This is a genomic window from Arthrobacter mangrovi (assembly GCF_026011795.1).
Classification (GTDB): Bacteria; Actinomycetota; Actinomycetes; order Actinomycetales; family Micrococcaceae; genus Crystallibacter; species Crystallibacter mangrovi.
In genome coordinates this window covers 54,587-167,841 of the sequence record NZ_BRVS01000004.1, presented here as the reverse complement: position 1 = coordinate 167,841, position 113,255 = coordinate 54,587, and the positions used below count along the sequence as shown (strand labels likewise).

Annotated in this window: 98 protein-coding genes and 1 pseudogene (2 of these 99 running past the window's edge); 50 read left to right on the top strand and 49 right to left on the bottom strand. The window is 68.4% G+C overall.

The window, feature by feature from the left end; translation table 11 throughout:
• From AHIS1636_RS04865 to AHIS1636_RS04855, 3 genes are all read right to left on the bottom strand, one after another.
• Window positions 1-844: the start of a SulP family inorganic anion transporter gene (locus AHIS1636_RS04865; protein ID WP_264794684.1), read on the bottom strand. Its footprint begins 899 nt before the window's first position; 844 of the gene's 1,743 nt are visible here — the first part of the coding sequence; the start codon lies at window positions 842-844; the stop codon falls past the left edge of the window.
• Window positions 841-1,236, bottom strand: coding sequence for an ArsR/SmtB family transcription factor (locus AHIS1636_RS04860; RefSeq protein WP_264794683.1), 396 nt, complete (start codon window positions 1,234-1,236; stop codon window positions 841-843). Before AHIS1636_RS04860 ends, AHIS1636_RS04865 begins: the two co-directional genes overlap by 4 nt.
• A gap of 182 nt (window positions 1,237-1,418) precedes the next feature.
• The gene (locus AHIS1636_RS04855; RefSeq protein WP_264794682.1) at window positions 1,419-2,333 is read right to left on the bottom strand and encodes an EamA family transporter; all 915 of its coding nucleotides are present in this window, start codon (window positions 2,331-2,333) and stop codon (window positions 1,419-1,421) included.
• A gap of 83 nt (window positions 2,334-2,416) precedes the next feature.
• Between AHIS1636_RS04855 and AHIS1636_RS04850 the strand changes: the two genes are divergently transcribed.
• The gene (locus AHIS1636_RS04850; protein WP_264794681.1) at window positions 2,417-3,316 is read left to right on the top strand and encodes a LysR family transcriptional regulator; all 900 of its coding nucleotides are present in this window, start codon (window positions 2,417-2,419) and stop codon (window positions 3,314-3,316) included.
• 112 nt (window positions 3,317-3,428) lie between these two features.
• Here the strand turns inward: AHIS1636_RS04850 and AHIS1636_RS04845 are convergent, their stop codons facing one another.
• On the bottom strand, window positions 3,429-4,874 hold the full coding sequence (locus tag AHIS1636_RS04845; protein ID WP_264794680.1) for an SLC13 family permease: 1,446 nt from the start codon (window positions 4,872-4,874) through the stop codon (window positions 3,429-3,431).
• 10 nt (window positions 4,875-4,884) lie between these two features.
• Window positions 4,885-6,003: a PrpF domain-containing protein gene (locus AHIS1636_RS04840; protein ID WP_264794679.1), complete on the bottom strand. Its 1,119-nt coding sequence runs from the start codon at window positions 6,001-6,003 to the stop codon at window positions 4,885-4,887.
• A 264-nt stretch (window positions 6,004-6,267) separates the two neighbouring features.
• Between AHIS1636_RS04840 and AHIS1636_RS04835 the strand changes: the two genes are divergently transcribed.
• Window positions 6,268-7,182 (top strand): LysR family transcriptional regulator, encoded by a 915-nt coding sequence (locus AHIS1636_RS04835; protein WP_264794678.1) that lies wholly within the window; start codon window positions 6,268-6,270, stop codon window positions 7,180-7,182.
• Here the strand turns inward: AHIS1636_RS04835 and AHIS1636_RS04830 are convergent.
• The 4 genes from AHIS1636_RS04830 to epsC all read right to left on the bottom strand — a co-directional run bounded on the left by AHIS1636_RS04830 (window position 7,179) and on the right by epsC (window position 11,520).
• Window positions 7,179-8,798, bottom strand: coding sequence for a DUF4389 domain-containing protein (locus AHIS1636_RS04830; RefSeq protein ID WP_264794677.1), 1,620 nt, complete (start codon window positions 8,796-8,798; stop codon window positions 7,179-7,181). The two genes, AHIS1636_RS04835 and AHIS1636_RS04830, sit on opposite strands and share 4 nt — an antisense overlap.
• Before the next feature lie 242 nt (window positions 8,799-9,040).
• Window positions 9,041-9,448, bottom strand: coding sequence for a DUF302 domain-containing protein (locus tag AHIS1636_RS04825; protein ID WP_264794676.1), 408 nt, complete (start codon window positions 9,446-9,448; stop codon window positions 9,041-9,043).
• 29 nt (window positions 9,449-9,477) lie between these two features.
• Window positions 9,478-10,830, bottom strand: a complete 1,353-nt coding sequence (locus AHIS1636_RS04820) for an MBL fold metallo-hydrolase (RefSeq protein WP_264794675.1) — start codon at window positions 10,828-10,830, stop codon at window positions 9,478-9,480.
• A 102-nt stretch (window positions 10,831-10,932) separates the two neighbouring features.
• Complete coding sequence (epsC, locus tag AHIS1636_RS04815) at window positions 10,933-11,520, bottom strand: serine O-acetyltransferase EpsC (protein WP_264794674.1); 588 nt, start codon at window positions 11,518-11,520, stop codon at window positions 10,933-10,935.
• Window positions 11,521-11,753: 233 nt separating this feature from the next.
• Here epsC and AHIS1636_RS04810 point away from each other — a divergent pair, with 233 nt between their 5' ends.
• Genes AHIS1636_RS04810 through AHIS1636_RS04795 form a run of 4 tightly spaced genes read left to right on the top strand, consistent with a single transcriptional unit; the run spans window position 11,754 to window position 17,933 of the window.
• Window positions 11,754-13,214 carry a xanthine dehydrogenase small subunit gene (locus tag AHIS1636_RS04810; RefSeq protein WP_264794673.1) on the top strand — a complete coding sequence of 487 codons (1,461 nt, stop codon included), beginning with the start codon at window positions 11,754-11,756 and terminating at the stop codon, window positions 13,212-13,214.
• A complete protein-coding gene (gene xdhB / locus AHIS1636_RS04805; protein ID WP_264794672.1) occupies window positions 13,211-15,586 on the top strand; it encodes a xanthine dehydrogenase molybdopterin binding subunit in 2,376 nt (791 codons plus the stop codon). The genes AHIS1636_RS04810 and xdhB overlap by 4 nt, the downstream gene beginning before the upstream one ends.
• Window positions 15,587-15,588: 2 nt before the next feature.
• Window positions 15,589-16,473 (top strand): xanthine dehydrogenase accessory protein XdhC, encoded by an 885-nt coding sequence (gene xdhC / locus AHIS1636_RS04800; protein ID WP_264794671.1) that lies wholly within the window; start codon window positions 15,589-15,591, stop codon window positions 16,471-16,473.
• Entirely contained in the window at window positions 16,470-17,933 is a 1,464-nt protein-coding gene (locus tag AHIS1636_RS04795) for a protein adenylyltransferase SelO (RefSeq protein ID WP_264794670.1), read from the top strand. The genes xdhC and AHIS1636_RS04795 overlap by 4 nt, the downstream gene beginning before the upstream one ends.
• A gap of 57 nt (window positions 17,934-17,990) precedes the next feature.
• Here AHIS1636_RS04795 and AHIS1636_RS04790 read toward each other — a convergent pair whose 3' ends face one another.
• Complete coding sequence (locus AHIS1636_RS04790) at window positions 17,991-18,599, bottom strand: TetR/AcrR family transcriptional regulator (RefSeq protein ID WP_264794669.1); 609 nt, start codon at window positions 18,597-18,599, stop codon at window positions 17,991-17,993.
• A 165-nt stretch (window positions 18,600-18,764) separates the two neighbouring features.
• Between AHIS1636_RS04790 and AHIS1636_RS04785 the strand changes: the two genes are divergently transcribed.
• Together AHIS1636_RS04785 and AHIS1636_RS04780 are read left to right on the top strand one after the other, a co-directional pair.
• A complete protein-coding gene (locus AHIS1636_RS04785; RefSeq protein WP_264794668.1) occupies window positions 18,765-20,393 on the top strand; it encodes an MFS transporter in 1,629 nt (542 codons plus the stop codon).
• A 281-nt stretch (window positions 20,394-20,674) separates the two neighbouring features.
• Complete coding sequence (locus AHIS1636_RS04780) at window positions 20,675-20,815, top strand: hypothetical protein (protein ID WP_264794667.1); 141 nt, start codon at window positions 20,675-20,677, stop codon at window positions 20,813-20,815.
• 19 nt (window positions 20,816-20,834) lie between these two features.
• Here the strand turns inward: AHIS1636_RS04780 and nboR are convergent, their stop codons facing one another.
• Window positions 20,835-21,506 carry a nicotine blue oxidoreductase gene (gene nboR / locus AHIS1636_RS04775; RefSeq protein ID WP_264794666.1) on the bottom strand — a complete coding sequence of 224 codons (672 nt, stop codon included), beginning with the start codon at window positions 21,504-21,506 and terminating at the stop codon, window positions 20,835-20,837.
• A gap of 857 nt (window positions 21,507-22,363) precedes the next feature.
• On the opposite strand from nboR, the gene AHIS1636_RS04770 reads away from it, so the two are divergent.
• The 4 genes from AHIS1636_RS04770 (at window position 22,364) to AHIS1636_RS04755 (ending at window position 26,070) form a co-directional block, all read left to right on the top strand.
• A complete protein-coding gene (locus AHIS1636_RS04770; protein WP_264794665.1) occupies window positions 22,364-23,044 on the top strand; it encodes a LysM peptidoglycan-binding domain-containing protein in 681 nt (226 codons plus the stop codon).
• A 184-nt stretch (window positions 23,045-23,228) separates the two neighbouring features.
• Window positions 23,229-23,633, top strand: a complete 405-nt coding sequence (locus AHIS1636_RS04765; protein WP_264794664.1) for a hypothetical protein — start codon at window positions 23,229-23,231, stop codon at window positions 23,631-23,633.
• A gap of 84 nt (window positions 23,634-23,717) precedes the next feature.
• Window positions 23,718-25,436 carry a long-chain-fatty-acid--CoA ligase gene (locus tag AHIS1636_RS04760; protein WP_264794663.1) on the top strand — a complete coding sequence of 573 codons (1,719 nt, stop codon included), beginning with the start codon at window positions 23,718-23,720 and terminating at the stop codon, window positions 25,434-25,436.
• A 106-nt stretch (window positions 25,437-25,542) separates the two neighbouring features.
• On the top strand, window positions 25,543-26,070 hold the full coding sequence (locus AHIS1636_RS04755) for a DUF308 domain-containing protein (RefSeq protein WP_264794662.1): 528 nt from the start codon (window positions 25,543-25,545) through the stop codon (window positions 26,068-26,070).
• Between the two features lie 78 nt (window positions 26,071-26,148).
• Here the strand turns inward: AHIS1636_RS04755 and AHIS1636_RS04750 are convergent, their stop codons facing one another.
• Window positions 26,149-26,979, bottom strand: coding sequence for an IclR family transcriptional regulator (locus AHIS1636_RS04750; protein ID WP_264794661.1), 831 nt, complete (start codon window positions 26,977-26,979; stop codon window positions 26,149-26,151).
• A 205-nt stretch (window positions 26,980-27,184) separates the two neighbouring features.
• Here AHIS1636_RS04750 and AHIS1636_RS04745 point away from each other — a divergent pair, with 205 nt between their 5' ends.
• Window positions 27,185-28,168: an ABC transporter substrate-binding protein gene (locus AHIS1636_RS04745; RefSeq protein ID WP_264794660.1), complete on the top strand. Its 984-nt coding sequence runs from the start codon at window positions 27,185-27,187 to the stop codon at window positions 28,166-28,168.
• 92 nt (window positions 28,169-28,260) lie between these two features.
• Here the strand turns inward: AHIS1636_RS04745 and AHIS1636_RS04740 are convergent, their stop codons facing one another.
• From AHIS1636_RS04740 to AHIS1636_RS04730, 3 genes are all read right to left on the bottom strand, one after another.
• Window positions 28,261-28,512 carry an Rv3202a family protein gene (locus AHIS1636_RS04740; protein ID WP_264794659.1) on the bottom strand — a complete coding sequence of 84 codons (252 nt, stop codon included), beginning with the start codon at window positions 28,510-28,512 and terminating at the stop codon, window positions 28,261-28,263.
• A 71-nt stretch (window positions 28,513-28,583) separates the two neighbouring features.
• Window positions 28,584-28,886, bottom strand: coding sequence for a MoaD/ThiS family protein (locus AHIS1636_RS04735; protein ID WP_264794658.1), 303 nt, complete (start codon window positions 28,884-28,886; stop codon window positions 28,584-28,586).
• Window positions 28,887-28,893: 7 nt separating this feature from the next.
• Window positions 28,894-29,988, bottom strand: coding sequence for a WD40/YVTN/BNR-like repeat-containing protein (locus tag AHIS1636_RS04730; RefSeq protein ID WP_264794657.1), 1,095 nt, complete (start codon window positions 29,986-29,988; stop codon window positions 28,894-28,896).
• Window positions 29,989-30,102: 114 nt separating this feature from the next.
• Here AHIS1636_RS04730 and AHIS1636_RS04725 point away from each other — a divergent pair, with 114 nt between their 5' ends.
• On the top strand, window positions 30,103-31,359 hold the full coding sequence (locus AHIS1636_RS04725) for an MFS transporter (RefSeq protein ID WP_264794656.1): 1,257 nt from the start codon (window positions 30,103-30,105) through the stop codon (window positions 31,357-31,359).
• An 88-nt stretch (window positions 31,360-31,447) separates the two neighbouring features.
• On the opposite strand, the gene gap is transcribed toward AHIS1636_RS04725, so the two are convergent.
• Window positions 31,448-32,458: a type I glyceraldehyde-3-phosphate dehydrogenase gene (gene gap / locus AHIS1636_RS04720; RefSeq protein ID WP_264794655.1), complete on the bottom strand. Its 1,011-nt coding sequence runs from the start codon at window positions 32,456-32,458 to the stop codon at window positions 31,448-31,450.
• 83 nt (window positions 32,459-32,541) lie between these two features.
• On the opposite strand from gap, the gene AHIS1636_RS04715 reads away from it, so the two are divergent.
• Window positions 32,542-33,765, top strand: a complete 1,224-nt coding sequence (locus tag AHIS1636_RS04715; protein ID WP_264794654.1) for an ROK family protein — start codon at window positions 32,542-32,544, stop codon at window positions 33,763-33,765.
• A gap of 107 nt (window positions 33,766-33,872) precedes the next feature.
• Window positions 33,873-34,472 carry an NADPH-dependent FMN reductase gene (locus AHIS1636_RS04710; RefSeq protein WP_264794653.1) on the top strand — a complete coding sequence of 200 codons (600 nt, stop codon included), beginning with the start codon at window positions 33,873-33,875 and terminating at the stop codon, window positions 34,470-34,472.
• 44 nt (window positions 34,473-34,516) lie between these two features.
• On the opposite strand, the gene AHIS1636_RS04705 is transcribed toward AHIS1636_RS04710, so the two are convergent.
• Window positions 34,517-36,127, bottom strand: coding sequence for an AMP-binding protein (locus AHIS1636_RS04705; protein ID WP_264794652.1), 1,611 nt, complete (start codon window positions 36,125-36,127; stop codon window positions 34,517-34,519).
• A 245-nt stretch (window positions 36,128-36,372) separates the two neighbouring features.
• Window positions 36,373-36,633 (bottom strand): GlsB/YeaQ/YmgE family stress response membrane protein, encoded by a 261-nt coding sequence (locus tag AHIS1636_RS04700; protein WP_264794651.1) that lies wholly within the window; start codon window positions 36,631-36,633, stop codon window positions 36,373-36,375.
• Between the two features lie 171 nt (window positions 36,634-36,804).
• On the opposite strand from AHIS1636_RS04700, the gene AHIS1636_RS04695 reads away from it, so the two are divergent.
• The 3 genes from AHIS1636_RS04695 (at window position 36,805) to AHIS1636_RS04685 (ending at window position 38,535) form a co-directional block, all read left to right on the top strand.
• A complete protein-coding gene (locus AHIS1636_RS04695) occupies window positions 36,805-37,929 on the top strand; it encodes a YkvI family membrane protein (RefSeq protein WP_264794650.1) in 1,125 nt (374 codons plus the stop codon).
• 91 nt (window positions 37,930-38,020) lie between these two features.
• A complete protein-coding gene (locus AHIS1636_RS04690; protein WP_264794649.1) occupies window positions 38,021-38,164 on the top strand; it encodes a hypothetical protein in 144 nt (47 codons plus the stop codon).
• A 98-nt stretch (window positions 38,165-38,262) separates the two neighbouring features.
• Entirely contained in the window at window positions 38,263-38,535 is a 273-nt protein-coding gene (locus AHIS1636_RS04685; RefSeq protein WP_264794648.1) for a hypothetical protein, read from the top strand.
• A gap of 21 nt (window positions 38,536-38,556) precedes the next feature.
• On the opposite strand, the gene pyk is transcribed toward AHIS1636_RS04685, so the two are convergent.
• Window positions 38,557-39,975 carry a pyruvate kinase gene (pyk, locus tag AHIS1636_RS04680; protein WP_264794647.1) on the bottom strand — a complete coding sequence of 473 codons (1,419 nt, stop codon included), beginning with the start codon at window positions 39,973-39,975 and terminating at the stop codon, window positions 38,557-38,559.
• A gap of 10 nt (window positions 39,976-39,985) precedes the next feature.
• The gene (locus AHIS1636_RS04675; protein WP_264794646.1) at window positions 39,986-40,753 is read right to left on the bottom strand and encodes an SDR family oxidoreductase; all 768 of its coding nucleotides are present in this window, start codon (window positions 40,751-40,753) and stop codon (window positions 39,986-39,988) included.
• Window positions 40,754-40,920: 167 nt separating this feature from the next.
• Between AHIS1636_RS04675 and aceE the strand changes: the two genes are divergently transcribed.
• Window positions 40,921-43,659: a pyruvate dehydrogenase (acetyl-transferring), homodimeric type gene (aceE, locus tag AHIS1636_RS04670; RefSeq protein WP_264794645.1), complete on the top strand. Its 2,739-nt coding sequence runs from the start codon at window positions 40,921-40,923 to the stop codon at window positions 43,657-43,659.
• Between the two features lie 108 nt (window positions 43,660-43,767).
• Here the strand turns inward: aceE and AHIS1636_RS04665 are convergent, their stop codons facing one another.
• The gene (locus AHIS1636_RS04665; protein WP_264794644.1) at window positions 43,768-43,938 is read right to left on the bottom strand and encodes a hypothetical protein; all 171 of its coding nucleotides are present in this window, start codon (window positions 43,936-43,938) and stop codon (window positions 43,768-43,770) included.
• A 269-nt stretch (window positions 43,939-44,207) separates the two neighbouring features.
• Between AHIS1636_RS04665 and uraD the strand changes: the two genes are divergently transcribed.
• The 5 genes from uraD (at window position 44,208) to AHIS1636_RS04640 (ending at window position 49,160) form a co-directional block, all read left to right on the top strand.
• Window positions 44,208-44,702, top strand: a complete 495-nt coding sequence (gene uraD / locus AHIS1636_RS04660) for a 2-oxo-4-hydroxy-4-carboxy-5-ureidoimidazoline decarboxylase (protein WP_264794643.1) — start codon at window positions 44,208-44,210, stop codon at window positions 44,700-44,702.
• Window positions 44,699-45,040 carry a hydroxyisourate hydrolase gene (gene uraH, locus AHIS1636_RS04655; RefSeq protein ID WP_262106928.1) on the top strand — a complete coding sequence of 114 codons (342 nt, stop codon included), beginning with the start codon at window positions 44,699-44,701 and terminating at the stop codon, window positions 45,038-45,040. Before uraD ends, uraH begins: the two co-directional genes overlap by 4 nt.
• A 2-nt stretch (window positions 45,041-45,042) precedes the next feature.
• The gene (gene pucL / locus AHIS1636_RS04650; protein WP_264794642.1) at window positions 45,043-45,951 is read left to right on the top strand and encodes a factor-independent urate hydroxylase; all 909 of its coding nucleotides are present in this window, start codon (window positions 45,043-45,045) and stop codon (window positions 45,949-45,951) included.
• 66 nt (window positions 45,952-46,017) lie between these two features.
• Complete coding sequence (locus AHIS1636_RS04645; RefSeq protein WP_264794641.1) at window positions 46,018-47,622, top strand: nucleobase:cation symporter-2 family protein; 1,605 nt, start codon at window positions 46,018-46,020, stop codon at window positions 47,620-47,622.
• A 182-nt stretch (window positions 47,623-47,804) separates the two neighbouring features.
• Window positions 47,805-49,160 (top strand): 8-oxoguanine deaminase, encoded by a 1,356-nt coding sequence (locus tag AHIS1636_RS04640; RefSeq protein WP_264794640.1) that lies wholly within the window; start codon window positions 47,805-47,807, stop codon window positions 49,158-49,160.
• A gap of 55 nt (window positions 49,161-49,215) precedes the next feature.
• Here the strand turns inward: AHIS1636_RS04640 and AHIS1636_RS04635 are convergent, their stop codons facing one another.
• Together AHIS1636_RS04635 and AHIS1636_RS04630 are read right to left on the bottom strand one after the other, a co-directional pair.
• A complete protein-coding gene (locus tag AHIS1636_RS04635; RefSeq protein ID WP_309298568.1) occupies window positions 49,216-49,518 on the bottom strand; it encodes a hypothetical protein in 303 nt (100 codons plus the stop codon).
• Between the two features lie 48 nt (window positions 49,519-49,566).
• Complete coding sequence (locus tag AHIS1636_RS04630) at window positions 49,567-50,286, bottom strand: GAF and ANTAR domain-containing protein (RefSeq protein WP_264794639.1); 720 nt, start codon at window positions 50,284-50,286, stop codon at window positions 49,567-49,569.
• Between the two features lie 326 nt (window positions 50,287-50,612).
• On the opposite strand from AHIS1636_RS04630, the gene AHIS1636_RS04625 reads away from it, so the two are divergent.
• The gene (locus AHIS1636_RS04625; RefSeq protein WP_264794911.1) at window positions 50,613-50,888 is read left to right on the top strand and encodes a DUF1540 domain-containing protein; all 276 of its coding nucleotides are present in this window, start codon (window positions 50,613-50,615) and stop codon (window positions 50,886-50,888) included.
• 60 nt (window positions 50,889-50,948) lie between these two features.
• Here the strand turns inward: AHIS1636_RS04625 and AHIS1636_RS04620 are convergent, their stop codons facing one another.
• The 3 genes from AHIS1636_RS04620 to AHIS1636_RS04610 form a co-directional block, all read right to left on the bottom strand.
• A complete protein-coding gene (locus AHIS1636_RS04620) occupies window positions 50,949-51,797 on the bottom strand; it encodes a hypothetical protein (RefSeq protein ID WP_264794638.1) in 849 nt (282 codons plus the stop codon).
• Between the two features lie 203 nt (window positions 51,798-52,000).
• A complete protein-coding gene (locus AHIS1636_RS04615) occupies window positions 52,001-53,410 on the bottom strand; it encodes a ferredoxin reductase (RefSeq protein ID WP_264794637.1) in 1,410 nt (469 codons plus the stop codon).
• Complete coding sequence (locus AHIS1636_RS04610) at window positions 53,407-54,711, bottom strand: aromatic ring-hydroxylating oxygenase subunit alpha (protein ID WP_264794636.1); 1,305 nt, start codon at window positions 54,709-54,711, stop codon at window positions 53,407-53,409. Before AHIS1636_RS04610 ends, AHIS1636_RS04615 begins: the two co-directional genes overlap by 4 nt.
• A 407-nt stretch (window positions 54,712-55,118) precedes the next feature.
• Here AHIS1636_RS04610 and AHIS1636_RS04605 point away from each other — a divergent pair, with 407 nt between their 5' ends.
• Window positions 55,119-55,757 carry a GntR family transcriptional regulator gene (locus AHIS1636_RS04605; protein WP_264794910.1) on the top strand — a complete coding sequence of 213 codons (639 nt, stop codon included), beginning with the start codon at window positions 55,119-55,121 and terminating at the stop codon, window positions 55,755-55,757.
• A gap of 73 nt (window positions 55,758-55,830) precedes the next feature.
• Here AHIS1636_RS04605 and AHIS1636_RS04600 read toward each other — a convergent pair whose 3' ends face one another.
• The 3 genes from AHIS1636_RS04600 to AHIS1636_RS04590 all read right to left on the bottom strand — a co-directional run bounded on the left by AHIS1636_RS04600 (window position 55,831) and on the right by AHIS1636_RS04590 (window position 61,081).
• Window positions 55,831-58,326, bottom strand: coding sequence for a GcvT family protein (locus AHIS1636_RS04600; RefSeq protein WP_264794909.1), 2,496 nt, complete (start codon window positions 58,324-58,326; stop codon window positions 55,831-55,833).
• A gap of 80 nt (window positions 58,327-58,406) precedes the next feature.
• Window positions 58,407-59,318, bottom strand: coding sequence for a formyltetrahydrofolate deformylase (gene purU, locus AHIS1636_RS04595; RefSeq protein WP_264794635.1), 912 nt, complete (start codon window positions 59,316-59,318; stop codon window positions 58,407-58,409).
• Between the two features lie 926 nt (window positions 59,319-60,244).
• Window positions 60,245-61,081: an alpha/beta hydrolase gene (locus AHIS1636_RS04590; protein ID WP_264794634.1), complete on the bottom strand. Its 837-nt coding sequence runs from the start codon at window positions 61,079-61,081 to the stop codon at window positions 60,245-60,247.
• 272 nt (window positions 61,082-61,353) lie between these two features.
• On the opposite strand from AHIS1636_RS04590, the gene AHIS1636_RS04585 reads away from it, so the two are divergent.
• Window positions 61,354-62,259, top strand: a complete 906-nt coding sequence (locus AHIS1636_RS04585; protein ID WP_264794633.1) for a CPBP family intramembrane glutamic endopeptidase — start codon at window positions 61,354-61,356, stop codon at window positions 62,257-62,259.
• A 106-nt stretch (window positions 62,260-62,365) separates the two neighbouring features.
• On the opposite strand, the gene AHIS1636_RS04580 is transcribed toward AHIS1636_RS04585, so the two are convergent.
• On the bottom strand, window positions 62,366-63,064 hold the full coding sequence (locus tag AHIS1636_RS04580) for a helix-turn-helix transcriptional regulator (protein ID WP_264794632.1): 699 nt from the start codon (window positions 63,062-63,064) through the stop codon (window positions 62,366-62,368).
• A 73-nt stretch (window positions 63,065-63,137) separates the two neighbouring features.
• On the opposite strand from AHIS1636_RS04580, the gene AHIS1636_RS04575 reads away from it, so the two are divergent.
• Window positions 63,138-63,869 carry an alpha/beta fold hydrolase gene (locus AHIS1636_RS04575; protein ID WP_264794631.1) on the top strand — a complete coding sequence of 244 codons (732 nt, stop codon included), beginning with the start codon at window positions 63,138-63,140 and terminating at the stop codon, window positions 63,867-63,869.
• Window positions 63,870-64,121: 252 nt separating this feature from the next.
• On the opposite strand, the gene AHIS1636_RS04570 is transcribed toward AHIS1636_RS04575, so the two are convergent.
• Window positions 64,122-64,772, bottom strand: coding sequence for a hypothetical protein (locus AHIS1636_RS04570; RefSeq protein WP_264794630.1), 651 nt, complete (start codon window positions 64,770-64,772; stop codon window positions 64,122-64,124).
• 362 nt (window positions 64,773-65,134) lie between these two features.
• Between AHIS1636_RS04570 and AHIS1636_RS04565 the strand changes: the two genes are divergently transcribed.
• Window positions 65,135-66,328: an MBL fold metallo-hydrolase gene (locus AHIS1636_RS04565; RefSeq protein WP_264794629.1), complete on the top strand. Its 1,194-nt coding sequence runs from the start codon at window positions 65,135-65,137 to the stop codon at window positions 66,326-66,328.
• A gap of 75 nt (window positions 66,329-66,403) precedes the next feature.
• Here AHIS1636_RS04565 and AHIS1636_RS04560 read toward each other — a convergent pair whose 3' ends face one another.
• From AHIS1636_RS04560 to AHIS1636_RS04535, 6 genes are all read right to left on the bottom strand, one after another.
• Window positions 66,404-69,307: a molybdopterin-dependent oxidoreductase gene (locus AHIS1636_RS04560; RefSeq protein ID WP_264794628.1), complete on the bottom strand. Its 2,904-nt coding sequence runs from the start codon at window positions 69,305-69,307 to the stop codon at window positions 66,404-66,406.
• A 1-nt stretch (window position 69,308) separates the two neighbouring features.
• Window positions 69,309-70,151 carry an FAD binding domain-containing protein gene (locus AHIS1636_RS04555; RefSeq protein ID WP_264794627.1) on the bottom strand — a complete coding sequence of 281 codons (843 nt, stop codon included), beginning with the start codon at window positions 70,149-70,151 and terminating at the stop codon, window positions 69,309-69,311.
• A 9-nt stretch (window positions 70,152-70,160) separates the two neighbouring features.
• Complete coding sequence (locus AHIS1636_RS04550) at window positions 70,161-71,453, bottom strand: XdhC family protein (RefSeq protein ID WP_264794626.1); 1,293 nt, start codon at window positions 71,451-71,453, stop codon at window positions 70,161-70,163.
• 58 nt (window positions 71,454-71,511) lie between these two features.
• Window positions 71,512-72,981: an NCS2 family permease gene (locus tag AHIS1636_RS04545; RefSeq protein WP_264794625.1), complete on the bottom strand. Its 1,470-nt coding sequence runs from the start codon at window positions 72,979-72,981 to the stop codon at window positions 71,512-71,514.
• Window positions 72,982-72,991: 10 nt separating this feature from the next.
• Complete coding sequence (locus tag AHIS1636_RS04540) at window positions 72,992-73,486, bottom strand: nucleoside deaminase (protein ID WP_275116365.1); 495 nt, start codon at window positions 73,484-73,486, stop codon at window positions 72,992-72,994.
• A 233-nt stretch (window positions 73,487-73,719) separates the two neighbouring features.
• Window positions 73,720-74,481 (bottom strand): IclR family transcriptional regulator, encoded by a 762-nt coding sequence (locus AHIS1636_RS04535; protein ID WP_264794624.1) that lies wholly within the window; start codon window positions 74,479-74,481, stop codon window positions 73,720-73,722.
• 248 nt (window positions 74,482-74,729) lie between these two features.
• On the opposite strand from AHIS1636_RS04535, the gene AHIS1636_RS04530 reads away from it, so the two are divergent.
• The 9 genes and pseudogenes from AHIS1636_RS04530 (at window position 74,730) to allB (ending at window position 86,278) form a co-directional block, all read left to right on the top strand.
• Window positions 74,730-76,115, top strand: a complete 1,386-nt coding sequence (locus tag AHIS1636_RS04530) for an NAD-dependent malic enzyme (RefSeq protein WP_264794623.1) — start codon at window positions 74,730-74,732, stop codon at window positions 76,113-76,115.
• A 16-nt stretch (window positions 76,116-76,131) separates the two neighbouring features.
• Window positions 76,132-77,736, top strand: coding sequence for a malate synthase A (gene aceB / locus AHIS1636_RS04525; protein WP_264794622.1), 1,605 nt, complete (start codon window positions 76,132-76,134; stop codon window positions 77,734-77,736).
• Window positions 77,736-79,019, top strand: a complete 1,284-nt coding sequence (locus AHIS1636_RS04520) for a DUF6986 family protein (protein WP_264794621.1) — start codon at window positions 77,736-77,738, stop codon at window positions 79,017-79,019. The genes aceB and AHIS1636_RS04520 overlap by 1 nt, the downstream gene beginning before the upstream one ends.
• A complete protein-coding gene (locus tag AHIS1636_RS04515; protein WP_264794620.1) occupies window positions 79,016-79,831 on the top strand; it encodes a bifunctional allantoicase/(S)-ureidoglycine aminohydrolase in 816 nt (271 codons plus the stop codon). The genes AHIS1636_RS04520 and AHIS1636_RS04515 overlap by 4 nt, the downstream gene beginning before the upstream one ends.
• Window positions 79,832-80,064: 233 nt before the next feature.
• Window positions 80,065-80,847: a hydroxypyruvate isomerase family protein gene (locus AHIS1636_RS04510; RefSeq protein WP_264794619.1), complete on the top strand. Its 783-nt coding sequence runs from the start codon at window positions 80,065-80,067 to the stop codon at window positions 80,845-80,847.
• A 27-nt stretch (window positions 80,848-80,874) separates the two neighbouring features.
• Window positions 80,875-81,759, top strand: a pseudogene (locus tag AHIS1636_RS04505) (2-hydroxy-3-oxopropionate reductase); the annotation flags it as partial.
• 149 nt (window positions 81,760-81,908) lie between these two features.
• Window positions 81,909-83,699 (top strand): glyoxylate carboligase, encoded by a 1,791-nt coding sequence (gene gcl / locus AHIS1636_RS04500; protein ID WP_264794618.1) that lies wholly within the window; start codon window positions 81,909-81,911, stop codon window positions 83,697-83,699.
• A gap of 27 nt (window positions 83,700-83,726) precedes the next feature.
• The gene (locus AHIS1636_RS04495) at window positions 83,727-84,929 is read left to right on the top strand and encodes a glycerate kinase (RefSeq protein ID WP_264794906.1); all 1,203 of its coding nucleotides are present in this window, start codon (window positions 83,727-83,729) and stop codon (window positions 84,927-84,929) included.
• A gap of 2 nt (window positions 84,930-84,931) precedes the next feature.
• Window positions 84,932-86,278, top strand: coding sequence for an allantoinase AllB (allB, locus tag AHIS1636_RS04490; protein ID WP_264794617.1), 1,347 nt, complete (start codon window positions 84,932-84,934; stop codon window positions 86,276-86,278).
• 46 nt (window positions 86,279-86,324) lie between these two features.
• Here the strand turns inward: allB and AHIS1636_RS04485 are convergent, their stop codons facing one another.
• Complete coding sequence (locus AHIS1636_RS04485) at window positions 86,325-88,388, bottom strand: transglycosylase domain-containing protein (protein ID WP_264794616.1); 2,064 nt, start codon at window positions 88,386-88,388, stop codon at window positions 86,325-86,327.
• Window positions 88,389-88,681: 293 nt separating this feature from the next.
• Window positions 88,682-89,155 carry a thioredoxin-dependent thiol peroxidase gene (gene bcp, locus AHIS1636_RS04480; RefSeq protein ID WP_264794905.1) on the bottom strand — a complete coding sequence of 158 codons (474 nt, stop codon included), beginning with the start codon at window positions 89,153-89,155 and terminating at the stop codon, window positions 88,682-88,684.
• Window positions 89,156-89,388: 233 nt separating this feature from the next.
• Here bcp and AHIS1636_RS04475 point away from each other — a divergent pair, with 233 nt between their 5' ends.
• Both AHIS1636_RS04475 and AHIS1636_RS04470 read left to right on the top strand, forming a co-directional pair.
• A complete protein-coding gene (locus AHIS1636_RS04475; protein WP_264794615.1) occupies window positions 89,389-89,814 on the top strand; it encodes a MarR family winged helix-turn-helix transcriptional regulator in 426 nt (141 codons plus the stop codon).
• Window positions 89,815-89,967: 153 nt separating this feature from the next.
• Complete coding sequence (locus AHIS1636_RS04470) at window positions 89,968-91,119, top strand: MFS transporter (RefSeq protein WP_373875789.1); 1,152 nt, start codon at window positions 89,968-89,970, stop codon at window positions 91,117-91,119.
• 118 nt (window positions 91,120-91,237) lie between these two features.
• Here the strand turns inward: AHIS1636_RS04470 and AHIS1636_RS04465 are convergent, their stop codons facing one another.
• The 6 genes from AHIS1636_RS04465 to AHIS1636_RS20460 all read right to left on the bottom strand — a co-directional run bounded on the left by AHIS1636_RS04465 (window position 91,238) and on the right by AHIS1636_RS20460 (window position 99,954).
• Window positions 91,238-92,284 carry an NAD(P)-dependent alcohol dehydrogenase gene (locus tag AHIS1636_RS04465; protein ID WP_264794614.1) on the bottom strand — a complete coding sequence of 349 codons (1,047 nt, stop codon included), beginning with the start codon at window positions 92,282-92,284 and terminating at the stop codon, window positions 91,238-91,240.
• Window positions 92,285-92,366: 82 nt separating this feature from the next.
• Complete coding sequence (locus tag AHIS1636_RS04460) at window positions 92,367-92,828, bottom strand: MerR family transcriptional regulator (protein WP_264794613.1); 462 nt, start codon at window positions 92,826-92,828, stop codon at window positions 92,367-92,369.
• A 110-nt stretch (window positions 92,829-92,938) separates the two neighbouring features.
• Window positions 92,939-95,227 carry a catalase/peroxidase HPI gene (katG, locus tag AHIS1636_RS04455; protein ID WP_264794612.1) on the bottom strand — a complete coding sequence of 763 codons (2,289 nt, stop codon included), beginning with the start codon at window positions 95,225-95,227 and terminating at the stop codon, window positions 92,939-92,941.
• 128 nt (window positions 95,228-95,355) lie between these two features.
• On the bottom strand, window positions 95,356-96,534 hold the full coding sequence (locus AHIS1636_RS04450; RefSeq protein WP_264794611.1) for an LPXTG cell wall anchor domain-containing protein: 1,179 nt from the start codon (window positions 96,532-96,534) through the stop codon (window positions 95,356-95,358).
• Window positions 96,535-96,754: 220 nt separating this feature from the next.
• Window positions 96,755-99,409 (bottom strand): PEP/pyruvate-binding domain-containing protein, encoded by a 2,655-nt coding sequence (locus AHIS1636_RS04445; RefSeq protein ID WP_264794610.1) that lies wholly within the window; start codon window positions 99,407-99,409, stop codon window positions 96,755-96,757.
• Window positions 99,410-99,549: 140 nt separating this feature from the next.
• Window positions 99,550-99,954, bottom strand: coding sequence for a CBU_0592 family membrane protein (locus AHIS1636_RS20460; RefSeq protein ID WP_507762586.1), 405 nt, complete (start codon window positions 99,952-99,954; stop codon window positions 99,550-99,552).
• A gap of 232 nt (window positions 99,955-100,186) precedes the next feature.
• Between AHIS1636_RS20460 and AHIS1636_RS04440 the strand changes: the two genes are divergently transcribed.
• The 4 genes from AHIS1636_RS04440 to AHIS1636_RS04425 all read left to right on the top strand — a co-directional run bounded on the left by AHIS1636_RS04440 (window position 100,187) and on the right by AHIS1636_RS04425 (window position 106,275).
• Window positions 100,187-101,110, top strand: coding sequence for a LysR family transcriptional regulator (locus AHIS1636_RS04440; RefSeq protein ID WP_264794609.1), 924 nt, complete (start codon window positions 100,187-100,189; stop codon window positions 101,108-101,110).
• Window positions 101,111-101,375: 265 nt separating this feature from the next.
• Complete coding sequence (locus AHIS1636_RS04435; RefSeq protein ID WP_264794608.1) at window positions 101,376-103,106, top strand: ABC transporter ATP-binding protein; 1,731 nt, start codon at window positions 101,376-101,378, stop codon at window positions 103,104-103,106.
• Between the two features lie 2 nt (window positions 103,107-103,108).
• Window positions 103,109-105,187: an ABC transporter ATP-binding protein gene (locus AHIS1636_RS04430; RefSeq protein WP_264794607.1), complete on the top strand. Its 2,079-nt coding sequence runs from the start codon at window positions 103,109-103,111 to the stop codon at window positions 105,185-105,187.
• A gap of 218 nt (window positions 105,188-105,405) precedes the next feature.
• A complete protein-coding gene (locus tag AHIS1636_RS04425; RefSeq protein WP_264794606.1) occupies window positions 105,406-106,275 on the top strand; it encodes a glycoside hydrolase family 25 domain-containing protein in 870 nt (289 codons plus the stop codon).
• A 43-nt stretch (window positions 106,276-106,318) separates the two neighbouring features.
• Here AHIS1636_RS04425 and AHIS1636_RS04420 read toward each other — a convergent pair whose 3' ends face one another.
• Window positions 106,319-108,040 carry an MDR family MFS transporter gene (locus tag AHIS1636_RS04420; protein ID WP_373875784.1) on the bottom strand — a complete coding sequence of 574 codons (1,722 nt, stop codon included), beginning with the start codon at window positions 108,038-108,040 and terminating at the stop codon, window positions 106,319-106,321.
• Complete coding sequence (locus AHIS1636_RS04415) at window positions 108,037-108,534, bottom strand: MarR family winged helix-turn-helix transcriptional regulator (RefSeq protein WP_264794605.1); 498 nt, start codon at window positions 108,532-108,534, stop codon at window positions 108,037-108,039. The genes AHIS1636_RS04420 and AHIS1636_RS04415 overlap by 4 nt, the downstream gene beginning before the upstream one ends.
• Window positions 108,535-108,687: 153 nt before the next feature.
• Here AHIS1636_RS04415 and AHIS1636_RS04410 point away from each other — a divergent pair, with 153 nt between their 5' ends.
• The 4 genes from AHIS1636_RS04410 (at window position 108,688) to AHIS1636_RS04395 (ending at window position 112,065) form a co-directional block, all read left to right on the top strand.
• Entirely contained in the window at window positions 108,688-110,034 is a 1,347-nt protein-coding gene (locus tag AHIS1636_RS04410; protein WP_264794604.1) for an MATE family efflux transporter, read from the top strand.
• Between the two features lie 9 nt (window positions 110,035-110,043).
• On the top strand, window positions 110,044-110,604 hold the full coding sequence (locus AHIS1636_RS04405) for a hypothetical protein (protein WP_264794603.1): 561 nt from the start codon (window positions 110,044-110,046) through the stop codon (window positions 110,602-110,604).
• Window positions 110,605-110,784: 180 nt separating this feature from the next.
• Complete coding sequence (locus tag AHIS1636_RS04400; protein WP_264794602.1) at window positions 110,785-111,189, top strand: hypothetical protein; 405 nt, start codon at window positions 110,785-110,787, stop codon at window positions 111,187-111,189.
• A 27-nt stretch (window positions 111,190-111,216) separates the two neighbouring features.
• Window positions 111,217-112,065: a DUF1206 domain-containing protein gene (locus tag AHIS1636_RS04395; RefSeq protein WP_264794601.1), complete on the top strand. Its 849-nt coding sequence runs from the start codon at window positions 111,217-111,219 to the stop codon at window positions 112,063-112,065.
• Window positions 112,066-112,077: 12 nt separating this feature from the next.
• Here the strand turns inward: AHIS1636_RS04395 and AHIS1636_RS04390 are convergent, their stop codons facing one another.
• Window positions 112,078-112,443, bottom strand: coding sequence for a YtxH domain-containing protein (locus tag AHIS1636_RS04390; RefSeq protein WP_264794600.1), 366 nt, complete (start codon window positions 112,441-112,443; stop codon window positions 112,078-112,080).
• Between the two features lie 43 nt (window positions 112,444-112,486).
• Entirely contained in the window at window positions 112,487-113,062 is a 576-nt protein-coding gene (locus tag AHIS1636_RS04385; RefSeq protein ID WP_264794599.1) for a CGNR zinc finger domain-containing protein, read from the bottom strand.
• 115 nt (window positions 113,063-113,177) lie between these two features.
• Between AHIS1636_RS04385 and AHIS1636_RS04380 the strand changes: the two genes are divergently transcribed.
• Window positions 113,178-113,255, top strand: the 5' end (the start) of a protein-coding gene (locus tag AHIS1636_RS04380) for an EamA family transporter (protein WP_264794598.1). It continues 933 nt past the right edge of the window; 78 of the gene's 1,011 nt are visible here — the first part of the coding sequence; it begins with the start codon at window positions 113,178-113,180; its stop codon lies off the right edge, out of view.

Sequence of the window (113,255 nt, the reverse complement as noted above, 5' to 3'; positions counted from 1 at the left end):
CCGCGTCGTAGGGGCCGGTGTCCGAGATGGAGGCGGCGACCCGGGCGGAAAGCAGCGATTCGATGGCGGCCAGCGCGGCAATGGTCAGCGCCGGGCCGAGCAGGGTCATGGCCAGGGCCGGGTCCACGAAGGGCAGGGACGGCGCGGGCAGCGAGGCCGGCAGCTCGCCGATCCGGGTGACGGGCAGGCCGGCCAGTTCGGCGAGCAGCGTGGCGACGACGATGCCGATGATGGAGCCGGGCAGCTGCGGGTGGAGCTTCGGGGCCAGGACCATAATGGCGGCGACGACCAGCACCAGCACCACGGGCCAGAACAGCGTAGCGAAGTCCGTGGCCTGCAGCGACTGGAAGGCGGCCACCGCGGCATTGGTGCTCCCGCCCGCGGGCACGCCGAACGCCGCCGGCACCTGCTGCAGGAAGATGATGGCGGCAATGCCGAGGGTGAATCCCTCGATGACGGGCCAGGGAATGTAGCTGACGGCGCGGCCGAGCCGGAGGATGCCGGCGAGGAGCACAATGAGGCCGGCCATGATCGTCACGAGGGCCAGGGACTGGATGCCGTGGGCCGCGATCACCGGCGCGAGCACCACCACCATCGCCCCGGTGGGGCCCGAGACCTGCACATTGGAGCCGCCGAAGACTGCCGCGACGAGGCCGGCCACGATCGCCGTGATCAGCCCGGCGGCGGCGCCAGCGCCGGAACTGACGCCGAAGGCCAGCGCGAGCGGCAGGGCCACGATGCCGACCGTGACGCCGGCGACCAGGTCGTTCTTCCAGGTGCGCCGCAGCGGCACAAAATCCTCGGGGCCGGGCAGCAGTTGGCGGGCGGCGCCCAGCGGGCTCACGGCTGCGTCCCCTCGGTTCCGGTGCCCATTGCCGGAGCCTCCGCCGCCGGCGCCATGGACAGCTCGAGGTTTTTCTGCGTCGTCTCCAGCACCTGCGTCAGGAAGCTCCTGGCCACGGCCAGCAGTTCAGCGACCTGCGGGTAGGCCAGGCTGTAGAAGACCTGCAGCCCCCGGCGCTCGGCCACGACCAGGTGATGCCGGCGGAGGACACCCAGGTGCTGCGAGATGTTCGAGGCCTCCTGGCCGGTTCCGGCGATCAGGTCGGTGACCGAAACCGAGGGCGCCGCGGCGAGCAGCTCGAGCAGCCGGATCCGGATGGGGTGGGCCAGGCCCTTGAACAGGTTTGCTTTGACCTCGTACAGCGGGGCGTGGAAGTTCGGGAGATCGGGCACGGCGGATCGGCTTTCGTGATTCAGTAATTTAGATTTTCATCATATAGCCGATCAGAAGCTGCCGGGTAGGGGCGGGTAGAAGTCAGGACCTTGGTCCCGTCCGGGGACGCGCGGAGGCCTGTTCGTGCCGCCCGGACCCGGCTGTCCAGCCGTTCAGCAGCCAACCCGTGGCCGCCGCGGGGCTATCGCTGCACGTCCGGGGCCATGGCCGACGGCGCGCGGAGACCCTCCGGATCTCCGGCAGGAAGTGTCCGCTCTCCGGTGCGGGTGGCCCCGATTCCTGCGGCGATGACCAGGGCGATGCCGACGACCGCCGCAGGACCGGGAACCTGGCCCAGGAAGACGAGCCCCACGGCGAGGCCGATCGCCGGCTCCAGGCACATCAGGGTGCCGAAGGCGGCCGTGCTCAGCCGCCGCAGTGCCAGCATCTCAAGGCTGAAGGGCACTACGGGCAGCAGCAGCGCCAGTCCGAATCCGGCGAGGAGAAGGGCCAGATCGAGGTGGCCGAAGGTTGACGGGCCCACGGTGATGGTCGCCACGATCGCGGCGACCGGCATCGAAACGGCCAGCGCGTGGATGCCGGCCACCTCATCGCCGGCGCGCTGAGTGAGCAGGATATAGGCCCCCCAGCATGTCGCCGCGCCCAGCGCGAAGAGGACCCCTGGCAGATCCGTCTGCCCGTGCCACGGCTCGGTCAGCGCCAGCACGCCGGCGCCGGCGACCACGGCCCAAAGGCGTGCAGCCCCTTTGCCGCGGGCGACCGCCACCCCGAGCGGACCGAGGAATTCGAGGGCGACTGCCGTTCCCAGCGGAAGCCGTGCCGCGGCAGCCATGAACAGGATGGTCATCCCGGCGGTGGCCACACCCAGCAACATGCACGTGCGCAGGGCACTTGCGCTGAAACGCATCCGCCACGGCCGGGTCAACAGAACCACCAGGACTGCTGCGCAGGCCAGCCGCAGCCACGCGACCCCTCCGGCGCCCACGCGGTCCACGAGGCCGACGGAGACCGCGAGGCCCAGTTGCACACAGCACATGGAGGCACCGGCCATGATCGTGCCGGTGGCCGTGCGGGATACGGGAAGGGTGGGCGCCATGACATTCAGTAGAGCGTTCGAGCTCGTCCGTGTCCACGTGACGAATGTGTGCATTCCATCCAAAAAATATGAACAATCATTCTGTGGACACCAAGCGCCTCCGTACCTTCCTTGAGCTTTCCCGCAGCGGCTCGATGCGCGAAGTCGCCGACCTCCTCGGCACGAACACCTCGACGGTCTCCCAGCAGATGGCGGTCCTGGCACGCGAAGCCGGCGCCGTACTCTTGGAACCGAGCGGCAGGGGAGTGCGGCTGACCCCGGCCGGCCGGCGCCTGGCCGCCCATGCCGTCACCATCCTGACCGCGGTCGACGCCGCCCGCGCCGATCTCCAGCCCGGTGCCGAGCCGGCGGGCACAGTGCGGGTCGCAGGTTTCGCCACAGCCATCCGCCGCAGCCTCATGCCGATCATCCAGGCGACTGCCGCCAGGCACCCCTCGCTCCAGGTCACCGTGCACGAACACGAACCGGCGGAGGCGATCCAGATGCTGCTCGCCGACGAGGTGGATCTGGCGCTCACCTACGACTACAGCCTGGCCGCCCTGGCCGCCGACCCCCGGCTCGACCTTACGCCGCTCTGGTCCACGCCATGGGGACTGGGCGTCCCGCTGGATGCCGCCGGCCACGGTCGGGGTCGCGGGAGCTCGCCGGCCGTCTTCGCCGCCTACCGCGAACGGGACTGGATCGGCAATTCACGTAACCGGGCGGACGCGGACGTGCTGCGGATTATCGGATCCCTCGCGGGCTTCGAGCCCAGGATCCGGCACGAAGCTGACAGCCTGGACCTCGTGGAGGACCTCATCGTCGCGGATATGGGGATCGGCCTGCTGCCCGGAGACCGTAAGCCAGGCCCCGGCGTCGCAATTCTCTCCCTGAACCAGCCCGAAGTCGTGCTGCGCGCCTATGCGCAGACAAGGAAGGGGCGGAGCACCTGGCCCCCGCTGCGCTATGTCCTGGACCGCCTCATCGAATCTTCGGAGGGGTAGGTTCGAAGACCGGAACAGGATCAGAATGACCGTGCCGGGACATAGGCCGAGGGCCCGCCGGCGGCAGCTGCCGGCGGGCCCTCGACCCGTTTTGCGGGTCCTTGCGGCGGGGTCACATGATGCCCGTCGGCACCAGCATGGCCCAGGCCAGCGCGGGTGCGGCCAGCACGACGGCTCCGGCGTAGACCATCAGCTGGCGGTAGACGCGCTGGCGATCGTCCTCTCGGGCATTGGCGACCACGAGCGCGCCGTCCGTGGAGAACGGGGAGACATCGACAACGGTGGCGGCGATGGCAAGTGCCGCGACCGTTCCGGAGGCGCTGAGCGCGCTGGTGGCCAGGAGCGGTCCGGCCAGCGGGATGAACGCGGTCAGCAGGGCGGTGGAGGAGGCGAAGGCGGAGCCGACGCCGATCACGTAGCAGAGGACCAGTGCGACCAGCAGCGGAGCGCCGAGGGCCAGGGCATGCTCGGCGAGCGTGTCGATCACGCCGACGTGCTGGAGCAGCGAGACGTACGTGATCATGCCCGCGACCAGCAGCACCGTGGACCAGGAGACTCCGCCAATGAACGTTTGGTGTTCTTTGATGTTGACCAGCGCGAGCAGGAGCCCGGCGGAGAGGGCGACGAAGCCGATCGGCATGTGGAAGCCCAGGGTGCAGACCAGCAGGACGGCAATCAGCAGCAGCGTGAGGATCTGCTGCCCGCGGGGACGGACGTGGCCGCTTGTGTCGAGAGCGGCCTGCTGTCCGGGCTGACCGTCCCGCAGCCTGCCCAGGACCGCGAACAGGGCGATGGTCAGGACGGAGAGGATCAGGTTGAGCGCGAAGCTCGCTGCGAAGAGGCCGCCTTGGGAAATCGGGAAGCCGTTTTCCACGGAAATGTCGTGCACCAGCACGCCGGCCACGGACAGCGGGGAAAAGCCTCCGGCGTGGGCGCCGTTGATAATGAAAGCACCCATCAGTACCGGGTGGAGGCGCGACTCGTAGGCGAATCCGATAGCCGCCGGTGCCAGCAGGGCGACAGCAGCCGGGGAGAAGGTTCCGAGCGAAGTCAGCGCCGCCGCGATCAGGAAGAACACCCAAGGCAACAGCATCGTCCTGCCCCTGACCAGGCGCACGAAGGTCTGCACGACGATGTCGATGGTGCCGTTGCGCTGCGCCATGCTGAAGAAGTACGTGACGCCGATGATCGTCATCACGATGCTGGCCGGGAACTCCCCAAGGATCTCCTTGTCGGTCATTCCGAGCATGAAGTAGCCGACGCCGAAGGAGGCGACCAGCCCCATCACGCCGATGTTCAGCGGCCACTTCGTCGCGACGACGAACATCACGACCAGCACGACGAGCGGGATGATCTGTACAGCGCTCATTCTCGTCTCCGGGTCCGTCGCGGGCGCCGGGTTGAGGATGCTACCGCCCAGCAGGAGGGCGGCCAGGCCCAGGACTGCGAGACCGGCCGCCGCTACCAGCAGGATACGGCGACGACGGGCAGCGCGGTCGGGGCGGGGGCTTAAGCCGCTTTCGACGGGGGAGGGGGCGTGGAGGGCAGTCTTGGTCATGGTGGTCTCCTTAGAGAGTGGCTCCGGCGGGGGAGGCCGCGACGACGCTGCCGAGGGCCTCGGGGAGGTGGATGGTGCTGGTGGCGATGGTGCGGGCCGTGCGGTCGACACCCACGAGCAGGCTTCCGTCGTGCTCTTCGCTCCAGGTTTCGATGACGCCGGCGGGGGTGCGTAGCCATAGGGAGGTGCCCTGGTTTCCGCCGGCAATAGCGTGGAGGACAGTGCCGGGGGTGCGGGCGGCCAGCGTCAGGGCGATGCTTCCGGTGATGGCCAGTGCCGGGTGGGGCCTGCCCATGGAGAGCATCATGACGTTGACGTCGCAGGCCGGGTCCTGCAGGGCGGGGGCGGCAACAATCGCGACCTTGGGAATTGCCCGGGCCGCTGCACCGGTGGTGGAGGCCAGCCCCATCCGCACTGCCGCCTGGCGCCTGACCTGCTCAAGCGTGTCCAGATGCCGTTCCACGCCGGCGTGCCAGCCGGCGTACCCCGATAAGTCCAGCCCCAGCTCCTCCGCGCGGACAATCACCACGGGCGCCCCGGCGTCGATCATCGACACGGTCCAGCGGGTTCCTCCGGCGGTAATCGTGTCGGTCGCCGCCCCTGTCGGGAGCAGGGCTCCCGTGGTCTTGCCGGCGGGATCCTGGAAACCGATCCCGATCCCGTAACCCGGGAACGGCACGCCCGGCATCAGGGCATCCGGAGAGCCCGGCAGGGCGCCGCCGGGAGTGGATACGCGCTGGATGATCACCTGGCCGGTGTTGGTGTTGCGGGTGGCGATGCGGGTGACATCCCCGGTGGGGATGACCCAGCCCTTCTCGATGGCGTACAGGCCGACAACTGCCGAGCAGTTCCCGCAGTTGCTGCCCCAGTCCACCACGGCCTCCTCGATGCCTACCTGGGCAAAGGTGAATTCGACGTCGACATCCCCGCCGGCGGGCCGGTGCAGGATCACGGCCTTGCTGGTGGTCGAGGCCGCCCCGCCAACGCCGTCGATCTGCCGGGAGTCGGGGCTGCCGAAAAGCCGAGGCAGCAGCACGTCCAGGCTGGCGCCGGCCTGCTGAAGGTGCTCGGCCTCGAAAACCCAGCACTTGCTGGTGCCTCCGCGCATCCATTCCGCTTCAATCTTCATCGGTTTCCCGCATCTCCTCGTGCTGCAATCCCGGTTTCGGGCCTGAAAAAAGATTGAGCCAGATCACACATTAGGACAATGTCGGGTTTTTGAAGCCGCATGTAGTATTGCTTCAATCACTGTCGAGCCGCACCGCCCGGAGGGTCTCATTTCTAGCCTGGCGCGGCGCCCCTCGGCGTCAGTCCCGAGATGGGGCGGGGCGATTCAAGACATGAACAAAATCCACGGAAGGGTGAAGCTTTGCTACAGGACGGGAGCCAGCCCATGTTCGACATTCGCCGGTTGGCTCTGTTGGTGCAGGTCGTCGAAGCGGGGTCCATCACTGCCGCAGCCGACCTCATGATGTACACGCCGTCGGCCGTTTCCCAGCAGCTGCGCAAACTCGAACAAGAGGTCGGGCAGCCCTTGCTCAACCGCCGCTCCAGAGGCGTCTCGCCCACCGAAGCCGGCCAGGTTCTGGCCGGTCACGCCCGCAGGATCGTCCAACAGATGCAGGCCGCCCATTCCGACCTGGATCAGCTCGCCGGCCTCAAGCGAGGGTCCTTGACCATCGGTACGTTTCCCACACTGGCTGGATCTTTCCTGCCCGTCGTCATCCGCGTCTTCAAGAAGCGTTACCCGGCGGTTAGCCTCTCTGTGCGCAGCGCGCGGTTCGACGAACTCCTGGCAGACCTTCAATCCGGCGTCACCGGACTGTGCCTGCTGTGGGACTATCCCTGGAACCCGTTCCAGGACGAGTCCGTCCGGGTGACTGAGGTCTTCCGTGAAAGCACCGTGATCCTGGTGTCCCGCGGCCATCCCCTGGCTGACCGGGAGCAGGTCAGCATCGAGGAACTGCGCAACGAATCATGGATTGTGCGCGCAGAAGCCCATCCCGTCGTGGAGGTCCTGCAGCGATCCGCCCACGACGCCGGATTCGAACCGGCGATTGGTTTCCTCGCCAATGACTACCAGGAGGCCCAGGCCATGGTCAGCGTCGGAATGGGCGTGGCCATGGTGCCCAAGACCGCGGTGGCACTCCAACACCCCGATGTGAGGGTGCTCAGCCTCGGGCCGGCGGCCCCGTTGCGGCGAATACTGCTGGCACAGCGCCAGGACAAGGTCTACGCTCCCGCCGAGGTGGCGTTCCACTCCACGCTGCTGGAAATCGCCCGTGAGAGGGCCGCCGACTATCTCTAGCCGTGGGGCATGGAGCCCTGCTCGGGCGGGGCGGCTCCCGGCCCTGGCCTTGGGCCCGGAGCCGGAGCAGGCCCCGGCGCTGCCGCGTGTCCCGGGCCGGACCCCGGCACTGAAGCAGGCGCAGGTTCCGGCGACGGGGCCAGCGGATCGATCGGCCCCTGGTCCAGCCGGAACGGCGGATACTCGTCGCGCATGAGGGCCGCGTAGGCAAGGACGCGGTAGACCCACCGGTTGATGCCGAGGATGAGGTCGAACAGCGGACGGCGGTAGATTCCGGTGAAGAGCAGGATAACGGCGGCAATGAAGACCAGCAGCCCGAGCAGGGACGGGCCGTTGACCCGGACGTAGTCGCCGGCGTCGTCGCCCGCCGCCCACCAGACGTAGGTGGAGCCGGTCAGCGCGGCGACCACCAGATAGTGCGGGATAGCCAGCAGCCACCACTTCACCAGCACCAGGCCGTTGGAGAGGCGGTGGGGATACACGACGTCGAACTCCGCCGGATACCAGGCCACCGGTGCCAGGGTGAAGGGCGGGTACCGGTCCGTTCCGAGCGCTGCGTAGGCGTAGAAGGCGACGCGCCAGTTCCAGCGTGCCACGCCGACGCAGAACTGGAAGAGCGAATGCGGGTAGCGGCCGGTGAAGAGGATGGCGAAGCCGGCGGCGATCGTGACAATGCCGAACGCGAACCAGAGGAAGAACAGCAGGATGAAGTGCGGGATGGCCAGCAGCCACTTGACCAGCCACATCCAGCGCGACACGCCGGAGTCGAGCTGGCCGTGGAGCAGGGCCGGGTACGGCATCCCCTCCGGCGGGCGGTAGGTGACATAGGGTGCGCCGCCGGGTGGGGGAGGACCGCTCCAGTATGTCGCGCCCGGCGGGCCGGCGGCCGCGGCCGGAAAGGTCGGCGGATGGTCCGGGTAAGCGGGGCGGTTGGCCGGTCCGGGCGGAAGGCGCCGTCCGAGCCCGGCGGCACCCAGGACAAGCAGCGGCAGGCCGATGAGCAGCAGGATCAGGCCTGCAACCAGCAGGCCGATGGTCAGCGGCCCGAGGAACCCGAGCCGGACCCCGGCGGCGAGGTCCGCGGAGACCGGGCGGCTGCCGTCGGCATTCATCACGACGACGGTCCAGTCCCCGGACTGGAGGTCCCAGCGGATCTGCTGCTGTCCCGTTCCGGCGGCGGAGGCCGTCCAGAAGTCCTGCTCGCCCGGCGGGGCGGGCGTTTCGGTTCCAGGCACGTTGCGGTAGCGGTGGTCGAAACCGACGTCGTTAACCACCGCATGCGCGACGCCCGCCAGATAGGTGTCCACCTGCGCAGTCGGCGCGATGCCGAGGAAGATCTCCCGGTCCGCGCTTGACGCCGCCGCGCGCAGCAGCACGCCGAAGGTGTCGTTGGCCTGCACACCGGGCGGCAGTTCCTCGTCCAGCAGGACGTCCAGCGACTCGCTGACCAACGCGTAGCTATCGGTGGCGAACCTGGACCCGTCGGAGACGAGGTAGCCGTCCTCGTCCTGCGCCGCCTGCACCGCACCCGTGAATGCCGCTCCGGACACCAGCGCGAGGCCGACGAGCGAGAGCAGGATTCCCAGCACGAGCATGACGATGTGACCGGGTTTCATAGCGCTCAACTCCTACGGGCGAGACGGTTACGAGCAGTCTCAGTCCGCCGTCGTGTTCCCGCTAGGGGCAAGCGTCCCCTGTTTGACCTTGGGTCCTGTCAACGGGGCCCCGACGATTCCGCCCGACACCCGGACACCCGGACATCGCGCCGGGCGCCCAACGACTGCACCCGCATGATGCGCCCGTGATCCGGCTCCTGTCCGCCTCCACTAACCCGAGGCTGGTAGCGCCTCGGGCGACGCTAGCCGGCGATGCTCTTCAGGGCTGCCTTGAGCCGGCCGTCGGCGTCGTCGGCCACCTCGCGGACGGCGTCGTTGTCGGCGAGGCGGACCATGGTCTGCGGGTCGATGGTCTCCACGGTGGTCTCTGATGCACCTGGAGCGCGGCGGACGACGACGTTGCATGGCAGCAGCGCGCCCAGTTCGGGCTCGGCCGCGATGCCGCGCTGCGCTAGCTGGGGATTGCAGGCACCGAGGATCACGTAGTCGCCCACCGCGTCGCCGGCATCCTGCCCGAGCTTCTTGCTGAAGGTCGCGCGGACGTCGATTTCGGTAAGGACGCCGAAGCCCTGGTCTGCCAGGGCTTCGCGGGTGCGCTGGACGGCGTCGTCCCAGGCCAGGGGGACGGTGATGGTGTGCGTGTAGGCCATGCTCTTGCCTTTCGGTTGGCGGGTTCGTGCTAGTCGTCTGCCATTTTGAGCCCGGCTTTTTCGGCGCCGCCGAACTCGGCATCGATGTGGACGACGTCACGGCCGGCCCGCTGCAGCAGGCTCGCCGCGATGGAGGCGCGGTAGCCGGAGCCGCAGTGCACCCACAGGCGTCCGGCGGGCACCTGGTCCATGCGCCGGAGCAGCTCATGGAGCGGGATGTTCACGGCGCCTTCGATCCGGGAATCCTCATACTCGTCCGTGCGCCGGACGTCGAGGATTGCCTCGCCCTCGGGTTTCCGCAGCACCTCGTCCCATCCCACAACGGGGTAGGAGGACGTAGGCGCTGCCGGCGCCAGTTCGTCCGGTCCGGAACCGATGGCGGCGTCCGGATTGTCGATGCCGATGCGGGAGAGGTCCCGGATGGCGTTTTCGATGTCCTGGCGCTCGCCGACGAGGGTCAGCTGTTCGTCCCACGGCAGCACCCAGCCGAGGAAGGCGGTGAATTTGGTGCCGTCGCCGTACTCGAAGCTGGCGCTTCCGCTGAAGTGGTGGTTCGCGAAGGCCACCCGGTTCCGCAGGTCGACGACCCATTCTCCCTGCTCCAGCCGGGAGCGCAGTTCCTCCGGCGCCAGTGAGCCGGGCACCTCAAGGTTGGGCGGCGTGGGGCCGGCCTTGTTGATGGGTGCCATGTGGGCGTAGTAGGAGGGGTAGGCCGTGAGGTTGTGGATGAGCTCGCGGACAAAGTGGTCCTCGTCCTGGTCGGTCAGGGCGTGGTTGTCCCGCAGCTGCTCGCCGATCGTGGAGGAGTCAGCGCCGGTGGCCGGACCGGAGGAGCAGAAGGAGCCGAAGCCGTGCGTGGGATAGAGGCCGGCGTCTTCGTCCGCTTCTGCCACAAGCCGCCGCACGGAGGCGTACTGGTGGTGGGTCAGCGGCACGGTGTCCTGCTCGCTGACCAGGTCCGTGCGGCCGACCGAACCGTAGAGCAGGCTGCCGCCGGAGAACACCGCCTCCCGGTCGCCGTCGCTGATGATGTAGGAGAGGTGGTGATGCGTATGTCCGGGGGTGGCCACCGCCCTGAGGGTGAGCGTGCCGACCTGCACCGTGTCTCCGTCCGAGATCGGCTGGCGGCTGTACGGGACGTCGTCGGCGGCGTTGACCAGGTAGGCCGCTCCGTGGTCCTTGGCGAGCTGCAGGCCGCCGGTGACGTAGTCGTTGTGGATGTGGGTCTCCGCGACGTGGGTGATCCGCACGCCGGCGTCCGCAATAGCTTTCTCCACCCGGTCGGTGTCCCGCTGGGGGTCGATGACCACGCCGGATGCGCCGTCGTGGACCAGGTAGGTGCGGTCGCCGAGCTGCGGTGTCTCGATCGTGATGACTTCCATGCCGGATACCTCCTCCTCGCTGGGGCGATCTGTTCGCCACGTTACCGCTGGAGGTGCCCGCAGGGTACCCCTAGGGGTGTTTCCGGTCTAGGGCCCGGGGGCCTAGAGGAGGAAGGCCGGATCGATCAGGTCGAGCCGGGGGTCCCAGGGGTAGCTGCCGTCCTTCGGCCGGAACCGGGCCGGAATGCCGATTGCCACGGAATTGGCCGGGATATCGGTCACGACGACGGCGTTCGCGCCTATCGCGCAGTCGTCGCCGATGGTCACGGGGCCCAGGATGCGGCAGCCGGAGCCGAGCATCACCCGGTTGCCGATGGTCGGGTGGCGCTTCGTCTTGTCCAGCGCGCGGCCGCCGAGGGTGACGCCCTGGTACATCATCACGTCGTCCCCGACGATGGCGGTTTCCCCGATGACGATCTTGGTGCCGTGATCGAGGAAGATGCGCCGGCCGAGAGTCGCCGCGGGGTGGATCTCGATGCCGGTGAGGAACCGGGTGAACTGGGACAGCAGCCGGGCGGGCGTCCGCAGGGCCGGCCGGCGCCACATCGCGTGGGCGATCCGGTGGGCCCACACCGCATGCACGCCCGAGTACGCCGCCGCGACCTCAACGTCGGAGTTGGCCGCGGGGTCCTGGGCCCGGGCGGCCTTGAGGTCCTCGCGCATCAGGGCCAGCAGGCCGCTCGTGGCCATCGTCAATCAGCTCCTCGCCGTCGTGAATCTTGCTCCGGCAGGAAGCTGCCGCACCTTGCCCAAGAGAACATTTTAGGCAACGGCCCGGTGGCCCCGATTCATTCCCGCCGGCGGCCAAGCCGCTGTTCCCGCCCGGACCTTGCTCCGGGAGCCGCAGGCTCTGGAGGTCACGCAGGGCAGCCACTAGGCTCGGTCGGTAGGGACACATCCCGTTCGATGAGGAGCGTGAGGCGATGGAGCCGATCGACGTGACCGTCAACGGCCTGGCGCGCAGGTCCGCGGCGGGCCCGAACACCAGCCTGCTGGACTGGCTGCGAGGCGAAGGCCTGACCGGTGCCAAGGAGGGCTGCGCCGAGGGCGAGTGCGGGGCCTGCGCCGTGCTGGTCGCGCGGCCGGACGGGCCGGACCGGACCCGGTGGACGGCGGTCAACTCCTGCCTGCCGCCGGCCCCGGCTTTCGACGGCGGGGAAATCGTCACGTCCGAGGGGCTCGGCACCGCCGCCGGAGCGGCGGCCGAGGAGCTGCACCCCGTCCAGCGCGAGATGGCGGACCGCGGCGGATCGCAGTGCGGCTACTGCACGCCGGGCTTTGTCTGCGCCATGGCCGCCGAGTACTATCGGCCCGAACGCCGCGCCGGCGGCGGTGCCGGCGAACCGGAGCCGCACCACGGGCCCAATGGCTTCGACCTGCATGCGCTGAGCGGCAACCTGTGCCGCTGCACCGGCTACCGGCCCATCCGGGACGCGGCCTACGCGCTCGGAGACCCCGCGGCGGATGACCCGCTGGCCGCGCGCAGTGCCGCGGCGCCGCCGGCCGCCCGGCCGACGCATTCCGCCGCCGGAGGCTCGGAATTCCTCCGTCCGGCGACTCTGGGGGAGCTGCTTGACCGGCTCGAGCAGCAGCCGGACGCCCTGCTCATCGCCGGCGGCACTGACCTCGGCGTCGAGCGCAACCTCCGCCACTCGCGGCCGCCGCTGATCCTCGGCGTGGACCGGCTGGATGAGCTGCGCGGCCTCCACGAAGGCGCCGGATTCGTCGAGATCGGCGCCGCCCTGACCCTCAGCGAGATCGAGCGCGGGCTGGACGGGCGCATCCCGCTGCTCGGCCGGCTCTTCCCGCAGTTCGCCTCCCGGCTGATCCGCAACAGCGCCACGCTGGGCGGCAACCTCGGGACCGCCTCGCCGATCGGGGACGCGGCACCCGTCCTGCTGGCGCTCGACGCCACCCTGGTGCTCGCCTCGAAACGGGGCGAGCGGGAGGTGGCGCTCGCCGACTACTTCACCGGCTACCGGCGGAGCGTGCGCGAACCGGGCGAGATCATCCGGGCCGTCCGCATACCGCTCCCGCTGGCCGCCCGCACGGCATTCCACAAGGTCTCCAAGCGCCGCTTCGACGACATCTCCTCCGTCGCCGTCGCGTTCGCGGCAAGGTACGACGGCGGACTGGTCACCGATGTGCGCATCGGCCTCGGCGGCGTTGCGGCGACGCCGATCCGTGCCCGGTCCGCGGAGGAGGCCCTGGCCGGCAAGGAGCCGACCCGGGAAGCCGCTGCAGCGGCCGCGGCCGCGATGGCGGGCGAGGGCACGCCGCTCGATGACCACCGGGCCAGCGCCCGGTACCGAACCGCCATGCTCGAACAGGCCATGCTGCGCTTCTGCGCCGAAAGCCTGCCGGATCCGGAGGCCGCCCGATGAAGTCGCTCGCCGAACGCCCCGTCAATCCCACCGTCGGCCTGACCGTTCCGCACGAGAGCGCCGCGCTGCACGTGACCGGGACGGCGCTCTACACGGACGACCTGGTGGGCCGCATGCCCGGGTGCCTGCACGCCTGGCCGGTCCAGGCGCCGCATGCCCACGCCCGCGTCACCGCCCTCCGCACGGAACCCGCGCTGGCGGTTCCCGGCGTCGTCCGCGTCCTGACCGCCGCGGACGTTCCCGGCACCAACGACGCCGGCACCAAGGAGGACGAGCCGCTCTTCCCGGCGGAGGTGATGTACTACGGCCACGCCGTCTGCTGGGTGCTGGGCGAGACGCCGGAGGCCGCGCGCCTGGGCGCCGCCGCCGTCGAGGCCGAGTACGAGGTGCTGCCCTCGCTGCTGACGCTCACCGAGGCGATCGAAGCCGGCAGCTTCCAGGGCCACCAGCCCACGCTGTCCCGCGGCGAGGCCGCCGCCGCGCTCGAAGCCGCCCCGCGCCGCTTCGCCGGGACCTTTGAGTTCGGCGGCCAGGAGCACTTCTACCTCGAGACACACGCCTCGCTGGCCTACGTGGACGAGGCCGGCCAGGTGTTCATCCACGCCTCCACGCAGCACCCGTCGGAGACCCAGGAGATCGCCGCCCACGTGCTCGGCCGCTCCAGCAGCGAGGTCACCGTCCAGTGCCTGCGCATGGGCGGGGGATTCGGCGGCAAGGAGATGCAGCCGCACGGGCTCGCAGCGGTGGCCGCGCTCGGCGCCGTGCTGACCGGCCGCCCGGTCCGGCTGCGGCTCAACCGCACCCAGGACATGACGATGACGGGCAAGCGGCACCCGTTCCATGCCGAGTGGGAGGCGGGGTTCGACGACGAGGGGCGCCTCCGCGGGCTGCGCGCCACCATCACGTCCGACGGCGGGTGGTGCCTGGACCTGTCCGAGCCGGTACTGGCCCGGGCGCTGTGCCACATCGACAACTCCTACTTCATCCCGGACATCGAGGTCCGCGGGCGCATCGCGAAGACCAACAAGACCTCGCAGACGGCGTTCCGCGGGTTCGGCGGGCCGCAGGGCATGCTCATCATCGAAGACATCCTGGGACGCTGCGCACCGGCGCTGGGCATCGACCCGACCGAGCTGCGCCGCCGCAACCTGTACGTGCCGGGACAGAGCACCCCGTACGGCCAGCCGGTCCGGCACGCCGAGCGGCTGCTGGACATCTGGACCCGGCTCTCCGGGCTTGCCGACCTCGAAAACCGGGCCGCCGCCGTCGTCCGCTTTAATAAGGTGCACGAGCACACAAAACGCGGGCTGGCGATGACGCCGGTCAAGTTCGGCATCTCCTTCAATCTCACGGCCTTCAACCAGGCCGGCGCGCTGGTGCACGTCTACAAGGACGGCTCGGTGCTGATCAACCACGGCGGCACGGAGATGGGCCAGGGCCTGCACACCAAAATGCGCCAGGTCGCGGCGACGGCCCTGGGCATCCCGCTGCGCGGCGTGCGGCTCGCGCCGACCCGCACCGACAAGGTCCCGAACACGTCCGCCACGGCGGCGAGCTCGGGGGCGGACCTCAACGGCGGGGCGGTGAAGAACGCCTGCGACCAGATCCGCGACCGGCTGGCCGAGGTCGCAGCCCGCAGGTTCAACATCCACCCCGACGACGTGCGTTTCGTGGACGGCCGCGTCACCGGGATCGGCTTCCACGACCAGGACCTGGCCTTCGCCGAGGTGGTCAACGACGCCTACTTCCAGCGCATCCCGCTGTTCGCCGCCGGCTACTACCGCACCGAGGGCCTCCACTGGGACGCCGCGCGGATGCAGGGCGAGCCGTTCAAGTACTTCTCCTACGGGGCCGCGGTCTCCGAAGTGGAGGTGGACGGCTTCACCGGCGCCTACCGGTTCCTGCGCACCGATATAGTGCACGACGTCGGCGATAGCCTTTCGCCGCTGGTGGACCTTGGGCAGATCGAGGGCGCGTTCGTCCAGGGGTCGGGCTGGCTCACCCTCGAGGAGCTGCGCTGGGACACCTCGGACGGGCCGGACCGGGGCAGGCTGGCGACGCAGGCGGCGAGCACGTACAAGCTGCCCAGCTTCTCCGAGATGCCGGATGTGCTCAACGTCCACCTCTACGAACGGGCCACCGAGAGCGGCGTGGTGTACGGCTCCAAGGCGGTGGGGGAGCCGCCGCTGATGCTCGCTTTCAGTGTGCGCGAGGCGCTGCGCGCGGCGGCCGCGGCCTTCGGACCCCCGGACCGGCCGCTCGAGCTGGCCAGCCCGGCCACGCCGGAGGCCGTGTTCTGGGCGCTCCAGGGGGCGCGCGACGCGCTCAAGGAAACGGCCGAGGACGCCGCCGCGGGAGCCAGGAGGCGGTAAGCGTGGATTGGCTGGAAGCCGTGCGGAGCCTGCGCGAGGAGGGCAGGCCGGGGGTCCTCGCCACCGTCGTTTCGGTGCGGGGCCATGCCCCGCGGGAGGCGGGGGCGAAGATGGTCATCGCGCCGGACACCACCTGGGACAGCATCGGTGGCGGCAACCTGGAGGCCGAGGTTATCGACCGCGCCCGCGCCATGATTGCCGGAGGGGCAGGGCTGCCCGAGACGATGGCCTTCGCGCTCAACGAGCACGTCGCGAACCGCCACGGCCGCCAGTGTTGCGGCGGCGAGGTGCAGGTGCTGCTGGAACCGCTGGCGGTGGAGCCCGTCGTCGCCATCTTCGGGCTGGGCCACGTCGGCTACGAACTCGCCCGCATCCTCTCCCGGCTGCGCCTGCGCCTGCACCTGGTCGACAGCCGTGCGGGTCAGCTCGACCCGCTGCGGCTGGCGGACGTGACCGCCGGGCCCGCCGCCGTCGTCGTGCACCATGCCCCCGCCCCCGAAACCGTGCTCCGCTCCCTCCCGGCCGGTGCGCACGTGTACGTGATGACCCACGACCATGCGGAGGACTTCCTGCTGTGCGACGCCGCGCTGCACCGGGGCGGCCTGGACATCGGGCTTATCGGGTCTGCCGCCAAATGGGCGCGGTTCCGCAAGCGGCTGCTCGCGGAGGGGCACGACGACGTGGACGGCATCCGCTGTCCGGTCGGCCTGCGCGGCATCGCGGACAAGGCTCCGGCCGCCATCGCCGTATCGATCGCCGCCGAGCTGCTTGGGAGTTTGGACCGGTCCTCTGTCCGGTCCGCGGGCAGGACCCCGGCCGTGCCGGCGCGGGCTCTGTCGGGCGGAGGGACCACCGGAGCAACGGACGCAGGTAGCGTTAAAGGATGAGCACAGCAGCCTCGCCAACCTTCACGCTCGGCGGCCGGTTCGCCCGGGACCTGGCCGAGCTGGCCCTGCCCTGGCAGGCGGAGGAGGTCGCCGACCCCCGCCTCCTGGTCCTCAACGAGCCGCTGGCCGGACAGCTGGGGCTGGATCCGGCCGTCCTGCGGTCGGAGGAGGGGCTGGCGCTGCTGACCGGAAACCGGCTGCCGGACGGCGCCACGCCGGTGGCGCAGGCCTATGCCGGGCACCAGTTCGGGTTCTACGCACCGCGCCTCGGCGACGGACGCGCCCTCCTGCTCGGCGAGGTCGAGGACACGGGCGGCCGGCTCCGCGACATCCACCTCAAGGGCTCCGGCCCCACGCCGTTCGCCCGCGGCGGAGACGGGTTTGCCGCCGTCGGCCCCATGCTGCGCGAGTACATCGTGAGCGAGGCGATGCACGCCCTCGGCATCCCCACCACCCGGTCGCTGGCCGTGGTGGCGACCGGCCGGCGGGTGCGCCGGGACACCGTGCTGCCCGGGGCGGTGCTGGCCCGGGTGGCGGAGAGCCATCTGCGGGTGGGCAGCTTCCAGTACGTCCGGGCCACGGGCGACGCCGACCTCCTGCGCCGCCTCGCGGACCACGCCATCGCCCGGCACCACCCCGGCGCCGCGGAATCCGAGCAGCCGTACCTGGCGCTGTTCCGGGCGGTGGTCGCCGCGCAGGCGGCGCTCGTGGCGCGCTGGATGCTCGTGGGCTTCATCCACGGCGTCATGAACACGGACAACATGACCATCTCGGGCGAGACCATCGACTACGGGCCGTGCGCCTTCATGGACGCCTTCGATCCGGCCACGGTCTACAGCTCGATCGACGACGCCGGCCGCTACGCGTACCGCAACCAGCCGCTCGTCGCAGAATGGAACCTGGCCCGCCTGGCGGAGGCACTGCTGCCGCTGTTCCCCGGAACGGAGGACGAGGCGGTCGGTGCGGCCCAGGAAGCGCTCGCCGGCTTCCGTGAGCAGTACAGCCAGACGTGGTCGGCCGGGATGAGGGCCAAGCTCGGACTGCCGGCCGGCGTCGACGGGGAGGCAGCCTCCTCTCTGGTGGACGGGGCGATCGCCCTGCTGCAGGCCAGCCGCGCCGACTATACGTCCTTCTTCCGGACCCTGGGGGCTGCCGCCCGCGGCAACCCGGAACAGGCGCGGAACCTGGTTCCCGATACCGCGGCTTTCGATGCGTGGGCCGAGCGCTGGCGCGCAGCGGGTCCGGACGCGGAGGCCATGGACCGGGTCAATCCCGCCTACATTCCGCGCAACCATCTGGTCGAGGAGGCGCTGGCCGCCGCGACGGAGGAGGATCTGGAGCCGTTCGGGTCACTCCTCGAAGCGGTCACCCGGCCCTACGAGGAACGCCCCGGCCTGGCACGCTATGCCGCGCCGGCCCCGGAAGGCTTCGGTCCCTACCGCACCTTCTGCGGAACCTGACGGGGCGCTGCACGGAGTCGGCGTCCTTCGCCGCTGTGGCGCTTCCGGGACATAGCCCTAGCCCGCTGCGGGCTCGCCCTCGTCCGTCAACAGGTGGCACCAGGAATCCGTGAGCGTCTCCAGGCAGACTTCCCGGTCCGTGGTCCAGCCGGAGAGGAACCAGCGGCGCGAGAGGAATTCGAACTGGCCGAAGGCAAGCACACAGCGGACGCGGCGCGACTCCGGGCTGAACCGCCCGGCGCGGTCCAGGCCTTCCCGCATCGAGGCCGTGACGTCCTCGAACCACGACTCGATCTTGTCGGCGACCTGCGGTTCGCCCGCCGCTGCCTGGTGCGCGACCAGAATGTAGGGGCGGATGACCTGCCACTGGTCGAACTTGCTGTCGAGCCACGCGCGCACCAGGTCGCGCCGGCCCAGCTCAACCACGGTGGAAAGGGGCGGGTTGTCCACCGTGGTGAGGATCTGGTCCACGGTGGTGATCAGCTCGGACATCAGCTCCGCTTTCGAGGAGAAGTGGAGGTAGAACGTCGTCCTCGTAGTACCCGCCGCCGAAGCGATGTCGTCGATGGTCGTCGCCGGGTAGCCCTTCGATTCGAAGAGCTCCAGCCCCTTGTCCAGGAGCAGCTGGCGCGTCTGCTGCTTTTGCGCTTCACGGAGGGTTGCCATGCCCCTCAGGATAGCCGAGGGGCTGTGACTGGAACCACTTACTTGCCGAGGTGAAGTTTTACTTGACACTGTGTTGTGCGAGCGCCATGCTTGTTGCGCGAATCACAGCTGGCTGTGACCGCGACTACGCAAGCTTCGATCTCGTTCATCCACAAGGAGACCTCCATGAGCCATGATCGCGGGACACTCACGTCCCCAGGCCAGTCCTACCCGCCGTCCGCGGAGCCGGCCCGGCCGGTGAACGCCCGGGCCAGGGGCACCTTGGCAGCTGCTTCCCTGGCCGTCATGGTGGCGCAGGTTGCCAACGCCCTGCCCGGCGCGCTCAACGGCGAATTCCAGCTGACCTTCAACTCGTTCGGCTCGCAGCTGACGTGGATCACCGCCGCGTTCATGATTCCAGTGGTGGTGTTCGAGCTGACCTTTGGCGTGCTTGGCGACAAGTTCGGCCACCGCAAGCTGGTCCTCGGCGGCGCCGTGCTGGTTGTCCTCGGTTCGCTGATGTGCGCGTTCTCGCCGAGCATCCAGGCGATGTGGGCGGGGTCGGCGCTCAACGGCCTCGGTGCGGGCGCGATCTTCCCGGCGTCGCTGGCGCTCGTCGCATCGGTGGCACGAACCATGCAGGAACGCGTGCGCGGCATCGCCATCTGGGCCGGCTTCCTCTCCGCGGGCTCCGCCGTCTCCCCGCTGCTCGGAGGCGTCTTTGCCGGCTTCGGCTGGTGGCGCGGCGCCTACCTCGTGGTGGCGCTGGTCAGCGTAGCGGCAATGCTCCTGACCATCTTCCGCTCCGCGGAGGCCAAGGTCGCCGAGGGACGCCGGCTGGACCTGTGGGGGCAGATCACCTTCGCCCTCGGCCTGATCCTGGTGCTCTTCGGGCTGGTCCAGGGGCCGGAAGACGGGTGGACCGCCACGCACATCATCGGCGCGCTCGTAGCCGGCGCCGTCCTGCTGGCCGTCTTCGTGGCCATTGAACTGCGGGTGGAATCCCCGCTGCTCGAACTGCGGCTTTTCCTGAACCGCCAGTTCACGGTGTCCTCGCTCGTCGCCGTGGTCGGCATGTTCGCCTTCCTCGGCGCCTGCTTCTCCACGAGCATGTGGCTCGGTCCGGTGCAGCACCAGAATCCGCTGTTCCTCGGACTGCTCTTCCTGCTGCTGCAGGGGCCGGCGTTCGTCCTGATCCCCGTGCTATCCCGGCTGCAGCACCGCGTCCCGGCGCGCTGGCTGTTGACCTTCGGCTTCCTGGCCATGGGCGCCGGCGCGTTCATGAACTCCACCGCCGACGTCGCCAACCGGGATGTCAGCGTGTTCGTCCTGCCGTCCCTGCTGGTGGGACTTGGCTTCGCCTTCACCCTCAGCCCGATGACGGCGATCGCCGTGAACTCGGTGCCGCGGGAAATGACCGGCATGGCCAGCGCCACCACCAACCTGCTGCGCGACCTCGGCTTCGCCCTGGGGCCGGTGCTCGTGGGTGCCATCGCCCTGAGCTCCGCCGGCGGCCAACTGATGGCCACGCTCCAGAACTCGGGCCTGCCCGCGGACCAGCTGGGTCCGGCCATGGGCATCGCTCAAGCCGGCGGCCCGATCGCCCTCAACAGCCTCCCCGAAGGCGTCCCGGGCGCCGCGGCCGGCCAGCTCGCCATGGAGGCGCTTGGCAGCGGGTTCACCCAAGCCTTCCTCGTAGTGGCCGCCGCCGCCCTGGCCGCCGCACTGCTGAGCTGGTTCGGGCTTGGCGGCCGGCGTGACGTCGCCGCGGACCCGGCAGCCGGAGCAGCAGAGCAGCTCGAGCCCGCACCCTAAAGAAGGACACAACAAAGAAGGGCACGGCGCGGCCACTCCGGCCGGCCGGTCCCGACCCTTCGTCCTCCCGGGGCGGCGCCTGAGCCAGGCGCCGCTTCGGGCTCTCCGGGCATCCGGCAGCCTGCCGGAAGTTCCGTTTGTACAGCTTCTGCCTCCGGTGTACTGCTTTACACGTCAAGCGTCGCGCTGACGTGCGCTTCCGTAAGACTTGACCACTAAAGATGTGCAGCAGGGAAGAGGTGGCGCAGAGGTGGACCGCGGCATTGGCCAGAATAGGTTGCATGAGTTTGCGGCGGCGCATCAGCCGGGACATAACGACGGGGGTGGACCGGTCCGCGGCGGAGGGGGGCTTTGCGCTGGATCCTGCGCAGCGGGCCGTCCGTGACCGCTTGCTGCTGATGCGTGACGCGGCCCCCATGTAGCGCTCGGTCGAGGTAGCGCTTAGTCGAGCAGGGGCAGGTCTGCCGGCGTGTCCACATCCGCCGCCGAGCCGAGGTCGGAGCAGTCCACGAGATCGACCAGCTCGGCATGCCTGCGCAGATAATTCCGGGCGCCCGCGTCTCCGGCCGCCTCGGCAGCAGCCTCGACGGCCAGCGAAGCGTCGAAGACCAGCGGGTGCCCGCGCTGCAGCCTCGGCTCCGCCGGCCGGACCGTCCCCGCAGCGGGTGCCGGGCGGCGGTGTCCGGCTGCGCCGCCGTCGGGGTTTTCGCCGACCGTCGCTTCGGCACGGTACGCGGCGGCGGTGACACGGCCGGCCCGGTGCCTTTCCAGCAGCCGCCGGATCAGTACGGCACTCACGCCGGGCTGGTCCACGAGCGCCACGAGGACTGCCTCCGCTCCGTCGGCCGCCGCCACGCCGAGGCGGAAGGATGAGCCCATGCCGCTGGCCCAGTCTGCGTTGCGAACCACGCGGTAGTCCTCCAGCCGGCATTGCCGGATCACCTCGTCCGCCCCGGCCCCCAGGACAATAACGACGTCGGAGCAGCCTCCCGCGCGCAGCTCGCCGGCCACGTGCTCCACCAGCGGCCGTCCGCGGAAGGGCAGCAATGCCTTCGGTCCGCGGCCGAGCCTGCTGCCGCCGCCGGCAGCCAGCAGGACCGCCACGGCCCTCACGGCCGCCCGCCGCACACGTACAAGGACCGGGCGAGGCGGCGGAAGTGCCGGCCGGAGCCCCCATCGTCTGAGCGCAGGCAGGAGCTTTCGCCGCCGGCAGGCGGATGCAATGGCCCGGTCGAAGGGTCTGTAGGGGAGGGAACTGGCCTTGCGGGGGCGCGCCGGGAGGTCGTGTTAAGAAATGTTACGTTCCGAATGGCCCGCCGGCCCTCAATGGCGCCGTGCGGGACAGGGCGGGTCATCGGGGCGCCCACAAGGGCTGATGCTCCTTCGCGCCCGGGGAGGCCTCGTTTGCGCCGCAACGACGGGACTTTTGCCCCCTGTTGCGGGACGCCGTACCGGTTGCGCCCGAGCGGTATCCGCATAGCCGAAGCCTTCCCTTCGAAAAGCGGATTGGCGTCGAGGGAAAGCGTGATGTCGCTCACATGGCCAAGTTGGCGCATTCCGGCGGCGTTAGGACGGAAGGCCTTGTCGGCGCCCGCAAACCCCGCGGGGGGAAGGCCTCTGGCGGTCGGCACCATGGGTGGATCCTGGTTTATCTCGATTTGGTTACGGTCCAGTCATTGCATAGGCTAGCTGCCGATAGCAGGCGCGACACGCCAAGGTGAAGATCACGATTTGGTCTCACCATAACGGTGCGGTAACGTTGCATCGCGTGCGGGGGTCCGTGTAACCCGCACTAGGGGATTCGGCGATAACAGCCGAGCCAATCTTTGAAAAACCGAATATGCTCGACGCTGCCCACACCATACGCCGTCAACATGGCAGACGTCGGAATTGACCTCGATTACGAGCGGTTGACGGTGGCGCAATGAAGTCCGGGGACGGATGGAGCGAAGGTGGCCCTGCGGAGCATCGTGAACTCTAAGAACAACAAGAACCTCAGCCGTGCCCTCCGTGGCGGACTCGCAGCCGTAGCCCTGACGGGCGCAGGCGTAGCCATGGTCGGCGCACCGGCCAATGCTGCCGACACCGCCACTTGGGACGCCCTCGCAGAGTGCGAGAGCAGCGGCAACTGGAGCATCAACACCGGCAACGGCTTCTCGGGTGGACTGCAGTTCACGCCGAGCACCTGGGCCGCCTTCGGTGGCACCGGCAGCCCGGAGAATGCCAGCAAGGCTGAGCAGATCGCCGTGGCCGAGAAGGTCCAGGCCACGCAGGGCTGGGGCGCCTGGCCCGCATGCTCGGCCAAGCTGGGCCTGCAGGGCGGCGGCGGAGCCCCGGCTCCCGCTCCGGCAGAAGCACCGGTCGAGGTGAACGTGGCACAGGTTCCGACCGAGGCTCCGGCTCCCGCCCCGGCACCGGTCCAGGCCGAAGCCCCGGCTCCGGTCCAGGCTGAAGCTCCCGCTCCGGCTCCCGCCGTGGCCCCCGTCAGCGGCGAAACCTACACCGTCCAGGCTGGCGACACCCTGAACACCATCGCCTCCAAGCTCGGCATCGAGGGTGGCTGGCAGGCACTGCACGCTGCCAACACTGACACCGTCAGCAACCCGAACCTGATCTTCGTGGACCAGGTTCTGCAGCTCCCGGCCAACTAAGGCCTGGCTGACCGCAGCCAGCGGCTGCGTTCGAAGCACCGGAAAGCCCCGCACCGACACGATCGGTGCGGGGCTTCCTGCTGTCCGAAGGGTGTTGTTGCTCTCATTGGCTCCGGCCGCGGAACCGGTGGCGTGGCCGGCAGGTTGTCTAGGAGGAAGAGCCGGCAATGAAGAGGGCAGCACGATGGTGGCAAACGACGGACAGGGAGTCTTCGAGATCATGGTGGTGATGGTGCACATCGCATTCATCGCCTTCCTGCTGGGTAGTGCGCTCAGCAACCTGTTCCGCCTTCCGTGGTTTGTCTACGGCGAGGAGCCCTCGCCCGCGTTCCAGCGCTGGACAGGCGCGGGCGAACTAGGGCTCGCAGTGGTCATCAGCCTGCCGTATTTCTGGCAGGCCGGCGCGCCCGCCGCGGTGCTGGTCGCCTTGGCCTACGGTGCGGCGCTGGGCGTCCTGGCGCTGTGGCACTGGCGCAAGGACCACGCCGTCCGGTTGTCCAGCCTCGTGACTCCGGCCGCAATCGCCCTCGCCTTCGGCATGCTCGCATTGGCGGGGCTGGCGGCCGACCCGCCTCCGGCGGGCGCCTGAACCCGGAAACCGGGAATTGTTCCTCTTCTCCCGGCCGGGGCTCGTAGACTGGCCGCATCCGAGCGAGAGGACCGTACCTGAGCCATGGCCGCCGTCGAAAGCAACGCAGGCACAGCAAGCAACCCGGGCACAGCCAGCCGACCATGGTTGGAAAACTACCAGCCGGGCGTTCCCGCGGACATCGATCTTCCCGCCGATTCCTTGCCTGAGATGCTCGCAGCGTCGGCCCGCCGGTTCGGCCGCAGGACCGCGCTGGACTTCTTCGGCGCCGCCACCAGCTACCGTGAGCTCGGCGACCAGGTGCAGCGGGCGGCCGAGGGGCTGCGCCGGCTGGGCGTGGGCCCGGGCCACCGGGTGGCCCTGGTCCTGCCCAACTGCCCCCAGCACGTGGTGGCCTTCTATGCGGTACTCCGGCTCGGCGCCGTCGTTGTTGAACACAACCCCCTCTATACGGAGCGCGAGCTGCGCCACCAGTTCGAGGACCACGGCGCCACCGTGGCCATTGTGTGGAACAACGTGGTGGAGAAGATCCAGGGCTTCCCCCGTGACATCGCGGTGGACACCATCGTCTCCGTGGACATCGTCCGAGCGATGCCGCGGACCAAGCGGCTGGCGCTCAGGCTGCCCGTCCCCAAGGCGCGCAGCGCGCGCAAGGCGCTGACCGCCGTCGTCCGAGACACCATGCCCTGGGAGAAGCTGCTCCGGAACAAGCCGCTCCGGCGCGGCTACCCGCAGCCCGGCGTCGAGGACCTCGCGGCGATCCAGTACACCTCGGGCACCACGGGCCATCCCAAGGGCGCCATGCTGACCCACCTGAACCTGCGGGCCAACGCCGAGCAGGGCCGGGCCTGGATGCATGGAGCCCGGGAGGGCAAAGAGGTGATGTACGCCGTGCTGCCGATGTTCCACGCCTTCGGCATGACCCTGCACCTGACCTTCGGGATCCTCACAGGATCGCGCATCGTGCTGTTCCCCAAGTTCGATGTGGACCTGGTGCTGGCGGCGGCGAAGAAGCATCCTCCGACCATTTTCTGCGCCGTTCCGCCGATCTATGAACGCACCGCCCGGGAGGCGCGGAAGCGCGGCGTGGACATCAGCTCGGTCCGCTTCGCCATTTCGGGGGCCATGAACCTGGCGCAGGAAACGGTTGACCTCTGGGAGAGCACCGCCGGCGGCCTGCTGGTCGAGGGCTACGGCATGACCGAGGCCTCGCCCGTGGCGCTGGGCAATCCGTTCGCGGAGACCCGGCGCAACGGCAGCATCGGGGTCCCGTTCCCGAGCACCGAAATGCGCGTGGTGGATCCGGAACACCCAGCCAACGACGTCGAGCCGGGCCAGCCGGGGGAACTGCTGATCCGCGGTCCCCAGGTTTTCCGGGGTTACTGGGGCAAGCCGGAGGAGACGGCGGCCACCCTGCTCGACGGCGGATGGCTGCGGACCGGCGACATCGTCACCGTAGGCACGGACCACAATGCCACGATTGTGGACCGGAAGAAGGAACTGATCATCACGGGCGGCTTCAACGTCTCGCCCTCCGAGGTGGAGGATGCGCTGCGCTCGCATCCGGACGTGGTCGAAGCCGCGGCCGTGGGACTGCCCCGGGCGGCCGGGGGCGAGGACGTGACGGCCGCCGTCGTGCTCCGCCCGCAGGCGACCATCGATGAGTCCGCCCTCCGCGAGTACTGCCGGGGGCGGCTGGCTGCGTACAAGGTCCCGCGCCGGATCGTGCCCGTGGACGAGCTGCCCAAGTCGATGCTGGGCAAGGTGCTGCGCAAGAAGGTCCGGGAGCAGCTCGCCCGGTAGCCGTCGGCGCCCGCCCGCGACGGGCCGGGGCTGCGCGGGTACCCTGAAGGATAACGGCACCACCAAGTAATTTCCGGCACCGGCCGGGAGCAGCGGGGAGGCTGGCGTGCGCAGGACGATCGGGGAACGTTTACGGGCTTGGCCGCAGCTCATGGCGCGGCTCCTGCAGGGCGCGCCGTGGTGGGTGTTGCTGGCGCTGGGACTGTTCTCCAGCGGACTCGGCGTGTTCCTGATCCTCGACCCGGTGGCCTCGTTGAACCGCTACGCGCTGTCGATCGGCCTGGGACTTGTGCTCTCGGGCCTGGCGGACCTCGCGGCCGTTCCGCGCTCGCCGCGGCGGCTCAGGCTGCCGGTGGTGGCGATCGCCTGGATCCTCGCGGGCCTGGCGGTAGCGGCCTGGCGCGATGTGCAGGTGGCCGTGCTGGTGGCGATCGGGGTGTGCGCGCTCGCCGCCGGCGCCGTCAGCCACCTGTCCATGCTGCGCCGGGTTGCGGGGGCGGAACGGCGGACGGTGCTGCTGCTGGGCCTCCTCGACGCTGCGCTGGCAGTGCTGGCGCTGCTCCTGCCCATGCTGACGCTGCTGGGCATCACCATGCTCTTCGGCGTGCGCACGCTGTTTCCGGCGTCCGGCTGACCTACGCGGTCATCACCTCGCTGCGGTCGCACCGCGGACCGGAGGCGGTGCCGGGGACCTGAGCGGCGCCAGGTGTACTCAGCCAGCAGGCCCGTCATCCTGGATCAGGAAGGACTTCAGGTCCAGCTCGAGCTCCTGCCGCCAGCGCAGCACCTCCTGGGCCAGGCCGTTGTCGAAGACCTGCCGGAAGCGGGTGGCCGGGACGGCGACGCTGACCGCCCCGAGCTCCTCGCCCGCGCCGTTGTGGATGGCCACGCCCAGCGCGCTCACGCCCTCCTCCGTGCCTTCGAAGTTGGCTGCGAAACCGTTCTGCCGGATTGCCTCGAGCTCCCGGAGGAAGCCGGGGTACTCGACGTCGGGGATGAGGTCGCCGCCGGCGGCCACGGTGCCGGCGGTGCCGGAGCTGTCGGGGCGGAAGAGCTGATGCAGCTGGGCCGGCTCCAGTTCCGCGAGCATGGCCTTGCCCCCGGACGCGCTCCGGGCCGGCAGGACGGCCCCCTGGCGGTCGCCGATACGCAGGATGTTGGTGCCCTCGACCGTGCTGAGGAACCGTGCCTGGCTGCCTACCCGGATCATGAGGTTGACGGTCTCGTTCACGCGCGAGGCGAGCAGTTCCAGGTGCGGCTGGCAGATCCCGCGGAGCTGCGTGGTCCAGCTGACCCCTGCCGGGGCGGCGTCCAGCGAGGGGCCGGGCAGGTACTGCTTGGTTTCGTCCTGGACGGCGAAGCCGCGGTAGACCAGCATGGCGAACAGCCGGTGCGCCGTCGATGGAGCGACGCCGAGCTCCGCGGCTGCGTCCTTGAGCCGCACCCTGCCGAGGTCCCGCAGCAGCTGCAGCAGTTGCAGTGCGTTGTCCACGGCCTCGATGGCGTAGGTCGGCCTGGTGCGCTGGGCCTTCGTGTTCTGCATATCAGAAGCTTAGGGCGGCCCGACCCAGCCCGACATGGAGTTTTTGCCCGGGCGTGATCTGGGGCATAATTCTGGCTGTCAGAATTAGGATGTGGTGATCGACACATTGCCCGCACAGTTGTGACAGCAGCGCTGCACGCTTTTCGCGTGCTCCGATTGGGGGAGTGCGCCCGCGCTGCCGCACCTTAAGACACGAGGAAGTGACATGAAACGAACGTTCTTGACTCTCTTGGCCGGCGTCTCCGCGCTCGGCCTGGCGGCCTGCGGGTCAGGCTCGCCCAGCGGCGGGGAAGCTCCGCAGGGCAGCGCCTCCGCAGGCGCCGGCGACCTCACCAAGGTCACGGTGGGGGTCATCCCGATCGTTGACACCGCCCCGCTCTACCTGGGCGAGGAGAAGGGCTTCTTCAAGGAGGAAGGGCTCGACCTGGACATCCAGACGGTCGCCGGCGGCGCCGCGGCCATCCCGGCCGTTGTCAGCGGCGGCTTCGACTTCTCCTTCGGCAACGTCGTCTCGGTGATGGTGGCCAACGACAAGGGCCTGGACATCAAGCTGGTGGCCAACGGCAACTCCACCTCCGGCGACACCAAGAAGGACTTCAGCGGCGTCGTGGTCAAGGAAGATTCGGACATCAAGTCGCCCAAGGATCTCGCCGGCAAGACCGTCTCGGTCAACACGCTCGCCAACATCGGCGACACCACCATCCGCAGCGTGGTCGAGGCGGACGGCGGCGACCCGGACAGCATCAAGTTCGTCGAGGTCGGCTTCCCCGACGCTCCCGCCGCGCTGGCCAACGGCCAGGTCGACGCCGCGTGGATCCTCGATCCGTTCCTGTCCAAGGCCGTGGCGGACGGCGGCCGCGTGCTGTCCTACAACTTCGCCGACTTCGATCCCAACCTGGATATCTCCGGCTACTTCACCACCGGGGATAAGGTCAGCAGCGATCCGGAGCTCGTCGCGAAGTTCCAGTCGGCGATGAACAAGTCGCTGGAGTACGCGCAGGAGAATCCTCAGGAAGTGCGCGACATTGTCGGCACCTACACCAAGATCGAAGAGGCGGACCGGGCCGAGATGGCGCTGCCGACCTTCCGCAAGGACTTCAACATGGAGGCCGCGCAGAAGCTGGCGGATGCCGCCGTCAAGTACGGCACCCTGAGCAAGGAACCGGACCTGGGCGCGATCTACCCGTGATCTCCCGCGGTCCGGCAAACGGCTAGAAACAGCAGGCCCCTTTCCCTCGGGAAAGGGGCCTGCTGCCGCTGGCGGACGCGTTGAGGGCGCGCCTACTCCTCGTACTCCTCGGCTGCGTATTCCACGGCTTCCTCGGCGGCGCCGTGCGGGTACTCGTCATCCTCGTCCGGATTCACCGGGAGGGACTGCTCGAACAGGTCTGCCTCGTTGGCCTCGGGCGCGGCCGCAGGAGGGGCAAGGATGTCGTCGTCGCCGTCGTCCTCCGGCCCCGCCGGCATCTGCTGCCACTGGCGGTCGGCTTCCTCCGCCTCGGGCGAATAAGGCTCGTTGCTGCTGCTGGTCATGGTGCCCCTCCCTTTCCGTGCAGTGCTGTTCCTCTGGCCCTTCCAGTTCTAGACCCTGGAGCCGGATAACGCTACCCGCCCGCCACAGACTGGATGATCAGCAGTTCCTGGCCGGGACGAAGGTGCGTGCCGGTGCCGTCCAGCCCGCGGATGTCCTCCCCGTCCACGTACAGGTTCACATAGCGGCGGATGTCGCCGAGCTCGTTGCGCACCCGGCGGCCGAACACGGGGTAATCCGCCGCGAGCCTGTCCAGCACGCCGGCCACCGTGGCCGGCTCCTCCAGGCCCACCTGCAGTTCCCGCTGGTCGTCCATCACCTTCGCCAGCAGGCTGGGTACGACGACGGTGACCGACCGTGCTTCTTCCTCCGCCATGGCGCTCCTAACCGAGGGTGGCCGCGCGGACACACAGCACGTCCGGCAAATGCGAGGCGACTTCCACGAAGACGTCGCCCTCGTCCGCGCTGGCATAGACGCTGCCGCCGCGGGTGCCGAAGTACACCCCGGCCGGCTCCGCCTGGTCCACGCCGGCGGCATCGCGCAGCACGGCGTTGAAGTCGCTGTCCGGCAAACCGGTGGACAACCGCGTCCAGGAGGCACCGCCGTCGTTGGTCCGGTGGACCGCCAGATGCCCCTCCGGCGGAATCCGCTCGCCGTCCGCCTTGATCGGGACCACCCACGCCGTGCCTGAGGTGCGCGGATGCGTGAGCATGACGAAGCCGAAATCCGTCGGGAGGCCGTCAGCGATCGAGACCCAGGAGTCGGCGTTGTCGTCGGAGCGGTAGACGCCGTGGTGGTTCTGCGCGAAGAGCGTCTCCGGCTTGGCCGCATCCCGGGCGATCTTGTGGACGCACTGGCCTACTTCCGGATTCGGGTCCGGCATGAAATAGGCGGAGATGCCGTGGTTGCGGGCGGTCCAGCTCTGCCCTCCATCGGTGCTCCGGTAGACCCCGCCGGTGCTCATGGCGATGTGCACGGTCTGCGGATCCGCCGGACTGGGCAGCACCGAGTGGGCGGCGGCACCGCCGAAGCCGGCCCCCCACTGCTCCTTGTCCGGGTGGTTCCACAGGCTGCGGTTCAGCTCGAAGTGTTCGCCGCCGTCCGTGGATTTCCAGACCGAGATCGGCTCGCAGCCCGCCCACACCACGCCCGGCCGGTCCTCGGCGTCCGGATAGAGCTGCCAGATCCGTTCCAGCGCGGCGCCGTCCTCCTCCTCGAACCGGATCGCGCCGTGCTCCGGCTCGGCCCACGTGGCACCGAGGTCGTCAGAGTGGAAGACCGTGGGCCCCCAGTGCTCGGAGCGGGCGCCCACCAGCAGCCGCGTCCGGTCCCCGCGGCGGTCGATCCCGATGCTGGGCACCTCGTTCATCAGGAAGTGCGGTTCGGACAAGGTCCAGTTCGCCCGGTCCTGGCTCGTGGCCAGCCACAGGCCCTTCTTCGTGCCGATCGCGAGCAGGGTGGTTGCACCGTTGGCCATGGTCACTATTCGACCACCGGGGGACACGTCCTGCAACGGTTGTGCGGTGAACGGTCGGGCGTGCGGCAGAATAGGGGAGCCCGACCCGAACTGCACCGAGGAGCCACACGCCAGATGCCGGCCGCCAAAGCACAAAAGCCCGCATTATGGCTCTGGGTGCTGATCGGCGCGGCCATCCTGACGCAGACCGCGCTGAACCTGGCCCGCCCGGTGATTTCCTACAAGATCCTCGCCCTCGGCGGAGACGCGGCGGCGATCGGCGTCGTCACTGCTGTCTACGCCACGCTGCCGGTAATCGCCGCGCTCTGGCTGGGACGCGTGACGGACCGGCTGCACTCGCTGCGCGGAATGGTGGTGACCGGCGCGGCACTGCTGGCCGCCGCGGGGCTGCTGCTGGGCTTCGCACCGGCCATCGCCTGGATCGGCGCGGCCAGTGCGGTGCTGGGCATGGGGCACCTCGTTTTCACCATTGCCGGCCAGTCCGCGATTGCCCGCTACGCCCCGCTGGACCGGATGGACAGCGGCTTCGGCTGGTTCACCGCCGCCTTTTCCGGCGGCCAGCTGCTGGGACCGCTGATCGCCGGCCTGATGCTTGGAGGCGGCCAGGAGGCGGCCGGCGGTCACTGGATGTCCGACATCAATATGTCGCTCTACCTGGCGGCCGGCATTGCTGCCGCCGCGATGCCGCTGATGCTCGGCTACGCCCCGGGGCGGGCCCGGCGGCCGGGCAAGGCGGCGGAGCCGCCTCCCGCTACTGCGGACCATAACGACGGCGGGGGCACGCGGGCGGGCAAGCCCGATTCGGCGCTGTCCATCCTGCGCCAGCCCGGGGTCACCTGGAACATGGCGGCGTCGCTGGCGCTGCTGTCGATGATCGACATCCTGGTCGCGTTCCTGCCGCTGCTGGCGGAGGAGCAGGGCGTCGCGCCGGTCTTCGTCGGAATCCTGCTGGCCGTCCGCGCGCTCGCCTCGATCATCTCGCGCGTGATCCTGTACCAACTGCTGAACCGCTGGACCCGGTACCAGCTGCTGGTAGCGAGCCTGGCCGGGGCCGGGTTCATCATCGCGGCCGCACCGTTCCTGCTGGACCACCTGTGGATTGCCGGGGCCTGCCTCTTCGCCGGCGGTTTCCTGCTCGGGCTGGGCCAGCCGCTGACCATGACGCTGATCAGCAAGGCCGTCCGGCCCGAATCCCGCGGCGCCGCCCTCGCACTGCGCCTCCTCGGCAACCGCATCGGCCAGGTGGTGCTGCCGCTCGCGGCCGGCCTGGTCGCCGCTCCGCTGGGACCGGCCGGCGCCATCTGGTTCTCCTGCGCGGTCCTCGCCGCCGCCGGAGGAGCCCGGTACCTGCCCGGAGTCATCAAGGAGTAGCCGCCGTGCGGCCGCTACGCCGTGCAGCCGCCACAGCGGGGAGTTTCCGGCTGCAGCGGCCCGGTCCGGCGTCGATGCCCGCGCTGGGTCAGGCGAGCTTGGCGGCGACCAGTTCGGTCAGGTCCACCAGGCGGTTCGAGTAGCCCCACTCGTTGTCGTACCAGCCGACGATCTTGACCTGGTTGCCGATGGCCTTGGTCAGGCCCGAGTCGAAGATGCACGAGGCCGGGTCCGTGACGATATCGGAGGAAACCAGCGGTTCGTCGGAGTAGGTGAGGATGCCCGCCCACTTGGGGCCGGCGGCGGCCTCGCGGTAGGCGGCGTTGACCTCCTCCGCCGTGACGTCGCGGCCCACGGTCACGGTGAGGTCCGTGGCGGAGCCGGTCGGCACGGGGACGCGCATGGCGAAGCCGTCCAGCTTGCCCTTGAGCTCGGGGAGGACCAGGCCGATGGCCTTGGCCGCGCCGGTCGAGGTCGGCACCACGTTCACGGCGGCGGCGCGGGCGCGGCGCAGGTCCTTATGCGGCCCGTCCTGCAGGTTCTGGTCCGCGGTGTAGGCGTGGATGGTGGTCATCAGGCCGCGCTCGATGCCGAAGCTGTCGTTCAGCACCTTGGCCAGCGGGGCCAGGCAGTTCGTGGTGCAGGAGGCATTGGAAACGATGTTGTGCTTGGCGTCGTCGTACTCTGCGTCATTGACCCCCATGACCACGGTGAGGTCCTCGCCCTTGGCCGGGGCGGAGATCAGGACCTTGCGGGCGCCGGCCACCAGGTGCTTCTCGGCGTCGGCGGCATCGGTGAAGAAGCCGGTGGACTCGATGACGATGTCCACGCCGAGGTCCTTCCACGGCAGGTTTCCCGGGTCCCGCTCGGCCAGGACCTTGATGGTCTTGCCGCCGACCACGAGATCCGAGCCGCGGACCTCGACGTCGACGCCGAGGCGGCCCGTGACCGAGTCGTACTTGAGCAGGTGGGCCAGCGTCTCCGGATTCGTCAGGTCGTTGACCGCGACGACCTCGAGCTCCGCCTCCTGCTGGAGCAGGGCGCGGAAGTAGTTGCGGCCGATGCGGCCGAATCCGTTGATGCCAACTCGGGTAGCCATGGGAACTCCTTTTATTTAGTGTCTAAATTTATGTTCCTTTATTATTATTCGGAGTCGGACCCGCCAACGTCAAGAGGTACTTTGTGAGCAGCAGCGCCAGCACGCCCCAGGTCCTGCGCAGGACCAACCTCAAGGCCGTCCTCGACGTGATGAGGCACGGCGGAGCCTGCACGGGAACCGACCTGATCGACCGCACCGGGCTCACCCGCGCCACCGTGATCGCCGTGTGCGACGACCTGGTCCGCCGGGGCTGGGTCCGCGAGCTCGGGGCCGAGCGGAACGAGGGAGTCCAGAAGGGCCGGCCGGCGCGCCGCTTCGAATTCAACGGCGAGGCCGGCTGCGTGCTCGGCCTCGACCTCGGCGTCGCCACGGTCACCGCCCACGTGGCGGACCTGAAGGGCACAGTGCTCGGCCGCGCCGCGCAGCGGATCCCCGGCCGGGCCATGGAGGCTACGCCGGACGAACGCCTGGAGACCATCACCGGGACCGTCGACCGGGTGCTCGAGGACGCCGGATTGCCAACGACGGCGGTGCTCGCCGTCGGGATCGGTGTCGCGACCGTCGTGGACCGGCATGGCAACATCGCGGGCGGGCATCAGCTGTCGTCGATGTTCGACCTGGGCCTTCAGACCGAGGTGTGGCGCGACCGCGCCTGGCCGGTGCTGCTGGAGAACGACGCCAACCTGGCGGCATTGGCAGAGCGATGGCGGGGCATTGGCCAGGGCACCCAGGACCTGGCCGTCATGCTGGCCGGCGAACGGCTGGGCACCGGACTGATCGAGTCCGGGCGGCTGCTGCACGGCAGCAACGGCGGCGCCGGGGACGTGGGATCGCTGCAGCTGGTCGAAGGGGTGGGCAGCCAGGACGGTATCGCCCGGCTCGCCCGGCATTGGGGCACGCAGGCGCTGGCGGAGGGCCGGCCTACGCTGATCCGCGAGCTGGTCGGGCCCGGCACCACGCGCGTCTCCGCCCGCTTCGTCTTCGAGGCCGCGGCCCGGCAGGATCCGGTGGCGCTGCAGATCCTGGACAAGATCGCCCGCCGGATCGCCCGGGTCATCGCCGTGCTCGGCACCTTCCTCGACCCAGAACTCGTGGTCCTCGCCGGAGCCGTGGCAGACTCGGCCGCGGCGCTGCTGCCCACGATCAACCGGGAGCTGCCGTCCCTCACCGAGCGGCCGCCGCGCGTGGAGGTCTCCCGGCTCGGCGACGGCATCGTCGCCACCGGCGCCCTCCGGCTGGCGCTCGACTACGTCGAAGAGAACATGCCGTCCCTCACTCCGGGCGGGCAGCCGGCTGCGGTCGGCTAGTGCCCCCATCCGGTTTTCCGCTGGCCGCAGGACCGGCGCCGTGCTAGACCGGAAGGCGTCCGGGTAAGGGCCGGTTCCGCCCCGGCCGTCCGAAAGGAGCACTTCGCATGGCCCACCAGATCGGTTACTTCGTCGGCAGCCTCGCCTCCAACTCCATCAACCGCACGCTCTCCAAGGCGCTGATCAAGCTCGCGTCGGACGAACTCGAGTTCACCGAGATCCCGATCAAGGACCTGCCCCTCTACAGCCCGGACTACGACGCCGACTTCCCGGCTCCGGCCCGCGCCCTCAAGGAAGCCATCGAGGCGTCCGACGGCATCCTGTTCATCTCGCCCGAATACAACCGCTCCGTCCCGGGCGCCCTGAAGAACGCCATCGACTGGGGCTCCCGGCCGTGGGGCACCAACTCCTTCGCGCGCAAGCCCACCGGGATCATCGGTGCTTCGCCGGGCGGCATCGGCACGGCCGTCATGCAGTCCTCCATGCGCAGCGTGCTCAGCTTCCTCGATGCGCCGCAGCTCAACGCTCCCGAGGCCTACGTCAGGTTCGACCCGGAAGTGTTCGGCGAGGACGGCGAGGTGCACAACGAGGGCACGCGTGAGTTCCTGCGCCACTACATGGACGAGTACTGCGCTTTCGTGCAGCGGGTCCTGGCCGCCACGGCCCCCGGCCACATCGGCGACAAGCACCCGGACTCCTCGAAGTAAAGGGGAAATCCCCCTACGCCGGGGGAGGGCGCCGGCGCGGCCCGTCAATCCAGGCGGGCTGCGCGGCGCTGCCGCAGGACGTACCGCTGGAGCTTTCCGGACGGTGTCTTGGGCAGGACGTCCACGAAGTGGATCCTCCGCGGGAAGGCATGGGCGGCCAGCTGGGTCTTGACCAGGTCCTGAAGCTCGGCGACGAGGGCGTCGTTCCCGCTGGCCCCGTCGGCCAGGACGACGTATGCCTCCAGGACTTCGCCGCGGAGTTCGTCGGGGGCGCCGATGACGGCGCTTTCCTGCACCGACGGATGCATGGACAAAACGCTTTCGACGTCGAACGGGCCGATGCGGTACCCGGCCATAATGATGACGTCGTCGTCCCGGGACGAGAAGAAAAAGTACCCGTCGCCGTCGACCTTGCCCGCATCTCCAGTGATGTACCAGCGGCCGTCCGCCGAGAAGCGCTCGGCCGTCTTCTCCGGGGCGTCCTGATAGCCGGTAAACCACATGAGCGGGCTCGCCGTGGCGTCTACCGCGACCCTGCCCATCTCCTCCGGAGCCGCCGGCTCATCCGAAGAGTCCTTGAGGATGGTGCAGGTCCAGCCGGGGAGGGGGTGGCCCATCGAACCCGCCCGCAGTTCCTTCCGAAGGTCGTCGTGCCAGGCGTTGATGATCATCATGCCGTGTTCCGTTTGCCCGTAGTGGTCCCTGACGGGAACCCCGAAAGTCTGCTCCGCCCAGGTGATCACCTCCGGAGTCAGAGGTTCCCCCGCCGAGGAGGCCCGGCGCAGCCGGAGGTGTCCTGGAGCCGCTTCGGCCTTGGAGCGCATGGTGCGGTAGACGGTCGGGGCCGCGGCAAAGTTAGTGACGTTGAACCGTTCGAGGACGGCAAAACTCAGCGCGGGAGAGTAGCCGGCCCGCAGCAGCAGGCTGCGCCGTCCCGCAGCGAGGGGGCCGAGGATGCCGTAATAGAGGCCGTAGGCCCAGCCCGGGTCCGCGGCGTTCCAGAACACGTCGTCTTCACGCACATCGAGGCCGAGCTCGACATATTGCCGGAACGCGGCCAGGGCGCGAAGCGGAACGGGGACACCCTTGGGGGTTCCCGTGGTTCCGGAGGTGAAGATGAGGACCAGCGTCCCGTTCCCGCCCACAGCCTCGACTGGAACCGTGGCCTGCTGAGCGGCCAGCAGCGGCGCCAGGGCCAGATCCGGCGCCGTCGCCTGCTCTCCGGCGACCAGGACGGCAGCGGTGGTCTCTTCGATCTTCTGGCGCTGGTCCGCATCGCAAATCACGGCCTTGGCGCCTGACGATGCGAGCCGCAGCTCGATGGCGGGCCAGGCAAATGCGGTGAACAGGGGCACGTGGATGGCGCCGCGGCGCCAAATCGCCAGGAGCATCACGACGAGGTCGGCGGACTTGCCCATGAGCGTCGCCACGCTGTCGCCGCGGCCGACACCCAGCCCTGCGAGGGCGGCGGCCCCCTTTTCGGAACGTTCGCGCAGTTGGCCATACGTGATGTCTTCGCTCGAGAGGTCGGCTCCGATGATGGTGAAGGCGATGGCATCCGGGTCATGTGCGTCGCAGAGGAGCTCGGCGGCGCAGGCGCCGGGGGTGTCATAGCGTCTCAGGAGGGCCTCGACGTCGAGGGCTGATGCAGGCATTTCGATCTCCCCTCATGGGGTTGTCCGGTCAGGCAAGAGGGGCGCAGTGGCCGCTTGCTTCTGCATCCTACAGACTGCGGCGGGAGAGGGAACGGGCAGGCAGCCCGGCCCCGCCTGCCCCTGTAGCTCGGGAAACCATTGCCGCGGCTCTCGAGCGGCGAATTCCCGCAGAATGAGGCCGGTCCTGTCCCTGAGGCCTCTCGGCACTCCGGGACAGGACCGGACTTCGCTGGCGGGCGCGCTAGCTAGCGGCGGACGCTGCGGCGGCCCGACATTCCCTCGGCCACGCCGATCAGGAGCACGGCCGCGATGACGGCGACGACGAAGCCGAGGATGTTCAGTTCGAAGATGTCCCCGGTGCCGAGCAGGTTGGCGACGACGCCGCCGATGACCGACCCGGCCAGGCCCAGCAGCAGAGTGGCCAGAAGTCCCAGGTTCTGCCTTCCGGGCTTGACCAGGCGCGCCAGCGCCCCAATGACGAGTCCAGCAATGATGAATCCGATCATGTTTGCCTCCTTATGCTTTTCCCAACAATAAGCAGACTTAGCAATCGAATGGCAAATGGGCTGGCTTTGGCTGCAGCTAATTAGGTTAATCGTTACGCAGCGGATGTTGACTGGGTCACACGCCTGCCATAGTTTCTAGACGGCTGATATATCAATTCGTTGAAGGAAGATATGGCACAGAGATCGCAGACCAGGGCACAATTGCACACCGCCGAGAAGACAAGCACGTTGCGCGTCCTCACCTATGCCGGCGCAATTGTCGCGTTCCTGATCGGTTCAGGATTCGCAACCGGCCAGGAGATCCTGCAGTACTTCACTTCGTACGGATACTGGGGCGTCTTCGGTACCGGAGCCCTGGTCCTGGTCCTGATGACCTACGTCGCGGTCGAATTCTTCTCCGTCGGCCAAGCCAGGAAGTTCGAGCGGCCGTCGATGATCTTCCACTACTACTGCGGCAAGCACCTCGGAACCTTTTTCGACTTCTTCTCGGTCCTCTTCGTTTTCCTGAGCTTCACGGTGATGGTCGCTGGTGCCGGCGCCGTCTTCGAGGAGCATTACGGCCTGTCCAAGTTCATCGGCGGCATCGGACTGGCAGTGGCCGTCGGCATCAGCGTGTGGTTCGGGCTCAAGAGCCTCGTCGACGTGATCGGCAAGATCGGCCCCCTGATCGTCGTTATCGCGATCGCGCTCGGCGTCGTGGGCATCGTCCGCAACCCGGGCGGCATCGCCGAGGGCAACGCGCTGCTGCCCGAGCTGGCGCTGACCCAGGCATCGACGAACTGGTTCATGGCTGCCCTTTCCTACGTGGGCTTCTGCATGCTGTGGCTGGCTGCCTTCCTCACCGCGCTGGGCAAGACGGCGCGCAGCCGGAAGGAAGCTACCTCCGGTGCCTTGGTCGGTGCGGTCGCCTTCTCTGTGGCCTGCATCATCGTCGGCCTGGGACTGCTGGCCAACATTACGCGTGTCGGCAACACGGAGATTCCCATGCTAGTCCTGGCCTCCGATGTCAACGTGGTGCTCGCCTCCGGCATCTCGGTGATGATCCTGGCCGGGATCTACACGACGGCGGTCCCGCTGTTGTGGACCGTCTCCTCCCGCTTCTTTGCCGACAAGACGCCCCGCTTCAAGTACCTGACCATCGGCCTGGCCGCGGTCGGAACGGTGATCGGCCTGGTCCTCCCGTTCTCCCAGATGGTCAACATCGTCTACGTGGTCAACGGCTATGTCGGCATCCTGCTGCTGGTCCTGATGCTGGCCAAGACCGGTACGCGGCTGCTGCGCCGCCAGGCCCCGTGACGGCCGCCCGCAGCGCAGCCTCCCAAGGCTAAGCGGGCCTGAGGCTCGTGTCTTAGCGGGCGGCACGTCCCGGCACACATAAGGTCGATTCATGGATAGGGACCAGGCCTGTGAGCTAGAGGGGCAGACCTCGATCAACGAGCTGCTCGACGAACCCGTCGGCGTTGCCCACCTTCAGCTGGTCCTGCCGATCTACGTCGAGCTCAGGCCGGGTGTCTTCCGGCGCCTGTCGTGATTCCGGGCCGAGGCCGAATCGGGCCGGACCCTGCCATGCGGGGCCTGCGGGTGGTTAGCTGGAACTGCCGATGATGCCGCACGAGCGAAGGAACAGCCGTGAGCCAGGAACGTAAAGAAAACGCAGAGAACGAAGGCCGGATCACCCGGGACCAGGAGGTGCTGGCGCCGGGCGAAGTCACGCCGGATGCCAAGGGACTGGCGCAGGTGTACGGCGACGCGGACCGCAGCGTGCTGGATGATCCGGTCACTCCTCCGGGCGAGACGGACGCGGCCGCCATCGAGTATGTGGAAGAGAACTTCACGGTGCGCGAGGCCGGCCATGGGGAGCGCTATTTGGAAGAGGCGCCTCCCGAAGACGCAGCTGAATAGCCGCGAAGGCGCCGCCTTCCACTAGGCCTTGAGGTCTCCGATGCGGTGCAGGCGCAGCGAATTGATGGTTCCGGCCTTGCCCAGCGGAGACCCGGCCGCGATGACGGCCAGGTCATCCGTTCCCGCCAGCCCGCGCTCGCAGAGGATGCGATCCACCTGCGCCGCCAGCTGGTCGGTGTGGGATACGAAGTCCACAAGCAGCGGCCTGATCCCCCAGGCCAGCGTGAGCTCGTTGACGGAGGCCGGCAGCGGAGTGAAGGCGTAGAGCGGTTTGGCCGGACGCAGCCGCGCCAGGCGCCGCGCCGAGTCTCCCGACTGGGTGAAGACGCAGATGCACCGGGCGTCCAGCTGGGCCGCCATGGCAACGGCGGAGCGGGTGATGACGCCGCCGCGTGTCTTTGGCGTGCTGCCGAGGGGCTGGATGCGTTCCAGCCCATGTTCTTCGGTGGATTCGATAATGCGGGCCATGGTTTGGATGGCGTCGATGGGGTAGCGGCCGACGCTGGTCTCGCCGGAGAGCATGGCCGCGTCGGCGCCGTCGAGCACCGCATTGGCGCAGTCCGAGGCTTCCGCGCGCGTGGGCCGCGGATTCTCGATCATGGACTCCAGCACCTGCGTCGCGACGATGACGGGCTTCGCGGCACGGCGGGCCAGCTCGATGGCCCGCTTCTGCACCACGGGCACATCCTCCAGCGGCAGCTCCACGCCCAGGTCGCCGCGCGCCACCATGACGGCATCGAAGGCGTCAATGATTTCCGCCAGGGCCTCAACCGCCTGCGGCTTCTCGATCTTGGCGATGACCGGAGTCCGCCGTCCCTCCTCATCCATGATTTCGTGCACCCGGCTGATATCCGCGGCGGCGCGCACGAAGGACAGCGCCACCATGTCCACGCCGGCGCGCAGCGCCCAGCGCAGGTCAGCTTCGTCCTTGTCGCTGAGGGCCGGCACGTTCACGGCGACGCCGGGGAGGTTGATGCCCTTGTTGTTCGAGACGTACCCGCCGACCACGACTTCGGTGACCACGTCCTGTGCGTCCACGTCCACCGCGCGGAGTGCCACCTTGCCGTCGTCGATCAGCAATGTGTCGCCGGGCCGCACGTCCCCGGGCAGGCCGGCGTACGTGGTGGAGACCAGGTCGGCGGTGCCCGGGACGTCGGCAGTGGTGATGGTGAAGCGGTCCCCGGCAGCCAGCTCATGCGGTCCGTCCGCGAAGCGTCCCAGCCTGATCTTCGGTCCCTGCAGGTCCGCGAAGATGCCTACGGGCCGGTCCAGTTCGGCGGCAGCTCGGCGGACGTTGCGGTAGGTTTCCTCGTGCACCGAGTGTTCGCCGTGGCTCATGTTCAGGCGTACGACGTCGGTGCCCGCCTCGAGCGCGGCAAGCGTGCGTTCGTAGCCGGCCAGGGCCGGACCGAAGGTGGCGATGATCTTGGCTTGGCGCATGGTTTCCTCCTCAGCCGCGCCCGATGTAGGGCATACCGGCGGCGGTGATCGTGAGCTGGTTGATGGTGGCCTGCGCCGGCATCGTGGCCATGAGGACCACGGCCCGGGCGGCCTCCTCCACGTCGAAGGTGGGCTCGGGCCGGCGGCTGCCATCCGGCTGCAGTGCTCCGGTATCGGCCCCGGTGTGCGCGACGATGGCCGTGGCGGTATTGCCGATGTCGATCTGGCCGCAGCTGATCCCGTAGGGCCGGCCGTCGAGTTCGATGGACTTGGTTAGCCCGGTGAGCGCGTGCTTAGTGGCGGCGTAGGCCACCGAGCGGGGGCGGGGAACATGGGCGGAGATCGAGCCATTGTTGATGATCCGTCCGCCCTGCGGCTGCTGGTCTTTCATGATCCGGAACGCTTCCGCCGCGCAGAGCATCGCTCCGGTGAGGTTGACCGAGATCGTGGCGTTCCACTCAGCCAGGTCGATCTCGTCCACCGCGGCGGCCGGGCCGAAGGATCCGGCGTTATTGAACAGCACGTCGAGCCTGCCCCAGGCCTCGCGCACGCGGCCGAAAAGCGACCGTACCTGCCCGGCGTCGGTGATGTCGGCGGGCACCACGAGGGCCGCCCCGTAGCCCGAGGCGGTTTCCTGGAGGGCCTCAACGCGCCGGCCCGCCAGCGCCACGGCGAACCCTGCGTCCAGCAGTTGCCGTGCCACGGCCCGGCCGATGCCGGAACCGGCTCCGGTGACGACGGCGCAGCGGGGCCGGGGTGCCGAGTGCTGCGGATCCATGTGCTCCTCTTTCCAGTGGTCGGCGTGGACGGCGACCGGCAGCCTTTGACAGACGGCCGGTCGCCTGTGTTCACTGTACCGTATCTTTTCGGAATAAAGATTCCGCAATATGAAACTATGCTGCAAGAGCGGCAGGAGAACTCTGCCCCTCAAGGAAGAGGTTGCACATGACTGCCATCGACGATTTCACCGCTGCGGACCTCCCGGCCGGCGGCTTCGGAGACCATGACCCGGAAGAGACCGCCGAATGGTCCGAATCCCTGGACCAGCTGATCGACGCCCGCGGAACGGAACGCGCCGGCTTCATCATGCGTTCGCTGCTGGAGCGTGCGGGTTCCCGGCGGATAGGCCTCCCGCTGGCTACCACTACCGACTATGTCAATACGATTCCGGCCGGAGACGAGCCGGCCTACCCCGGCGACGAGGAGACGGAGCGCCGGTACCGGGCCTGGATGCGCTGGAACGCGGCCGTGATGGTCCACCGTGCCCAGCATCCGGAGATCGGAGTCGGCGGGCACATCTCCACCTACGCCGGCGCGGCCACCCTCTATGAGGTCGGCTTCAATCACTTCTTCCGCGGCAAGGAGCATCCCGGCGGCGGCGACCAGGTCTTCTTCCAGGGCCACGCCTCGCCCGGGATGTACGCCCGGGCGTTCCTCGAGGGCCGGCTGACCGAGGAGGACCTCGACGGCTTCCGGCAGGAAAAGTCGAAGGCCGGACACGCCCTGCCCTCCTACCCGCATCCTCGCCTGATGCCGGCGTTCTGGGAGTTCCCGACGGTCTCGATGGGCATCGGCCCCATGAACGCGATCTACCAGGCCCAGTCCAACCGCTACCTGTACAACCGCGGCATCAAGGACACCTCGGACCAGCACGTGTGGGCATTCCTCGGCGACGGCGAGATGGACGAGCCGGAATCCCGCGGCCTGCTGCAGCTCGCGGCGCAGGAGAAGCTGGACAATCTGACCTTCGTCGTGAACTGCAACCTCCAGCGCCTGGACGGCCCCGTGCGGGGCAACGGCAAAATCATGCAGGAACTCGAGGCCTTCTTTAACGGGGCGGGCTGGAACGTCATCAAGGTTGTCTGGGGCCGCGAGTGGGACGCCCTCCTCGCGCAGGACCAGGACGGCCACCTCGTCGAGCTCATGAACGCGACGCCGGACGGGGACTACCAAACCTTCAAGGCCGAGTCCGGCGGGTTCGTCCGCGAGCATTTCTTCGGCAAGACCCCGCAGACCAAGGACCTGGCCGCGGACCTTTCCGACGATGACATCTGGAACCTCAAACGAGGCGGACATGACTACCGCAAGGTCTACGCTGCGTACAAGGCGGCAACAGAATCCAAGGGCAAGCCCACCGTCATCCTGGTGAAGACCGTGAAGGGCTACGGCCTCGGCGCCCGGTTCGAGGGCCGGAACGCGACCCACCAGATGAAGAAGCTGACCCTCGAGGACCTCAAGGCGTTCCGCGACCACCTGCGCATTCCGGTCACCGACGGGCAGCTGGAGGCAGACCCCTACCGTCCGCCCTACTACCACCCGGGAATGGACGCGCCGGAAATCAAGTACCTGACAAAACGGCGGCGTGAACTCGGCGGTTCCGTCCCGGCCAGGCGCGGCGGACATGGCGAGATCAAGCTTCCAGACCCAAAGGCCTACGACGTGGCACTGCGCGGCTCGGGCAAGCAGCAAGCCGCCACCACCATGGCCTTCGTCCGGCTACTGAAGGACCTGATGCGGGACAAGGAGTTCGGACGGCGCGTCGTTCCCATCGTCCCGGACGAGTCGCGCACGTTCGGCATGGATGCGTTTTTCCCGACGGCGAAGATCTACAACCCCGGCGGCCAGAACTACCTGTCCGTGGACCGGGACCTGGTGCTCGCCTACAAGGAGTCGCCGGTTGGACAGCTGATCCATCCGGGCATCAACGAGGCCGGCGCCGTGGCGGCCTTCACCGCCGCCGGGACCGCCTACGCCACCCACGGCGAACCGCTGGTGCCGGTCTACGTCTTCTACTCCATGTTCGGATTCCAGCGGACCGGCGACTCCTTCTGGGCGGCGGCGGACCAGATGACCCGCGGCTTCGTCATCGGTGCCACCGCCGGCCGGACCACGCTGACAGGCGAGGGCCTGCAGCACGCGGACGGCCACTCGCCGCTCCTCGCGGCGACCAATCCCGCCGTCGTTATTTACGACCCCGCCTATGGTTACGAAATCGCGCACATTCTCCGTGCCGGCCTGGAGCGGATGTACGGCGGGAGCCATCCGGATCCCAATGTGATGTACTACCTGACCGTCTACAACGAGCCGATCGTGCAGCCCGCCGAGCCTGGCGGGCTCGATGTCGACGGCGTCCTGCGCGGCATCTACAAGCTCAAGTCAGGGGCGGGAGGCGGTGCCAAAACGCAGCTCCTGGCTTCCGGTGTCGCCGTTCCCTGGGCGCTGGAGGCCCAGCAGATCCTCGCCGAGGACTGGAAGGTCTCTGCCGATGTCTGGTCGGTGACGAGCTGGACCGAGCTGCGGCGGGACGGCCTCGCCGCCGAACGGGACGCCTTCCTGGACCCCGGCGCCCAGCCCCGTACGCCCTTCATCGCGCAGCAGTTGGCAGGCGCCGAGGGTCCAGTCATCGCGGTTTCGGACTACATGGCCCAGGTGCCGGACCAGGTCCGGCAGTTCGTGCCCAACCGGTTCGCCACACTCGGCGCCGACGGATTCGGCTTCTCGGACACCCGGGCAGCCGCGCGCCGGTTCTTCAAGATCGACAGCCACTCGATCGTGGTGCGCGCACTGCAGCTGCTGGCCGAAGAGGGCAAGGTCCCCGCCGGCGCTGCCGCCGAAGCCTTTCGCCGCTACCGCCTGGACGATGTGAACGCCGGCGCTTCGGGGAACGCCGGGGGCGACGCTTAGCCGGAGCCGGACATGCGTGTGGCCCTCCCGCCGGGAGGGCCACACACTTGGTTTGATCAGAGGCCCGGGCAGCAGTGCTCCAGGCCGTGGGACGCGCGGGACCGCGGGTCAGCGGGAGCCGCGCAGCCGCGCCGGCAGGGAAGAGAGGTTGCGCAGGACCCTGGTGATGCTGCTGGCTGCGCCGTCCTTCGGGCACGGCAGGTAGAAATCCGGGTCGGATCCTCCGGCCTCGTAGACCGGAGAGTGCTGCGAGGGTGCGTGCGTGGGGGCCTGTTCCATGGGGTGCTCCTCGATTCCGTACAGTGGAAGCGGCTTATTGGATTGTGAAAAAGGTTACGGCCCGCGTACTCTCCGGTCAAGGGTTCCCTGAGGCTGAACCTGTTCAGGAAAGAAGTTTCCCGCTACCCTTGACAGGTCTCCTGTGATACCCGTTACACTCATTTCGAAATACAAATTCCGCCATACAGAAACATCGAATCAAGTCGATTCCAATCGATGGTCAAGGGTGTTCAGCGCTGGGGCGGTCTCTACCGAAAGCTGACACCCGCATGGACTTTTCCTCCTTTAACCATCTTTCTCCGGCCGACGCGGCGGACGTCCTCCGCCCCTGCGTGGACATTGACCGCTGGGTGCAGGAAGTCGTTACCGCGCGGCCCTTTGCGGACCGCGCGGAGTTGATCAGCTTCGCACGCGGAGCGGCGGATCCTTGGACCACGGAGGAGATCGATGCCGCGCTGGCGCACCATCCCCGGATCGGGGAGCGCGCCGCCGGAAACAGCGCTGAGGCGGGAATGTCGCGCAAGGAGCAGTCCGGCGTCGTACGTTCCGCCGAGATCCAGGCCGCACTGGACGCGGGAAACCGCGCCTACGAGGCGAAATTCGACCGCGTCTTCCTGATTCGCGCGGCCGGCCGCAGCGCGGAAGACATCCTCGAGCAACTCCAGAAGCGCCTGCACAACTCGCCCGACGAGGAAATCGCCGTCGTGGCCCAACAGCTCCGCGAAATTGCCATCCTCCGACTCGAAGGAGCCATCGAAGCATGAGCGTCAGCCATGTCACCACCCACATTCTCGACACCGGGACCGGGAGGCCTGCCTCCGGTGTCAAGGCCACTCTGGAAGCCAAATCGGCAACCGGCTGGCAGGAAATCGCCTCGGCCCGCACGGACAATGACGGCCGTATCAAGAACCTGGGACCCGAGGCGGTCGAAGCGGGGATCTACCGGATCGTCTTCGAAACCGGGCCCTACTTCGGGCAGAAGGGAACGGAAACCTTCTTCCCGTTCGTGGAGCTGGCCTTCGAAGTGAAGGAGCCGGCAGAGCACTACCACGTACCACTTCTCATCAGCCCGTTTGCATTTTCAACCTACCGAGGGAGTTAGCCATGACTGCCACCGCAGAAACCTCAACCGGCACCAAGGTCGTCCTTGGACAGAACCAGTACGGCAAGGCCGAAGTCCGCCTCGTCAAGGTCACGCGCGACACCGCCCGGCACGAGATCCAGGACCTGAACGTCACCTCGCAGCTGCGCGGCGACTTCGAGGCCGCGCACACTGCCGGGGACAACGCACACGTGGTCGCCACCGACACGCAGAAGAACACCGTCTATGCCTTCGCCCGCGACGGGTTCGCCACTACCGAGGAGTTCCTGCTCAGGCTGGGGAGGCACTTCACCGAAGGCTTCGACTGGGTCACCGGCGGGCGCTGGGCGGCGCAGCAGTTCTTCTGGGACCGCATCAACGACCACGACCACGCTTTCTCCCGGAACAAGAGCGAGGTGCGCACCGCCGTACTCGAAATCTCGGGCGGCGAGGAGTCCATCGTGGCCGGGATCGAGGACCTGACGGTCCTGAAGTCCACCGGCTCGGAATTCCACGGCTTCCCGCGGGACAAGTACACCACCCTGCAGGAAACCACCGACCGTATCCTCGCCACGGACGTCAGCGCCCGCTGGCGCTACAACACCGTCGATGTCGATTTCGATGCCGTCTATGCGAGCGTCCGCGGGCTGCTGCTGAAGGCCTTCGCCGACACCCACTCGCTGGCCCTGCAGCAGACCATGTACGAAATGGGCCGGGCGGTCATCGAGACGCACCCGGAAATCGACGAAATCAAGATGTCCCTGCCGAACAAGCACCACTTCCTGGTGGACCTGCAGCCCTTCGGACAGGACAACCCGAACGAGGTGTTCTACGCCGCCGATCGCCCCTACGGCCTGATCGAAGCCACCATCCAGCGCGAGGGCTCGCGCGCGGACCACCCGATCTGGTCGAACATCGCCGGATTCTGCTAGCCACATGCCGGAGGCCGGGACGCGGTGGGCGCGTCCCGGCCTCCCCAGCCGACAAGGAGGTCAGCTGTGAATGCAGCAAAAGCCACAACCAAGACTTTAACCGCACAAAGACCTGAGGACGAACGCCTGCCGGTGGGCCGGTCCTTCACATACGGTCTCCAGCACGTCCTCACCATGTACGGCGGCATCATCGCGGTCCCGCTGATCGTGGGGAACGCAGCCGGCGTGTCCCAGGACGAAATCGCACTTCTGATCGCCAGCTGCCTCTTCGTGGGCGGCGCGGCCACCATCCTGCAGAGCTATGGCGTGAAGTTCTTCGGCTCGCAGCTGCCGCTGGTCCAGGGGGTCTCCTTCGCCGGCGTCGCCACGATGACCGCGATCCTCAGCGGCGGCGGCGGGATCCAGACGGTCTTCGGGTCCGTCCTCGTGGCCTCCGTGATCGGCCTGGTGATCGCCCCGTTCTTCGCCAAGGTCATCCGGTTCTTCCCGCCGGTGGTCACGGGCGTCATCATCACCACGATCGGCCTGACCCTGATGCCGGTCGCGGCCAACTGGGCCATGGGCGGCAACGCCCAGGCGGAGAACTACGGCAGCCTGCCCAACATCGGGCTGGCAGCCCTGACGCTGGCCCTGGTCCTGCTGCTGAGCAAACTCGGCAACGCGGCCATCTCCCGGCTGTCCATCCTGCTGGCCATCGTCGCGGGCACCGTCATCGCGGCGCTGCTGGGAATGGCCGACTTCTCCAATGTGGGCAACGGCGCCATCTTCGCCGTCCCGCAGCCGTTCGCCTTCGGCTGGCCGGTCTTCGACGTGGCCGCCATCATCTCGATGACCATCGTCGTCCTCGTGACCATGACGGAGACGACGGCGGACATCCTGGCCGTGGGCGAGATCGCCAGGACCAAGGTGGACTCCCGACGCATCGCCGACGGGCTCCGCGCCGACATGCTCTCCAGCGCCCTCGCGCCGGTGTTCAACTCCTTCACCCAGACCGCCTTCGCGCAGAACGTGGGCCTGGTGGCGATCACGGGCGTGAAGAGCCGTTTCGTCGTCACCGCCGGCGGCGCCATCATGCTGGTGCTCGGGCTGCTGCCGATCCTGGGCCGCGTCGTCGCCGCTGTGCCGACGCCTGTCTTGGGCGGCGCCGGAATCGTGCTCTTCGGCACCGTGGCCGCAAGCGGCATCCGCACGCTGTCCAAGGTGGACTACAAGGACAACATGAACATGGTCATCGTGGCCGTGTCGCTGGCCTTCGGCATGATCCCCGTGGTCAAGCCCGAGTTCTACGACCAGTTCCCCACCTGGTTCGGCATCATCTTCCACTCCGGCATCAGCTCCGCAGCGATCATGGCCGTGCTGCTGAACCTGCTCTTCAACCAGCTGAAGGCCGGCAACTCGGAGAAGCAGTCCTCGCTGGTGGCCAGCCCGCCGCGCATGGTCCGCGTCGAGGAGCTGCACGCGCTCGAGGAAGGCGACTACTACGAGGGCGGCAAGCTGATCGCCGCGGACGGAACCGAGATCCCGGTGGTGACCGCCCAGCAGTACCAGGTGGTCAAGGAGAAGCTGGATCGGGGCGAGGTGACCTGCCACGAGGACATCCGCCGGATCTGCGAGGAAGAAGTCTCGGACGAACCCGGCTCCGGTGTCCGTCCGGCCGGACAGGACACCTGACAACGCACCCAAGGCCGGGCCGGCTCCAGCGCGGAGCCGGCCCGGCCCCCGGGCTCCCACCGCCCGGGCCGGCCATCCGTGATGGTCTCCTGGATCAGCAGACAGGACGTAACTGAGCTGGCGGCACCGCCGTCGTCCCTTGGATGCTCGGCTTCGACACTGCAACTGGCAAGGAGAAACCCATGGCCGAACGAACCTGGATCCGCAACCCGCTGGCCGTCTTCACCGCAAACACGGAGGACGCTGCCGGCGGTTTCGTCGTGGAAGACGGCACCATTGCGGAACTGGTGCCCGCAGGACGGGAGCCCCTGGCGGGCTGCGGCTCGGTGTTCGACGCCGGCGCCCACGTGGTGCTGCCGGGCCTGGTCAACACGCACCACCACTTCTACCAGACCCTCACCCGCGCCTGGGCCCCGGTGGTCAACGTGCCGCTGTTCCCGTGGCTGGTCAACCTCTATCCGGTCTGGGCCCGGCTGACCCCCCAGGCGCTCCGGCTCGCCACCAAGGCCGCGCTGGCCGAGTTGCTGCTCTCCGGCTGCACCACGGCCGCCGACCACCACTACCTGTTCCCCGCGGGGATGGAGGATTCGGTGGACGTGCAGGTGGAGGTGGTCCGGGAGCTGGGGATGCGGGCCATGCTCACCCGCGGTTCCATGACGCTGGGGGAGGACGACGGCGGTCTTCCGCCGCAGCGCGTGGTCCAGTCGCCGGAGGTGATCCTCGAGGACAGCGAACGGCTGATCGGCCGCTACCACGAGCGCGGCCCGGGCGCGCAGATCCAGATCGCGCTCGCGCCCTGCTCGCCGTTCTCGGTGACCCCGGAGATCATGAAGGACAGCGCCGCCTTGGCCGACCTGCACGACGTCCGGTTGCATACGCACTTGGCGGAGACCATCGACGAGGAGCAGTTCTGCCTGGAACGGTTCGGCCTGCGGACGGTCGACTACCTTGAGGGCGTCGGGTGGCTGGGGCCGCGCACCTGGCTGGGGCACGGCATCCATTTCAACGACGACGAAGTGGCGAGGCTTGGTGCCGCCGGCGTCGGCGTGGCGCACTGCCCCAGCTCCAACATGCGTTTGGCGTCCGGGATCTGCCGGGCGGTGGAGCTGGAGGACGCCGGCGTGCACATCGGGATCGGCGTGGACGGTTCCGCCTCCAACGACGGGTCGAACATGGTCCTCGAGGCCAAGCAGGCCCTGTACCTGCAGCGGCTGCGCTACGGGGCGGAGCCGGCGACGCCGGAGCGGGCTCTCGGCTGGGCCACCAAGGGCTCGGCATTGGCCCTGGGCCGCACCGACATCGGCGAGATCGCAGTGGGGAAGCAGGCCGACCTTGCGTTCTTCAAGCTGGATGGACTGCGGTTCTCCGGCAGCCACGACCCCCTCTCGGCCTTGCTGCTCTGCGGAGCCGACCGGGCCGACCGCGTCATGGTCGGAGGCCGCTGGCGCGTCATTGACGGGCAGATCGAAGGGCTGGACCTTGACGGCCTCATCGCCGGCCACTCGGCAGCGGCCCGCCAGCTTCTAGCGGAAGGGTAACCCGCCCGTATAGCTCCCGGGCCGGGAGCCCGGGTTCCGGCGGCGGACTCTGCCGTTATTCCGGGTCTTTCGGGTCCAGCCGTACCGGGCCGAGGCACTCGTCTTTCCCTGCCGGGTCTTGGGAATCCTTGGCGCTGTTCGCGAGTTCGTCCGAGTAGGGTGCGTGCGGCCGGGGCATAGCCTTGATGAGTTCGTTGGCGGCCATGGCCAGCAGGTCCCGCTGAAGCACGGGGAGGGAGAGCAGGCCCTGCAGGTAGGCCTCCACTTCGTACTCCCCGACGGTGCCGCCGATGCTGAAGTAATGCAGCCAGAGATCGCCTACGCTGATACGCGCCGCCTGCACGGCGGAACGAAGCATGGCCTGCTGTTGCGGTTCGTGCGGATCGGAGCCCACGTGCACCGCCGGCTACTCTTGGCCGGCCGGTGTGGCGGCAATCAGGGAGGCGCTGAACTGCTGCAGCGGTACCTCGGCCTCTCGGGCCTGCAGCATCAGCCCCTGCAGCGCTGTTTCGTAGTCCAGCCCGTAGCGTTCCATCACTATCCCGCAGGCCCGGTTCACCAGGTCCCGGCTGTGCAGCGAGGACTGCAGGTTCTCGCTGAGCCGCTGGGGAAGTTCGCTGGCCTGCACGTGGGAGAGCAGTGTCGCCGCCGGCGAGGCGAACAGTTCCAACAACTCGCCCGTAGACTTCGAATACGCCGACGGATGCTCGGCATAGACCTTCAGCGCGCCGATGCATTCGTCACCGGCAATCAGGGCGGCGCTGACCACGGAGCGGATGGGCAGGGACTTTACGGCATTGCTCCATAGCTGCCACCGCGGATCGGTGCGCACGTCATCGACAATCACGGTCTCTTCGGTCGCCCAAGCCGTCAGGCACGGCCCCTCGCCCAGCTCATACTGCAGCATGTCGGCCTGTTCGACAACACGGTTCGTGGAGCCGCTACTGGTCCTGCGGCCGCGGGAGTCCAACAACGAGACACCAGCACCAACCGTCCCCGGAACGGCATACCTAATAGCCTGAGCCAGAAGCTGCACGGCCTCGTCGACCTTTTCCGCCGTCAGCAGCAGACCCCGAATTCTGGCGACAGCCAGTGAGAGCTCATCAAGGGGAAGATTCCGCTCCATGACACCCTCCTTCGAAAAGGCTTCAGGCGTATCGGCCCGCAGCAACGCGACTGCGGCTCCAGCTAGATCCGCCACTTTCAGTCTACCGGCTTGCCGGTGCCGTAGAACTGGAACTCCCCAAGATCCACGAACCCTTCAGGAGTGGCGACCGGGCTCGGTACCACGCAGTGTCGATGGGGCGGCAAAGCCGTTTCCGCGTGCATATGCATCGACGCACATCTGACAGCCCTGTGGGCGAATCTACTTGCGCAAGCCGCAGGGGAGCCTATTCTTGATTAATCGCCCGGGCACGAGGGCTTGGGCCTGGATTGACAAGGATGAGCACTATGACGACCGCCGTGCGCTCCTGCGCCACCACCTCCTGCTCCTTCAACGGCGACCACGCCTGCAACGCGCTGGCCATCACGATCGCCGGCGCCGAGTCCCAGGCCTCCTGCGGCACCTTCGTGCAGCTGGATGCCCGCCGACCCGTTACTGGTGATGCCGGCCGCGTGGGTGCGTGTCACCGTCTTGAATGCTCCTACAACAGCGACTTGATGTGCACCGCCGAGGGTATCGAGGTCACCGACACCGCTACCTGCGCGACTTACACGGTGGCCTGACCCCACCTCACAGCAGGCGCGGCTGAACCTGCGCAGCCGGTTGCCCGCTGCGGCCCGTGCTCAGGGCCGCGGCGCACTGATGCGCCGCGCGGGCAAAGAGTCTAGGAGATGGCGCCAGGCGATGATGCCGCCCTGCGCCGATGGGGCATGGGCCGGCGACGGCAGCGGCACCTGCACAACCCAGCCCTGGTCTCCGGCGAAGCGCGCCAGGGTTACGCAGTAGCCGTCCACGTCTATGCAGTGCGCCGGACCGGTGACGGCGCCTGTGGCCTCCGGCAGGTCGAGCCGCTCGGCCCAGCCGAGGAGTCCGCCGTCCAGCACGGCATCGGCGACCCCCGCCAGGGTCTCGGAGGCGGTGGACATGACGGCGTCCAGAAGGGCGTCGGTCGACGGGGCCGCGTTGGCGGCTTCGGTCAGGATGGCAGCGCCGTAGGCGGTGACGCCGGAGCAGTCGTGCAGAAGGATCCGTTCGGTGGAGACCACGCCCACCCGCATGCGCGGCCCGAAGTCGTGGACGAGATCCGACAGCTGCCCCTGCAGGCCCAGCGCGGCCACCTCCTCCGTATCCCGGCACCAGCGCAGCGTGCCCAACAGGTGCACGGACGCCAGACGTAGGGCGAGGCTGTGGTCTGCGGAATCCTTGACGATGTCCGCGCGCACCTCGATGTCGTCGGCCGTGTGGAACCCGCCGAGTGAATGGAAGAGGTTGGGGATATCCGCGACCACCAGCTGCCCGGAGCGGGAGACGCCGTGAACGGCGGAGGAGAGCGTTTCGCCGGCGCGGTAAGCCGTGAGTTCGACGGCGCCCTCGCCCGCCAGGATGCGGCGCGTTACCGACCGGGAGTGGGCGGCTCGCAGATCGGCGGCGAACGATGCAGGTGCCGGGGAAGTGTACGGGGTCGAACTCATGGGTAATCCTTCCGGGACGGTCGCCGTCTAGTAAGGCACACCTAACGCGACTTAAGCAAAGGATATGTACGCTTATTACGGGCCTGCAGCGTGGCTGCTGTGTATAGCCCACGGCATACAGGGCCTGCGGGAATACCACGTGCGGCATTTCCCGCAGGCCCTGTCGCGTAGCCGTGTTCGACCCCTAGAGCAGCTATAGGCGGCTAGGCGTCGATCACCATGTCGGTGCGCGCGGTCGAGCAGCAGGGCAGGAACTTGCCGGCATCGATTTCCCGTGCCCGGATCCCGCCCTGGTGGTTCATCTCGACCTCGCCGGAAAGCTTGACGACCTTGCAGGAGCCGCACATGCCTTCCTTGCAGTTGGCGCCGATCCTGACCCCCGCACGCTGGGCTACCTCGAGGATGTGTTCCTCCGGGTCAATCCGAACATTGACGCCTGTACGCATGAAGGACAGGGTCAGGCTTCCCGTTCCCACCGTGTCAAAACTCGAGGCATCAGGGGAACCTGGCTCGTCTCCCACACCCGAAGTGCCGTCTTCGGAGCCGGGCGCGCCCGGCTCGACGGTTTCCAGTGGCAGCCCCGTGGCCTTCAGGGTTCCCTCGGCATCGTAGCCGGGCTCGTAGAGCGCGAACTCCGCGGGCTGGCTTTCAAAATAGTCCTCGGCGGAATCTTCAATTTCCTCCGCGATTTCCTCGGCGATGTCCGCTGCAAACGCGATCTCCGCTTGGTATTCAAGGAGCGTCTGGCGATCTCCCGAGAAGAATTCCATATAGATAGAGGTGTCGTCGACACCGACCTTCTTGAGGAGTTCGGTGGCGGAGTTCAGGTAACCCTCGGGACCGCAGGCATAGACCTGGCGGCCGTTGGCGTCGGGGGCCACCTCGTCGATCATGGTCGCCGTCAGCCTCCCGCTGAGTCCTTCCCACCCCTGGGGTTTGCTGCGGTCGCCCAGGGAGTAGAAGACCTTGACACGCGAGTCCACGGAGGCGATGTAGGCCAGTTCCCGGTGGAAGGCAAAGCCGCCGGCCTCCGCTCCGTGGTAGAGCACCACCACGTCGGCGTGCCCGGGCAGGGAGTGGATGGTCCGCACCATCGACATGATGGGGGTGATGCCGGCGCCGGCGGCCAGCAAGAGGTACCGTGCCCGCCGGTCGGCGTCGGGCAGATGGAAAGCCCCGACCGGTCCCAGCATGTCCAGGACCGTGCCGGGTTTGACGTTCTCGTGAACCCACGGAGAGACGAGCCCGGCGGGGTCGCGTTTGACGGTGACGTTGAAGGTCCACGGCTCCGTGGGCGAACTGGACAGCGAGTAGCTGCGGTCCACCGGATCCTTGTCCTCGCCGTTCACGGGAAAGGCGATGTTCACGTACTGGCCCGCACGGAATGCCAGGGGTGCACCGTCGCAGCGGCGGAATACGAAGGTCATCATGCCGCCCGCTTCGGGAACGGTCTCGACACACTCAGCCATGAACTCCTGCGGATGCCAGGGGCCCAGCGCACGGGCGGCGCCGGCGGGCCCCTCGGTGCTGCTCATCACCCTGTTCCACGGCATTTCAAGACCACGGATGCGCGATGGTTCCGCGATTGCAGTCTCAGTGAGGAGCTCAGTCATGCCAAGTGCTCCTGCACGCGCTGCACGTACCAGTTGATGAACGCCTCGACCTGGTATTCGCTCTTCATGTACGGGCCGGGCTCGTAGGCGGGGCTGCCGGCACCCTGCTGGCACAGCTCCACGAAGGCCTTGTCCTGCAGGTTTGTTTGCTTCCAGGTGTAGGTGAGTTTCTCCAGGTCGTAATCGACGCCTTCCTCGGCATCGTCAGCCACCAGCCAGGTTGTGCGTACCAGGGTCTGGTGCTCGTTGATGGGGAAGACGCCGAACGTGATGACGTGGTCCCCGAGGAAATGGAACCAGCTGTTGGGTTGCAGGTGCATCGAGCAGCGGCCAAGGCGGAAGTCCCGCAAGTCGCCGAGCAGCTTCTTGGAAAGCCTGCGCCCATCGGGTGAGAACGATTCGCCTTCTCCGTCGAGCGCTTCCCGGGAAATGCGGATTCCCGCGATGCGCGTGTCAAGCTCCTCGACGACCTCGTAGGGGAGGCCGTAGCGGCGGCAGCGCTCCTCGAGCGAGGACCGGGCTTCCTTGTTGCGGTCCCACACTTCCTCGAGATGCGGCGGGATCAGGCCCTCCGTCAATCCCCAGGTGGGGAAGAGGGAACAGGCCAGCTCCGGGTGGCCGTCGCAGTGGTAGCACTCACGGTTGTTCTCCATGACGAGCTTCCAGTTGCCCTCCTCGACGATGTTCTGCTGGTAGGCGATTTTCGTCTTCGACAGATCGTGGGGCGCGAGGTAGGGCTCAAAGATCTTTGAGGTTTCGTCGAAGTCTGCCGGCGGCTCGTCCGCAACGCAGACGAAGATGAGCCCGGCGACCACGCGGCTGTGGGCGCGCTTGAGGCCGAAGCAGCTCTTGTCGAACTTCGTTTCCCCGGGAGCCGAGGCGTGGATCAGGTCGCCGCTGGGCGAGTAGGTCCAGGAGTGGTAACCGCAGACCAGGTTCCCCGTTGATCCCGCCGCTTCGGTCAGGACGCGGGCGCCGCGGTGGCGGCACACATTGTGCAGGACGTTCACGTCGCCGTCGTCGTTGCGCAGCACGATCAGGGAGTAGGGCCCGTAATCGACGGTGACGTAGTCACCCGGCTCCGGCAGTTCGGCGACGCTGGCAGCGTAGATCCAGTGCTGGCCAAAAATGGCCTCCATGTCGATCTTGAAAATCGTCGGGTCGGTGTAGAAAGGGGCGTCGAGGGAATAGCCCGTGCGCCGGAATTCAAACAGGTCGGTGATTTCCGCCAGCTGCTGGGCAGGCAATGATGAAGCGAGTTTTCCTCGTGAGTTGAGGGGCACGTTCACTGGAGCGGACATTTTTTCTCCCGGGAGGACTGGCAGTGTGCGATTGGCGGGGGATTACGGAGTTAGAGGGGCAACATGTGTTGTCGAGGAGCAACAGGGGGCCGTCGGGCAGATGGTGCTTTCTCTGGCTTCATTCCAAGCGTCTCCACATTCAGCCCTTCGCGCGTACTACGCAACAACAATCACGATGTGCAACAGCGTGACGCATCCCACGCTAGGTGTCAAGACTTTTAAGGCGCGGTCCTGGGCCATCGAAACGCATTGGAATTGCGGTGCGGTCGGTCGCCCCCCCCGATGGGCAACAGAGTCCAGCTTGTATAAGGAACGCGAGGGGCCGACTGGTGCTACGTCTGATATATCTAGGGTGGGCCGGGTCACCGGCCCGCTGGATCAACGGAAAGGCCGGCCCCGTGGAAGCGATGACTACCGCCGGACGGACCCGGGCGGAACACGCGTACCAGGAACTGCGTGAGCGCATTATCGACATGCGGCTGCCGCCGGGGACGGCCTTGGACGAAGAGGCCATGATGGCGGAGTTGGGCGTGGGACGCACGCCGATGCGCGAGGCTGTCAAGCGGCTGGAGTCCGACCGCATGCTTACTGTCTATCCGCGCCGGGGCACCATCATTGCCGACGTGAACATCCGGGACCTGAAGGCCATCTCCGATGCCCGCCGGGTGCTGGAATCCTTCGCCGCGCGCCGCGCGGCTGAACTGGCCACGGACGAGGACCGGCAGCGCTTGAAGGAGTGCCTGCGGGCGCTGGCGAAATCCCCGGCGGAGTCCAACCGGACCTCGATGGACCTGGACGGGCAGATCCACCGCATGGTGTACGCCGTCATGCGCAACAGTTATGTGGAGGCCACTTTGATCCAATACTTCAGCCTGTCGCAGCGGATGTGGAATTTCGTCCTGTCCGGGTTGGCTCCTATCACCGGAAACGTGCGGGAACATGAGGCGCTGCTGCAGGCCATTATCGACGGCGACGCGGACCGGGCAGCGGCCCTGGCCGAGGAGCATGTCACGCACTTCGAAGGATTGGTGCGCAACGCGCTGTAGGTGCCGTGCAGTTGCCCGCATGCGGCTGAGGCCCGGGACCGACTGTCCCGGGCCTCAGCCGTGTGCTTGCCGGTTAGGCGCGGATCTTCTTCATCTCAGGATCGACCAGGGGCTCGGGGACTACTGTGGCGTCGATCCGGCGGCCGAAGTATTCGATCTGCACGGTATCGCCTTCGGCCGCAGTTCCGGGTAGCCATGCGTAGGCCACCGGTTTGCGGACGGTGTGTCCGTAGGCGGCGCTGGTGACGTAGCCGGCAGGTTGCCCGTCCACATACACAGGTTCCTTGCCCAGCACCATGGAGGTGCCGTCGTCGACGGCCAGGCAGCGCAGCCGGGTGGCCGGGGGCTGGGCGGTGCGCTGTTCCAGGGCCTGCTTGCCGACGAAGTCCTCCTTGTTGGCACGGACGGCGAAACCGAGGCCGGCCTGGACCGGATCGTGCTCGGTGTCCATGTCGGTGCCCCAGGATCGGTAGCCCTTCTCCAGCCGCAGGCTGTTGAATGCGCTGCGCCCGGCAGCGATGACCTGCAGCGGTTCGCCGGCAGCCCACAGGGCGTCCCAGAGCCGCTGGCCGTACTCGGCGCTGGTGTAGATCTCCCAGCCAAGCTCGCCTACGTAGGACAGGCGCATCACCCGAACGGGGATGCCGGCGATCGTGGTGCTGGCGGCGCGGAAGTACTTCAGGCCGTCGTTGGTCAGGTCCTGCGGGGTGAGCGGCTGGACCAGGTCGCGGGCACGCGGGCCCCAGACCCCGATGCAGCAGGTGCCGCCGGTGGTGTCCCGGACCTGGGCCCACTGCTCCGGGTCCGCCTCGGTCTGCGCGGCCGCCTGGCGGGTGAAGTAGTCCAGGTCCAGTCCGCCGTTGGCCCCGATCTGGAACAGCGAGTCCTCGATCCGGGCCACGGTCAGGTCGCTCTTGATGCCGCCGGCCTCGTCCAGCATCAGGGTGTAGGTGACGGAGCCGATGCTCTTGTCCAGCTGGCCGGTGGTCAGGCGCTGCAGCAGCGGCAGTGCTCCCGGACCGGACACCTCCAGCCGCTTGAGCGCCGTCATGTCATACATTGCCACGTTCGTGCGGGTCGCGTGCGCCTCGGCCGCAGCGATCGGGGAGTCGAACTTCGCCGACCAGGCGTCGCGTGCCGGCGCCTGCCACTCCTGCGGCAGCGTGTCCAACAGGCGTGCGTTCGCTTCATACCAGTGCGGGCGCTCCCACCCGCCGCTTTCCAGGAAGAAGGCTCCGAGTTCGGTCTGGCGCCGGTGGAACGGGGAGACGCGCAGGTTCCGCGGCGCCTGGCGGGGTTCGAGCGGGTGACGGATGTCGTAGATTTCGACGAAGTTCTGCTGCGAGGTCTCGAGCACGTAGTCGTCCTGCAGTTGAATCTCCTCGAAGCGGGCGACGTCGAGCTCGTGCAGGTCGGTCTCGGAGCGGCCGTTGACCAGCAGTTCGGCCACGGACTTGGCGACGCCGGCCGAGTGGGTGACCCAGACGGCTTCGGCGATGAAGAAGCCCTTCAGGTCCCGGGATTCGCCGACCAGCGATCCGCCGTCGGGGGTGAAGGAGAAGATGCCGTTGAATGCGTCGTCGATCTCGGTGTTGTTCAGGGCCGGCAGCAGCTGCCGGCAGGCCTTCCACGGCTGCTCGAAGTCTTCGGCGGTGAAGGCCAGCCGGGAGGGCATGGCGTGTTCGGTGATCCGGTCGGCTGACGGCAGTTCGTCGTAGCTGACGGGAATGGGTCGGTGAGCGTAGGAGCCGATGCCGAGCTGCGTGCCGTGCTGGCGGAAGTAGAGGTCTTCGTCCTGGTGGCGCAGGAGGGGCAGCGCCGCGTTGTTGCCGGTGCCGGGGACCGGGGCGGCTTCCCAGGTCAGTCCGCGCACGGGGGTCGTGGTCACATACTGGTGGGCCAGTGGCACCAGCGGGACGGGCATCCCGATCAGGTCGCCGACGGCCGGACCCCAGAATCCGGCGGCCGAGACGACAATGTCAGCGGGGAACACGGTGTCGCCGGACCGCACGCCGGTGACCCGGCCCGCGGCGCGTTCGATCCCGGTGACCGGGGTGCCGCCGATGAACCGGGCGCCGCGGGACTCGGCTCGTTCGCGCAGCAGCTCCACGGCGAGCAGGGACGAGGCGAGCCCGTCGCTGGGAACGTACAGGGCGCCGAGGACGAGGTCTTCGTTGATGAGCGGGTGCATGGCCTTGGCTTCGGCGGCATCCACAACCCGGGCTTCCAGCCCCCAAGAGGTGGCGAAGCCGCGGCGGCGATGGAGCTCAGCCAAGCGTTCGGGACTGGTGGCGACTTCCAGGCCGCCCACGGCATTGAAGGCCCGGGCGCCACCGCGGGTCAGGGATGCGAGCTTTTGGCCGGTGTAGGCAGCCAGCTCAGTCATCGTCTTGGACGGATTTGTTTGGAAGACCAGACCCGGGGCGTGGGAGGTGGATCCGCCGGTCATCGGGATCGGACCCTGATCCAGGACGGTGATATCGGTCCAGCCGCGCTCGGTCAGTTCGTCGGCGAGGTTGGCGCCGACGATGCCGGCTCCAATAATCACAACGCGGGGCGATTGCATGATGAGCCTTTCGTAGGGAGGGATATTCCCGGGCCCTGCGGCGCGGGAGCTGTTGGGGAACGCGGCCGGCTCCGGCCGGATGGTCAGGTGAAGATGATGGTGCGGTGGCCGTTGAGCAGCACACGCTTTTCGGCATGCCAGCGCACGGCTCGGGCCAGGGCCAGCGCCTCGGCGTCCCGGCCGATGGTGGCCAGCTGGTCGGGGCTGAGCCGGTGGTCGACCCGGACGACTTCCTGTTCGATGATCGGGCCCTCGTCCAGGTCTGCGGTGACGTAGTGGGCGGTGGCGCCGATCTGCTTGACCCCGCGCTCGTACGCCTGGTGGTACGGCCGGGCGCCCTTGAAGCCGGGCAGGAAGGAATGGTGGATGTTGATGGCCCGTCCGGAAAGGTTGCGGCACAGGTCGTCGGAAAGCACCTGCATGTAGCGGGCCAGTACCACCAGGTCCGCCTGGTACGCCTCGACGAGTTCGAGCAGCCGCGTTTCGGCCGCGGGCTTCGTCTGGGCGCTGATTGGCACGTGGATGAACGGCAGCCCCGCTGCCTCGGCCATGGGCCGCAGGTCTACGTGGTTGGAGACCACGGCCACCAGGTCCGCGGCCAGGCTTCCGGTCTGCCAGCGGTAGATCAAGTCGTGCAGGCAATGCCCGAATTTCGAGACCATGACCAGGACCTTTGGCCGGGCACCGTCATGGAATGAGTAGTCCATGCCGAACCCGGCCGCGACGGGGGCGAATTCCTTCGCCAGGGCGGCGGTGTCCGCCGGCCCGCCGGCGGTGGCGAAGGCGGTGCGCAGGAACAGCCGGCCGTCCACCGTGTCGTCGAACTGCTGGTGTTCCGTGATGTCGAAGTTGTGTTCCACCAGGAAGCGGGAGACGGCATGGACAATGCCGCTGGCCTGCGGGCAGGACAGCGTCAGCACCGCCGCCGGCTGGGCCTGATGCTCGTGGCCGGCAGCCTGCGCTGCCGGGCGGGGCAGTGTGAGGGAAGCGCTCATGGCGTCTGGTTCCTCCTTGGGGGAAGAGCGAAGTTGTGACGGCGTTGTTGCCCGGAAACGAAACGTGGGCCTTGGCAGAGTCGCCTCGTGTTGAACATACAACTGATATATAACAGACCGTAGTGTTCCGCCCCCCGCCTGTCAACGATTTTTTGTGGCGCCGCTCCCACGTTCCCGGCGATTGACATCGCTCGTGGCGTGGCTCACTGTTGTGCAAGACGAAGCATATTGCGCTTGAAGCAAGCTGCCTCGAGCACGGCCGCTCATATCAGGAGCGCGACTGGAGACTCGCCCGTCGATTGGCCTCCCGGCCAGCACGCTGATGCGCTCCATGGCACAGGTGGCGACGACGTGGCGCGCCTCCGCAGCGACCTCGTCCCCGCGCGGCTGATAACCCCGCTGGGACCCTCAGCAGCCGCCCACCGCCCGCATCCTGACCATTCCCCTTCAATCCCACCTCCTGCCTGTCATCACGGTGCGGGCCGCAATCGAACAGGAGCGAAAAGCCTGAACAGGACGTCCTGCCGGCGGCCCTTCCACGCCTAGGTGCCTGACCCGGCCGCGCAGACGCGAGGGGTTCTTGCAGCATTTTCCGGGCGGCAAGGCCCGGTTCTGACTGGGCTGAAAGCATGTCCGGGGGAGGAGTCCGTGCTGCGTAGAACTATTCGGGTGGACTGGGTGTTTCGGTGGCCAGCCGGGCAGGGCGCCGAAACCCGGTGTCGGTTTCCGTCTTTGGTCCCCGGGGGAAATGTTGTTCGAGCGGACCGATCTTGCCGATGTCCTCGATGCGGAGTTTTTCGGCAGCCGGGCGGCGGCCCTTCATGCATCCCAATTGTTGGGGATGGGCTCCTGGAGCGCATCCCGCGAGTTCCGGCGGCCCAAACACGATGCTGCCGGTGACCTGCCCGCTGGTGGAGCCGGGGCATTCACCCCGCTGCGCGCTTCGCGTGCTCTACCGCCCACTCAAGGGCGTAGTCTGCGACTTCTTCCCATCCGTCCTGCCCCACCGTGTAATGCGAGCGTCCGGGGAACTCCCTGTAGTCCGTGACTGTGTTGGCGTGGCGGTAGTGCTTGGCGTTGGACTGGTTGACCGCAGGAGGCATGAGGTTGTCTTCACCGCCGGCTATGAACAGCAAGGGCGCGCGGTCCTTGTTCCTGAAGTTCACGTAGGTGTCCTGGTGCCCAGGCGTGAAGTTGGCGAGGGGGCCGGCCCACACGAAGCTGCCCGGGGCAGGGACATGGTATCGCTCATAGACTTTGTCCGACTCTTCCCGGCTGAGGGTATTGGCGAAGGCGTAGTGGAACTGCTCCGGGGTGAAGCCCACCGCCCTGTGGCGGTTCGCGGGGCTCTTGAGGACGGGGAAGAGCGATCGTATCTGTGAGACCGGGGTAACCCTGACGCCCTCTGCCGGCGCGGAGTCTATGACCACACCTGCCGCCCCGTAACCGTGATCGAGCAGGATCTGGGTAAAGAGGCCTCCGGCCGAGTGGCCCATGATGATCGGGGCCCTCTCCAGCCCGCCTACGACACGCTCGAGGTGCTCGACGACGGCAGGGACAGTCACAGCCTCGATCGGGGAGGGATCCTCGTTCAGTGCTTCGACCTCGACCTCAAAGCCTGGGTAGGCAGGCGCGAGCACGCGGAAACCGCGGCCCTCGTAGCGCTCGGCCCACTTCTCCCAGCTGCGCGGGGTCACCCAAAGGCCGTGCACCAACACGATGGTGTCCGGGGCGCCCGGGCCGGCGGAATCTTCTTCAGTCATGGGAATCCTCCTAGCATCGGGGCGGAAACCGTGACGGCCGAGCGACCAACATTTCCGGCTGGTACGGGCTCCTCCTCCCACCAGTAGGAATCAACAACCTCTCTATGCGCAATACCGGGATTCGACAACGTTGCCCAGGAACGTCCCCCAGGACCAGGGCCTGATCAGGGGAGGTTCAGGGTGGGTCCCCATATTCTCCGCACTTCAGCCGATGGAAGGCTGGACGGGGCGGCTGCCAGGGCCGGCCATCCGATCGAGACTGAGAGGCCACCATGACCGCCCGACCACCCTTGCGCAGACGTACCAGAGTAGAGCCGAAGGGTGCAGGCCTGACCTTGCGGTCGGCCCGCACCTTCTTCCTCGCCACTTTCGGCCTGTCCTGGGGCGTGGGCGTACTGTACATGGTGTTTCAGGCGGAGGCCGACGCCATTTTCGGGCCCATGGGGTATACCAACCCGGTCTTCATCCTCATGGTTTACACGCCCGGAATTGTCGGTGTTGTTATGGTGTGGCACCACTACGGGCTGTCTGGTCTGCGCAGCTTCTTCCGTCGATTCACGCAGTGGCGGCTTGCGCTGCCGTGGTGGTTCGTGCTGCTGGCCGCCATGCCCGCGGTTTTTTATGCAGGGGCCGCGGTCCAGGGCGACCTTACTGATCCGTTCCCCTTCTCACCGTGGTACGCCGTGCTGCCGGCCCTGCTGCCGATGCTTTTCATCGGCCCCATCGAGGAGCTCGGCTGGCGGGGTGTGGCGCTGCCGCTGCTCCAGCGGCGGTTCCCGCCGATGTGCGCCGGGCTCCTGCTCGGCCTGCTGGTGGCCATCTGGCACACTCCCTCGTTCTTGCTGAGCGGCACGAAGCAGTCCGCATGGGATTTCTGGCCGTTCTTCTTCGGCATCGTGGCGATCAGCGTTATTCTCACGCCGATGTTCAACGCGGCACGGGGGAGCCTGCTGGTGGCGTTCCTGTTTCACGCGCAGATGAACAACCCGGTCTGGCCCGACGCCCAACCGTGGGACATGTGGCTGTTCGTCGCGGCGGCCATCGTCATAGCGGTGGTGAACCGCAAGGCACTACTCGACCGCAGCACGGCGGCGATCGCGGTCCTTACTCCGGGCGACGAGCCGACGACACCGGGCGAGGCCGTGCCTGGCAGGGCGGCCGGTCGGAACCTCGTGTAACGGTTCCCGAATTTCAGCTAAGGAAACCATCGCACATCGACTCCAGGCGGACTGCGCCGGAGCAGACCTGCTCCGGCTGGGTGACCGGGGAGGTTGATTGAGTGGCCTACTTGCCACGACCGTGTACCGTTCTGGCGTTCGCTGGGGGTTCTCCGACCTCGTGGATGGTGTGGCCGCTGCAAGCCGCCTTAGTTACGGTGGCCTGCTCGATGCGCGACATGGTAAACCATCGCATTGCTTCGCGCATTCGGCACCATCCGATCAAGTACCACTGGCCGTTCGTGGAGGCGAACAGCACGGGCTCGACGTCTCGGATGGTCGTGGTCCCGTCTCTCGATGTGTAGCGAATACGGATTACCCGCTGCTCGGCCATCGCCTCCTCCAGTGCCGACCTAATCGTGCGCGAGGACGAGGGAAGCGCGTTGACCCACACACGGCGGGCCAGCTCGTCAGCTCTCGCTCGGGTTCTGGGATCGAGGACGTCCAGGATTTTTTGGATACCGGCTGCTGCCAGATCAGCGTAGGGGGCATCAGACGCAGCGGACACAGCCGCCATGAGCGCCACCGCCTGTGCCGGAGACAGGCTAACGGGTGGCAGAGACGCGCCGATAGTCAATCCGTAGCCGCCGCCCGGACCCGGGCGCGACCATAGCGGCGCACCGCTGTTCTCCAGCGCATCGAGGTCTCTCTTGATCGTGCGCACGGATACTTCGAACTCTCTCGCCAACCGTTCGGCGGAGACCCCGCGCGTGCCGCTGCGGCGCAACATCTCAGATAGAGCGTGGAGCCGCTCTGCTCGCTTCACTGCTGAGACCCAGGCCAATTCATGACATAAATAGTGACATGCCGTTGTCCGTACGCCCTGCGAGAGTTGGCACATGACAACTACTGTGAGCAGCCCGACGATCATCCTCATCGCCGGCCACTGGCTGGGTGCCTGGGCCTGGGACGAAGTTCTTGAACACCTGAAAACCGACCACCCTCGTACCATCGCGATGACACTGCCTGGTCTCGACGCACACGATCCTGAGCGTGCGGCTAGAACCCTCGACGCCCAGGCTGAAGCAATTCTGGGCGTCATTACTGAACAGGGTAATCAGCCTGCGATTCTCGTCGCCCACAGTGGGGCTAACGCTCCCGTCAGCCTCGTCTTGGACCGATGCCCTGAGCTTGTCCACCGGGTAGTGTGGGTCGACTCCGGCCCTGTAGCGACGGGAAGTGTCTTCGCCCCGGATCTCCCGGATGAGTTGGAGGAGCTTCCACTGCCGCCCTTCGACGTCCTTGCACAGCAGGCGAGCCTCGAAGGCCTGAGCGCAGAGGTCCTCGAGCAGTTTCGGGCCCGAGCCGTCCCTGAGCCCGGCCCCGTGCTTCGTCAGCGCATCGAGCTCACCAACGGCGCCCGCCATAAGGTCCGTACCACCTTGATCTGTTGCTCAATCCCTAGTGCGCAGGTGCTGGAGCTGGCCCAAACCGGTCATCCCATGTTCACCGAGGTCGCGAACCTTGAACACTTCGACGTCATTGACCTCCCAACGGGCCATTGGCCCATGTGGAGCAGTCCTCGCGACCTCGCCAAGGCCATTCAGTCAGAGGCTTCTCGAACCAACTGAAAGCACCTATAACCAAGAAGGGGTCAGCCGAAGCTGAACTGCTCCCCGGAAGTTGGGAACGAAGGCCAAATCTGGGCTGGAGTTGAATCCTCAGGGCATCATGCCTCGTGACGATGGAAAAAATTCTTTGGTAGGGATTTTCGGACTCAGCAAACCGGCGCAGATATTCCTCAGCGAGTGAGCTTCAGAAGGGAAGGTCTTTGTTGCTCCGGCAGTGAACGCCATTAACCTCCTTCCGCCGTCGGTCCCGCCTCAGCGGCGGGCGGGGAGGATCGTGGTCGTGACGGCCACGGCCTGCGGCGTGCGGGGGACGGAACTGAAGCCGAAGCGCACGGGCGGATCCACCGGCGCGAGGGGCCCGAGGCCGGCCCCGTTCCAGCTCGCCGCGGCGCGCTCGACGCTACGGATGGAGCGCACGCCATAGTACTCCCGACGTCCGCCTCCGGCGGAGCCGGCGGTGGCAACCCCCGGGAGCAGGATCCGCGCGGCGCGGTTCACGGCTGTCAGCCACGCCGGGTGGACGGCGATCCGGGCGGGGACCAGTTGCAGCATCCGGCCCAGCGCTGTCACGGGGCCCAGGTCGGCGCGCAGCTCCAGCGGGCCGCCGGAAACGCGGAGGACCAGTGCAGTGGTCCCGGGTTCGTTCCCCGGTTCCGCGCTCCGTTCCCCGGCGGGGCTCAGGCCGGCGTCCAGCGGCGCCACCACCACGTCGTCGAAGCGGTAGGTCGCGGACACATAGTCGGCGACCGCCCGGTTGGGGGCCAGCAGCGTCCGCAGCCCGTCGCGGTCCTCGGTCATGACGTCCGTGAAGGCGCCGAGCGGTGAGTCCATCCAGTGACCGACCACCAGTCGGCGACCCGCGCTGGTGCCCAGACCCACGATGAACCCTGTAAAGCGTTCCATCCGGCTACCGTATGGCTCCGGCGGGCCCCGCCGCACGCCGTTGCGTAGAATCGCCGTCGCCGCTGGCGAAAAGACCACCTTGGCCAAGCTGTAATTCCGCTACGGCGCCTTGAACTCCGGGAAATCCACGGTCTTCTGAAGCCGGTGCCAAACCTGCTGTGTGACCAAGCCTGTAGGCGCCACCCGTCCTTATATTCAGTCCGTATCAATAGGGGGTGAATATGTCTTTAACATCGGCGCGGCCTTCTCCTAAGGTGGTTAGCCGTGGCTGCTGCCTGGACGCGTTCGCGTGCCGTCGGCACAGTTGTTTGGCCAGGGCCACGCCGCCGCGGCGGCCGCCCGTGAATACTAGGAGATCTCCCATGGCAAAGACGCCTGATGGCGGGCGCCTGTCGCGCCGCGCCGTTCTTGGTTCTTTATCCGTAGCCGGGCTGGCGCCGGTTTTGACCGGTGCGGCGCAGCTGCCGTCCGAGTCCGGCAACCCGCGTACCGGTCCTCGCCGCAAGCCTCTGACGTCGGACGCGATGAATCGGCTGGTCCTGCTGGGAACTTCGGGCGGACCCCCGTGGTGGCAGGACACGGACCGGGCAGGCGTGGCCTCCGCCGTCGTTGTGGGCGACCGCTACTACCTGGTCGACGCCGGGCACGGAGTCGGGCGCCAGATCAAGGATGCCCGGCTGGGCACCTGGGACAAGGACATGCAGGGGCCGCTGGATGGACTTCAGTCGGTGTTTCTTACGCACCTGCATTCGGACCATATCGCGGACCTGTACGGAATCCTGGGCACGGGTCTTCAGAACGGGCTCTCCCGCAGGGACCGGCTCGTGGAGATTTGGGGGCCGGGCAACCGCGGCGCCCTGCCGGTGAGCTACAAGGGCGAGAAAATGACCGAGGTCGTCGCCCCGGAGAACCCTACGCCGGGCACCCGGGAAACGATCGACATGATGGTCAGGACCTTCGCCACGGACTTCAACGACCGCGTCATCGACAGCGGCTATCCAACGCCGGACAAGATCTTCGCCGGCCGCGACATCCCCTTGCCGGCGCGGTATGCCAAGGACCCGAACGGGAACCCGCATCCGCGGATGTCGCCGTTCAGCTTCTACGAGGACGACCGGGTCAAGGTGTCCGCAACGCTGGTCCAGCACGCGCCCGTCTTCCCTGCGTACGCGTTTAAATTCGAGACGGATACCGGAACAGTGGTGTTCTCCGGCGACACCGGCCCCAGCGAAAACCTCGTGGAGCTGGCCGCCGGCGCGGACATCCTGGTGCACGAAGTCATTGCCGAGCAGTGGATTGCCCAGCGCCATCCGGAGCCCCGCGATGCAGCGGCCGAGGCCGAGTACCAGCACCTTAAGGGCGCCCACACCACGATCGAAGAGGTCGGTGCCATCGCTGAACAGGCCGGAGTCCGCACGCTGGTGCTGAACCACATGGTTCCGGGAAACTGGCCGGTCAAGGAATTCGAACGGGCCGGCGACAACTTCTCCGGCAAGCTGATCGTCGGCGAGGACCTGGACGCCATCGCCATCGGGGCGGCGGTGCGAGGGCGGTAGCGTTCCGCGCCTGTACGACGCCGGTGCCTGCGGTTCCGCTGTGGACGGCCGCAGGCGCCGGCGCCGGCAGGGCAGTTAGCGGGAGCTGGCTATCATCGACCCGGGCGCCGGAACCGGCTCTATCGCGCTGGCTGCCGGTACGCGGCCGGCAGCCTTGAGGGCCAGGTAGATGCGGTCGCGGGTGAGCGGCAGCGCGGTGAAGCGGAGGCCAGTGGCGTCCCGCAGGGCGTTGACCAGTGCGGGGGCGACAGGGTTGTACGGGCTTTCGCTCATCGACTTCGCGCCGAGCGGGCCCAGGCTGTCCGAGGTGCTGGCGAAGTAGACCTCGCTGCGCGGGACGTCCGCGAAGGTGGGGATGTGGTACTGCCGCAGGATGTCCGTGGTGACCGCACCGCCGTCGTCGATTCTCACCTCTTCGTAGAGCGCGGCGCCGAGGGCCTGGGCGATGCCGCCTTCGATCTGGCCGCGGCACTGGCGGGGGTTGACGACGACGCCGGCATCGGCCGCCTGCACGCTCTGCAGGATCGCGAGTTCCCCGGTACCCGCGTGCACGGCGACGCGGAAGCCCTGGACATTGAAGGCGATCGAGCGCGGCGTGCCGCCCCAGCGGCCCTCGGCCTGCAGCGGATTGCCCTGCTGCGCGGCGGCGGCTGCCAGCTCCGCGAAGCCGACCGTCCGGTCCCCGCAGTGCACGCCCGCGGGTCCCGGGACGCATTGCCGGGCCGGCATGCCGGTCAGCCCGGCGGCGAGCCTGCGCAGCCGGGCGGCCAGCTCCTGGGCCGCGGCGAGGGTCGCCTTGCCGGCCACGACGGTGCCGGTGGAGCCGAAGGCGCCGGTGTCGTGCCCGGTCAGGGCGGTGTCCGACTGCCGGATCCGCACCGCGGACGGTGCCACGCCCAGGGCCTCGGCGGCGAGCTGCGCGTGTACGGTGGTGGTGCCGTTGCCGAACTCCGCGGTACCGACGTCCAGCAGGTAGCCGTCCGCCTCCAGCCGGATGATGCTGTGCGCGAAGTGGCCGCGCGGCGGGACCGTGGCGATCATGGACAGCGCGGTGCCCTCGCCGACCAGCCACTCCGGGCCGAGGTCCTGGCCGCCGGCTCCGCGCCCGCGGCCGCGGTCCAGCGCGCCGCGGACCAGCTCGACGCACTGGTCCAGCCCGTAGCTGCCGCAGACGACGTCCTCTTCCGGCTCCGCGTGCAGCGAGAGCAGCTCGTCGCCCTCGGAGACCATGTTGCGGCGCTTGAACTCCAGCGGGTCCAGCCCCAGCGTGCGGGCCAGTTCGTCCAGCGCGGACTCGACGGCGAAGATCATCTGGCTCAGGCCGTAGCCGCGGAAGGCGCCGGCGGGCACGGTGTTGGTGTAGACCGCCCGGGCGTCCACCTTCTTCGCGGCGCACCGGTAGACCGCGATGGACTCGCTGCAGCCGTGGAACATGACGCCGGGCGCGTGGTTGCCGTAGGCCCCGGTGTCGGTGGTGGCGTCGATCGCCAGCGCGGTGAGCGTGCCGTCCTTCCGGGCGCCGGCCCGCACGGCGATGCTGAACGGATGCCGCGTGGTGGTGGCGGTGAACTGCTCGCTCCGGGTCAGTTCCAGCTGCACCGGCCGGCGCAGCTTGAGCGCGGCCAGGGCCACGATGTCCTCGGTCAGGACCTCCTGCTTCCCGCCGAATCCGCCGCCGACCCGGCCGGCAGTGACCCGGACCCGGTCCTCGTCCAGAGCGAAGATCCGCGCGAGCGTGCGGCGGACCAGGAACGGCACCTGGGTCGAGGAGCGCACCGCGAGGGAGCCGTCGGGTTCCGTCCACGCGATGGCCGCGTGCGTCTCCAGCGCCACGTGCTGCACTCGGTGCGTGCGGTAGGTCTCCTCGTGGACCGCGTCCGCGGCGGCGAGGGCGGCGGCGACGTCGCCGATCTCTGTGTGCACTTCGGCCACGATGTTGCGCTCCGGTGCGGCGATGCGCGCCTCCGCCGGCTTGTCCGCATGCAGCAGCGGCGCACCCGGCGCCAATGCCGCGGCCGGATCGAAGACCGCGGGCAGCAGCTCGTAGTCCACTTCGAGCGCGCGCACCCCGGCCTCGGCGGCGGCGACAGAATAGGCGACGACGGCGGCGACCCGCTGCCCCTTGAACCGGACCACGTCGTCGAGCACGCGGGTGTCGTCCGGGTCGTCCGAATACAGCTCGTGCTGTGCGGTGGAGAACAGCTGCGCCGGGGCGTCCTCGTGCGTGAAGACGGCCACGACGCCGGGCACCGCCAGCGCGGCCTCGGTCCGGATAGCGCGGATCCGGGCGTGCGCGTGCGGCGCGCGGGCCAGCTTGAGGTGCAGCAGGCCGGGCAGCTGCTCCGCCGGGACGTCCAGGGTGTAGCGGGCGGTGCCGGTTACGACGGCGGGGCCCGCGGGGGCGGGGGTGTCCGCACCGACGGCGCGGGGTGCTTCGGCCCGCCCGGCGCGCTCCGCAGTCCCGCCCCCCGCGGTCCCGGCTTCCGCAGTACCCGCTCCCGCCGGGGCATCCAGCCCGCAGCGGGCGTCCGCCGGGTGGGAGCAGCCGCCGCCGTCGCGGCCCAGGACGGCGTCCTCGATGGCCCGGTAGCCGGTGCAGCGGCAGAGGTTGCCCTTCAGGTTCCGCGGCAAGTCTTGCTTCTGCTCCTCGCTGAACGTCGCGGCGGTCATGATCATCCCGGCGGAGCAGAAGCCGCACTGGAAGCCCTGGGCCTCGAGGAACCGCTGCTGCATCGGGTGCAGCCCGTCCCCGCCGGCCAGGCCCTCGATGGTCGTGACGGACCGGCCTTCGGCGCGCACGGCGGGGTAGATGCAGCTGTGTACGGGTTCGCCGTCGACATGCACGGTGCACGCACCGCAGTCGCCGCCGTCGCATCCCTTCTTCACGCCGAGCATGCCCTCCTCGCGCAGGAAGGTGCGTAGGCACTGGCCTGGCCGCGGTGCGTTGGCATGCGGTTTGCCATTGATCTCGATCGCCATGTCAGGCGCTCCTTTCCGCCGGCCCGGCCAGCAGCTCGGCGCGGATTTCCTCCGCCAGCCGGTAGGTCATGTCGCGGCGCCACTCGGGCAGGCCGTGGATGTCGTCGTGGTACAGGCCGGGTGCGATCGCCGCGTCCAGGGCCTCCTGCAGTTCCTGCGGCCCGGGCAGGCCGGCGGCGAAGCGCAGCTGCACCGGGCGCTTGGTTGCCGCGGTCACGGTCAGCACGAATACCCCGTCGCGGTCCTGGCGGCCGATGAGCAGCACGCCGGAGCGGCCGAGGTTGCTCAGCGACAGGCGGCGGAACGCGGTGCGTGCCGACAGCGCGTGGGCGGGCAGGTGGACGCTGCGCAGCAGCTCGCCGGGCACCAGCGCGTTGGCGGCGTCCCCGGTGACCAGTTCGGCCACGGGCAGGGTCCGGCTGCCGCCGCCGGGGGAGAGGATGGTGGCCACGCCGTCCAGCGCGGCGCAGAGCGAGGTCATCGGCCCGGCCGGCAGCGACGTGCAGATGTTCCCGCCGACCGTGGACATGTTCCAGATCTTGAAGGACGCGACGAACGCATCGCAGCACGGCCGCACAAGGTCCAGCGCGGGCCAGAGCGCCGCGAGGCCGGGGGACTCCGGCACCTGGTACAGGGTGGCGATGGTGCAGGTGGCGGCCAGCTCGATGCCGTCACCGTAGACGGTGACGGGTTCCCACCTGGCCGGGCCGAGGTCGAGGAGCCGGCGCAGCGTGGTGCTGCCGTAGGAGAAGAGCACGGTGCCGCCGCCGAGCCAGGCATCGCCGGGCTGCCAGTCTTCGGGGTCGGCGGTCGGCAGGACGGTTTCGATGGTGTTCATGTCCATGGGGGCCTCCTAAGCGCGGGTGAGGGCCGGTTCTGCGCCGGCCGGGCGGGGAAGTACGACGGCGGGAGGCCGGCTGCCGCGGGCGGCGGCACCGGCCGCGGGGGTGTCGACGGCAGGGCCGGGGGCCGGGGTGGCCGCCGGGGAGACCGCCGGGGACGTGTGGATGGGGCCGCTCCGGGCGGAGAGCGGCTGGCCGGTGGCGGCGCTGTTCCGGGACGCGATGACCTGCGCGATGATCGAGACCGCGACCTCGGCGGGGGTGGCTGCCTGCAGGTCCAGGCCGATCGGTGCATGCAGCCGCTCGAGGTCCTCGGGGCGGACGCCTTCGGCCAGCAGGTCCCGCACGCGCTGGCGGTGGCTGCGCCGGGAGCCCATGGCGCCGATGTAGGCCAGCTCGAGGTCCAGCGCCGTGCGCAGCAGCGGGAGGTCGAACTTCGGGTCGTGCGTGACGACGCAGACCACGGTGCGGTTGTCGATCCGGCCCGCGGCTGCCTCCGCCGCGAGGTAGCGGTGCGGCCAGTCGACGGCGACCTCGTCGGCAGCGGCGAAGCGCGGCTGGCGGGCGAAGGCGGGCCGGGCGTCGCACAGCGCCACCTGGTAGCCGAGCAGCTTGGCCTGCGGCAGCAGCGCCGCTCCGAAGTCGTTGGCGCCGAAGACGAGCAGCCGCGGCGCGGGCAGCCGGGTTTCGACCAGCAGGGTCGGCGGTTCACCCGTGCAGCCGTCGGCGCCCGAGGGAAGGCGCAGCAGGCCGCTTCCGCCCGCGGCCAGCAGGACCGAAAGCTGTGCCGCCGCCGACCGGGCGGCCTCGCCGGAACCGGCCAGGCGGCGCAGTTCGGGCAGCCAGCCGGCGGCGCGGAACTGCTGCGGCTCGGGAACCAACAGCGCCCCGCAGCCGCCTTCGTCGATGCGGCGGACCAGGGCCACCGGTTCCTGCGGTCCGAAGGCCGCAAGGCGGGACAGCAGCGCCAGCGGCAGGCCGCCGTCGTACCCGTCTCCGCCGGCCGGCGCGATGTGCACCTCCAGCTCGCCGCCGCAGGTAAGGCCCGCCGCGAAGGCGTCCTGGCGGCTGAAGCCGAAGCGCTCGCGGCGCGGCAATCCGGTGGCGAGGGCCTCGAGCGCGGACTCTACCACCGCCCCCTCGACGCAGCCGCCGGACAGCGAGCCGAGCACCGCACCGTCGGCCGCGACCAGCATGGAAGTGCCGACCGGCCGCGGCACCGAGCCGCTGGCGGCAACCACCGTGGCCACCACAACCTGCCGGCCGTCGAGCCACGGGCGCAGCTCGGATCCAAAATGCAACATGATGCTTGTCCTTTCGGTCCGGTGGCGCCCGTTGTGCTGCGGGCGCCACCGGGAAGTGCTAGCCGCCCAGCAGGACGCTGATCGGCCCCCGGGCGAAATACACGAGGAAGCCTGCGGCGACCAGCCACATCAGCGGGTGGATGCTGCGGGCCTTGCCGGTCGCGGAGTGCACGAGCACCCAGACGATGAAGCCGACGCCGATCCCGTTGGCGATGGAGTAGGTCAGCGGCATGGTGATCATGGTCAGGAAGGCCGGCATGCCAATGGAGAACCGGCTGAAGTCGATCTCGCGGATCTGCGCAGCCATCAGGGTGCCGACGACGACGAGCGCCCCTGCCGCCACTTCGATGGGCACTACCGAGGTCAGCGGTGTCAGGAACATCGCCCCGAGGAACAGGGCGCCGGTGACCACCGAGGCCAGGCCCGTGCGGGCGCCCTCGCCGATGCCGGCGGCCGAGTCGACGTAGACCGTGTTGGAGGATCCCGAAGAGGCGCCCCCGGCCACCGCGCCGAAGCCCTCGATGATGAAGGCGGACTTCAGGCGCGGAAAGGTGCCGTCCGCGTGCGCGACTCCGGCGCTCTTGGCCAGCCCGGTCATGGTGCCCATCGCGTCGAAGAAGTTGGTGAAGACGAGGGTGAACACCAGCATGGTCGCCGCCAGCGCGCCGATCCGGCCGAAGGAGCCGAACAGGTCGAACTGGCCGACCAGGCTGAGGTCGGGAACCGAGACGATGTGTCCCTCGAGCACCGGAGTGTTCAGGTGCCAGCCGCCGGGATTGCTGTCGGACGCGGGACCGAGCTTCAGGACCGCCTCCAGCACTGCGGCCAGCACCGTGGTGGCGACGATGCCGATGAGCAGCCCGCCCTGGACCTTCCGGGCCACCAGGGCGCCCATGACCAGCAGCCCAGCGACGAACACGACGGTGGGCAGCGAGGTGATGGAGCCGTCGTCGCCCAGCTGGACCGGCGGGCCGCCCTCGGTGCGCCGGACGAAGCCGGAGTCCACGAAGCCGATGAAGGTAATGAACAGGCCGATGCCCACCGTGATGGCTGCCTTCAGGTCCTGCGGGATGGCCCGGAAGATTGCGGTCCGCGCGCCCGTCATACCGAACACGACGATCAGGATGCCGTTGATCACCACCAGCCCCATCGCCTCGGGCCATGTGACGTCCTGGATCACGGACACCGCGAGGAAGGAGTTGATGCCCAGGCCGGCGGCCAGGCCGAACGGCAGGTTGGCGACCAGCCCGAAGAGGATGGTCATCACGCCGGCGGTCAGCCCGGTGACGGCTCCGACCTGCGCGGCGGGCAGCCAGTTGCCGGCGACGTCGACCGGTGCCGAATCCGGGCCGAAACCGCCGAGGATGAGCGGATTGAGGATGACGATGTAAGCCATCGTGAAGAAAGTGACCAGGCCGCCGCGGAACTCGCGGCCGACGCTCGAGCCGCGCTGGGTGATCTGGAAGTACCTGTCCAGCAGGCCGCTGGACAGGCGCGGGCCGCCCTTGGGAAGGATCGAGATAGCCATGGCTGCCGCCTCAGTAGTCGATCCTGGTGTCCAGCCGGTCCCAGAGCTGGAACGGCTGCAGGTAGTCGGTGTCCTGGTGGCCGTCGCGGACCACCGGCATCAGCTGCCGGTCTCCGGCGGCGTCGAAGTAGTTGTAGAACACCGCGTCGTCGAAGCCGGAGCGCGCGGCGTCATGGCGGTCAGCCGCGTAGACAACGCGGCTGATCCGAGCCCAGAGCGCGGAAGCCAGGCACATGGGGCAGGGCTCGCAGCTGGTGTAGAGCACGGCGCCGGACAGATCGAACGTGCCGAGCGCTGCCGCGGCGGCGCGGATCGCGGTGACTTCGGCATGGGCGGTGGGGTCGTTGGTGGCGGTGACCCGGTTGGCGCCTTCGAAGGTCCGCCCGTCGGCGGAAACGACGACGGCGCCGAACGGTCCGCCGGAGTTGCGGACATTGGCGGAGGCAAGGTCGATTGCCATGGCCAGGTATTGCGTGCACTCAGTGTTGGCGAGGGTGGGTTTCATAATCGGCGACTTCCTGTGATCGGGGAAGCAGGCCACGGACCAGGGACGCTCAAGGCGCGGGCGGCATGACCTCAGCTTCAACGATGGCTGATTAGGTTAGTAGCGCCCGGTAGATAGCTCCGGAAAGCGGAGCCCGCCATTGGCAAGAAGAACGTTAGCAGCAGAATGTGACGCGCACCACCCCTTTTGGAAGGGAATTTCCGGTTTGCGGGAATCTCCGCTACGGGGGCGGCTCAGTCCCCGGCGAGGGTCAGCGCCGCGGCGATGGCGTCCGTGGCCTTCCGCAGTTCCGGTACGGCACGGTCGCGGAAGCCTTCATCCACGCGGGAAACGGGGCCGGAAATGGACAGCGCCATCGGCGTGGGAGCGCCGGGGACCGCCATCGCGAAGCAGCGCACCCCGGTTTCCTGCTCTTCGTCGTCGATGGCGTAGCCGTCCTTGCGGATACGCGCGAGGTCGGCGAAAAGGTCATCCAGGGTGCCGATGGACTTGGGGGTCGGCGTCGGCATGCCCGCCTGCTTGACCAGGCGGGTGACGCGTTCGTCGTCCAGCACGGACAGGATCGCCTTGCCGACGCCGCTGTCGTGGAGGTTGGCCTGGCGGCCGACCTCGGTGAACATGCGCATGGCGTGCGGCGACGGGACCTGCGCGAGGTAGGTGACCATGTCGCCGTCGAGGACTGCCATGTTGGCCGTTTCGCCCAGGTTGGCGACCAGGTCCTTGAGCAGCGGCATGGCCAGGGCCCCGAGCTGGCGGTTCGCCACTTCGCCGAGCCGGATCAGGCGCGGCCCCAGGGCGTAGCGGCGATTGGGCAGCTGCCGGACATAGCCGATGCCGACCAGCGTCCGCAGCAGGCGGTGGATCGTGGGGAGCGGGAGCGGGGTCTCCGCGGCGAGCTCGGTCAGGGCGACTTCGCCGCCGGCCCGGGCGATAAGTTCCAGCAGGTCGAAGGCGCGCTCCACTGACTGGACGCCGCCGGCGGGCTTTGCGGGCATGATGTGCTCCTCGAAGGTTGCGCGGGTTTCCCGCGGCGCCGGAACGGCGCTGCTCTCCCTCCCAGAATATCGCTGGAACGAAGAAAATTTCCGCGGTTCGGAATACGGGGCCGCAAAAGCCTTGTATTTCCATTCAGTAAAGAATAATATCCATAATACGGAAAAAGATGAAGGCCTGGCCGTTTCGTCCTCGCCGGCCGGTGCGGCCGGCGCAGGAGGGCGGCGGGGCCGCGACAGGAGGAGAATCAATGGCGACTCCGAGCCCCGGGTATTCGATCACCTTGCGTGTGGAAACCCCCGCGAACTTCACCGCGACCAGCGAACTGGCTGCCGCCGTCGCAGGTGCCGGCGCCTCGGTCACGGCGCTGGACGTCACGGAATCCCACCACGACCGCCTGGTGGTCGACGTCAGCTGCGACACCACGGACGCCGACCACGGCGAGCGGGTCCGCGCGGCGCTTGACGCGCTGGAAGGCGTGGCCGTGCGCAAGCTCAGCGACCGCACCTTCCTGATGCACCTGGGCGGCAAACTCGAAGTCGTCCCCAAGGTGCCCCTGCGCAACCGCGACGATCTCTCCCGTGCCTATACTCCCGGCGTCGCACGCGTCTGCAAGGCGATCGCGGAGAACCCGGACGACGCCCGCCGGCTCACGGTGAAGCGGAACACCGTCGCCGTGGTGACCGACGGTTCCGCCGTGCTGGGGCTGGGCAACATCGGGCCGGCCGCCGCGCTGCCCGTGATGGAGGGCAAGGCGGCGCTGTTCAAGCAGTTCGCCGGCGTGGACGCCTGGCCGGTCTGCCTCGACACGCAGGACACCGAGGAGATCATCAGCATCGTCAAGGCGCTGGCGCCGGTCTACGGCGGAGTAAACCTGGAGGACATCGCCGCCCCGCGCTGCTTCGAGATCGAGCGGCGGCTGCGCGAGGAACTGGACATCCCGGTGTTCCACGACGACCAGCACGGCACCGCGATCGTGACGCTCGCGGCGCTGCAGAACGCGCTGAAGGTCGTCAACAAGAAGATCGAGGACGTCAATATTGTCGTCGCCGGCGTCGGCGCCGCGGGCAACGCAATCATCCAGCTGCTCATGGCGCAGGGCGCGCTCAACATCGTGGCCTGCGGCCGGAACGGCGCCATCAACCGCGACGAGTCCTACAGCGATCCGCACCGCGCCTGGCTGGCGGAGAACACCAACCCGGAGAACTTCACGGGCAGCCTGCACGACGCCGTGTCCGGGGCCGATGTGTTCATCGGCGTCAGTGGGCCGAACATCCTGGGGGAGGCGCAGGTGCGCACCATGGCACCGGATTCCATCATCTTCGCCATGGCCAACCCGGATCCGGAAGTGGACCCCGCCATCGCTGCCAAATACGCCGCGGTGGTCGCCACCGGGCGCAGCGACTTCCCTAACCAGATCAACAACGTGCTGGCTTTCCCGGGCTTCTTCCGCGGGCTCCTGGATGCCGGGACATCCGAGATCACCGATGAGATGCTGGTAGCAGCGGCGACCGCCATCGCCGAGCGTGTTTCGGACGAAGAACTCAACCCCAGCTTCATCATCCCCAGTGTTTTTGACCCGCACGTGGCAGCGGACGTTGCGTCCGCCGTCGCCAACGCTGCAGCAACCCGCTAAACGGAAGGCGAACACCATGACTCTCACTGTGACCCACAGCTCGCCGGTCCCCGGAGCCGACCGCATCCTGACCCCCGAGGCGCTGGACTTCGTGGAGAAGCTCCACCGCAAGTTTGCCGCTCCCCGGGACGGGCTGCTGGCCGACCGGGTGGCCGCGCGGCGCCGCGCCGCCGAAACCGGGGGCCTCCACTTCCTGGACGAGACCCGGCAGATCCGCGAGGGCGACTGGAAGGTGGCCCCGGCCCCGGAGAAGCTGCGCGACCGCCGGGTGGAGATGACCGGCCCCGCCTCGCCGGTGAAGATGGCCATCAACGCGCTCAACTCGGGCGCCAAGGTCTGGCTGGCTGACCTCGAAGATGCGAGCTCGCCGTCGTGGAACAACGTCATCGACTCGCTCGTCAACCTGACCGCCGCGGCCCGCGGGAAGCTCTCCTACACCTCGCCGGAGGGCAAGGAGTACGCGCTGCGCACGGATGCCCCGCTGGCCACGGTGGTGGTGCGTCCACGCGGCTGGCACCTGCCGGAGAAGCACATCCTGTTCGACGGCGCGCCCGCCGTGGGCGCGCTGGTGGACTTCGGCCTGCACTTCTTCCATAACGGCAAGTACCTGCTCGAGCGCGGCGACGGCCCGTTCTACTACCTGCCGAAGATGGAGAGCTACCTGGAGGCCCGCCTCTGGAACGACGTGTTCGTGTTCGCGCAGGATGAGCTCGGGCTGCCGCAGGGTTCGGTGCGGGCCACGGTGCTGATCGAGACCATTCCCGCGGCCTTCCAGATGGAGGAGATCCTCTACGAACTGCGCGACCACGCGTCCGGCCTGAACGCCGGCCGCTGGGACTACCTGTTCAGCATCATCAAGTACTTCCGCGAAGCCGGGGACTCGTTCATCATGCCGGACCGGGCGTCCGTGGCGATGACCGCGCCGTTCATGCGCGCCTACACCGAGCTGCTGGTCAAGACCTGCCACCGGCGCGGGGCGTTCGCGATGGGCGGGATGGCGGCCGTCATTCCCAACCGGCGCGAGCCGGAAGTCACCGCCGCCGCTTTCGAGAAGGTCCGGGCGGACAAGACGCGCGAGGCAAACGACGGCTTCGACGGGTCCTGGGTGGCGCACCCGGACCTGGTGGACACCTGCCGCGAAGTCTTCGATTCCGTGCTCGGGGACAAGCCGAACCAGGTGGACCGGCTCCGCGAGGAGGTCCAGGTGACGCCCGGGCAGCTGCTTGACGTCTCCTCGGCCCAGGGCGAGGTGACCGAGGCCGGGCTCCGGCTGAACCTGTACGTGGCCGTCGCCTACACCGCAGTCTGGCTCTCCGGCAACGGTGCGGTCGCCATCCACAACCTGATGGAAGACGCCGCCACCGCGGAGATTTCAAGGACCCAGGTCTGGCAGCAGCTGCACAACCAGGTCAAGCTCGCGGACACCGGCCGCACTGTCACCCCCGAACTCGTGCGGAACCTGCTGGACGAGGAAACCCAGCGGCTGCGCGGCGAAGTCGGCGACGACGACCGCTTCAACCGGTTCTACGTTCCGGCCGCGAAGCTCATCGCCGACCTGACCCTGGGCGAGGGAGACTTCGTCGAATTCCTCACCCTGCCCGCCTACGAGCTGGTGCCCTGATGCGCGGACCGACACTCGGGGCGGACACCATCGCCCGGATCGACGCGGAGCTTGCCGCCACCGACAAGCTGCTGGCCACCGCCTATCCCGGCGAGGGCGCGGGCCGGCAGCCGGTCCACACGGTCTACGTGCCCGCCGACTCCTTTACCACCGACCTGGCCGCGCGCTGGGGCGCCGAAGCCCTGGCCGCGCTGAAGGAACACGGCGGCCTGGAGCACCTGGCCGCGGCGTTGGGCCTGGGCCAGCCGGAGCAGCTGGCCGAGCTGGTGCGCCGCAAGCTGGAAAGCGAGCCGATCGAGGACCTGCGGCTGGACTTCGAAGACGGCTATGGCAGCCGCCCGGAGGACGAGGAGGACGCCGCGGCGGAATCGGCTGGCCGGCTGGTCGCCGAGGCCGTGGCCGCCGGAACGGTACCGCCCTTCATCGGAATCCGCTTCAAGTGCTTCGAAGCGCCCACCCGGGCCCGCGGCCTGCGCACGCTGGACCTGTTCCTCTCCTCGCTCCTGGAGCACTCCGCCGCGCGGGGCCTGCCCGAGGGGCTGGTGCTGACGCTGCCGAAGGTCAGCACCGTCGCCCAGGTCAGCGCCATGGTGACGGCCTGCAAGCAGCTCGAACACGTCCATGGGCTGCCTGCGGGCCGGCTGCGCTTCGAGGTGCAGATGGAAACGCCCCAGCTGATCCTGGCCGCGGACGGCACGGTCCCGGTGGCGCAGCTGATCCATGCGGGAGCCGGGCGCGTCTCGTCGCTGCACTACGGCACGTACGACTACAGTGCCTCGCTCGGCATCGCCGCGGCCTACCAGTCGATGGAACACCCGGCCGCGGACTACGCGAAGTCAGTCATGCAGGTCGCCGTCGCTGGCACGGGCGTGCAGCTCTCGGACGGCTCGACCAACATCCTGCCTCTCGGCGACGCCGGCAACGTCGCTGCGGCCTGGGCGCTGCACGCCCGCCTGGTGCGGCGCCACCTGGAACGCGGCATCTACCAGGGCTGGGACCTGCACCCGGCGCAGCTGCCCACCCGCTACCTGGCCACCTATGCCTTCTACCGGGAGGGCTTCGAGGCCGCGGCCGTCCGGCTGAAGAACTACGTCCACAAGATCGGCAGCACCATCCTGGACGAACCCGCCACCGCCCGCGCCCTGGCTCGGTTCATCCACCGCGGCCTGGCCTGCGGGGCCGTCGAGGAAGCCGAGTTCGTCCGGCTCGCCGACATCGGCACCGGGCAGCTGGCGGCCCTTGCCCACCCCAACTCCACTCCCACCCCAGAGGATCAACGATGAATCCACGGCACTACTACACCAATCCCGCCGGCCTGCCCCCGCAGACGGACCTGCTGACGGACCGCGCCATCGTCACCGAGGCCTACACGGTCATCCCGCGCGGCGTGCTGCGCGACATCGTCACCAGCGTGCTGCCGGACTGGTCCGATACCCGCGTCTGGATCCTGAACCGTCCGGTGGCAGGGGGAGCGACGACGTTCGCCCAGTACCTGATGGAGGTGGCCCCGGGCGGCGGCTCGGACAAGCCCGAGGCCCAGGAAAGCGTCGAGGGCTTTGTCTTCGTGGTCCAGGGCGAGCTGAGCGTCACCATCGAAGGCGAGAACCGCGTCCTGGCGCCCGGCGGCTTCGCGTACGCGCCGGCCGGGGCGCAGTGGCAGGTGAAGAACGACGGCGGTGCTCCCGCCCAGTTCCACTGGATCCGGAAGGCCTACCAGCCGCTGGAGGGGTATACCGCCAAGGCCGTTTTCGGCAACGAGCAGGACCTCGAACCCTCCCCGATGCCCGACACCGACGGCAAATGGCGCACCACCCGGATGCTTCCGGCCGACGACCTCGCCTACGACATGCACATCAATGTCGTCACCTTCGAACCCGGCGCCTCCATCCCGTTCGCCGAAACCCATGTGATGGAACACGGGCTGTACGTGCTGGAAGGCAAGGCCGTCTACCGGCTCAACGGTGACTGGGTCGAGGTCCAGGAGGGCGACTACATGTCCCTGCGCGCCTTCTGCCCCCAGGCCTGTTACGCCGGCGGACCGTCCAACTTCCGCTACCTGCTCTACAAGGACGTCAACCGCCAGGTCCTGCTCTAGTCCGCGCCTCTGGTCTGAACCTCGAGTCAACGCCGCGGCCGCGCCGCCCGAAAATCCTCCGCCCCCGGTCCGAGAGTCCCGGGGGCGGAGCTGTGTCCGATCAGCGCGTTCAAGTTGAAAACTTTATTCCACAAAGCGAAAAAGCTATTGACCGCCACGGATTCGGTCCACTAAGCTTTTCGTAAAGCAAAAGCCTACTTCCGCAATGTGGAATGACTGTAAGGAAAGCCGTCATGACGTACACCGTGAACTGCTCGATCCTCCTGACCGAACTGCCGCTGCTGGAGCGGCCCGCAGCGGCCGCCGCTGCCGGCTTCGACGCCGTGGAGTTCTGGTGGCCGTTTGCCGACTCCGTCCCCGCGGACAAGGACGTGGACGCTTTCGAAGCTGCCATCAAGGACGCCGGGGTACAGCTCACCGGGCTCAACTTCAACGCGGGCGACATGCCGGCCGGCGACCGGGGGCTGGTGTCCTGGAAGGGCCGCTGCTCCGAGTTCAAGGACAACATCGACGTCGTCGCCGGCATCGGGGAGCGGCTGGGCTGCAAGGCCTTCAACGCGCTCTACGGCAACCGGATGGAAGGGCATTCCGCGGAAGCGCAGGACGAGCTGGCGCTGAAGAACCTGGTGGCCGCGGCGGAGGGAGTCGCCCGGATCGGCGGCACGGTCCTGCTGGAACCGGTGTCCGGTGCCGAGCGCTACCCGCTGAAGACCGCGCAGGACGCGCTGGACGTGATCGGCAAGGTCCACGCCGAAGGCCCGCAGAACATCAAGCTGCTGGCGGACTTCTACCATCTGGCGGTCAACGGGGACAACGTCCAAACCGTCATCGAGAACCACGCCAAGGACTTCGGCCACATCCAGATCGCGGACAACCCCGGCCGCGGCGCCCCCGGCACCGGCGAACTCCCGCTCGGCGAATGGATCTCCCGCAGCCGCGAGTTCGGCTACGCAGGCCCGATCGGCCTGGAATACAAGGCGCCGCAGGCCGAGGCCTTCGGCTGGCTGATCCGCTAAGACCCACAGAACCAACGCACGAAGGACTTCATCATGACGAACGTTGCAGTAATCGGACTCGGAATCATGGGCCTGCCGATGGCCGTCAACCTGGTCAAGGCGGGCTACACCGTCACCGGCTTCAACCGCAGCCAGGAGAAGATCGACAAGCTTGTCGCCGACGGCGGCCGCGGGGCGGCGAGCGTCGCGGAGACCGTGAAGGAGGCCGACGTCGTCATCACCATGGTGCCGGACTCGCCGGACGTCGAGGCCGTGGTGTCCGGGGACGACGGCGTTTTCGCCAACGCGAAGAAGGGCGCCTTGTGGGTCGATGCCAGCAGCATCCGTCCCGACGTAGCCTCGCGCCTCGCTGAAGACGCCCGGGCCGCCGGCCTCCGCCCGCTGGATGCTCCGGTGTCCGGCGGCGAACAGGGCGCGATCGACGGTGCCCTCTCCATCATGGTCGGCGGCGCCGCCGAAGACTTCGCGGACGCCCGTGAGGTCCTGGAGGCCGTGGGCAAGACCATCGTCCACGTCGGCCCGTCTGGTTCCGGGCAGACCGTGAAGGCAGCCAACCAGCTGATCGTCGCGGTCAACATCGAGGCACTCAGCGAGGCCATCGCCTTCCTCGAGGCCTACGGCGTGGACACCGACGCCGCCCTCAAGGTCCTTGGCGGCGGCCTCGCCGGCTCCAAGGTGCTGGACCAGAAGGGGCAGAAGATGCTGGACCGCAACTTCGACCCGGGCTTCCGGCTGGCCCTGCACCACAAGGACCTGGGCATCGTCACCGCCGCGGCCCGCGAAGCCGGCGTCGCCGTGCCGCTGGGCGCGGCCGTAGCCCAGCTCGTCGCCGCGACCGTCAACCAGGGCGACGGCGGGCTGGACCACTCCGGCCTGTTCAAGCAGGTCCTGCAGCTTTCCGGACGCAAGTAAGGCAACCCGCCCCGCAAAGCACACCCGCGCCTAGGCGGGCCACCACCATAAGCCGCCAGACCGGCGTCGTAATCAACGGCGCCGGTCCGGCCAGCCACACCCAAAAACCGCCCCACCGCGGGCACCCTCAGCTTTCCAAGGAGACTCCCATGCCCAAGATGCGCACCGTTGACGCTGCCATCGCGATCCTGGCCAAGGAGGGCGCCACCGAGGCGTTCGGCCTGCCGGGCGCGGCCATCAATCCGTTCTACTCCGCCATGCGCGCCCACGGCGGCATCCGGCACACGCTGGCCCGCCACGTCGAGGGCGCCTCGCACATGGCGGACGGGTACTCCCGGGCGGCCGACGGCAACATCGGCATCTGCGTCGGCACCTCCGGCCCCGCCGGCACCGACATGATCACCGGCCTCTACGCCGCGTGGGCCGATTCCGTTCCGATCCTCTGCATCACCGGGCAGGCGCCGGTGGCGAAGCTGCACAAGGAGGACTTCCAGGCCGTCGACATCGAGTCCATCGCCAAGCCGGTGACCAAGATGGCAATGACCGTACTGGAGCCGGCCCAGGTGCCCGGCGCCTTCCAGAAGGCGTTCCAGCTGATGCGCTCCGGCCGGCCCGGACCGGTGCTGCTGGACCTGCCGTTCGACGTGCAGCAGGCCCAGATCGAGTTCGATATCGACGCCTACGAGCCGCTGCCGGTCGAAAAGCCCAAGGCCACCCGGAAGCAGGCCGAGAAGGCGCTGGACCTGCTCACCGCGGCAGAGCGCCCGCTGATTGTGGCCGGCGGCGGCATCATCAACGCAGGCGCGTCCGCGCGGCTGGTGGAGCTGGCCGAGCTGCTGAACGTCCCGGTCATCCCGACCCTGATGGGCTGGGGCGCCATTCCGGACAGCCACCGGCTGATGGCCGGCATGGTCGGCCTGCAGACCTCGCACCGCTACGGCAACGAGACGATGCTGGCCTCGGACTTCGTGATCGGCATCGGCAACCGCTGGGCCAACCGCCACACCGGCTCCGTGGAGAAGTACACGGCCGGGCGGAAGTTCGTGCACATCGATATCGAGCCCACCCAGATCGGCCGCGTTTTCGCGCCGGACCTGGGCATCACATCCGACGCCGGCGCCGCGCTGGACGTCCTGCTGGAGGTCGCCCGGGAGCGCAAGGCCGCGGACCGGCTGCCGGACTACCGGGCCTGGGCCGCGGAGTGCGCCCACCGCAAGGGCCGGCTGCAGCGCAAGACCCACTTCACGCAGGCGCCGATCAAGCCGCAGCGCGTCTACGAGGAGATGAACGCCGCCTTCGGCGAGGACACCACCTACGTCTCCACCATCGGCCTGTCCCAGATCGCCGGCGCCCAGCTGCTGCACGTCTTCGGGCCGCGCAAGTGGATCAACGCCGGCCAGGCCGGGCCGCTGGGCTGGACCGCGCCCGCCGCGCTGGGCGTGGTCCGCGGCAAGCCGGAGCAGACCGTTGTGGCGCTCTCCGGCGACTACGATTTCCAGTTCATGATCGAGGAGCTGGCCGTCGGCGCGCAGTTCCAGCTGCCCTACATCCACGTTGTGGTCAACAACTCCTACCTGGGCCTGATCCGCCAGTCCCAGCGCGGCTTCGAGATGGACTATCACGTGTCGCTGGCCTTCGAGAACGTCAACTCGACCGGACTGTCCGCCACCGCGGCCGGCTACGGCGTGGACCACGTCAAGGTGGCCGAGGGCCTGGGCTGCAAGGCCATCCGGGTGGAGGACCCCGAGGACCTGGCCGCGGCCTTCGAGAAGGCGCGCGCGCTGATGTCCGAGTACAAGGTGCCGGTCATCGTGGAGGTCATCCTCGAGCGCGTGACCAACATTTCGATGGGCACCGAGCTGGACAACGTGACCGAGTTCGAGGAGCTCGCAGCCCGCGGCGCCGATGCCCCGACCGCCATCACGGCCCTGCTGGACTAGGCGATGGCGGCTAACAAGGACGCAGGCGTGCGGGTCGTGCTCGCGCCGGACAAGTTCAAGGGCTCGCTGCCGGCACCCCAGGTCGCCGCGGCCCTGGAGCGCGGGCTGCTGGCCGCCGCCCCGGACCTGGAGATCGTGAAGGTTCCGGTCGCCGACGGCGGCGAGGGCACGGTCGAAGCCGCCATCGGCGCAGGCTACCGCCGGCACCGGGCCATCGTCACCGGTCCGACCGGCAGGCCGCTGGAGGCCGCGTTCGCGGTGGACGGCAGGCGGGCCGTGGTCGAGCTGGCGGCGGCGTCCGGGCTGGATGTGCTGCCCGGAGGCCGGCTGGAGCCGCTGGCCGCCACCAGCCGCGGCACCGGCGAGCTGATCCGGGCGGCGCTGGATACCGGCTGCACCGAGATCGTCCTCGGCGTGGGCGGCAGCGCCTGCACCGACGGCGGCGCGGGCCTGCTGCAGGGGCTGGGCGCCAGATTGCTGGACGACGGCGGCGCCGACCTTCCGCACGGCGGCGGGGCGCTGGCGCGGCTCGCCGCGGTGGACCTGTCCGGCCTGGACGGGCGGCTGGACCGGGTATCCCTGGTGCTGGCGTCCGATGTGGACAATCCGCTGCTGGGCCCCGACGGGGCCGCGGCGGTCTTCGGCCCGCAGAAGGGGGCTTCACCGGAACACGTGGAGCTGTTGGACGCCGCGCTGGGCCGTTTCGTCCAGGTGCTGGCCAAGGAGCTGGGACCGGGCACCCGCGCCGCAGCAGTCTTCCCCGGTGCCGGCGCCGCCGGGGGAGTGGGCTTCGCCGCCCTCGCCGTCCTCAACGCACGGCGCGAACGCGGGATCGACGTCGTCATGGAACTGATCGGGCTGCGCCGGAAACTGGACGGCGCCCGGCTGGTGGTCACCGGCGAAGGCAGCCTGGACACGCAGTCGCTGGAGGGCAAGGCGCCGGTGGGCGTGGCCGAGGCCGCCGCTGCCGCCGGCGTGCCGGTGTACGCGGTCTGCGGGCGGAACCTGCTGCCGGAGGACCGCCTCCGCGCGGCCGGTATTTCCGCCACGTTCGAGCTGCTCGAGCTGGATCCCGACGTGCAGCGGTGCATGGCGTCCGCGCCGCAGCTGCTGGAGCAGACAGGAGCGGCGATCGCCGCAATACTGAAGGAAGGCACGGCCGCCGCGGCCCTGCCGGGGAAGGGCCGGCCTGCGGAGGCCGGCCTGCTGAGCACCATGAAGGGAGCCTGACCATGGCCGCCGAGCCTGAGTTTGACCTGGTCATCCGCGGAGAGCGGATCATGACGACGGCGGGAATCGCCGCCCGCGAGGTGGGCGTGCTCGACGGGACCATCCGCGCGATGGAGCCGCTCGGCAACGGACTGCGCGGCCGGCGGAGCATCGAGCTCGCCGCGGACGAGACGCTGATTCCGGGGCTGGTGGACACGCACGTGCACGTCAACGAGCCGGGCCGCACCGAGTGGGAAGGGTTCGCCTCTGCCACCCGCGCCGCGGCCGCCGGCGGCGTGACCACCATCCTCGACATGCCGCTGAACAGCATCCCGCCCACGGTCAACGTTCCCGCGCTGGAGGAGAAGCGTGCCGCCGCGCTGGACCAGGCGTTCGTGGACGTCGGCTTCTGGGGTGGAGCCGTGCCCGGCAACCTCGGTGACCTGAGGCCCCTGCATGACGAGGGCGTGTTCGGGTTCAAGTGCTTCCTGCTGCATTCCGGCGTCGATGAGTTCCCGCCGCTGGATGCGGACGAGATGGAAAAGGACATGGCGGAGCTGAAGGGCTTCGACTCGCTGATGATTGTCCACGCCGAGGACTCCCGGGCCATCGAGCGGGCGCCGCACGCCGAGGGGGACCAGTACGCCCGGTTCCTGGCGTCCCGCCCGCGCGGCGCGGAGAACGTCGCCATCGCCGAGGTGATTGAACGGGCCCGCTGGACCGGCGCCCGCGCGCACATCCTGCACCTGTCGTCCTCGGACGCGCTGCCGATGCTTGCCAGCGCCAAGCGCGACGGTGTGCGGATCACGGTGGAAACCTGCCCGCACTACCTGACGTTGCTGGCCGAAGAGATTCCCAACGGTGCGACGGCATTCAAATGCTGCCCGCCGATCCGCGAGGCTTCCAACCGCGAACTGCTCTGGCAGGGCCTCGAGGATGGCGTGATCGACTGCATCGTCTCCGACCACTCGCCCAGCACCCTGGACCTCAAGGACCTGGAGAACGGCGACTTCGGCGTCGCCTGGGGCGGCGTCGCCTCGCTGCAGCTGGGGCTGTCGCTGATCTGGACCGAGGGCCGCCGCCGCGGGCTGGCACTGGAGCAGGTGGTGGACTGGATGTCCCGCAAGCCTGCACAGCTTGCGGGCATGTCGCACAAGGGCCAGTTGGCGCTCGGCTTCGACGCGGACTTTTCCATCTTCGCCGCGGACGAGTCCTTCGTGGTGGACGCGAAGAGACTCAAGCACAAGAACCCGATCACGCCGTACGACGGAAAGGTGCTTTCCGGCGTCGTGCGCAAAACCTTCCTGCGCGGCGGGGAGATCGACGGCGAAGTGCCCGCTGGGCGGCTGCTGCGCCGCGGCGCAGCGTAGCGGACCACGGATCTCGGGCTACGGATCTCGGACCATGGACCTAGGGTTACGGGGCATCCGGCAGCCGCACGGCCTTGACCCCCTTGAGCGCGCCCTCCATGGTCTCTTTCCAGACGGGGCCCGCCACCTCGGAGCCGGTCAGGTCCTTGAACGTCCTGCCGTAGGCCTCGACCCGCTTGAGCGGATGCTGCGCGCCGCCGCGCGGGTCGCCCAGCCAGACGGCGGCCAGCAGCTGCGGCGTGCCGCCGACGATCCAGTTGGCGGCGAAGCTGTTGGTGGTGCCCGTCTTGGCGCCGGCCTCGCGGCCCTTGAGGCCCTTCAGCTGCCCCAGCGTGCCGGTCGGCTTGAACGGTTCCTTCAGGGCGTGGGCGACGGTGTCGGCCACATCCTTGTCGATCGCCTTGTGGCAGTCGGGGTCCGGCACGGGGAGGTTCTTCTTGGTGTCGGTGCGCTGCGCCTTGATGATGGCCACCGGCTTGCACACCACGCCGCCGCTCATGAAGGCGGCGTAGGCGCTGGCCATCTGCAGCGGCGGGACCTCGTAGGCGCCCAGGGCCAGGGAGGCCTCCCGCCCGGTCAGCTCGTCGGCCGGGATCGTGGTGATCCCCAGCTTCTCCGCCATCTTGGCGGTGTTGATGACGCCGACGCGCTCGATCAACCGGACGAAATAGACGTTCACCGAGCTCCTGATCGCCTGATAGGCGTTGATCACGCCGTAGTCGCGGTTGTTGTAGTTGATGTAGCCGCCGCGCGGGTTGTCCAGGGCCGCCGTGCGGTACGGGCCGTCCGCCCTCAGCCGCAGGGACGGCGGAATGCCCTGGCTGAGCGCGGTGGCCAGCACGATCGGCTTCATGGCGGAGCCCACCTGGAAGGCGTTCTCCGCGTAGACTACCTGCGTCTTGCCGCCGCCCTTGCCCCACTCGCGGTTCTCCGCGATGGCGGCGATGTGGCCCTTGCCGGGCACGACGACGGCGGTCCCCAGGGCGACGCGGTTGCGGTTGCCGAGCGCCTTCTCGACGGCGGCCTGCGCGGCGTCCGCCGCCTTCGGATCCAGCCCGGTGGTCAGCGTCAGGCCGCCCTGGTTGAACCGTTGCTGGCGTGCCTCGGCGGTCTTGCCGAACGCCGGGTTGGTCAGCAGCTCCTCGCGGACGACCTCGCAGTAGAACGGGTACTTCGAGCCGCCGCAGCTGGAGGGCACGGACCCGCGCTTCACGCCCAGCCCCGACTCGCGCGCGGCCTGGGCCTCTTTGGGAGCCAGGACCTTCCGCTGCTCGAGGACGCCGAGCACCGTGTTCCGGCGCTCGGTCGCAGCCTCGGGGTGGGTGAACGGGTCCAGGCTCACGGGAGCCTTGAGCATGCCGACGAGCAGCGCGGACTGGACATGGTTCAGCTTGGCCGCCGTGGTGCTGAAGTAGACGCGGGCGGCGGCCTCTACCCCGTAGGCTCCGTTGCCGAAATAGACGGCGTTCATGTACCTCTTGAGGATCTCGTCCTTGGACAGCTGCTTTTCCAGGGCGACCGCGTACTTGGCCTCGCGGATCTTGGCATTGTAGGTATCACCGGCGGCCACGGACAGCTCGACCTCGTCCCGGGCATTGTTGACCAGGATGTTCTGGACCAGCTGCTGGGTAATGGTGGAGGCGCCCTGGACGTCGCTGCTGGAGAGGTTGTGGATCAGTGCGCGGGTGATGCCGTAGGGATCCACCCCGCCGTGTTCGTAGAACCTCGCGTCCTCGGTGGACAGCAGGGTCTGCTGGAACGCCGGGGACACCTGGTTCAGGTCGACGTCGATCCGGTTCACGTTGTAGAGGCGGGCGAACTCTTTGCCGTTCTTGTCGAGCATCACGGTCTGCTGGGCCAGCGGCACGTTCAGCGGCAGGTTGGTCGGCAGGGTGTCCCAGGCGTCCAGCGCGGCGCTGCCGACGTACGAGAGCCCGATGGAGGCGGGTGCGACGATCAGAGCGGCGCCGAGGGCAGCGGTCGCGACCCACACTATCCAGGAGTTCAGCCGCCGGGAGATGCTGCGGCGCCTGGCGCGGCTCCGGTCGGGACGTGCCGAGGTCATCAGCACAGAGAAGGGGACCGGTTCGGGCTTTGCAAAAAGGCTCATCATGCCGTCGTGCGGAGACGCCGCGGCCGCCTGCGCATCGTGCCCACCCGGCCGTACGGCGGCGTCGGGAGCGTGGCGCACCCCCGTCCGCCGCTGGATTCCCGCACCCCTCCTTACGCCGAGTTGGAGTCGATAAAGAGAAGGTTAGATCTTTGGCATCGGGCCCGCCAGAGTCCGCGGCACCTCGTTTCCCAATCGTTTCAAGCGGCACCGGTCAGCAGCCGGGGGTAACTGAATGAGGCCCCTCCCGGCAGTGGGAAGGGCCTCAAACGCGTGCGAGTGCGCTGACTAGTTTACGCCGTTATGTTCAGCTCTTCGCGCAGCCGGGCCACGTGGCCCTTGGCGTCCACGTTGTACTCCGCGAGGCGGACCTTGCCTTCCGGGTCGACGACGACGGTGCTGCGCAGCGTCCCCGTGAAGGTCCTGCCGTTGAACTCCTTGTCGCCGTAGGAACCGTAGGCCTCGGCAACGGCGAAGTCCGGATCCGAGAGCAGCGGGAACGTCAGGGATTCCGCCGCGCTGAACTCCTGCAGCGCCGCCGGCTCGTCCGGCGAAATGCCGACCACGTCGAAGCCGGCCGCCTGGAGCGAGTTCAAGTTGTCGCGGAAGTCGCAGGCTTCGGTGGTGCAGCCCGGGGTGGCAGCCTTGGGATAGAAGTAGACGACGACGTTCCGGCCGGCATAGTCCGACAGCGATACCTTGCCGCCGGCGGCGTCCTCGAGGGTGAAGGCGGGGGCGGAATCTCCCGGGCGAAGCTGGGCCACGATGTCTCCTTTTTCGTAATGCGAAATCCGGTTATTGCATAACGGTATATGACGCTCCGTGCGAGGTCCAGCGTGCGCCGCGGAAGGAGCGATAAGATAAGTGGTCTTATTTTTTCGGTTTTGCTCGATAGTCGAGACAACTGGCGGATAATGGAAGAAAGTCCAGCAGACGAACAGGCAAAGGAGCGCAGGCAATCATGACCCGAATGTCCGGTTTGGACAGATCGTGTGCAGAAATGCTCCTGACGGCCGCGCGCCTCATGGAGAACCGCTACAACGAACGGCTGCGGGAACTCGGGCTCACCCACGCCAGCATGCGGATCCTGGCCGCCTTGGACCAGCTCGGGCGGAAGACGCAGGCCGGCCTCGCGAAGAACCTCCGCCTGCAGCCGCAGACCTTGGGATCCACCCTGACCAGGATGGAGGGACAGGGGCTCGTCCTCCGCGAGTCGGACGCCGCCGACGGAAGGACGATCCTCGTCAGCATGAGCCCCCGGGGCAAGGAGGCTTTCGCCCGGGCCGCGGGCCTCGAAGCGGAACTGGAAGCCGAAGCCGGGATCGGCGTCGAGGGACTGCGGGAGAGCCTCACCGAACTGGTCGACACCCTCGGGGCCCAGCGCTGGGATACGGAGGGCCTGCCCGAGCATTCCGCCACGGCATAGTGCGGCGCGATAGTGTGACTCGCACCCGAAGTTCCGCCTGCACTGTGCGCCGTTGAGGAGCCGGGGGCCCCGAAAGCTAGCATCGAAGGCGTGACTTCAGCAGACCAGCAGCCCTGGCAGGGGCATCCCAAGGGCAGCCAGGGCTACCGGAACATGCTGCTGGCGCTGCTGTTCGGCGGACTCGCGACGTTCGCCCAGCTGTACTCGGTGCAGGCGGTGCTGCCGGGCATTGCGCGCGAGTTCGGGATCAGCGCCGCGGACGCCGCCCTCAGCGTCTCCGCCGCCACGATCGGCCTGGCGCTCGCGGTCATCCCATGGTCGGCGATCGCGGACCGTTGCGGACGCAAACGCGCGATGACCTGGGCGATCAGCGCCGCCGTCGTACTCGGTTTGCTGCTGCCCTTGGCACCCGGGTTCCCAGCGATGCTCGGGCTGCGGTTCCTGGAAGGCGCCGCGCTCGGCGGGATTCCGGCCGTGGCGCTGGTGTACCTGAACGAGGAGGTCCAGCGGCTGCACGCGGCGGTGGCCGCGGGGACCTACGTCGCCGGCACCACGATCGGCGGACTGACCGGCCGATTGGTGGCCGGACCGCTGGCCGAACTGTGGGACTGGCGCGCCGGCGTGCTCGCGGTCAGCATCCTGGCCGCGCTGGCCGCGCTCGCCTTCGTCCGGCTGGCTCCGGCACCGCGTGGCTTCCGGCCGCTGGTCCGCGGCGAGGGCCCCGGGTTGTTGGCCCGCATCCTGGCCAACCTGCGCTCGCCGCGGCTGCTGGCGCTGTACGCCCAGGGCTTCCTGCTGATGGGCGGGTTCGTGGCCGTCTACAACTACCTCGGCTTCCGGCTGGAGGCGCCGCCGTTCAACCTGCCGCCTTCGCTGGCGAGCCTGCTGTTCCTCGCCTACCTCGCCGGCACCGTCTCCTCGCGCCTCGCCGGCGGCCTGACCGTGCGGTTCGGGCGGCTCCGCGTGCTGCTGGCGAGCATTCCGGTGATCCTCGGCGGGCTGGCCATCACGCTGTCCGACTGGCTGCCGGTGGTCCTGCTGGGCCTGCTGGTGTTCACGGCCGGCTTCTTCGCGGCGCACTCCGTGGCCTCCGGCTGGACCCCGCGGCTGGCGGAAGTCGGGCGGTCCCAGGCCTCCAGCCTGTACAACCTCTTCTACTACGCCGGCTCGAGCCTGTTCGGCTGGGCCGGCGGGCTGTTCTTCGTGCAGTTCGGCTGGGCCGGGCTGGCGGCCTTCGCCGGCGCGCTGGCCGTGCTTGCGGGCACGACGGCGGTGCTCGCCTTCCGGAGCGCGGACCGCGGGTAGCGGGGAAGGCCGACTGCGGGCCGCCCTCCTGCGGCCCGCCCGACTGCGGGCGCCCGACTGCTGACGCCTGGCATGCCGGGGCGCGGCGGTACTCAACCGCCGCGCCCCGGCATGGCCGCTAGCTGAGGGTCGCGGTGTCGATAACGAAGCGGTAGCGCACGTCCGAGGCGAGGACGCGTTCGTAAGCATCGTTGATCTTGTCGGCGGAAATGACCTCGATCTCCGCGCCGATGCCGTGCTCGGCGCAGAAGTCCAGCATCTGCTGGGTCTCGGGGATGCCGCCGATCATGGAACCGGCGAAGGAACGGCGGCCGCCGATAAGTGCCATCGCGTTCACCGGCAGCGGCTCCGCGGGCGCGCCCACGTTGACCATGGCACCGCCGACCGTCACGAGCCCCAGGAAGGCACTGACGTCGATCGGGGCGCTGACGGTGTTGATGATGAGGTCGAACGAACCGGCCAGCTCGGTGAAGGTGGCTTCGTCGCTCGTCGCGTAGTAGTGGTCGGCGCCCAGGCGCAGGCCGTCCTCACGCTTCTTGAGGGACTGGGACAGGACGGTGACCTCGGCGCCCATGGCGTGCGCGATCTTGACCGCCATGTGGCCAAGGCCGCCGAGGCCCACGACCGCGACCTTCTTGCCGGGTCCGGCACCCCAGCGGCTCAGGGGCGAGTACGTGGTGATGCCGGCGCAGAGCAGGGGAGCGGCGACGTCGAGGTCGATGCCCTCGGGGATCCGGAGCACGAAGTCTTCGGTGACGACGACGTGGGTCGAGTACCCGCCCTGGGTGATGGTCCCGTCGCGGTCGGTGGCCCCGTAGGTGCCCACCATCCCGTTGAGGCAGTACTGCTCGTCGCCCGCCTTGCAGTTCCTGCAGTTGCCGCAGGAGTTGACCATGCAGCCCACGCCGACCCGGTCGCCGACGGCGTGCTTGGTCACCTCGGACCCGATTTTCGCTACGACGCCGGCGATTTCGTGGCCGGGGACCAGCGGATAGGCCTGCGGGCCCCATTCGCCGCGCACGGTGTGGATGTCGGAGTGGCAGATGCCGGCGTACTTGATCTCGATCAGGACGTCGTGGGGGCCGACTTCGCGGCGTTCGATGGTCGTGGGGACAAGGTCCTCGTCGGCCGAGGGGGAGGCGTAGGCGTGGACGGTGGTGGTCATGTGGTTTCTCCTTCTGGAGGCAGATTTTGGGCATACCGGACGGGCGGACCATTCGGTCCGCGCTCAGGTGGGCGGGGGTTGTTTACTGTTTCCTGGTTTTCTTGAGCTCGTCGGCCAGTGTGCGTGCCTCGTCAGAGAGCTGCTCGGCCCTGGCACCGTCTCCGGCCTGGACAGCCTGCCAGTAGCCGATTTTCAGCGCGACGTACCGTTCGCGCAGGGCGATGGCCTTTGCCTCCGCCGCCAGGTGAGCCTGCTGGGCTTCCAGCAGTTCGATCTGCTCCGGGGCGGCGGCCGGCCCGAGGGCTCCGTTCGCGAGGTAGCGGCGCATGTCGGCGACCGACATGCCCGTCGCGCTGAGGCACGACACCCAGGTCAGGAGGTCCAGGTCTTCGTTGGTATAGACGCGGTGCTTGCTGCTCGCGCCGCGGCGGATCGGGGTGATGACGCCGATGGATTCGTAGTAGCGCAGCGTGCTGGCCGGCAGCCCGGTCAGCGCCGACGCCTCCTTAATCGAGTAGGTGTGCTGGATGCTTGTTGCACTCACTCGATTAACGATAGGAACTTCAAGTACTTGAAGACAAGCGGCGGTAGCGACGCCGCAGCGGCTGCCGGAAGCCTCCGGTCCGGCCGCGGCGGCCGGACCGGAGGCAGGGTCTAGCGCAGGTCGAAGCGGTCGAGCTCCATGACCTTCACCCACGCCGCGATGAAGTCCTTGGCGAACTTCTCGCCGGCGTCGCTGCTCGCATAGACCTCGGCCAGTGCGCGGAGCTGCGAGTTGGAGCCGAAGATCAGGTCCACTGCCGTGGCCGTCCACTTCAGCTCGTCCGTAGCGACGTCGCTGATCTCGTAGACGTTCTCCTCCTCCGACGCCTTCCACCGGGTGCCCGGAGAGAGCAGGTTGACGAAGAAGTCATTCGTCAGGACCTGGGGCCTGTCCGTCAGGACGCCGTGGGCGGTACCGCCGAGGTTGGCCCCCAAGGCGCGCATGCCGCCGACGAGCGCTGTCATTTCCGGCGCCGAAAGGTCCAGCAGGTATGCCTTGTCGACCAGAAGCGTCTCCGGCTGGAGCTTCTCGCCCGGACGCACGTAGTTGCGGAATCCGTCCGCCCGCGGCTCCAGGTACTGGACGGACTCGACGTCGGTCTGCTCCTGGGACGCATCGGTGCGGCCGGGGCGGAAGGGGACCGTGAGGTCGAAACCGGCGTCCCGGGCCGCCTTCTCCACCGCTGCGCAACCGCCGAGGACGATCAGGTCCGCCAGCGACACCTTCTTGCCCCCGGCCTGCGCGGCATTGAACTGCTGCTGCACGTTTTCCAGCGCCTGCAGGGTGCCGGCCAGCTGCTCGGGCTGGTTGACCTCCCAACCGCGCTGCGGCTCGAGCCGGATGCGGGCGCCGTTGGCGCCACCGCGCTTGTCGGTCTTGCGGAACGTGGAGGCGGATGCCCATGCAGTACTGACAAGTTCAGGAATGGAGAGGGCATCCAGCAACTGGGTTTTGAGCGAGGCAATGTCCTGCTCGCTGATCAGTTCGTGGTCAACCGCAGGAACCGGGTCCTGCCACAGCTGCGGTTCCGGGACCCACGGGCCGAGCATGTGCGGGCCCACGGGGCCCATGTCGCGGTGCAGCAGCTTGTACCAGGCTTTGGCGAATGCCAGCGCAAACTCGTCCGGGTTCTCCAGGAACCGCCGGCCGATCTGTTCATAGATCGGATCGAAGCGGAGCGACAAGTCGGTGGTGAGCATCGTGGGGCGGTGCTTTTTCTCCGGGTCGTGGGCGTCCGGAATGATCTCCGGCGCATCCTTGGCGACCCACTGGTGGGCGCCGGCCGGGCTCTTGACCAATTCCCACTCGTGCTCGAACAGGATCTCCAGGAAGCGGTTGCTCCATTCCGTCGGCCGGTCCGTCCACGTGACCTCGAGGCCGGAGGTGATCGTGTCGCCGCCCTTGCCCGTGCCGTAGGTGCTGAGCCAGCCGAGCCCCTGGGCTTCCAGGTTCGCGGCCTCGGGCTCGGGGCCGACGTGTTCGTCGGCGTCGGCTGCGCCGTGGGTCTTGCCGAAGGTGTGGCCGCCGGCAATGAGTGCGAAGGTCTCTTCGTCGTTCATCGCCATCCGTTTGAAGGTCTCGCGGATGAAGGAGGCCGCGAGTTTGGGATCCGGGTTGCCCATGGGACCCTCGGGGTTCACGTAGATCAGGCCCATTTCGGTTGAGCCGACCTCGGGGGCCATCGTGCCTTCGCCGATGTAGCGTTCGTCGCCCAGCCACGTGTCCTCCGGGCCCCAGAAGATCTCCTCTGGTTCCCACACGTCCTCGCGGCCGAAGGCAAAGCCGAAGGTTTTGAAGCCCATCGACTCGAGGGCGACGTTGCCGGCGAGGACGAGAAGGTCCGCCCAGGAGAGCTTCTGGCCGTACTTCTGCTTCACCGGCCACAGCAGCCGCCGGGCTTTGTCCAGGTTGGCGTTGTCGGGCCAGCTGTTCAGCGGCGCGAACCGCTGAGTGCCGTCCCCCGCGCCGCCGCGGCCGTCGTGGACACGGTAGGTGCCGGCAGCATGCCAGCTCATCCGGATCATCAGGCCGCCGTAGTGGTTGAAGTCCGCCGGCCACCAGTCCTGGGAAGTGGTCAGGACCTGGATAATGTCCTGCTTGAGTGCCTCGACGTCGAGCTTCTGGAACTCCTCGCGGTAACTGAACGCGGGGCCGAGCGGGTTGCCTGCCGGGTGGTTGGCGTGGAGCACGGAGAGGTCGAGCTGGTTCGGCCACCAGTCCGCGACGGTCCGCGGGCGGTGAGCCTTGGGCTGCGGCGAGTCGATCGCCGGATTCTCGCTCTCGCTGCCGTGCGAGGTCACGCTCTCGGGGGCGACCGGGCACCCGCCCTCAACCTTGCGATCCAGGCCCTGGGCGCTACCCGGGGTGGGGATCGGGGGGTGGTCCTGGCGATCGGTCATGAGTTTCCTTCCATATGGCCGAGGCCGTGGTCGGACTCGGACAGCCGGGTCTAACCCTCCCATTTGACCACGAGCGGGCTGCGCAGGGGAGGGCCCCTGCGCTATTGCCTGCTGGCCGGCCGGGTCGGTTACCGAACCGCGGCAGCCCTGATGCTGCGGCCGCGCCATACGAGGAGGGCGCCGCCCAGCAACATGAGTCCTGCTCCGCCGGAGGCAAGCCACAGGGTTCCGTGGGGAACGCCGGTCTGCGCCAGCTCGTTGACCGGGGCGGCCGCGGGCGCGACATCCGCAGCGGGGGTTTCCGGCGCAAGGCCGGCGGCCGGGGCGGCAACCAGGCTTGCCGGGCGGACATCCGGCGCGGGTTGGCTGGTCGGCTCCCTGAATTCCGGTCCTGCCTCACCGGGCCAGTCCTCAAAATCGACCGGCCATTCACCGAAGTCCTGGAACAGCTCGTACATCCACTGGACCAGTTCTTCGCCGGCGGCCGGGTCGGACACGCTCATTTCGCGGATCAGGTCGGCCAGGCCGTCCAGGTCGCCCGCCATGAGGTAGTCCAGCATGAGGTCGACGAGGTATTGCATGCCGTCGGACTCGAGCACGAGTTCGAGGTTCTCCTCCATCCAGCGGTTGATCGTGTCCTCGTCGCTGGCGGCGATGTCGTCCGGGATATTGAAATCGGCATGGGTCAGGGTGCGTCCGCCCACCACGATGAATTCGGCGGGCGCGGGATCTGCCGCCGGGGGAGCCGCGGACTCGGGCGCGGGCTGCGACGTCGGCTCCTCTGCAGCGGGGGCCGGTGCGTTCTCGGGGGCAGCGGGCGCGGTCTCTGGTGCGGGGTCTGTCCCGTCGCCGGACGACGGGTCGGTCCCGGGCAAGGCCGGGTCAGGCGCGGGAACGGGTTCTTCCCCAGTTCCGTCTTCTGCCGGGGCTTCCTCTTCAGCGGCTCCGCCGATAACCTCGCCTGCGGCCTCGCCATCGGTTCCGTGCGGTGCTTCGCCGTTGCGGGGGGCTGGGGTGCCCTCGACCAGCAAGGGGATCACGGCGCCCGCGACGGCCTCTTCGGTCCCGGCGGGAACGGATTCCGGAGCCGACAGAGAGTCGGTCGCTGCGGCCGCGTCGATGTGCGCTGCTTCCGGGGCAGCCGCCTCGAGGGCGTTCATGACCGGGGCGGCTGCGGGTGCCGGTTCGGTGATGCGGGCCGGCTGTCCGGAGGCATCCTCGTCGATGGCCTGGGCCGGTGCGGCACCGAGGGCGAGAGCGGCGGCAACGGTGCCGGTGAGCAGCGCAGAGCGCAGTCGTGATGTCACGTGGAAGTCCTGTCCCCAACTTGGCTGTGCAAAGGGGGCAGCCACCGCGCCAATCCGGTCGATCCCGTGCCCCGCGTCCGGCTTCGTCCGGACTTAGCCAGAAATATAAGTGATCCGCAGCATATTTGCCAGTCAGAACGTTTTTTCGAAACTTCCCGGCGGGTCTTCGGGTTCGCTGAACGCGGCCGCTGCATCAGGCGGGGGAGGGTCAGGCAGGAGCTTACCCGCCGGCGTGTTTGACCACGGCGACGGTGCCGGCGTCGCCGTCCACGCGGACGAGGTCGCCGACGGCGAGTTGTTGCGTCGCGACGCCGGTGGCGAGCACGGCGGGGATGCCGTACTCGCGGGCGACGATGGAGCTGTGGCTGAGTGGACCGCCGACGTCGGTTACCACGGCGGAAGCCATGGCGAACAGCGAGGTCCAGGCCGGCGTGGTCATCCGGGCGACGAGGACGTCCCCCGCGCGCATCCGGCCGAAGTCCTCCGGGCCGCCCAGCACGTTGGCGGCGGCCGTCACCTGGCCGGGGCTGGCGCCGATGCCGCGGATGGTTTCCCCCTGCTGGTCCTGGGCACCGGCGGGCATCATGGAGCCGAAGAGCCGGTTCATCCAGGGCCGTTGCGGAAGCATCTGAGGCGCGGTGGCCCGGCGCCGGGCGCGCCAGAGCATCCTGCGCTGTTCGACGGCGCCTGCCCGCACCGGTACTGCGGCCCCGGTGATGGCGGCTCCGCCGCGGTCTGCCGCGTCCGCCAGGCCGAAGTCCACCGCCGCGCGCAGCTCGCCGTGGCGGAGCCAGAAAATGTCTTCCGGTTCGGCGATCACACCGGAGGCCGCCAGGCGCCGGCCGAGCTCGCGCAGCATCCGGCGCAGCAGCGGCCAGGCCAGCCCGACATCGGCCAGCGCGTCCTCCCGCACCGGGGCGGCCGCCTGGGCCCAGCGCAGCAGTTTCAGGAAACCGCGGCGTCGCGCCAATCCGAGCCGGGCCAGCGCCGCGGCGGTCAGCTCGTCCCGCCTTGCGGCCGAGAGCTGCTGCCGGCGGTGCGGGTCCTGGCCCCGGCCGCCCAGATAGAACCGCACGGTTTCCAGGTGCGGGGCCGGGTCGTCCGCCGGTACCGGGACGGCGAAGTCGAGGTTGTAGACGGCATGGCCGAAGCGGTCCAGGTGCCCGGCGAAGCGCTCCTGCCAGGAATCCCACAGGTCCGCGGCAATGCCCGCGGGGGCGGTCCCGCCTGCCAGGGCCCGCGCCAGCTCGGACACCGGAACCGCCAGGAGCGCCTCCGCCAGCCCGGGCTGCCGCCGCGACCACTCAGCCAGGTCGTATAGCGACTTCTCGGCCCGGATGGGGGCGCTGTCGAAGCCCAGCAGGAACACGGAAGCGGGCGGGTCCCCGTCCCGGCGCACCAGCTTGTTATAGAAGGCGGTGAAGGCCATCTCGCTGGAGGCGGCGGCCGGAATGACGGACTGCACGGCCGTGTAGTACTCGGTGCCGGCGTCCAGCAGCGTCCCGACGCCGTCGAGCAGCTCCCCGCCGTCGAGCTCCTCCGGCCGCTTCCCGGCCCAGTCCCGGACCGTCGCCACGTAGCGCGGGTGCCCGTACTCGTGCCAGCCCTTGAGGCCCATGTTGGCCCCGCCGCGCGCCAGCTTCAGCATCGCCGGCAGCGTCCTGGCCGTCATCCGCAGCATCGCCGAATTCCGGTAGTAGTAATAGGCATAGCCGTTCACGGTCGGAAAGCGGACATCGCCGTCGTTCAGTAGCTGGCGCCCCATGACCCGGTCCATCAGGGCTCCCAGCGAGCGGGTCACCGAACCGTCTACCATGTCTGCGAACAAGGGCGTGAGCGGATCCGGCATTTGCTCCACGATGCTGGCCCGGAAGTACATGCCGCCGGGGTAGGGGACGCCCCAGTCCGTCGGCGGTGCGGCGCCCGGCTCCGGCAGGGCGGTGATCGGCCGTGCCTGCAGGATCCATGGCTTGCCGTCGGCCAGCGACCATTCAATGTCCTGGGGCGCGCCGAACAGCCCGGCGATGCGCGTCCCCAGATCGGCCAGCCCGGCCGCCGCTGCGTCATCGAGCACGGGCTTGCCGAGGAGCGCCTCCGGCAGCTCCTCGCTCCGCACGCCGCTGCCGGCCGGCACGGTCCTCGCCTGCTGCCCGCCCGCCTGCCGCGACAGCACCCGCCGCGATCCGGCGTCGACAATCAGTTCATCGGTGCCCACGGTGCCCCCGACGACCGCCTCGCCCAGTCCCCAGGCCGCGCTGATGGCAAGCCGGTCACGGCGCCCGTCCGCCGGGTTGGCAGTGAACAGCACGCCGCTCGCATCCGCGTCGACCATGCCCTGCACCACCACCGCCAGGCGGACGTCGGACGGCGCAATGCGCTCGCGGGCACGGTAGGCCATCGCCCGCGGCGTCCACAGCGAGCTCCAGCAGTTAACGACGGCGGCGGCCACCTCCCGCTGCCCGCGCACGTTGAGGTAGGTCTCCTGCTGCCCGGCGAAGCTCGCGCCCGGCAGGTCTTCGGCGGTGGCGGAGGATCGGACCGCCACCGCCGAGTCGGCGCCGAGCCGGCTGAGCGCCTCTGCCAGCTCTGCAGCGATGTCCGCGGGAACCGTGCCGCCGGTAAACAGGGTGCGGATGCTGGCCGAGGCCTCCTCGTAGGCCTGTGGCGGGGCGTCGGACGGGAGGTCGGCCGCGGCGAGGATCCGGGGGCCGAAGCCGTTGGCCGCCACGAAGGCCTCGTAGGCCGCGGTTTCCACGATGAAGCCGGGAGGCACCGGGAAGCCGGCCCGGACGAGTTCCCCTAGGTTGGCGCCCTTCCCTCCCGCGGAGGCGAGGTCCGTCCGGCCGACGTCCGCCAGGTCCCTGATGAATGCCATGATCCGACCCCCGCCTCAAGATGCCCGTTGGCCGCGCCCTGAACGCTGCTCCGGTCTTGCCCCTGCCGGGAAGCGGCCACGCTGCCCTCAGGGTACTCCGCTTCCCCATCCCGGGGCAGGACCGGAAGCCACGAAGTGGGCTATGGCAGTTGCGGTATTACGCAGGCGGGACTGCGGTGCGCCTCGCAGGCGGCCTGGGTGCGGAATGCTCGTTCCAGAGGTTCACTGGCTGCTCCGCGTTCCTGACTAGCGGCATCCTGGGATGTGGCCGGTGCGAAGTCAGGGATCTCGTTCACTATGACTTCAAGGCGGCGCCGGCGGTGAGTTTCCACTATGGAGTGCACGCCCAGGGCGGCCCAGGCGAAATTGGCAGCCGCGCTTGGCCACGCTCCATAAATTGCACTGGCAGTCCCGCCCAGCAGTCCGCCGACGGTGTTGAGGAGCGCATACCGGCGGGATTCAGATGTAAGCCACCCTTTCCATAGCATTGCGTAAGCTACGAAAGTCCCGATTGTTCCCAGCCAGCCCAGAGCCGCCGCCAGCATCCCATCTCCCCCTCTGCCCGAATATCCGTTATGGCGCCAATCTTCAGCGAAGAAGTCATTTAGATCAATTGCATTCCACTGCAGACCAGGTTTAGAGAAACTAAACCTCACCCAAGCGCCGGATTGCTGTTGACAGTGGGGGACGTTTTAACTGGCTTTCCTGCCTGCTGACCCACGAGCAGGGTTAAGATCCGTTGCCTTCTCACGCGCCTATGGTTTAGAACCACTGAATATGGAAATCGACCCGCGCCGACTGCGCGTGCTTCTGGCCATCGCCCGTACTGGCGGGATACTTGCTGCGGCTGATGACTTGAGGATTACGCCTTCGGCCGTGTCACAGCAACTGAACAAGCTGGAGAATGAGACGGGGCACGCGCTGGTCCTGCGGACACCCAAAGGATCGGTATTGACGCCCGCCGGTCTGGCGATAGCCGAAGCGGGCGAAGAAATTGAGCGGGCGCTCAACGTCGCTCGTTCCCGCATGGAAGGCGGGGCGGAGCTCGCCGGCGTTGTGCGGGTGGGGGGATTCACCAGTTTTCTTCGGACCATGGTGATCCCGCGCCTGCCCGCATGGCGCATCGAATATCCGCAGTTGCAGATTCGGATCATCGAGGATGACCTCCCTGCGCTGCTGCGGTTGCTCCGTCAGCGCGAGCTCGATGCCGTCGTGGTGGAGCTCGACTCGGCGACGGCCGAACAACGCTCACTTCCGTCCGGAATGTCGGAGGAGCCGCTGCTCGACGAGCCTTGGAAGCTCGTCGTTCCCTCGGAAGCACTCATCGACACGGAAAATGTCGACCTTGCCCGCCTGCCGCTTCCATGGATTGGTGTCGAACCTTCAGCGGCCAATGCTTCGGTCATCGGCAGGCTCCACAAGTCAACAGGCGCCCGGACGGCGACGATCCATCAGTACCAAGAGACGTTGACAGCCCTCGCGCTGGTGGCCGCGGGGGAGGGAGTTGCCGTTGTGCCGGCCATGGCGCTGAGCGGCGTCGTCCAGGATGGCGTCGACGTCCTGGACGTGCCCGGGCTCGGAACACGACGTATCGTTCTACGGCGGTTCGACCGGCGGAGGTCTGGAAACGGTCCTACGGACACGGTCGCCCGCCTTCTCCGGGAATCCGTTGCAGAGTTCGACGCGCGTGCGGCAACCTGAGCGGCCCCTGGAGGCTAAGACGTATTTGCCCAAGGCGGAGGAGGACCAGGACCTTGTGCGGGCGGAGCCCGGATGATCAGGGCGGTAGCTGTCCGGAATACGCCTTTCGACGGATAGACGAGCCCCGGGCAGGGGCTTAATCTGAATTGCGGTCTCTTCGAGCGGCGCCCGATTCATGCGCCGGAACGCCTCACCGAGGGCGCCGTCACTCCACCTTGTTGTCTTCGCCGAACATCGTCTTCCGAAATGTTTCAGAAAGCGGCTCATGCTGATCAAACTGGTCCGCCATTATGCGCGGCCTTATCTTCCGTATGTCCTGGCGGTGGTGGTGCTGCAGCTGGCGTCCACCATCGCGGCCCTCTACCTGCCCAGCCTGAACGCCCAGATCATCGACGAGGGCGTCTCGCGGGGCGATACCGACTACATCTGGAACACCGGAGCGGTGATGCTGGGGGTCGCCTTCGTGCAGGTGGCCACCGCCATCGCGGGCGTCTACTTCGGCTCGAAGGCGGCTATGGCAGTCGGCCGGGACCTGCGCAAGGGCGTCTTCCACAAGGTGGCCGGGTTCTCCGCGCGCGAGGTCAACGAGTTCGGCGCGCCGAGCCTGATCACCCGCGGCACCAATGACGTGCAGCAGGTGCAGATGCTGGTGCTGATGGGCCTGAACTTCATGGTGTCGGCGCCGATCATGTGCGTGGGCGGCATCATCATGGCGGTGCGCGAGGACCTGCAGCTGTCCTGGCTGGTCTGGGTCTCGGTGCCGGCGCTTTTCGTCGTCGTCGGTTTCCTGGTCTGGAAGCTGATGCCGCTGTTCCGCACCATGCAGGCCAGGATTGACGGGATCAACGGGGTGCTGCGGGAACAGATCACCGGCATCCGCGTGGTCCGGGCCTTCGTGCGGGAACCGTACGAGGCCAGGCGCTTCGACAAGTCGAACCGTGAACTGACCGACGTGTCCCTGGCCGTCGGATCGCTGTTCGTGCTGATGTTCCCGGCGATCGGCATGATCCTGCACCTGGCGACGGCCGCCGTGCTGTGGTTCGGCGGCCTGCGGGTCGATGCCGGACAGATGCAGGTCGGCGCGCTGACCGCGTTCCTGCAGTACCTGCTGCAGATCCTGGTGGCAGTCATGATGGGCACCTTCATGGCGATGATGATCCCGCGCGCCGCCGTGTGCGCGGAGCGGATCGGCGAGGTGCTCAAGGCGGCGCCCTCGATCCACGAACCCGAGCGGGCGACGGTTCCCGCGGAGGCAGCCGGCGCGGTCGAATTCCGCAACGTCTCCTTCGCCTACCCCGGGGCCGAGGCTCCGGTGCTGAGCAATGTAAGCTTCACCGCGCGGCCGGGCCAGACGACGGCAATTGTGGGCAGTACCGGCTCCGGCAAGAGCACACTGGTCTCCATGCTGCCGCGGCTGTTCGACGCCGGCAGCGGCGAGGTATTGCTCGACGGCGTTCCCGTCACCGAGCTTGCGCGCCAGGAGATCACCCGGCGCGTGGCGATTGTGCCGCAGCGGCCCTACCTGTTCTCCGGAACCATCGCGCACAACCTGCGCTTCGGCGACCCGGATGCCCCTGACGAGGAACTCCGGGAGGCGCTGGCCGTGGCCCAGGCGGACTTCGTGCTGGAGGGGGAGCACGGGCTTCAGTCCCGGGTCTCGCAGGGCGGCACCAACGTATCCGGCGGGCAGCGGCAGCGGCTCTGCATCGCCCGCGCGCTGGTCGCCAAGCCCAAGGTCTACCTGTTCGACGACTCGTTCTCCGCACTGGACGTGGCCACCGATGCGCGCCTCCGGGCGGCGCTGAAGACCCGGACCAAGGATGCCACCGTCATCATCGTTGCCCAGCGCGTGGCCACGATCCGCGATGCGGACCAGATCCTGGTGATGGAGCACGGGCAGATCGTGGACCGGGGCACCCACGAGGAGCTGCTCGAGACCTCGCCCACGTACCAGGAAATCGTTGAATCGCAGATCGCAGCCGAGGAGGTGGCCTGAGCATGGACAAGGACAACCGGGCAACAGAACCCCGGGTGGCCCCGCCGGGGGACCCCGACACCGCGCCGGCCATCGAGCCGGTGGCCGCACCCACGCCGGGGGCCGCCGCGGAGGCGCAGGCCGAGGCCCTCGCCGGGACATTCGACGAGGAGGAGTACCAGCCCACCGAGGCGGACGGGCACTGGCCGGGCGCCGTACCGACGAAAAAGGCCCGGCATTTCTGGCCCTCGGCGAAACGGCTCTTCGGCCTGCTGAAACCCGAGAAGGCAGGGATTTTCGCCGTCCTCGCGATGGTACTGGTCGCCGTCGTCCTCAACGTCATTGCACCGAAGGTCCTGGGCAACGCCATGGACGTCATCTTCAACGGTGTGGTCAGCAAGAACCTGCCCGCCGGCGTGAGCCAGGACCAGGTGATCGCCGGCCTGCGCGCGCAGGGGCAGGACCAGTTCGCGGACATGCTCTCCGGAATGACGCTGACTCCGGGCGCCGGGATCGACTTCGACCTGCTCGGACGGCTGATCCTGATTGTGCTCGGCATGTACCTGGTCGCCTCGCTGTTCATGTGGCTGCAGGGCTACGTGCTGAACCGGATCGTGATGCGCGTGGTCTTCAACCTGCGCCGCGATGTGGAGGCCAAGCTGAACCGGCTGCCGCTGAACTACTTCGACACCCGGCAGCGCGGCGACCTGCTCTCCCGGGTGACGAACGACGTCGACAACGTCCAGCAGGCGCTGCAGCAGGCTTTCGCGCAGCTGATCATGTCCGCCCTGAGCCTGGTCGGCATCACCGTCATGATGTTCATCGTGTCCTGGCAGCTGGCGCTGATCGCGCTGATTGCGCTCCCGCTGTCCGCCGTGGGCGCGGGCCTGATCGGCGTGCGCAGCCAGAAGCTCTTCGCCGCCCAGTGGAAGAACACGGGCGCGCTGAACGGGCACATCGAGGAGTCCTTCAGCGGGCACGACCTGGTCCGCGTCTTCGGCCGCGAGCAGGAATCGCTGGCCGAGTTCGAGAAGAAGAACGAGGAGCTCTACAAGGCGTCCTTCGGGGCGCAGTTCGTCTCCGGCATGATCATGCCGATCATGCAGTTCATCTCCTACCTGTCCTACGTCGGCATCGCCGTGGTGGGCGGCCTGCGGGTGGCCTCGGGGTCGATGACGCTGGGCGACGCGACGGCGTTCATCCAGTACTCGCGCGAGTTCAACCAGCCGCTGAGCCAGATGGCGGGCATGGCGAACATGCTGCAGTCCGGCGTCGCCTCCGCCGAGCGGGTGTTCGAGCTGCTCGATGCAGAGGAGCAGGAACCGGATACGGCCATCGGGACGCTGCCGGCGAAGACGGACGGGCACGTCGAGTTCGAGCGCGTCAGCTTCAGCTATACGCCGGAGAAGCCGCTGATCGAGGACCTCTCCTTTGCCGCACGGCCGGGGGAGACCGTGGCCATTGTCGGGCCCACCGGTGCCGGCAAGACGACACTGGTCAACCTCGTGATGCGCTTCTACGAGCTGGACTCCGGCCGGATCACGCTGGACGGCGTAGACATCACGCACCTGACCCGGGCCGAGCTGCGCTCCAAGGTGGCCATGGTGCTGCAGGACGCCTGGCTCTTCGGCGGGTCCATCTTCGACAACATCCGCTACGGCAACCTGGACGCCACCGAGGAGCAGGTGCTGGCCGCAGCCAAGGCGACCTACGTGGACCGGTTCGTGCGGGCGCTGCCGGACGGCTACGACACGGTGATCGATGAGGAGGGCAACAACGTCTCGGCGGGCGAGAAGCAGCTGATCACGATCGCGCGGGCGTTCCTCGCGAATCCGTCGCTGCTGATCCTGGACGAGGCGACCAGCTCGGTGGACACGCGCACCGAGCTGCTGGTGCAGCACGCCATGGCCGCGCTGCGCACCGACCGGACCTCGTTCGTGATTGCGCACCGGCTTTCGACCATCCGGGATGCGGACGTCATCCTGGTGATGGAAGAGGGACAGATCGTTGAGCAGGGCAACCACGCCGACCTGCTCGAGGCCCAGGGCGCGTACTACCGGCTGTACATGTCGCAGTTCGCCGCGGCGGCTGACCCGGCCTGATCCGCCGGGGTAGCCACCCCGTCATCGAGGAAGCAGCTGATGCCCGTTTCCTGCCGGAAAGGGGCATCAGCTGCACAGTCGGCGGGAGGGGAAGGTCGGGTTGCGGACGGTTCGGGCGCGGGACATCTTCACGAAATCTGCGGCCGAAACCTTGACCTCCGGCTTCCGGCGGGAGGAAGCTAACGGTCAGCTTTGCCCGTCCGGATGAGAGGCCCCGCATGCCTGCAGAGATTCCTGCCGCCCCAGCCCGACCCGCCCGCAGCTCTTCCAAGGGGAGCCGGCGCGGCCTCCGCCGGCTGGTACTGCTCTTGGCCTGTTGGGCGTTCGCCGCGGTCATCGGCCTTGCCGGCGCTCCGGGTGCCGCCGCGGCCCCGGCGAAGGGAGCCAGCGCGACGCCGCTGGGCAACGATGTCTCCTGGCCGCAGTGCGGCAAGGTGCTGCCGACCGGGCAGGCCTTCGGCATCGTCGGCGTCAACGGCGGCCTGGCGAACAACACCAACCCCTGCTTCGCGGACCAGCTCGCCTGGGCGGAGAAGTCCTCGGGCGGCACCGGCCAGCCGCTGGTCGCGCTTTACGTCAACACGGCAAACCCCGGCACCGCCGGTTCATGGTGGCCAGACAGCAACCAGTATGGCGGCACGACCGTCAGCAACCCCTACGGGGAGTGCAAAGGCGGCGTGGACCCGGCCTGTGCCTACATGTACGGCTACGCCAAGGCCTACGACGACGTCCATCTCCGCGGGGTCAGTAACCCGACGGTCTATCTGTGGTGGCTGGACGTGGAAACCGAGAACAGCTGGTCGGACGACCAGGAGGCCAACAGGGCTGACCTCGAAGGCATGACCGCCTACTTCCAGAGCATCGGGGCCCGCGTCGGCCTGTACTCGACGTCCACGCAGTGGGGCCAGATCGTCGGGCAGGTGCCGCCGACCAGCAACCTCTACAGCCTGCCGAGCTGGCTGGCCGGCGCCCGCACGCTCAACGGAGCCAAGAACAAGTGCGCCGCCGCCCCGCTGACCCCCGGTGGCCGGGTGACGCTGACGCAGTTCGTCTCCCGCGGCTTCGACTACGACTACTCCTGCATCTAGCCCGTACAGGCCGCTGATTGCCCCGACCCGGCACGGGCCAGGATCACCGTCCCGGCGGCTGGCTCTCCGGCCCGGTTTCCCCCGCTGCACCGGATGCGGCACCCACGGGAGCCGGGGTCCGCCGGACGACCGGAACCGTGCCCGTGGAGACGGGTTCCGTGCCTCCGGCCAGTCCGGGTTCGACGGGATGCTCCGTCGTCGGCTTCAGTTCAATGGTGCGCCGCAGCGGGATTTCCCTGATGAAGAGGACGGCAACGAGCGCGATGACGGCGATGGCGGCGGAAATCAGGAAGATGGTCGCGGTGCCGTCTCCGTAGGCCGCCCGCATGATCTCCCGCACCTGGGGCGGCATCGCGGTCAGGTCAAGCGACGCTCCGCTGGCGTCGCCGGAGACCGGAATGCCGGCCTTCTCCAGTTCGGCCGCCGCGGTGGAACCAACTTCGTTGGACAGGACGGCGCCCAGGACGGAGACGCCGATGGCGCCGCCGACGGACCGGAAGAACGCCACCGAGGCGCTGGCGGAGCCGATGTCCTTCACGTTGACCGTGTTCTGGACGGCAAGGACGAGGTTCTGCATCAGCATGCCCATGCCTAGCCCCAGCAGGAAGATGTAGATGCTGACGACCCAGAACGCGGTCAGGTGGTCCAGGGTGCCCGCCAGGCCGGTACCGCCGATGACCAGGACCGCGCCGAGGATCAGGTAGCGCTTCCATTTGCCGTAGCGGGTGATCAGCTGGCCGGAAACGGTGGAACCGACGAGGTTGCCGGCGATCATCGGCAGCATGAGCAGGCCGGCATGCGTGGGCGTCGCGCCCCTGGCCACCTGGAAATACTGGCCGAGGAAGGTCGTGGAACCGAACATCGCGATACCGACGGAAACCGAGGCGATGATGGACAGGGCCGTGGTGCGTTCCGTGATGATCTTCAGCGGGATGATCGGCTGCGCCACCTTGGATTCGACGAACACCAGCAAAGCCAGGAGAACGACGCCGGTGCCCACCATGAGCGCGGATCGTCCCGAGACCCACTCGTAGTAGCCGGCCTTGCCGGCGAAGGAAACCCAGATGAGCAGGATCGATACGCCGGCGGTCAGCAGGATGGAGCCGAGCCAGTCGATCCTGGCCGGACGGCGCACATGGCTGATCTTCAGAGTCAGCTGGAGCATGATGAGCGAGACCACCGCCAGGGGCACGCAGACAAAGAAGGTCCAGCGCCAGCCCAGCGGGCTGTCCACGATGAAGCCGCCCAACAGCGGGCCGCCTGCGGTGGCCACCGCCATGACCGCACCCATGTAGCCCGCATAGCGGCCGCGTTCGCGCGGCGGGATGATCGAGCCGATGATCGCCTGCGCCAGCGCGGTCAGCCCGCCCATGGCCGCACCCTGGATGACGCGGGCGGTCAGCAGGGTGGGCATGTCCTGGGACAGGCCGGCCAGCACGGAGCCGGCCACGAAAACGATGATGCTTAGCTGGACCAGTAGCTTCTTGCTGAACAGGTCCGCGAGCTTTCCCCAGATCGGCGTCGTCACGGCATTCGCCAGCAGCGCGGCCGTTACGACCCAGGCGAAATCGGTCTGGGTTCCGTGCAGGTCCGCCATGATGGTGGGAAGCGCATTCGCCACGATGGTGCTGCTGACCATCGCGGTGAACAGGGCAGCCAGCAGACCGGTGAGGGCCTGCAGGATCTGCCGGTGGCTCATCCCGCCCGGGTCCGGCTTGGACGCCGGCGATTCGATGGGTTCTACGTCCGTGCGGGTTGCTGTCATTTGGCCGCTCCTGCAATGCTCTGCTGCTGATTGTGCTGGCCCGGCTTCTTTGCGCGGAGTGAATTCTCGAGGGTTGCGGCGAGGCGCTCCATCGTCGCTGCGGCCGACGCTGCGTCCTCGTCGCTCCAGTCGACGAGCATCTCCTGCAGCAGACCGGCCCGCCGCGCCGCAGCGGCCCGCAGGCTCGTCTGGCCTTCGTCGGTGAGGGAGAGCAGGAACGCGCGGCCGTCGGCCGGATCCTGCCGCCGCTTCAAATGTCCGGAGGCTTCCAGATCGGCGATGTGGCGGCTCAGGGCGGCCGCCCCGATGCCGAGCCGGTCGGCGAGATCCGTGGCGCGCACTTCGCCGGCGTCGCCGATCAGCCGCATGACGCCTTGGAGCGCGACGCCGGGCCCGGCGGGATCCGCGGCAATGTGGTGGGCGCAGCGCATTGCGCGCTGGAAGGAGTAGATCTTCCTGATGAGTTGTTCGGCGGTGCCGGTTTCTACAGCCATGGGTACCTCAAGTAGTTCGTTTACTAAGGCAACTATATCTTAAGTACTTACCTTGGGCAACTAAACAGTGCCTCCGCCGTCGTTATCCCGAACCCGTCTTCGGAACCGGCCCTCAGAACCGGCCCGGTCCCGCCGCGCCTTAAGCTGGGAGGCGTGACTGAACGACAGACCGCGATCCGTCCCCGGCAGGGCCTGAACCGCACGATCCTCGCGCTGGCCCTCCCGGCTTTCGGGGCCCTGGTGGCCGAGCCGCTGTTCCTCCTGGCGGACTCGGCGATCGTGGGGCACCTGGGCGTGGCGCAGCTGGCCGGCGTGGGGCTGGCCGCCACCGTGGTGCAGACCGCCGTCGGCCTCATGGTCTTCCTGGCATACTCGACCACCCCCGCGGTGGCCCGCATGCTCGGCGCCGGCAGGATCGCGGACGCGCTGGCGATCGGGCGCGACGGCATCTGGCTGGCCGTGCTGCTGGGACTCGTCCTCTCCGCGGCGGGCTGGTTCAGCGCACCGGCGCTGGCCTCGGCCATGGGTGCCGCGGGCGAGGTCCACGAGTACGCCGTCGACTACCTGCGCTGGTCGATGCCCGGCCTGACGGCGATGCTGATCGTCCTCGCCGCCACCGGCGTGCTGCGCGGCCTGCAGGACACTAAAACGCCCCTGCTCGTGGCGGGCATCGGGTTCATGGTCAACATCGGGTTGAACTTCGCGCTCGTGTACGGACTGGACCTGTCGGTGGCCGGCTCGGCGCTCGGCACCAGCCTGGCGCAGTGGGGCATGGCCGCGGTCTACCTGGCCATCGTCTACCGGGCCGCCGTCAAGTACCGCATTCCGCTGGCGCCGACCTGGGCCGGCATCAAGTCCACCACGCATGTGGGCTCCTGGCTGATGCTGCGCACGCTGAGCCTGCGGATCGCCATCCTGGCCACCGTCTTCGTCGCCACCTCGCAGGGGCCGGTGAGCCTGGCAGGGCACCAGCTCGTGATGACGGTCTTCACCTTCCTGGCCTTCGCGCTGGACGCCATCGCCATCGCCGCGCAGGCGCTGATCGGCAAGGAGCTCGGCGCCGGCAACAAGCCGCTGGCCCATTCGCTGACCCGCCGGATGATCGTCTGGGGCGTCGGCTTCGGGGTGCTCACCGGAGCGGTCCTGGGGCTCGCCGGACCGCACATCGGCTGGATGTTCACCTCGGATCCGGCCGTGCAGGAGGCCTTCGCCGTCGGCGTGCTGCTGCTGGCCCTCAGCCAGCCGATCTGCGGCTTCGTCTTCGTGCTGGACGGGGTGCTGATCGGGGCGGGCGACGCCAAATACCTGGCGGTTTCCGGCGTCGTAAATCTCCTGATGTACCTGCCGCTGCTGGCCATGGTCGACGCCGGACGGCTGTCCGGCGCCGCGGGCCTGGTCTGGCTGTGGGCGGCCTTCGGGCTCGGCTACATGGCCGCCCGCGCGCTGACCCTCGGCTGGCGCGTGCGCAACGATGCGTGGATGGTCACGGGGGCGCACTAAACTCGTGGGGTGAGCACCAACAGAGCAGCCCAGGCCGCAGCCTACTGGCAACCCGTTATGCTGAGGGCCCTCGCGGCCGCGCTCTTCGGGGCCCTGACCATCTTCTGGCAGGAGCCGGGCGAGGCCGTCATGGCCGTGGCCGGCGGGCTCTACCTGCTGCTCAGCGGCGCCGCCGTGTGGATGCTCTCGCGCAGGTCCGAGGCGGCGGAATACCGCACGCTGCTGACGCTCCAGGCCGGGGCCTTCGCCGTGGCCGGTTTGCTGGCCATGGCGCTGCAGGCCCCTCCGGCCTTCACGATCCTGGCCACCGCCGCACTGCTGATCGGCGGCGGCGCGGAACTGGTGCTCTGGTGGCAGAACCGCGGCGAAGAGGGATCCGTGCTCTCCAAGGACTGGCTCATCACCGGCGCCGTGTCGGTCGGGTTCGGCGTCGCCATGCCCTTCTTCACGCACCTCGGTGCGCACGCGCTGCTCGGCGTGCTGGGCGGCTCGGCCATCATCATCGCCGTCGTGCTTGGCATCGCGGCGATCAGCTATCGGTTCGATGCGCGGAAGGCCGCGGCCGCCTAGGTCCGCCCCCGGGCGTTCGCCGCCGCAGGTTCGCCGCGGCCAGTTCGCTACCGTCCGTCTGCCCCGGACGTTCGCCATGGCCCGCCGGCTCCGCCCGCGGCTTCCTGCCCGCGAAGCCCGGCTTCTTCTACAGCCGGTAGACTTGTGTGGAAAGCTTTGCAGTATTCAGGAGGATTCATCGTGGGGACCAAGCCGTCCGGAGCATCCAATGAGGCACGGATGTCCGTCAAGGGGCCGCTGATCTTCTCGGCGGTACTCGCCGTCATCGCGGGCTTCTTCACGATGATCTTCTCCACCGGCGGCGCCGGCCACGAGCTGCGCTGGGACCTGGGCATCACCGCCGCGGGCATCGCGTTCATCGCATCGCTGCTCCTGGTGGCCGTGCTGACGATGGCCAGCAAGGAGAATCCTGACCACCTGAGCGAGGGCTCGGGCATCCACCGCGTCTCCTCGAAGATTCCCGGCGGAGCCGGCAGCGTGGGCAACCCCCGGAAGAATGCGGAGGGCCACAAGCCGGGGACGCCGGCCGCCGAGGATCCGGATCCGGACAATAACGACGACGGCGGGACGCCCCGAAGCGCCTGACCCGCGTACCGTGCGCTAGGGGCTGCGGTGCAGGATTTCAGCGGCGAGGACCAGGCCGATTCGCTGGCGGCGCGTACGGCCGACGCCGCCGAGGAGCTCTCCAACACCAGGACGCTTGACGTGCTGGCAAGGTTCGGCTTCGCTGTGCTCGGCCTGGTGCATATCCTCATCGGCGCCATCGCCGTCCGGATCGCCTTCGGCGGCTACGGCGAGGCGGATCCCGCCGGTGCGGTAGACATACTGGCGGCCAGCGCCCCGTTCGGGCCGATCGTGATGTGGAGCTGCTTCCTGGGCTGCGCCGGCCTCGCCGTGTGGCAGTTCAGCGAGGCGACGCTGCGGGCCCGGCACCTGCCGCGGAAGCGCGAGCGGGTGTCCAAAGCTATCTCCTCCGGATCGCTGAGCATTGCCTACGGGCTGTTTTCGCTGACGTTCGCGCGCTATGCCTTCGGCGGCCACGCAGACTCGGGGGAGTCCACCAAGGATCTGACTGCCGCGCTGCTGGCCACCGGACCGGGTGTGGCCCTCCTGGTGGCGGCGGGTAGCACGGTCTTCGGCATCGGCATCTACTTCGTGGTCAAGGCGCTGCGCCGGAAGTTCAAGGAAGAGCTCAACCTCGGCGTGACCAAGCGCGGCCGGACCGTCAACGGCCTCGGCGTCTTCGGCCACATCGCCAAGGGCGTGGCCCTGATGCTGATGGGGCTGCTGATCGTGATAGCCACGCTCAAGCATGACCCGGCGGAGTCGACCGGCCTGGACGGGAGCCTTAAAGCACTGCCGGAACACCCGTTCGGTGTTCCGGCACTGCTGGCGATCGCCCTGGGGCTGATCTGCTACGGCATATTCGCGATGATCAGGGCCCGGTACGGGCGGATGTAGGGGCCTCGCGGGCTACACGAGCGGGTCCTGGTCAGGACGGGACGGGTCACGCAGGAACTCGCCGGTCGCGTTGGGGCTGGTCGTGCCGGTGACGCCCGGGCTGGTGGTGCCGGCCGCGCCGGTGGCCGCGTGCCCCGCCCCGTGGCCGTCGTCGTTCTTGTGGAACACTTCCTTGGCCTTCTCGCTGACCTTCTCCTGCACCTGCGGAGCCTTCTGCTTGGCCCACTCGGTGCTCTCGGAGACCTTGTTCTGGACCTTGGGATCGTTCCAGAGTTTCTTGGCTTCCGTCTTGACCTTTTCGTAGCTCTCCCGCCCGGAGCGTGAGCCGAGCAGGAATCCGACGCCGACGCCTGCCAAAAAAACCGCTTTCTTCATCATTGCCGTTCCTCCAGTTCGTTGGTGGGCGTTACCGCTCCATTCCTCAGCCTACTGATGATTCGCGGATTCGCAACGGGTCGGCGGCAGCTTTGCGGGCGCGGTAGGCGGCGACATGCGTACGGTTGGCGCAGTTGCCGGTGTCGCAGAAGCGCTTCGAGCGGTTGCGCGACAGGTCGACCAGGACGGCGTTGCAGTCTTCGGCCTCGCACACCCGCAGGCGCTCGAGTTCCTGTTCGCGTATCACGTCGACAAGCGCCATCGCCGCCTCGACCGCCATCCGAACCTCCAGCGGCGCCTCGGGCGTGGTGGCGTGCAGGTGGTACTCCCAGTGGTCATGCTTGACGAGCTGCGGGAGCGCCCGGCCGTTCCGCAGAATATTGTTGACCAGCCGCACGGCCTCATCCTCCTCGGCGGTCCAGACGGCGCGCAGCTGCGGCCGCAGGTGGCGGACGGCGCGGAGCTCGTGCATCGTGTGGGTGCGCGACCCGGTAAACCCATTGACGCGGAGGAATTCGTCCAGGTCGGCCCCGGTCCTGAGCTGGTCGACTTCCTGCTCGGCGGTATTGATGAGCTTTGCCGCGTGGATCAGCGACGTCTCGGTGTCATGGGCAAAAACCATCTTGACTCCTGAACGGGAACAAAAGTACTGTCAGCACTATACCCGCTTTAGCCCCTGACGCTCCGCTGCGCCCGCGCTCGCCGAGGACAGGGCTCAATCCGATAGACGAGGTCCCATGGCCGGCAAAACCGCCTCCGTTCCGGCTGCCCGCGCAGTTCCATCTGCGGCTGCCTCCGGCGTGGGCATTGCGCTG

Excerpts from the sequence above, each read along its gene's own strand:
- pyk (WP_264794647.1), bottom strand. The coding sequence starts at position 39,975 with ATGCGCCAAGCCAAGATCATCGCCACCTTCGGTCCGGCCCTGGCCGGC.
- AHIS1636_RS04535 (WP_264794624.1), bottom strand. The coding sequence starts at position 74,481 with ATGCCCGCAAAGCCCGCCGGCGGCGTCCAGTCAGTGGAGCGCGCCTTC.
- AHIS1636_RS04765 (WP_264794664.1), top strand. The coding sequence starts at position 23,229 with ATGGTGGCAAACGACGGACAGGGAGTCTTCGAGATCATGGTGGTGATG.
- xdhB (WP_264794672.1), top strand. The coding sequence starts at position 13,211 with ATGAAGTCGCTCGCCGAACGCCCCGTCAATCCCACCGTCGGCCTGACC.
- AHIS1636_RS04785 (WP_264794668.1), top strand. The coding sequence starts at position 18,765 with ATGAGCCATGATCGCGGGACACTCACGTCCCCAGGCCAGTCCTACCCG.
- AHIS1636_RS04825 (WP_264794676.1), bottom strand. The coding sequence starts at position 9,448 with ATGGCCTACACGCACACCATCACCGTCCCCCTGGCCTGGGACGACGCC.
- AHIS1636_RS04485 (WP_264794616.1), bottom strand. The coding sequence starts at position 88,388 with ATGAGCCTTTTTGCAAAGCCCGAACCGGTCCCCTTCTCTGTGCTGATG.
- AHIS1636_RS04540 (WP_275116365.1), bottom strand. The coding sequence starts at position 73,486 with ATGAAACCCACCCTCGCCAACACTGAGTGCACGCAATACCTGGCCATG.
- AHIS1636_RS04440 (WP_264794609.1), top strand. The coding sequence starts at position 100,187 with ATGGAAATCGACCCGCGCCGACTGCGCGTGCTTCTGGCCATCGCCCGT.
- AHIS1636_RS04415 (WP_264794605.1), bottom strand. The coding sequence starts at position 108,534 with ATGGCTGTAGAAACCGGCACCGCCGAACAACTCATCAGGAAGATCTAC.
- AHIS1636_RS04545 (WP_264794625.1), bottom strand. The coding sequence starts at position 72,981 with ATGGCTATCTCGATCCTTCCCAAGGGCGGCCCGCGCCTGTCCAGCGGC.
- allB (WP_264794617.1), top strand. The coding sequence starts at position 84,932 with ATGGCCGCCGAGCCTGAGTTTGACCTGGTCATCCGCGGAGAGCGGATC.
- AHIS1636_RS04620 (WP_264794638.1), bottom strand. The coding sequence starts at position 51,797 with ATGAGTTCGACCCCGTACACTTCCCCGGCACCTGCATCGTTCGCCGCC.
- gcl (WP_264794618.1), top strand. The coding sequence starts at position 81,909 with ATGCCCAAGATGCGCACCGTTGACGCTGCCATCGCGATCCTGGCCAAG.
- purU (WP_264794635.1), bottom strand. The coding sequence starts at position 59,318 with ATGAGCGCTTCCCTCACACTGCCCCGCCCGGCAGCGCAGGCTGCCGGC.
- AHIS1636_RS04705 (WP_264794652.1), bottom strand. The coding sequence starts at position 36,127 with ATGCCTGCATCAGCCCTCGACGTCGAGGCCCTCCTGAGACGCTATGAC.
- aceB (WP_264794622.1), top strand. The coding sequence starts at position 76,132 with ATGACTCTCACTGTGACCCACAGCTCGCCGGTCCCCGGAGCCGACCGC.
- AHIS1636_RS04625 (WP_264794911.1), top strand. The coding sequence starts at position 50,613 with ATGACGACCGCCGTGCGCTCCTGCGCCACCACCTCCTGCTCCTTCAAC.
- AHIS1636_RS04465 (WP_264794614.1), bottom strand. The coding sequence starts at position 92,284 with ATGACCACCACCGTCCACGCCTACGCCTCCCCCTCGGCCGACGAGGAC.
- AHIS1636_RS04385 (WP_264794599.1), bottom strand. The coding sequence starts at position 113,062 with ATGGTTTTTGCCCATGACACCGAGACGTCGCTGATCCACGCGGCAAAG.
- AHIS1636_RS04840 (WP_264794679.1), bottom strand. The coding sequence starts at position 6,003 with ATGAAGATTGAAGCGGAATGGATGCGCGGAGGCACCAGCAAGTGCTGG.
- AHIS1636_RS04435 (WP_264794608.1), top strand. The coding sequence starts at position 101,376 with ATGCTGATCAAACTGGTCCGCCATTATGCGCGGCCTTATCTTCCGTAT.
- AHIS1636_RS04445 (WP_264794610.1), bottom strand. The coding sequence starts at position 99,409 with ATGGCATTCATCAGGGACCTGGCGGACGTCGGCCGGACGGACCTCGCC.
- AHIS1636_RS04575 (WP_264794631.1), top strand. The coding sequence starts at position 63,138 with ATGACAACTACTGTGAGCAGCCCGACGATCATCCTCATCGCCGGCCAC.
- AHIS1636_RS04665 (WP_264794644.1), bottom strand. The coding sequence starts at position 43,938 with ATGGAACAGGCCCCCACGCACGCACCCTCGCAGCACTCTCCGGTCTAC.
- AHIS1636_RS04760 (WP_264794663.1), top strand. The coding sequence starts at position 23,718 with ATGGCCGCCGTCGAAAGCAACGCAGGCACAGCAAGCAACCCGGGCACA.
- AHIS1636_RS04820 (WP_264794675.1), bottom strand. The coding sequence starts at position 10,830 with ATGGAAGTCATCACGATCGAGACACCGCAGCTCGGCGACCGCACCTAC.
- AHIS1636_RS04615 (WP_264794637.1), bottom strand. The coding sequence starts at position 53,410 with ATGACTGAGCTCCTCACTGAGACTGCAATCGCGGAACCATCGCGCATC.
- AHIS1636_RS04795 (WP_264794670.1), top strand. The coding sequence starts at position 16,470 with ATGAGCACAGCAGCCTCGCCAACCTTCACGCTCGGCGGCCGGTTCGCC.
- AHIS1636_RS04470 (WP_373875789.1), top strand. The coding sequence starts at position 89,968 with ATGCTGCTGGCGCTGCTGTTCGGCGGACTCGCGACGTTCGCCCAGCTG.
- AHIS1636_RS04425 (WP_264794606.1), top strand. The coding sequence starts at position 105,406 with ATGCCTGCAGAGATTCCTGCCGCCCCAGCCCGACCCGCCCGCAGCTCT.
- AHIS1636_RS04675 (WP_264794646.1), bottom strand. The coding sequence starts at position 40,753 with ATGGATCCGCAGCACTCGGCACCCCGGCCCCGCTGCGCCGTCGTCACC.
- AHIS1636_RS04570 (WP_264794630.1), bottom strand. The coding sequence starts at position 64,772 with ATGGAACGCTTTACAGGGTTCATCGTGGGTCTGGGCACCAGCGCGGGT.
- aceE (WP_264794645.1), top strand. The coding sequence starts at position 40,921 with ATGACTGCCATCGACGATTTCACCGCTGCGGACCTCCCGGCCGGCGGC.
- AHIS1636_RS04560 (WP_264794628.1), bottom strand. The coding sequence starts at position 69,307 with ATGGCGATCGAGATCAATGGCAAACCGCATGCCAACGCACCGCGGCCA.
- katG (WP_264794612.1), bottom strand. The coding sequence starts at position 95,227 with ATGACCGATCGCCAGGACCACCCCCCGATCCCCACCCCGGGTAGCGCC.
- AHIS1636_RS04515 (WP_264794620.1), top strand. The coding sequence starts at position 79,016 with ATGAATCCACGGCACTACTACACCAATCCCGCCGGCCTGCCCCCGCAG.
- AHIS1636_RS04780 (WP_264794667.1), top strand. The coding sequence starts at position 20,675 with ATGAGTTTGCGGCGGCGCATCAGCCGGGACATAACGACGGGGGTGGAC.
- AHIS1636_RS04690 (WP_264794649.1), top strand. The coding sequence starts at position 38,021 with ATGGATAGGGACCAGGCCTGTGAGCTAGAGGGGCAGACCTCGATCAAC.
- AHIS1636_RS04430 (WP_264794607.1), top strand. The coding sequence starts at position 103,109 with ATGGACAAGGACAACCGGGCAACAGAACCCCGGGTGGCCCCGCCGGGG.
- AHIS1636_RS04585 (WP_264794633.1), top strand. The coding sequence starts at position 61,354 with ATGACCGCCCGACCACCCTTGCGCAGACGTACCAGAGTAGAGCCGAAG.
- AHIS1636_RS04420 (WP_373875784.1), bottom strand. The coding sequence starts at position 108,040 with ATGACAGCAACCCGCACGGACGTAGAACCCATCGAATCGCCGGCGTCC.
- AHIS1636_RS04550 (WP_264794626.1), bottom strand. The coding sequence starts at position 71,453 with ATGTTGCATTTTGGATCCGAGCTGCGCCCGTGGCTCGACGGCCGGCAG.
- AHIS1636_RS04745 (WP_264794660.1), top strand. The coding sequence starts at position 27,185 with ATGAAACGAACGTTCTTGACTCTCTTGGCCGGCGTCTCCGCGCTCGGC.
- AHIS1636_RS04610 (WP_264794636.1), bottom strand. The coding sequence starts at position 54,711 with ATGTCCGCTCCAGTGAACGTGCCCCTCAACTCACGAGGAAAACTCGCT.
- AHIS1636_RS04510 (WP_264794619.1), top strand. The coding sequence starts at position 80,065 with ATGACGTACACCGTGAACTGCTCGATCCTCCTGACCGAACTGCCGCTG.
- AHIS1636_RS04635 (WP_309298568.1), bottom strand. The coding sequence starts at position 49,518 with ATGCTTCGTTCCGCCGTGCAGGCGGCGCGTATCAGCGTAGGCGATCTC.
- AHIS1636_RS04605 (WP_264794910.1), top strand. The coding sequence starts at position 55,119 with ATGACTACCGCCGGACGGACCCGGGCGGAACACGCGTACCAGGAACTG.
- AHIS1636_RS04390 (WP_264794600.1), bottom strand. The coding sequence starts at position 112,443 with ATGATGAAGAAAGCGGTTTTTTTGGCAGGCGTCGGCGTCGGATTCCTG.
- AHIS1636_RS04845 (WP_264794680.1), bottom strand. The coding sequence starts at position 4,874 with ATGACCAAGACTGCCCTCCACGCCCCCTCCCCCGTCGAAAGCGGCTTA.
- AHIS1636_RS04640 (WP_264794640.1), top strand. The coding sequence starts at position 47,805 with ATGGCCGAACGAACCTGGATCCGCAACCCGCTGGCCGTCTTCACCGCA.
- AHIS1636_RS04555 (WP_264794627.1), bottom strand. The coding sequence starts at position 70,151 with ATGGACATGAACACCATCGAAACCGTCCTGCCGACCGCCGACCCCGAA.
- AHIS1636_RS04710 (WP_264794653.1), top strand. The coding sequence starts at position 33,873 with ATGGCCCACCAGATCGGTTACTTCGTCGGCAGCCTCGCCTCCAACTCC.
- AHIS1636_RS04830 (WP_264794677.1), bottom strand. The coding sequence starts at position 8,798 with ATGAAACCCGGTCACATCGTCATGCTCGTGCTGGGAATCCTGCTCTCG.
- AHIS1636_RS04565 (WP_264794629.1), top strand. The coding sequence starts at position 65,135 with ATGGCAAAGACGCCTGATGGCGGGCGCCTGTCGCGCCGCGCCGTTCTT.
- AHIS1636_RS04700 (WP_264794651.1), bottom strand. The coding sequence starts at position 36,633 with ATGATCGGATTCATCATTGCTGGACTCGTCATTGGGGCGCTGGCGCGC.
- AHIS1636_RS04630 (WP_264794639.1), bottom strand. The coding sequence starts at position 50,286 with ATGGAGCGGAATCTTCCCCTTGATGAGCTCTCACTGGCTGTCGCCAGA.
- AHIS1636_RS04530 (WP_264794623.1), top strand. The coding sequence starts at position 74,730 with ATGGCGACTCCGAGCCCCGGGTATTCGATCACCTTGCGTGTGGAAACC.
- uraD (WP_264794643.1), top strand. The coding sequence starts at position 44,208 with ATGGACTTTTCCTCCTTTAACCATCTTTCTCCGGCCGACGCGGCGGAC.
- AHIS1636_RS04855 (WP_264794682.1), bottom strand. The coding sequence starts at position 2,333 with ATGGCGCCCACCCTTCCCGTATCCCGCACGGCCACCGGCACGATCATG.
- AHIS1636_RS04730 (WP_264794657.1), bottom strand. The coding sequence starts at position 29,988 with ATGGCCAACGGTGCAACCACCCTGCTCGCGATCGGCACGAAGAAGGGC.
- gap (WP_264794655.1), bottom strand. The coding sequence starts at position 32,458 with ATGGCTACCCGAGTTGGCATCAACGGATTCGGCCGCATCGGCCGCAAC.
- AHIS1636_RS04725 (WP_264794656.1), top strand. The coding sequence starts at position 30,103 with ATGCCGGCCGCCAAAGCACAAAAGCCCGCATTATGGCTCTGGGTGCTG.
- epsC (WP_264794674.1), bottom strand. The coding sequence starts at position 11,520 with ATGGCCACGAGCGGCCTGCTGGCCCTGATGCGCGAGGACCTCAAGGCC.
- AHIS1636_RS04475 (WP_264794615.1), top strand. The coding sequence starts at position 89,389 with ATGCTCCTGACGGCCGCGCGCCTCATGGAGAACCGCTACAACGAACGG.
- AHIS1636_RS04590 (WP_264794634.1), bottom strand. The coding sequence starts at position 61,081 with ATGACTGAAGAAGATTCCGCCGGCCCGGGCGCCCCGGACACCATCGTG.
- AHIS1636_RS04790 (WP_264794669.1), bottom strand. The coding sequence starts at position 18,599 with ATGGCAACCCTCCGTGAAGCGCAAAAGCAGCAGACGCGCCAGCTGCTC.
- AHIS1636_RS04750 (WP_264794661.1), bottom strand. The coding sequence starts at position 26,979 with ATGCAGAACACGAAGGCCCAGCGCACCAGGCCGACCTACGCCATCGAG.
- AHIS1636_RS04735 (WP_264794658.1), bottom strand. The coding sequence starts at position 28,886 with ATGGCGGAGGAAGAAGCACGGTCGGTCACCGTCGTCGTACCCAGCCTG.
- AHIS1636_RS04695 (WP_264794650.1), top strand. The coding sequence starts at position 36,805 with ATGGCACAGAGATCGCAGACCAGGGCACAATTGCACACCGCCGAGAAG.
- AHIS1636_RS04835 (WP_264794678.1), top strand. The coding sequence starts at position 6,268 with ATGTTCGACATTCGCCGGTTGGCTCTGTTGGTGCAGGTCGTCGAAGCG.
- AHIS1636_RS04810 (WP_264794673.1), top strand. The coding sequence starts at position 11,754 with ATGGAGCCGATCGACGTGACCGTCAACGGCCTGGCGCGCAGGTCCGCG.
- AHIS1636_RS20460 (WP_507762586.1), bottom strand. The coding sequence starts at position 99,954 with ATGCTGGCGGCGGCTCTGGGCTGGCTGGGAACAATCGGGACTTTCGTA.
- AHIS1636_RS04520 (WP_264794621.1), top strand. The coding sequence starts at position 77,736 with ATGCGCGGACCGACACTCGGGGCGGACACCATCGCCCGGATCGACGCG.
- AHIS1636_RS04740 (WP_264794659.1), bottom strand. The coding sequence starts at position 28,512 with ATGACCAGCAGCAGCAACGAGCCTTATTCGCCCGAGGCGGAGGAAGCC.
- pucL (WP_264794642.1), top strand. The coding sequence starts at position 45,043 with ATGACTGCCACCGCAGAAACCTCAACCGGCACCAAGGTCGTCCTTGGA.
- uraH (WP_262106928.1), top strand. The coding sequence starts at position 44,699 with ATGAGCGTCAGCCATGTCACCACCCACATTCTCGACACCGGGACCGGG.